Source organism: Brasilonema sennae CENA114 (assembly GCF_006968745.1).
Lineage (GTDB): Bacteria > Cyanobacteriota > Cyanobacteriia > Cyanobacteriales > Nostocaceae > Brasilonema > Brasilonema sennae.
The window spans coordinates 84,954-191,721 of the sequence record NZ_CP030120.1 but is presented as its reverse complement, the minus strand read 5'-3'; the positions used below and the strand labels follow the sequence as shown (position 1 = coordinate 191,721).

Annotated in this window: 80 protein-coding genes and 9 pseudogenes; 45 read left to right on the top strand and 44 right to left on the bottom strand. The window is 41.4% G+C overall.

Going from position 1 to position 106,768, the window contains the following annotated elements; genetic code table 11:
* Nucleotides 1-83: 83 nt before the first annotated feature.
* Nucleotides 84-1,739 carry a group II intron reverse transcriptase/maturase gene (gene ltrA / locus DP114_RS34240; protein ID WP_169264597.1) on the bottom strand — a complete coding sequence of 552 codons (1,656 nt, stop codon included), beginning with the start codon at nt 1,737-1,739 and terminating at the stop codon, nt 84-86.
* Nucleotides 1,740-2,406: 667 nt separating this feature from the next.
* The gene (locus tag DP114_RS34235) at nt 2,407-3,978 is read right to left on the bottom strand and encodes a group II intron reverse transcriptase/maturase (protein WP_169268591.1); all 1,572 of its coding nucleotides are present in this window, start codon (nt 3,976-3,978) and stop codon (nt 2,407-2,409) included.
* Nucleotides 3,979-5,015: 1,037 nt separating this feature from the next.
* Here DP114_RS34235 and DP114_RS34230 point away from each other — a divergent pair.
* The gene (locus tag DP114_RS34230) at nt 5,016-6,779 is read left to right on the top strand and encodes a type IV secretory system conjugative DNA transfer family protein (RefSeq protein ID WP_169268483.1); all 1,764 of its coding nucleotides are present in this window, start codon (nt 5,016-5,018) and stop codon (nt 6,777-6,779) included.
* 65 nt (nt 6,780-6,844) lie between these two features.
* Here DP114_RS34230 and DP114_RS36615 read toward each other — a convergent pair.
* Nucleotides 6,845-7,358, bottom strand: a pseudogene (locus DP114_RS36615) (four helix bundle protein).
* A 150-nt stretch (nt 7,359-7,508) separates the two neighbouring features.
* On the opposite strand from DP114_RS36615, the gene DP114_RS34220 reads away from it, so the two are divergent.
* Nucleotides 7,509-9,734: a hypothetical protein gene (locus tag DP114_RS34220; protein ID WP_169268481.1), complete on the top strand. Its 2,226-nt coding sequence runs from the start codon at nt 7,509-7,511 to the stop codon at nt 9,732-9,734.
* Between the two features lie 394 nt (nt 9,735-10,128).
* Here the strand turns inward: DP114_RS34220 and DP114_RS34215 are convergent, their stop codons facing one another.
* The 3 genes from DP114_RS34215 to DP114_RS34205 all read right to left on the bottom strand — a co-directional run bounded on the left by DP114_RS34215 (nt 10,129) and on the right by DP114_RS34205 (nt 11,833).
* Entirely contained in the window at nt 10,129-11,022 is an 894-nt protein-coding gene (locus DP114_RS34215; protein ID WP_169268480.1) for a hypothetical protein, read from the bottom strand.
* 83 nt (nt 11,023-11,105) lie between these two features.
* Nucleotides 11,106-11,486, bottom strand: a complete 381-nt coding sequence (locus DP114_RS34210) for a hypothetical protein (RefSeq protein ID WP_169268479.1) — start codon at nt 11,484-11,486, stop codon at nt 11,106-11,108.
* Nucleotides 11,487-11,554: 68 nt separating this feature from the next.
* The gene (locus DP114_RS34205; RefSeq protein WP_169268478.1) at nt 11,555-11,833 is read right to left on the bottom strand and encodes a hypothetical protein; all 279 of its coding nucleotides are present in this window, start codon (nt 11,831-11,833) and stop codon (nt 11,555-11,557) included.
* 186 nt (nt 11,834-12,019) lie between these two features.
* On the opposite strand from DP114_RS34205, the gene DP114_RS34200 reads away from it, so the two are divergent.
* From DP114_RS34200 to DP114_RS34190, 3 genes are all read left to right on the top strand, one after another.
* A complete protein-coding gene (locus DP114_RS34200) occupies nt 12,020-12,253 on the top strand; it encodes a helix-turn-helix domain-containing protein (RefSeq protein ID WP_169268484.1) in 234 nt (77 codons plus the stop codon).
* A gap of 321 nt (nt 12,254-12,574) precedes the next feature.
* Nucleotides 12,575-14,074 carry a hypothetical protein gene (locus tag DP114_RS34195; protein ID WP_169268477.1) on the top strand — a complete coding sequence of 500 codons (1,500 nt, stop codon included), beginning with the start codon at nt 12,575-12,577 and terminating at the stop codon, nt 14,072-14,074.
* Nucleotides 14,075-14,599: 525 nt separating this feature from the next.
* Entirely contained in the window at nt 14,600-15,451 is an 852-nt protein-coding gene (locus DP114_RS34190; protein ID WP_169268476.1) for a hypothetical protein, read from the top strand.
* A 395-nt stretch (nt 15,452-15,846) separates the two neighbouring features.
* Here DP114_RS34190 and DP114_RS34185 read toward each other — a convergent pair whose 3' ends face one another.
* The 4 genes from DP114_RS34185 to DP114_RS34170 all read right to left on the bottom strand — a co-directional run bounded on the left by DP114_RS34185 (nt 15,847) and on the right by DP114_RS34170 (nt 18,319).
* A complete protein-coding gene (locus DP114_RS34185; RefSeq protein WP_169263471.1) occupies nt 15,847-16,452 on the bottom strand; it encodes a transposase in 606 nt (201 codons plus the stop codon).
* Nucleotides 16,453-16,552: 100 nt separating this feature from the next.
* The gene (locus DP114_RS34180) at nt 16,553-17,050 is read right to left on the bottom strand and encodes a helix-turn-helix domain-containing protein (RefSeq protein ID WP_169263472.1); all 498 of its coding nucleotides are present in this window, start codon (nt 17,048-17,050) and stop codon (nt 16,553-16,555) included.
* Between the two features lie 71 nt (nt 17,051-17,121).
* Nucleotides 17,122-17,757, bottom strand: a complete 636-nt coding sequence (locus tag DP114_RS34175) for an NYN domain-containing protein (protein WP_211178418.1) — start codon at nt 17,755-17,757, stop codon at nt 17,122-17,124.
* Between the two features lie 148 nt (nt 17,758-17,905).
* Nucleotides 17,906-18,319, bottom strand: a complete 414-nt coding sequence (locus tag DP114_RS34170; protein ID WP_171978420.1) for a hypothetical protein — start codon at nt 18,317-18,319, stop codon at nt 17,906-17,908.
* 563 nt (nt 18,320-18,882) lie between these two features.
* Here DP114_RS34170 and DP114_RS34165 point away from each other — a divergent pair.
* The 4 genes from DP114_RS34165 to DP114_RS34150 all read left to right on the top strand — a co-directional run bounded on the left by DP114_RS34165 (nt 18,883) and on the right by DP114_RS34150 (nt 20,346).
* A complete protein-coding gene (locus DP114_RS34165; RefSeq protein WP_169264877.1) occupies nt 18,883-19,134 on the top strand; it encodes a hypothetical protein in 252 nt (83 codons plus the stop codon).
* A 118-nt stretch (nt 19,135-19,252) separates the two neighbouring features.
* Nucleotides 19,253-19,615, top strand: a complete 363-nt coding sequence (locus DP114_RS34160) for a DUF6876 family protein (protein ID WP_169264876.1) — start codon at nt 19,253-19,255, stop codon at nt 19,613-19,615.
* A gap of 34 nt (nt 19,616-19,649) precedes the next feature.
* A complete protein-coding gene (locus tag DP114_RS34155) occupies nt 19,650-19,895 on the top strand; it encodes a Pb-reticulocyte-binding protein (RefSeq protein ID WP_169264875.1) in 246 nt (81 codons plus the stop codon).
* A gap of 79 nt (nt 19,896-19,974) precedes the next feature.
* The gene (locus tag DP114_RS34150) at nt 19,975-20,346 is read left to right on the top strand and encodes a hypothetical protein (RefSeq protein WP_169264874.1); all 372 of its coding nucleotides are present in this window, start codon (nt 19,975-19,977) and stop codon (nt 20,344-20,346) included.
* Between the two features lie 74 nt (nt 20,347-20,420).
* On the opposite strand, the gene DP114_RS34145 is transcribed toward DP114_RS34150, so the two are convergent.
* Both DP114_RS34145 and DP114_RS34140 read right to left on the bottom strand, forming a co-directional pair.
* Nucleotides 20,421-20,903: a transposase gene (locus DP114_RS34145; RefSeq protein WP_171978419.1), complete on the bottom strand. Its 483-nt coding sequence runs from the start codon at nt 20,901-20,903 to the stop codon at nt 20,421-20,423.
* Nucleotides 20,904-21,067: 164 nt separating this feature from the next.
* Complete coding sequence (locus DP114_RS34140; protein ID WP_171978418.1) at nt 21,068-21,442, bottom strand: helix-turn-helix domain-containing protein; 375 nt, start codon at nt 21,440-21,442, stop codon at nt 21,068-21,070.
* A gap of 299 nt (nt 21,443-21,741) precedes the next feature.
* Between DP114_RS34140 and DP114_RS34135 the strand changes: the two genes are divergently transcribed.
* From DP114_RS34135 to DP114_RS34120, 4 genes and pseudogenes are all read left to right on the top strand, one after another.
* Nucleotides 21,742-22,491 (top strand): hypothetical protein, encoded by a 750-nt coding sequence (locus tag DP114_RS34135; RefSeq protein WP_169264870.1) that lies wholly within the window; start codon nt 21,742-21,744, stop codon nt 22,489-22,491.
* Between the two features lie 93 nt (nt 22,492-22,584).
* On the top strand, nt 22,585-22,794 hold the full coding sequence (locus DP114_RS34130; protein ID WP_048870748.1) for a hypothetical protein: 210 nt from the start codon (nt 22,585-22,587) through the stop codon (nt 22,792-22,794).
* Nucleotides 22,795-23,098: 304 nt separating this feature from the next.
* On the top strand, nt 23,099-24,097 hold the full coding sequence (locus DP114_RS34125) for a bifunctional DNA primase/polymerase (RefSeq protein ID WP_169264868.1): 999 nt from the start codon (nt 23,099-23,101) through the stop codon (nt 24,095-24,097).
* A 361-nt stretch (nt 24,098-24,458) separates the two neighbouring features.
* Nucleotides 24,459-24,630, top strand: a pseudogene (locus tag DP114_RS34120) (IS701 family transposase); the annotation flags it as partial.
* 19 nt (nt 24,631-24,649) lie between these two features.
* Here DP114_RS34120 and DP114_RS34115 read toward each other — a convergent pair.
* On the bottom strand, nt 24,650-25,843 hold the full coding sequence (locus tag DP114_RS34115) for a hypothetical protein (protein WP_169264867.1): 1,194 nt from the start codon (nt 25,841-25,843) through the stop codon (nt 24,650-24,652).
* A gap of 242 nt (nt 25,844-26,085) precedes the next feature.
* Between DP114_RS34115 and ssb the strand changes: the two genes are divergently transcribed.
* From ssb to DP114_RS34095, 4 genes are all read left to right on the top strand, one after another.
* The gene (ssb, locus tag DP114_RS34110; protein WP_169264866.1) at nt 26,086-26,490 is read left to right on the top strand and encodes a single-stranded DNA-binding protein; all 405 of its coding nucleotides are present in this window, start codon (nt 26,086-26,088) and stop codon (nt 26,488-26,490) included.
* A gap of 74 nt (nt 26,491-26,564) precedes the next feature.
* Nucleotides 26,565-26,972: a hypothetical protein gene (locus tag DP114_RS34105; RefSeq protein ID WP_169264865.1), complete on the top strand. Its 408-nt coding sequence runs from the start codon at nt 26,565-26,567 to the stop codon at nt 26,970-26,972.
* A 726-nt stretch (nt 26,973-27,698) separates the two neighbouring features.
* Entirely contained in the window at nt 27,699-28,505 is an 807-nt protein-coding gene (locus tag DP114_RS34100) for a ParA family protein (RefSeq protein WP_169264864.1), read from the top strand.
* Complete coding sequence (locus DP114_RS34095; protein WP_169264863.1) at nt 28,506-29,669, top strand: ParB/RepB/Spo0J family partition protein; 1,164 nt, start codon at nt 28,506-28,508, stop codon at nt 29,667-29,669.
* Between the two features lie 87 nt (nt 29,670-29,756).
* On the opposite strand, the gene DP114_RS34090 is transcribed toward DP114_RS34095, so the two are convergent.
* Nucleotides 29,757-31,007: a ParM/StbA family protein gene (locus tag DP114_RS34090; protein WP_169264862.1), complete on the bottom strand. Its 1,251-nt coding sequence runs from the start codon at nt 31,005-31,007 to the stop codon at nt 29,757-29,759.
* Between the two features lie 473 nt (nt 31,008-31,480).
* On the opposite strand from DP114_RS34090, the gene DP114_RS34085 reads away from it, so the two are divergent.
* The gene (locus tag DP114_RS34085) at nt 31,481-32,452 is read left to right on the top strand and encodes a ParM/StbA family protein (protein WP_169264860.1); all 972 of its coding nucleotides are present in this window, start codon (nt 31,481-31,483) and stop codon (nt 32,450-32,452) included.
* Between the two features lie 289 nt (nt 32,453-32,741).
* Nucleotides 32,742-33,044: a hypothetical protein gene (locus DP114_RS34080; RefSeq protein ID WP_169264859.1), complete on the top strand. Its 303-nt coding sequence runs from the start codon at nt 32,742-32,744 to the stop codon at nt 33,042-33,044.
* Between the two features lie 156 nt (nt 33,045-33,200).
* On the opposite strand, the gene DP114_RS34075 is transcribed toward DP114_RS34080, so the two are convergent.
* Complete coding sequence (locus DP114_RS34075) at nt 33,201-33,740, bottom strand: hypothetical protein (protein ID WP_169264858.1); 540 nt, start codon at nt 33,738-33,740, stop codon at nt 33,201-33,203.
* A 776-nt stretch (nt 33,741-34,516) separates the two neighbouring features.
* Between DP114_RS34075 and DP114_RS34070 the strand changes: the two genes are divergently transcribed.
* From DP114_RS34070 to DP114_RS34045, 6 genes are all read left to right on the top strand, one after another.
* Nucleotides 34,517-34,843, top strand: a complete 327-nt coding sequence (locus DP114_RS34070; RefSeq protein ID WP_169264857.1) for a plasmid mobilization protein — start codon at nt 34,517-34,519, stop codon at nt 34,841-34,843.
* A 330-nt stretch (nt 34,844-35,173) separates the two neighbouring features.
* The gene (locus DP114_RS34065; RefSeq protein ID WP_169264856.1) at nt 35,174-35,731 is read left to right on the top strand and encodes a hypothetical protein; all 558 of its coding nucleotides are present in this window, start codon (nt 35,174-35,176) and stop codon (nt 35,729-35,731) included.
* Entirely contained in the window at nt 35,728-36,030 is a 303-nt protein-coding gene (locus tag DP114_RS34060) for an RNA polymerase sigma factor (RefSeq protein WP_169264855.1), read from the top strand. Before DP114_RS34065 ends, DP114_RS34060 begins: the two co-directional genes overlap by 4 nt.
* 103 nt (nt 36,031-36,133) lie before the next feature.
* Nucleotides 36,134-36,334: a hypothetical protein gene (locus tag DP114_RS34055; RefSeq protein ID WP_169264854.1), complete on the top strand. Its 201-nt coding sequence runs from the start codon at nt 36,134-36,136 to the stop codon at nt 36,332-36,334.
* A 394-nt stretch (nt 36,335-36,728) separates the two neighbouring features.
* Nucleotides 36,729-37,088, top strand: coding sequence for a hypothetical protein (locus DP114_RS34050; RefSeq protein ID WP_169264853.1), 360 nt, complete (start codon nt 36,729-36,731; stop codon nt 37,086-37,088).
* Nucleotides 37,089-37,128: 40 nt separating this feature from the next.
* Nucleotides 37,129-37,269, top strand: coding sequence for a hypothetical protein (locus DP114_RS34045; protein ID WP_169264852.1), 141 nt, complete (start codon nt 37,129-37,131; stop codon nt 37,267-37,269).
* A 369-nt stretch (nt 37,270-37,638) separates the two neighbouring features.
* Here DP114_RS34045 and DP114_RS34040 read toward each other — a convergent pair whose 3' ends face one another.
* On the bottom strand, nt 37,639-37,908 hold the full coding sequence (locus DP114_RS34040) for a hypothetical protein (RefSeq protein ID WP_169264851.1): 270 nt from the start codon (nt 37,906-37,908) through the stop codon (nt 37,639-37,641).
* A gap of 287 nt (nt 37,909-38,195) precedes the next feature.
* Here DP114_RS34040 and DP114_RS34035 point away from each other — a divergent pair, with 287 nt between their 5' ends.
* The 3 genes from DP114_RS34035 (at nt 38,196) to DP114_RS34025 (ending at nt 51,125) form a co-directional block, all read left to right on the top strand.
* On the top strand, nt 38,196-45,401 hold the full coding sequence (locus DP114_RS34035; protein WP_246163645.1) for a sigma-70 family RNA polymerase sigma factor: 7,206 nt from the start codon (nt 38,196-38,198) through the stop codon (nt 45,399-45,401).
* 108 nt (nt 45,402-45,509) lie between these two features.
* Entirely contained in the window at nt 45,510-48,791 is a 3,282-nt protein-coding gene (locus DP114_RS34030) for a helicase-related protein (RefSeq protein WP_171978417.1), read from the top strand.
* A 450-nt stretch (nt 48,792-49,241) separates the two neighbouring features.
* Nucleotides 49,242-51,125, top strand: a complete 1,884-nt coding sequence (locus DP114_RS34025; protein WP_169264850.1) for a relaxase/mobilization nuclease domain-containing protein — start codon at nt 49,242-49,244, stop codon at nt 51,123-51,125.
* A gap of 5 nt (nt 51,126-51,130) precedes the next feature.
* On the opposite strand, the gene DP114_RS34020 is transcribed toward DP114_RS34025, so the two are convergent.
* Complete coding sequence (locus DP114_RS34020; protein WP_169264849.1) at nt 51,131-51,463, bottom strand: XisI protein; 333 nt, start codon at nt 51,461-51,463, stop codon at nt 51,131-51,133.
* A gap of 77 nt (nt 51,464-51,540) precedes the next feature.
* Between DP114_RS34020 and DP114_RS34015 the strand changes: the two genes are divergently transcribed.
* The 4 genes from DP114_RS34015 (at nt 51,541) to DP114_RS33990 (ending at nt 59,603) form a co-directional block, all read left to right on the top strand.
* Entirely contained in the window at nt 51,541-51,774 is a 234-nt protein-coding gene (locus DP114_RS34015; protein WP_169264848.1) for a DUF433 domain-containing protein, read from the top strand.
* Nucleotides 51,771-52,112, top strand: a complete 342-nt coding sequence (locus tag DP114_RS34010) for a DUF5615 family PIN-like protein (protein WP_169264847.1) — start codon at nt 51,771-51,773, stop codon at nt 52,110-52,112. The genes DP114_RS34015 and DP114_RS34010 overlap by 4 nt, the downstream gene beginning before the upstream one ends.
* 262 nt (nt 52,113-52,374) lie before the next feature.
* Nucleotides 52,375-58,824 (top strand): hypothetical protein, encoded by a 6,450-nt coding sequence (locus tag DP114_RS34005; RefSeq protein WP_246163644.1) that lies wholly within the window; start codon nt 52,375-52,377, stop codon nt 58,822-58,824.
* Between the two features lie 11 nt (nt 58,825-58,835).
* Nucleotides 58,836-59,603: a hypothetical protein gene (locus DP114_RS33990; protein ID WP_169264846.1), complete on the top strand. Its 768-nt coding sequence runs from the start codon at nt 58,836-58,838 to the stop codon at nt 59,601-59,603.
* Here the strand turns inward: DP114_RS33990 and DP114_RS33985 are convergent, their stop codons facing one another.
* Nucleotides 59,604-59,849: a hypothetical protein gene (locus tag DP114_RS33985; protein ID WP_169264845.1), complete on the bottom strand. Its 246-nt coding sequence runs from the start codon at nt 59,847-59,849 to the stop codon at nt 59,604-59,606. It lies immediately after the preceding gene.
* Between the two features lie 774 nt (nt 59,850-60,623).
* Between DP114_RS33985 and DP114_RS33980 the strand changes: the two genes are divergently transcribed.
* Together DP114_RS33980 and DP114_RS33975 are read left to right on the top strand one after the other, a co-directional pair.
* Complete coding sequence (locus tag DP114_RS33980; protein WP_169264844.1) at nt 60,624-61,409, top strand: response regulator; 786 nt, start codon at nt 60,624-60,626, stop codon at nt 61,407-61,409.
* A 566-nt stretch (nt 61,410-61,975) separates the two neighbouring features.
* On the top strand, nt 61,976-63,529 hold the full coding sequence (locus DP114_RS33975) for an AAA-like domain-containing protein (protein ID WP_169264843.1): 1,554 nt from the start codon (nt 61,976-61,978) through the stop codon (nt 63,527-63,529).
* A gap of 311 nt (nt 63,530-63,840) precedes the next feature.
* Here the strand turns inward: DP114_RS33975 and DP114_RS33970 are convergent, their stop codons facing one another.
* The 4 genes from DP114_RS33970 to DP114_RS33955 form a co-directional block, all read right to left on the bottom strand.
* On the bottom strand, nt 63,841-64,473 hold the full coding sequence (locus tag DP114_RS33970) for a DUF6753 family protein (RefSeq protein ID WP_169264842.1): 633 nt from the start codon (nt 64,471-64,473) through the stop codon (nt 63,841-63,843).
* A gap of 36 nt (nt 64,474-64,509) precedes the next feature.
* Nucleotides 64,510-65,316, bottom strand: a complete 807-nt coding sequence (locus DP114_RS33965; RefSeq protein WP_169264841.1) for a hypothetical protein — start codon at nt 65,314-65,316, stop codon at nt 64,510-64,512.
* Between the two features lie 385 nt (nt 65,317-65,701).
* Complete coding sequence (locus tag DP114_RS33960) at nt 65,702-66,601, bottom strand: P-loop NTPase family protein (RefSeq protein WP_169264840.1); 900 nt, start codon at nt 66,599-66,601, stop codon at nt 65,702-65,704.
* 301 nt (nt 66,602-66,902) lie between these two features.
* Nucleotides 66,903-67,763, bottom strand: coding sequence for a hypothetical protein (locus DP114_RS33955; protein WP_169264839.1), 861 nt, complete (start codon nt 67,761-67,763; stop codon nt 66,903-66,905).
* A gap of 195 nt (nt 67,764-67,958) precedes the next feature.
* Here DP114_RS33955 and DP114_RS33950 point away from each other — a divergent pair, with 195 nt between their 5' ends.
* On the top strand, nt 67,959-68,378 hold the full coding sequence (locus tag DP114_RS33950; RefSeq protein ID WP_169264838.1) for a helix-turn-helix domain-containing protein: 420 nt from the start codon (nt 67,959-67,961) through the stop codon (nt 68,376-68,378).
* Between the two features lie 440 nt (nt 68,379-68,818).
* Here the strand turns inward: DP114_RS33950 and DP114_RS33945 are convergent, their stop codons facing one another.
* Nucleotides 68,819-69,193: a transcriptional regulator gene (locus tag DP114_RS33945; RefSeq protein ID WP_048870729.1), complete on the bottom strand. Its 375-nt coding sequence runs from the start codon at nt 69,191-69,193 to the stop codon at nt 68,819-68,821.
* Nucleotides 69,194-69,529: 336 nt separating this feature from the next.
* Between DP114_RS33945 and DP114_RS34585 the strand changes: the two genes are divergently transcribed.
* From DP114_RS34585 to DP114_RS35620, 4 genes are read left to right on the top strand one after another with little or no spacing between them, the layout of a single operon-like run.
* A complete protein-coding gene (locus DP114_RS34585) occupies nt 69,530-70,312 on the top strand; it encodes a hypothetical protein (protein ID WP_211178416.1) in 783 nt (260 codons plus the stop codon).
* A complete protein-coding gene (locus DP114_RS33935; RefSeq protein WP_169264837.1) occupies nt 70,309-71,091 on the top strand; it encodes a hypothetical protein in 783 nt (260 codons plus the stop codon). The genes DP114_RS34585 and DP114_RS33935 overlap by 4 nt, the downstream gene beginning before the upstream one ends.
* Nucleotides 71,092-71,094: 3 nt before the next feature.
* The gene (gene dnaB, locus DP114_RS33930; RefSeq protein ID WP_169264836.1) at nt 71,095-72,438 is read left to right on the top strand and encodes a replicative DNA helicase; all 1,344 of its coding nucleotides are present in this window, start codon (nt 71,095-71,097) and stop codon (nt 72,436-72,438) included.
* Nucleotides 72,435-73,661 carry a hypothetical protein gene (locus tag DP114_RS35620; RefSeq protein ID WP_246163643.1) on the top strand — a complete coding sequence of 409 codons (1,227 nt, stop codon included), beginning with the start codon at nt 72,435-72,437 and terminating at the stop codon, nt 73,659-73,661. The genes dnaB and DP114_RS35620 overlap by 4 nt, the downstream gene beginning before the upstream one ends.
* Nucleotides 73,662-73,721: 60 nt before the next feature.
* Here DP114_RS35620 and DP114_RS35615 read toward each other — a convergent pair.
* From DP114_RS35615 to DP114_RS35610, 4 pseudogenes are all read right to left on the bottom strand, one after another.
* Nucleotides 73,722-73,904, bottom strand: a pseudogene (locus tag DP114_RS35615) (ISAzo13 family transposase); the annotation flags it as partial.
* 113 nt (nt 73,905-74,017) lie between these two features.
* Nucleotides 74,018-75,057 (bottom strand): annotated as a pseudogene (locus DP114_RS33920) (ISAzo13 family transposase); the annotation flags it as partial.
* An 827-nt stretch (nt 75,058-75,884) separates the two neighbouring features.
* Nucleotides 75,885-76,100, bottom strand: a pseudogene (locus DP114_RS33915) (hypothetical protein); the annotation flags it as partial.
* Between the two features lie 159 nt (nt 76,101-76,259).
* Nucleotides 76,260-76,423 (bottom strand): annotated as a pseudogene (locus DP114_RS35610) (transposase); the annotation flags it as partial.
* 376 nt (nt 76,424-76,799) lie between these two features.
* On the opposite strand from DP114_RS35610, the gene DP114_RS33910 reads away from it, so the two are divergent.
* Nucleotides 76,800-79,760, top strand: a complete 2,961-nt coding sequence (locus DP114_RS33910) for a CHAT domain-containing protein (RefSeq protein WP_169267078.1) — start codon at nt 76,800-76,802, stop codon at nt 79,758-79,760.
* 61 nt (nt 79,761-79,821) lie between these two features.
* On the opposite strand, the gene DP114_RS33905 is transcribed toward DP114_RS33910, so the two are convergent.
* From DP114_RS33905 to DP114_RS33895, 3 genes are all read right to left on the bottom strand, one after another.
* The gene (locus DP114_RS33905; protein ID WP_246163642.1) at nt 79,822-83,652 is read right to left on the bottom strand and encodes a two-partner secretion domain-containing protein; all 3,831 of its coding nucleotides are present in this window, start codon (nt 83,650-83,652) and stop codon (nt 79,822-79,824) included.
* A gap of 15 nt (nt 83,653-83,667) precedes the next feature.
* Nucleotides 83,668-83,970, bottom strand: coding sequence for a DUF928 domain-containing protein (locus DP114_RS33900; protein WP_169267079.1), 303 nt, complete (start codon nt 83,968-83,970; stop codon nt 83,668-83,670).
* A gap of 129 nt (nt 83,971-84,099) precedes the next feature.
* Nucleotides 84,100-85,923, bottom strand: a complete 1,824-nt coding sequence (locus tag DP114_RS33895; RefSeq protein WP_169267080.1) for an autotransporter outer membrane beta-barrel domain-containing protein — start codon at nt 85,921-85,923, stop codon at nt 84,100-84,102.
* 164 nt (nt 85,924-86,087) lie between these two features.
* Between DP114_RS33895 and DP114_RS33890 the strand changes: the two genes are divergently transcribed.
* Nucleotides 86,088-87,205, top strand: a protein-coding gene (locus DP114_RS33890; protein ID WP_171978416.1) for an IS630 family transposase whose coding sequence is annotated in 2 segments (ribosomal slippage) — nt 86,088-86,606 and nt 86,609-87,205 — 1,116 coding nt in all. Because the reading frame shifts where the segments join, the coding sequence is not laid out codon by codon here.
* 245 nt (nt 87,206-87,450) lie between these two features.
* Here DP114_RS33890 and DP114_RS33885 read toward each other — a convergent pair.
* The 7 genes and pseudogenes from DP114_RS33885 to DP114_RS33855 form a co-directional block, all read right to left on the bottom strand.
* Entirely contained in the window at nt 87,451-89,667 is a 2,217-nt protein-coding gene (locus DP114_RS33885) for a two-partner secretion domain-containing protein (protein WP_169267082.1), read from the bottom strand.
* A 56-nt stretch (nt 89,668-89,723) separates the two neighbouring features.
* On the bottom strand, nt 89,724-90,542 hold the full coding sequence (locus DP114_RS33880; protein ID WP_169267083.1) for a DUF928 domain-containing protein: 819 nt from the start codon (nt 90,540-90,542) through the stop codon (nt 89,724-89,726).
* Nucleotides 90,543-90,577: 35 nt separating this feature from the next.
* Nucleotides 90,578-92,905 (bottom strand): CHASE2 domain-containing protein, encoded by a 2,328-nt coding sequence (locus DP114_RS33875; protein WP_169267084.1) that lies wholly within the window; start codon nt 92,903-92,905, stop codon nt 90,578-90,580.
* Nucleotides 92,906-93,132: 227 nt separating this feature from the next.
* Nucleotides 93,133-94,416: a DUF1822 family protein gene (locus DP114_RS33870; protein ID WP_169267085.1), complete on the bottom strand. Its 1,284-nt coding sequence runs from the start codon at nt 94,414-94,416 to the stop codon at nt 93,133-93,135.
* A gap of 31 nt (nt 94,417-94,447) precedes the next feature.
* Nucleotides 94,448-96,094 (bottom strand): sigma-70 family RNA polymerase sigma factor, encoded by a 1,647-nt coding sequence (locus tag DP114_RS33865; protein ID WP_169267086.1) that lies wholly within the window; start codon nt 96,092-96,094, stop codon nt 94,448-94,450.
* A gap of 507 nt (nt 96,095-96,601) precedes the next feature.
* A pseudogene (locus tag DP114_RS33860) lies at nt 96,602-96,820 on the bottom strand (IS701 family transposase); the annotation flags it as partial.
* Between the two features lie 232 nt (nt 96,821-97,052).
* Complete coding sequence (locus DP114_RS33855) at nt 97,053-97,946, bottom strand: tyrosine-type recombinase/integrase (RefSeq protein WP_169267087.1); 894 nt, start codon at nt 97,944-97,946, stop codon at nt 97,053-97,055.
* An 87-nt stretch (nt 97,947-98,033) separates the two neighbouring features.
* On the opposite strand from DP114_RS33855, the gene DP114_RS33850 reads away from it, so the two are divergent.
* The 4 genes and pseudogenes from DP114_RS33850 to DP114_RS36165 all read left to right on the top strand — a co-directional run bounded on the left by DP114_RS33850 (nt 98,034) and on the right by DP114_RS36165 (nt 99,937).
* Complete coding sequence (locus DP114_RS33850) at nt 98,034-98,501, top strand: double zinc ribbon domain-containing protein (RefSeq protein WP_169267088.1); 468 nt, start codon at nt 98,034-98,036, stop codon at nt 98,499-98,501.
* 23 nt (nt 98,502-98,524) lie between these two features.
* Nucleotides 98,525-98,995, top strand: a pseudogene (locus tag DP114_RS33845) (DUF4158 domain-containing protein); the annotation flags it as partial.
* 39 nt (nt 98,996-99,034) lie between these two features.
* A complete protein-coding gene (locus tag DP114_RS36170; RefSeq protein ID WP_318284575.1) occupies nt 99,035-99,310 on the top strand; it encodes a helix-turn-helix domain-containing protein in 276 nt (91 codons plus the stop codon).
* A gap of 104 nt (nt 99,311-99,414) precedes the next feature.
* Nucleotides 99,415-99,937: pseudogene (locus DP114_RS36165) on the top strand (HARBI1 family protein).
* Nucleotides 99,938-100,318: 381 nt separating this feature from the next.
* Here DP114_RS36165 and DP114_RS33830 read toward each other — a convergent pair.
* The 7 genes from DP114_RS33830 to DP114_RS33805 all read right to left on the bottom strand — a co-directional run bounded on the left by DP114_RS33830 (nt 100,319) and on the right by DP114_RS33805 (nt 106,135).
* Nucleotides 100,319-101,638, bottom strand: coding sequence for an NF041680 family putative transposase (locus DP114_RS33830; protein WP_169267089.1), 1,320 nt, complete (start codon nt 101,636-101,638; stop codon nt 100,319-100,321).
* Nucleotides 101,639-102,164: 526 nt separating this feature from the next.
* The gene (locus DP114_RS33825; RefSeq protein ID WP_172195422.1) at nt 102,165-104,258 is read right to left on the bottom strand and encodes an FHA domain-containing protein; all 2,094 of its coding nucleotides are present in this window, start codon (nt 104,256-104,258) and stop codon (nt 102,165-102,167) included.
* On the bottom strand, nt 104,255-104,404 hold the full coding sequence (locus DP114_RS36160) for a DUF6760 family protein (RefSeq protein ID WP_318284576.1): 150 nt from the start codon (nt 104,402-104,404) through the stop codon (nt 104,255-104,257). The genes DP114_RS33825 and DP114_RS36160 overlap by 4 nt, the downstream gene beginning before the upstream one ends.
* The gene (locus DP114_RS33820) at nt 104,401-104,781 is read right to left on the bottom strand and encodes a phage tail assembly protein (protein WP_169267091.1); all 381 of its coding nucleotides are present in this window, start codon (nt 104,779-104,781) and stop codon (nt 104,401-104,403) included. Before DP114_RS33820 ends, DP114_RS36160 begins: the two co-directional genes overlap by 4 nt.
* A 29-nt stretch (nt 104,782-104,810) precedes the next feature.
* Complete coding sequence (locus DP114_RS33815) at nt 104,811-105,158, bottom strand: hypothetical protein (RefSeq protein WP_169267092.1); 348 nt, start codon at nt 105,156-105,158, stop codon at nt 104,811-104,813.
* A gap of 12 nt (nt 105,159-105,170) precedes the next feature.
* On the bottom strand, nt 105,171-105,653 hold the full coding sequence (locus DP114_RS33810; RefSeq protein WP_169267093.1) for a phage tail protein: 483 nt from the start codon (nt 105,651-105,653) through the stop codon (nt 105,171-105,173).
* Between the two features lie 17 nt (nt 105,654-105,670).
* Nucleotides 105,671-106,135, bottom strand: coding sequence for a phage tail protein (locus tag DP114_RS33805; protein ID WP_169267094.1), 465 nt, complete (start codon nt 106,133-106,135; stop codon nt 105,671-105,673).
* Between the last annotated feature and the right edge of the window lie 633 nt (nt 106,136-106,768).

The following is a 106,768-nucleotide window of genomic DNA, read 5'->3' as shown; positions in this document are numbered from 1 at the left end:
TAGTCGGGTAAGGTTCGAGCGTCACCGCTCTCCCCTCCCCTAAGAACGCAGCATGAGACTTTCGCACTCACTGCGCTCAAGCCTTACTTCAAGCGAGTTGACTTGGATTTTGTGTGTACCTGCTTATGACACGCTTTGTGTAGATGCTGAAGGTTTTTTACGTCATCAAGTCCACCTTGAGCAACAGGTACGATGTGATGGGTTTCTATTTCCTCTCCATTGAATAATGGTTCACCACAGGTACATTTCCAGTCTTGGTTTTGAGCGATTTTATAATTCCGAGAGTTTTTCTCCCAGTAGCTCTTACCATATTTTTGGTGGCGTTTTTCCCAATATTCTTTGAGTGAGGGGTCATCCGGTGATGCTTCCCCCTTGACCTTTACATGGCGTTCGATGGGCGTGTACGCTATCGGGTATAGGATTAAATCCTTTTGTTTGCCTCGGCGGTCGCTAGTAGATGTAGCGAACGTCCATTTCTTGCGATTTCTGGTCTGAAAGTAACGTTTCCGTACCCATTTTGTGTTCTTGTTGGGATGGCGACGTTTAGCCCAACGCCAGAGGTATTGCCATATTCTACTTTTGACATATTCAAAGGTTTCTTTACTAACCACACCTCTGTAATAATTAGCAAAACCTCGGAGAATTGGGTTCAGTCTTTTGATGACTACCTCTTGTTCACATCCGTTCATTGCTTTTATTTCTTGACCGATTCGTTTACAAAAGTCTAAGACTTTCTTTTTCGAGGGTTTGATAAGCAGTTTGCCATTATAATGGCGGTGATTGAAGCCGAGGAAGTCAAAACCATCTGCCATTGACGTTATGAACGTTTTCTCCGTACTGAGATTCAAACCTCTTTCTGACAGCCATTGCTGAATCTGGATTTGGGCATTTTCGAGGCTTCCTTTGTCTCTAGCTGTGACTATAAAATCATCAGCGTACCTAACCACTCCAAGTTTTGGATTGGTGGATTTTATAAAGGTTTCTAATCCATGCAATCCGATATTGGCTAGGAGCGGGGAGCAAACCCCTCCTTGTGGTGTACCCGTTTCTGTCGGGCTGTATATCCCTTCAAAGATAAATCCAGCTTTTAACCATCCTTTGATTAGGTTTTTGTTTGGGAAATTACCTAGTTGTCTAAGGATAGATTCATGGGCAATATTGTCGAAGAATCCTTGAATATCAGCTTCTAAAACCCAGTTATTTCTAGCATTTGGACTTGCATTTAATCTTATCCAATTTTGTGCTATGGCATCATGACAGCTTCTACCGCACCTGAATCCATAGGAGTTTGGTTCAAATACGGCTTCCCATTCGGGTTCTAGTGAATTGACTATTATTGCCTGTTCGATTCTGTCGCGCACGGTTGGGATTCCGAGCGGTCGTTTCTTACCGTTGGCTTTGGGGATCATTACCCGTTTTGTAGGATCTTGATTTCCTCCACTCCAGTTGTTTACCAGCTTCACTCGCTGCTTTGGGGTATTGATTATTTCTTTGTCAATTCCTGCCGTTGCTTTACCCTTATTGGTCTGAGTGATTTTCCGAACAGAGAGTAATAGGTTGGCGTAGCTTCTTTGCATTAACTTTTGGAGGTTTCTCAACTTCCGCCAGTTACCAAGTTTTCTCGCGAGAAAGATTCTTTGACGCAGATTCCTAACCGCTTTGTTGATTTTTCGCCAGTTGATTTGGCTCCAATCTTCTAGTGGTTTTCTTAGTCCGTTTGTTGTACCGAGGTACGACATCTAACTTGTCCTTGAATTAAGTTTCTTTGTGAGTTTCTCTTTCTCATAAGACCCAGAGTAAGTCTGCTATTCCTTTCGGTCAGGGGCAAAGTTTGAACCCCTATCTCGTTCATTACAAACGGGCTTTTGCTTTTTACTCCATCCTTTACCCTCCAGAGGATTCTGCTTTCCTTGCGGTTAGCTTACTATTGGTATCGACATCCTATAGACTCTATGGGGTTTACCTTGTTGTTTCGCTTAGTGTATATTCTCCTTTAGATGTTGACTTTCCTGCGGTGGGAGTTATATTCACACGATTTATAGAGCATAAAACCATAAATCTACCCACTTACCTTTTGGTTGGAACCTGTCAGCCTGATTTGGCTCCCTGTGCGATGACGCAGTTTAAACATCAATTTACTTTTGTTCATCTTGGGAGAACTCCCTCTTGCTCCTTACCACTTTGGGCTAGTAGTTAAGGTTACGTTTGTGGTCTGCATTCCGCCTGTTTCGTTACCTACTTGGGCGTGACCGGACTCCGGAAAGTCTTTTACATTAGGGTAGAGAGTGTGAATTCTCTAGGAGAGTCGGCTCTCCGTTCTAAACGACCTTTCAAGTCGCGCTTATGCTCCGTCCCTCTCAGTTAGATCCGGACGTGCCCGTTTCCGTGCATCCGGCTCCCGATGTTCTAAGGTTTCCCCTTGCTCATGTGGATGTAGTTGTGACAACTTTGATGTATGGCTAGAAGATTGTTTGCTTTCCAGTTCTGGTGGTTACCATCTACATGATGTAGGTGGATTGTTTCACCTGGTAGCATCTTCATGCCGCAGTGACCACATGCATGGTTTTGCCGTTTTAAGGCTTTAGAGGTTTCGCCATCGTAGAGCTTGCTGTTACGCTCGCTCCAGTACTGGATGTCTCCGTCGTACGGTGATTTGTTACCTTTGACCATGACATATTTTCTTTCGGAGCAAGAAACTGCTGGGAATGCTTTGTTAGTCAGCGTTGCGCATGACCATCTGTCATTCTTTGTTTCTTTGTTGAATACCTTGAATGCTTTGCGTCTGGTGAACCATAGTGAGAACCGTGCTCCATCCATTTTGCAGAAGCGGTGGTAATTCCTCCATCCTCTAACCAAGGGGGCTAATTTCTCAGCTTTTACCTCGGAACCATAATTAGAGCAGTTGACGATAGTTTTTACTTTTTGACGGAATTTCTTGAAGTTCTCCAGCGAGGGAGTGCTTCTTACTTTCCCGTTGTTCTGTACCTTGAAGTGCCAGCCTAAAAAGTCGAAACCATCTGTCGATGCGGTTATCTTGGTTTTCTTCTCACTGATTTTCATTCCTCTTTCTGCTAGGAATTGGCTTATCTTTTCAAGTATTTCTTTTGCATTATCTTTGGGTTTAAGAAAAATTACCATGTCGTCAGCGTAGCGGACGGTTGGTTCTATTATCTTGTTAGGAGATGTCCTATCGGTTATCTTTGACCCTTGGTTGTGATACCTGTGGACACTTTCTATTCCATTGAGTGCAATATTAGCTAGTAGGGGACTTACCACACCACCTTGGGGGGTTCCTTGTTCTGGAAAGTTGGGATGTATTCCGGCTTTTAGGCATCGAAAGATACCAATTTTCATCCCTTTTGGTGCTATCAAGTTATCCATGATAGTTGTGTGGCTTATCCGGTCGAAGCATTTTTCGATATCGAGTTCTATTACTCGCTTTTCTATTCCATTTGCGTAGGAGTTTAGGCTGTTGAGGACTTGTCTCTGTGCATCATGTGCTGAGCGTCCTGTTCTGAATCCATAGCTCCGTGCATGGAATGTTGCTTCATGTGCTGGTTCTAGAGCAAACTTTGCAAGGCATTGCCATGCTCTGTCTGTGATAGTGGGGACTTTTAAAGTCCGGAATGTTCCGTCCTTTTTAGGTATCGGGATTTCCCGTAATCTGTTATGATGCCAATTAGAGTAATTGAGCTTGAGGTGTTCCTCAAGTGCAAGGCGTTCTTCAAAGTTGAGGGACGCTTTGCCATCAATACCCGCAGTCCTCTTACCAGCATTAAGCTGAGTTACTTGACGTATAGCCAATAGCCGTGCAGCTTTGGATTTCAGAATCAGTTTCTGAAGTGACCGCGCTTTCCGCATGTCTCCTGCTTTAACTGCTTTGAACACTCTAACTTGTAGGCGGAATAAATTGCGCCGGAATTTCTTCCAGGGTAATTTGCTCCAAGATTCACTAGTATTGCTACTGTGTCTAATCATGCTCTGACTCCTAAGAATGTTTTCTGAACACCTTACAGCAATTACGCCGTATCCTACCCGTGTTAGGAGGTTTACACCTCTCGTCTGGTTTACCTGAGTTTTCGACCTTTCTCAAGACTCCTAACCCGTTTTTCTTCGTTCCCTAGATTAGATTGTTTTGTGTATTTTAGGTGTAACCACTTCAACCGTTAGAACCCCTTGTTCTTGTCGCTTGCTGGACTAACATCGACGGGGTTTTGTCTCTAACGAAGTCAGGGGTTTTTATGTTATGCCCTGCTTTACTTTGGGTTGCTTTTTTAGGTTCTGTCTCACCTTGTACACTCCCTGTTAGCGCCAGTGTCAGCCCATAACTGCCGTCTGATTGCGCCCTGCTTCCAGCTTCACTCTGCAAAATTCCGAGTTTGCTCGGTGTGGACAGGTAAGGAGTCACTCCTGAACTTGGAGGATAGGGCTTTCACCTACATCTTTTGTCTAGAGTTCAGTCAAAAATGATTGACTGGATATCTTATTTTGCGGATTTTAACCGTGATTCAGATATCAACGAATCGCACCGTCCAGAAATATGTAAGTAAGAATGTGAGAAAAATTACCATATTGGCGCAAAAATTGAGTTTAAGCGATAAGCCGGAGGCTTGACGCTCCGCGTATCGCATTCATCAATTTTGCACCCATAATTTTCATCTCCTAAACACTTGACAATGTAAGCCTTTCAGGGAATGAAACAGCCCTGCTATGAAGAAGGGAGAGGGTTTCCCCCCTTGATGAAACCTGGACAAAATTGCCCAACCTTTGCGGCGGGCACGGGTTAATCAGATTGGCAAGAGATAGTTATTGTATAAAATACCGCGCCCGCCGCAACCCTAATTGAGGGTTTTCTCTAGGGTACTTTGTCTAAGGTTGGGCAATTTTGTCTAAGATTAACCCAACCCCTGCACCCCGCCCCTTTGCCCCTAATCCCCACTCCGTGGGGGCCGGTGAGTTCCCCAAAGGGAACCCCACCTTCCCCTCTACCTCTTCCTTGACTCGTGACTCCTTTTATGAAAAATTTATACTTTGCTACAGCGAAAACGGTCCCAGTCAAAACTAACCAAGAAGCAAAACCATCTTCATACGACTTTAGCAAGTACACAGATAGGTTGTTTTCTCCTCAAGGATTAGCCTTGGCTGGAGGTATTCTAGCTCTCGTCATTCTGCAAATGTTTAGTGGCGGTAAAAAAGGTAAACTTGCAACTAGCTACTGGGGTGGGAGAAAGGAATCTGTTCGCGCTAAGAAAAAAGCCGTCAAACAGATATCTTTCCCTAAGTGCGATAGCGCTAGTTTGTATATTGGAGTACATAAAGACAAGAATCAAAAACTGCCCAAGGGAAGTGGAGGAGTCCCGCTTTATGTACCTGATGTCCAACGCGGAACGGCTGTCATTGGGGCACCTGGTAGCGGTAAGTCATTCTCTGCTATCAACCCAATGATTTACTCAGCTATTGACCAGGGCTTTGGTATAGTTCTATACGATTTTAAGTACCCCAGTCAAGCCAAAATCGCCAGTTACGCCAAATCAAAAGGGTATGACGTACACGTATTTGCACCAGGATTCCCCGAATCAGAGGTATGTAACCCAATTGATTTTTTACGCGATAGTAGCGATGCTGAAACTGCACGGCAATTAGCTACAGTGATTAACAAAAACTTCCGGTTGCTTGGAAATGCGTCTGAAGATGCATTCTTTGGTCCTGCAGGTGACCAACTAACGCAAGCAATCCTCATGCTCACCAAGGAGTTCGGCGAACATGCTGATATTATGACTGCTGCTGCAATTGTGTCAAGTGAAAAAATGGTAGCACGCTTGATGGCAGCAGAACTAAACCCTTGGATTAAAATAGCTTTTGGTCAATTATTTAGCTCAGCAGGTTCCGAGAAAACTGTTGCGGGCATTGCTGGTGGCGCTTCATTGATGTTCACTCGGTTTATGGCAAGGGGTACGTTGGGCTGCTTTGTCGGTAAAACTACACTTCCCCTGGAGGTAAAACGCAAGCAGATGATTATCTTCGGGTTAGATCGAGAACGCCGCGATGCTGTCAGCCCTCTCATGACTAGTATCCTTCACATGGTAGTCTCCCGCAGTATTGCCAAAAAGCGTAAAGAGCATGGCCCTCTAATAGTATGCCTTGACGAGTTACCATCAATCTTCCTTCCAGACTTATTTAAATGGCTTAACGAATCTCGTTCCGAAGGATTTTGTGGCATTCTAGGTTGGCAAAATATGGGTCAGCTTGAAAAGATTTACGGTAAAGAAATATCTCGTGCAATTCTTGGTGCGTGCGGTACAAAGTTTGTTTTCAATCCTGGTGAAGAAGAATCAGCACGATTATTTTCTGCATATTTAGGCGAACAAGAAATTAAATATAAACAAAAATCTCGGTCAACAGGAGGTGGTAAAGCTAGTACATCTATCAGTGACCAAGAACGGACTCGCAAGCTATTTGAACCAGCCGAGTTTCTCAAATTACCACCTGGAAAATGTTTGTTTATCAACCCTGGTTATAGTAACCAAAATGAGGGTTCAGTCCCACTATTAAAAAATATTAAGATAGCGAAATCTATCATTGCACTCGAACAAGAAAACGATACAAAGTGGGATACAATTATCAAGCAACTTGCTCGAAAAAGTACCCAGAGAAAGCCAACACAAGAAGATTTAGATATGCGAGTGTCGTCCGTCAACAAGCGCTTTCCAATTCCGCAAGCACCTGTACAAGCAGGTAGTGCACCTTTACCAGTTGATGCATACAAGAGCTTTTTCTAAATATGAAATGCAAGGCAAGCAGAGGGAGCAGGGGAGGCAGGGGAGGCAGGGGAGGCAGGGGGAGATTAATGATTCATCAACCAAGGTAATGGATTATTAATCATATTTACTAGACCCGATAAAACTTGATTGTAATTGCTGTAAAGTTCTCGTCCCGCCTCCACATTCATGTAGTTGCATTTGACAGCAAATTCAATCCATGTTTGGGTTTCAGATGCTTCAGCTATTCCCTATGCGCAGAGCGCACGCCAAGGGCGAACGGGAACGCTACGCTAACACAATCATTCAATTTAGCTACGAATGCTGCCTCATAACGACGTTTGCGCGCCCGCTTCTGCCATGTTGGCACATACAGAACGTGATGAACGCCGAATTTGGTGAAGCAGCGCGGTCTTGGGGGTTTCCCCCATGTTAGCGGAGCGAGCCGTAGGCTGCGACTGCTGAACCCGGAGGGTCAGTTAATGAATATCTTTCCTCCAGAGGAAACTTCTTCGATAGCTCAAAAATTCTCATTGCTGCTTCAAAGGCAATTTTGTAAATTCCCAAATCTTTATGGTCTTTAATTGCTTCTTTAGGCATTTTCTTCCCTCCTCTACTTTCCCCACTCTCTTCACCATGATTCCATTTTTTCATGTTCTTCCCCCCCCCTGCCTCCCCTGCTCCCCCTGCTCAAGAACTGCTTACCTTAACAGATAACCGAACCGTATTGAAATTCTTCCCTCTTCACATATGTTCGACCCCAAACAAACTCAAATTAATGAATCGTATTTAAATACAGCCAATACTGTAATTAAAACAAGTCGAGAATTAAGCAAAATCCTCATCAATGCACTTACCGAGATAACTAAAGTCATTCTCGAAAAACTTAAAGAAGCTCGAGAAGCAAGTAAAATAGCAGTTGAGATTGGCAAAGACATCTATAATCTTGTACCCGACGAATCCACCCCTGGTGCATATAAATGGGAGAAAGTTGATTTAACTAACCCAAGTACAAAAAACAATCAGGAAACTAATATTGTATTAATGCCCGACTTATTCAGAGAGGGTCAATACACAGTAGAAACTGAGCCAAATACACAAACTGAGCCTTTTACTAATTATCAAGCACAAATAATCGTCACCAGGTTAGTAGAAGATGTACCTGATTTAGGTAGTGATTATCAACAAACTAGTGAAAGTGCTCTCAAAATCACAGCTTATTTAGAGTCTGATGGTTCGGATAAACAAATCGTTATCTACGAACAAGATAGTAAAGGTAAGTGTACAACTAATCTCGTTACCGAAATACTGAGTCAGGATGAAATCATAGATGTAGCTAGCGTTCCACTCGTTAAGCTATTACCTCCATCTTCTGAAGTCATCAAAAATCACTCCGAGACAAAACAGTTATTATCTGATAGTGAGAATTTCGCTGCAACAGAAGAAAATTCACTGAGAACTGAGTCACCTGAAAGCACCTCATCTCCTGAAGAGAATCTCGAATCAAGTCATAGTTTTGAAGATGATGTAGTCAATTATTCTCAAGAAGAAATAGCACAAACTGAACCAAACTCTCAAGCCCAAGAGACAGTTACTAGTAACAAAAAATCGGAAAATAAAACTGAAAACGAGGTCAATGAAAATTCAAACCGCAATCAATTTTTTGCACAAGAACCAGAAGAGTTGGAAACCAAGAATCGAAGGAGATATGCACCTGAATTTACCTATCAAGAGGTGCGACTATCCCAAGGGGTGGAACCAGCAGCACAGCAATGGGCGCGTCAGGTTGAAGTACCTATTTACCAGATTAAGCACAAGCAAGCACTCTTGGAACGCTACAACGGTGAAAATAAGGACATTGCTGAAACTGCAACGGCAATGTTAAAAAAATACAGCACTCTTGAGCAAGATGGATCGCGTATTTACCGCAGCGATGCGTTTGTGATTCGCGCCTGTGGAGATACCATCAGCATCCACCGCCGCAGTGATGAACTATCTGGATGGGAAAACTCTTTGATGGAGTTCAAACTCAATAAAAAGAAAGAACTCAAAATAACGAAAAAGCCCATTGAGATGTTACCAGTGGAACGTCAGGAGTTTCTCATGGTGGCAGAACACCTAAATGATAATGGCAAACTGCCCAACCTTAGCAATGCCGATATCCGCGATGTCGCAAATTCACTTGGGAGTTTAGCACCTGCTGGGACAATTAAAACCCTGGAAGTATTTAAACAAAACGAGATGTTGCTCACCCTTAACAACGTCCTCCTCCAAGCAGATAAAGAAGAACTTACGGTAGGTGAGTTTACCATTAGGCGATCGCGTGACAGAGAAAACAATCGAGCAAGCCTGCAATTGTTTAAAACCACTGAGGAGAAGGGAACCCAGGAACAAGTCCGGTTTGACCTAACCAAAACCGAAGCTGGTATCACCAAAGAAGTCAGTAAGATGAATATTTCTGACTACGATATCAACCGGGTGAAGTTTATTGCCCAGAATGCCCAAAAACTTAACTTGGAACAAATCTTCGGTAATGAACAACCTACAGCTGCAGCCGCACCTCCCAAGGAACAACCAATACAAACGGCTGGTGATATCCCCGTTAAGGTTCACCCATATATCGCCGAGGAATGGGCAAACATGGTCAAGTATGGTGGTCCTGACTGGGGAGGGGCGATGAACCAGGGTAATGAAGAAATTCTTCAGCGGATAAAGGACAACGACGGCAAGTTACCAATTGCTGACCAGCGGGAGATGTACTTTAAGATTTTAAACTATAAGACAAATGAAGCCCAAAAGAAAGGAGAAACAGTCGTCGATTTTGTTGGGCTTAAAAATATTATGAACGACTTACGAGCATGGCGCACTCAAGAAATCAAAATACAGTACACTCCTACAGAACACATCCCCTCTCCCCAACGCCAAACTGTCACCGCAACTGCACCTCAAGCTAAGTCGGGAGGAGTTGAACTATGAAATTCAAAAGGGAACAGGGAACGGGCAACAGGCAACAGGAAAATCCCCGCAGTTAAGTTAGGGGATTTGGACAAGGACACCTTGTTTCAAAGCCCTGCGGGCACGCGCAAGGGACGCACTACGTGTCTCGAAACAATTTTTTTCTTCTTTTCATACCATAAGGAGCGGGGCTTGGGACCCAATGTTCGGGCAGGTTTTTTTCTTACTGTTGCCTGTTCCCTCTTCCCTGTTCCCTGCCCGAAGGGCTTGGTGATATTTCGGAAATTGCGATTCAATCTATCATCCAGAGCGGTTCATTCTGATAAAAATTCTCAATTAAAGGTGCGATGCTCCGGTAGGGAGCCGAAGCATTGCTGATCGCTTTCATTAACTGATCACTCAAACAAAAATCTTATCAACTCCCTCCTCTTGCAAACCTTTCTAATAATCCCTCACGGGATAAATTAGGCAATTGCAGTAGTACTCTAGCAAACTCCTCTGGTGGTAACTGTAGCAAAACATCAATGACTCTCGACAGTTCGTCATCCAGAGAACCAAACTTGACTTTGAGCAAGTTTTCTACAACTGAACGCTGTCCTTCTTGTACAGCCGCCGCTCTGGCTTCCCGATAAGCTTCTGATAAATTCACAATCAACTCCTGCTCTTCTTCAGTTAAATTTTCCTGAACCTCTACGCTCACACGCCAATTAAAAATCAGTTCTAGGACGTTGCGACGTAAAGGGTTTAGGCGTGGAAGTGCAATCAGTTCTCTAACCGCTTGCTGTTGAACTGTTCCCCGTCCTAAAAGCCGGAACCAGAGTGTTTCGTTTGTAACTGGTAACTGGTTGATTGCCACTATCCCCGTCCTAAAAGACTTAGGTAGAAAGTAAATACCTGACGACCAGTTTTCTAACTCTAGTCTAGCGCCAAAGCTATCCAGCAAAGCCGCTGAAGCAGAAGGTGCCAAAATCCAGAGACGAGGTAAATTATCTTCTGGCAAAGATGTACTTTCTCGTTTTGCTTTGCGCTGAAACTCTCCGTACACGGAAAATAGCTTCAGGATACAATTTCTCACTTCTGTTTTGCTTGGTGGATTGCGAAAGGGTTCTAACAACGAGGCACTCGCTGCAATACTACCAAGCAATCCTAAAGACTGCGGGTCAGCGTCAGGTGATGCTGTGGGGGAAAATAGAATGTCTACTTGTCGGACTTCATCAGTCACTTCACGACTGACTTCTACCTTTCCAAAAGGCGAGAGTAACTCTTCCAAATACTGCTTTGCGAACTGGTCATGAGGCTGTCGAGTCATTTATTTTCAGGTGCGGTAATCTCAATTTACGTTGCGCTAACAATAAGCGCATTGGTGTGCCAGTTGGCGTGTGAAGGTCGTCACTAGAAACTCAGCAGAGATATCGCTTTGTCGAGATTCACTTTGGCTTCATACAATGCCAATAACTTGTGCTGTTCCAATTTATATGGCATTGGCATTGTCCGCCCTTGCGAGGAAGCTTTAATTAAGGCTGCTTGCTCGCGAGTGGGCAACCCAAGAGCGTTATAGGCAACTATTAAAGACTCGATGCCATCGCGTCCAAGGTACTTAAGTCCCACCTCACGCTGCATTTGTGAAATAGCGATGTGGGGAAAGGACAGCAAAACAGTAGACCAAGAAGCCCTGAGTAATGGGTCATCGTGTGCCTTTAATCCGTATTGATTACACAAGGCTGTCAATTCTAGAAGGCTTTTGGTTTCAAGTTCAATTCGTGTAAAAATCACTGGTCTGGCTCCATACAGCAAGAATAGCCAGTTGCTCAAAGAACAACTGACTGATGACTTCTTTATTTCTATGCGTTGACTATGGCTGCGACTGCTTCATCGCTGGTGCGCCATTGTTGACGCTCGTCTATGCAGCAAGGTTGCGATACCCAAAAACCGTCGAGGTTTTGATAGAACGTACCGAAACAGTTGATTCCTAGTTGACCACCCCATACGCGGTAGAGTTTGCCGAATATGTCATCAGTAGAATCAATTTCGTAGTGTGCAGTATCGGACGATTGCTGTGCAAGGTATGTGGATAGTTCAAGTTGAGCTAGAGCTTGATTGTCGAGCGTTAAGTGAGACATAATGAATCAAACCTTTAATTAAGGGTTATTGAGAGAGGCGGTGCTCTGTGGAAAGTGAACCGCCTTTCTAGTACTTCTCATTGTAAGTTGTTAGCTAACAACTTACAAGTGTTAGCTAACAACTTACAGTAAAGTGGTAGCTAATAGTTTACAAGTGGAGTGTTAAAGCTTGTGATTGCAACTCAAATGAAAGTAAGGCGAACAGTGGACAAGGAAGTTCCCGGACTAGGGCAGCGAATAAAAGAGGCAAGAGAAGCTGATGAGCGCTCTTTAGAGGTTATTTGCGCCGAAATTGGTATATCGCGTGTCTACTGGTATGACATTGAAGCAGAAAGAGTCAGGAATGCTTTACCTGAAGAAACTCTTCGTAAAATCGAAAAGGTGCTTGGAGTTAACCTAGGAGTAAATTTCGATAATTGACCCATCAACTATCGACCCTCTTGTCCTTCCTTGCGATACGCGCTCGTCCCAAGGGGACACGAAGAATGCAACGCGTCAAGCCCGGCTTATCGCCCACACCAAGCTGCGCTCCAGATGGGCTTCTAATACGTAGCGATCGCTCTGTTATTCAAGTCAAAATCGCAAGATAGATGAGATACATCTCTTCCGAAATGCCCATATAATTGAATGTATCCTATATCATATACAACGATATGCGGGTACTCATTTTAGTAAGGCTGCCGACCTTCGGTCCGCTTCGCTAACATTTTCTTACGTGTTAGACCCAGCGAGGTGAAATAAATGGCAACTCTCACGTATATTAAAGGATTACCGACACCAGCAGAAGAATTAAATAGTTTAGGAATCACAGAGTTTGAGATGTTCTTGACTGCTTACAGTCTGGTATTCCATAAAGCAGCGTGTGAGACAGTCAGCTTCATTCTTTCTGGTCAAAAGTTCAACAAATCAAGTTGGAACACGCATTTACAAACGACTTATGGTATTTCAAAGCGTCATGCCAATGGTGTAATTAGTCATGCTCAAGGTGCTGTTGAGGCATCGAAAGAGCATAGAAAACAGCATATTAAAACGTTAGAAGGTAAGCTTAAGTCTATCAATTCTTGGATTACTAAGTCTGAGAAAAAGTTAGCAGATTCATTAAAGTTTTACGACAATAAGAATTGGCAGAATAGCAAAGCAGGATGCAGATTTTCATTGTCCTGCTCCATTCAATTTCGTGATACGAATTGGCAGAACCTACGTTTCCAAATTCACAACAAGAAGCGCCGTGCCTACCAACTAAGTCAACAGATTGAGCATTTAAAGACAGCGCCAATTCAAACAGTTATTCCTAGAAACCAAGTGTTTGTAGTTGGCTCTAAAGATGAATCGTTTGGAAATCAGGTTTGTCAATGGGACGGTGAATACCTCAAGTTTCGTGTGCCTGCTTGCCTAGAATCAAAGTTTGAAAAATATGTTCAAACCAGATTAGGTAGCTTTGACCGTAACATTAACAGATTGCCTAAAGATGGTTCTAAGACATGGCATTTCTACCGCAAGAACGGCAAGTGGAATGCAGCAGTACAGTTCACTCCAGCGCCAGTAAAACGTGTCTCCAGGCATTCTGCTTATGGATGCATTGGAATTGACATGAATCCTGGCTCAATCGGTTGGGCATACGTTGACCGCGATGGCAACCTGAAAGTTCATGGACAAATTCCGCTACAAATGGGGCTGCCATCAGGCAAACAGGACGCTCAGATTGTTGATGCTTGCTTGCAATTAGCAACATTAGCGGACACATTTGCCTGTCCTGTTGTCTGTGAAGAATTAGACTTTTCTACCAAGAAAGAGCAACTTAGAGAACGTGGTAGAAAATATGCTCGGATGCTTTCCGGTTGGGCATATAGCCGATTTTATGAACTACTCGAAAGCGTTTTGAGTAATCGTGGTATTTACTTGATGAAAGTAAATCCTGCCTACACCAGCGTTATTGGCTTGGTGAAGTATGCACGTCAGTATGGTTTAGCCAGTGATGAAGCTGCTGCTATGGCTATTGCACGACGTGCTATGCGACTAACTGAAAATATTCCAGGCTCCATAACCGCCTATCTATCTGTGAAGGATGGAAAGCACGTATGGAGCCTGTGGAATCAACTGAATAATCTGATAAAGAAATCTAGCATTAAGCGTCACAACTTTTATGCTATCTCTAACTGGGAGTCTTTGGTCAAGCGATGGACGGAGCAATCTGTCCAGAGCAAGCTATGTCCTTCGGACACGCTACGCGAATGGTGCTAAAGATGATTTCTTGGAAGATAAACCGCTAACTTCCCTCTACATAGATTTGAGCATTATTGCACAGATTTGCGTAGATTTTTAGAAGCGGCGTACCCTTAGACACGTTGATTAGAGCTGCCAAAGCGGTAGGACTGGATCTAACAGAGTGCTTAGGTGATTGGATTAAGCATATTCCTGGGGTCATTTTGACATAAAATTTCAACAATGATTAATCTTCGGACTATTGACCCGTTTATATGAAAAGTGATCACACTTGTGTTGATAACATTAAACATCCTAATAGCAATTAAACAGTTAATTTTTAACGTAAACTGCGAAAGTTCTGCTTTAGAAAACTTGTATATGTAAAGAAATGGTGGTAGTTATTTAATTATTCCGTTAAAACACTACCATCTTTCTTACAGCAGTAATATAATTACAAAAAAAATAATTTTTTCTGAGAGACTATACGTAAAATTTAAGTAAATTAATTAAGAATTTTCATTACTTTTTTTAAGAAAGATAATAGAAAAACTATAATTAGTTATGGAGACAAACAAAACAATCATTGATATAAGTGAAAAATTTGGTAGCTGGACTGTATTAGGCAAGCAAGGAAAGCAAGTATTATGTCAATGTGATTGCGGAACCCAAAAACTTGTCTACAGTCATACCCTCACCAATGGTCGGTCAACCAACTGCGGTTGTAACAAAAGAAAAGAATCCATCCCACCTGGAGCAACTTTCGGAAGACTAACAGTTATATCCGATGTAGAAGCTAAAGGGAAAAGGGGTGAACTACTACTCCTTACCCAATGCAGTTGCGGTACTCAAAAGTATATTAGCAAAAATAGCCTAAAAAGAGGGCTGACACAAAGTTGTGGTTGCTTGCGACGGGAAAACATTAAGACTATCAAAACTGTTCACAGTCGCTGCAAAAGCCACGAGTATAACTCCTGGTTACATATCAAGCGCATCTGCTACAACAAAAACCACCATCAGTATAAGTATCATGGTGGGTGTGGAATTGAAGTTGATGCATCCTGGCGCAACAACTTTACCCAGTTTCTAAAAGATATGGGACTCGCACCCAATGGTACAGTCATATCGCGTATCTCGCCAGAAGGAGACTTTGCTCCAGGTAATTGTCAGTGGATATCCAAAAACGAACGCTATCATCAGATACATTTACTAAGAAAAAAAGAAATTTTCATTGATCAAACTTTTCCCGAACCAGTTGTTAAAACTCGTGAAATTAATATTCCACAAAACATTATTCAGGCAATTATCAAAGCCCATGCTGCTGGTGAAGCTAATATCAATAAGCTTGCAGCACAGTATAAAATTAGTACTCAAGATACAATGAATATTATCCTCAGCTACATAGAAACAATATAACCGTTAGTAATAAGTAATAGTAACGCCAGTTGGATGATGGGTAATGGGTACAGTTTACAGTCAATCCTTCAATTTATGAGATGGCAGTAGCATTTAGAGCGATGGCGATCGCTTCCCCGATAGGCGCAGCCGTGACGTAGGCATAGGGAGCGCTTTGCGTTTTAGCGCCCTGTTGCCCAAAGTGGAGCTTTGGAGGAGCCTGTTCTTCCAGAACACGGCAGCGCAGAACGGGCGATCGCTCATTACCCGATTAGTTGTTTCAACAGCACTCACGCCTTTTAAACAAGAGTAACCTTAAAAACCTTATTAACTTTTTGTAGTTTCAAAAGTTTAGAATTACTGACAAACTTTTTGAGGTCACCACCTAGTACAGCACGGCGTAAATAAACCAAGTATTAGACAGCTAACACTTTACCCTTATATGTCCACTGAAAAGGTTTAGCCATTGTTTTATTAAAGTAGTCGATAAATTCAAGAATTCGGGTTTTTAGGTCATCCTGACTCTTGAAGCTAGCACGCTGAAGTAACTTACGAACCAAAATACTGAACCAAATTTCAATCTGGTTGAGCCAAGAAGAGTGTTTAGGGGTGTAATGGAAAACAATTCGATGTGTTTTGTCACTTAAAAAAGCAGCACGGGATTTCATGGATTTGAGTATTCCCCTTTTTCCTTTAATACCCAGATCGATATTCAAACCTTCTTTTTCTGCAACCAAACGAACCAGCGATTCAGACTGATGCGTATTCAGACAATCCATGATTAGATGCCATTTTTTAGCATTGGGTTCACTTTCAATGATTCGACGAATATTGAGAACAAAATCAACTTCTGTTCGAGAATCTCCACAAGTAGGCTCGATAATCTTACCAGTAGCGACATCAAAATTAGCAATTAAACTCTGTGTACCGTGACGAATATACTCAAACTCCCTTCTTTCAACTTTACCAGGTCGCATCGGTAAATCTTTTTCTAGACGCTCTGTAGCTTGAATACCCGTCATTTCATCAATTGATATTGTACGCTCTGCGTTTTGATAACGTTCAATCGCACTTATGTATAAACCAGTAATATCTTCAACTTTTACGTCAAATTCTTCGTCCTTAGGGGGGGGTTAACCAGTAACTACTCTGGTGGGGTTTAAGTTCTGCCTCTTCTAGTAATCTTCCAACATGGCGGACAGATATGCTTTCAATAATCCCTTGCTTTATAATTTCGTCTGCTAGTTCTCTTGGTGTCCAATGACTTATTGGTCGTCCGTAGTCTTCGGGTTTTGAACATGCAAGGGCAAACAGTTTGATTACTTGCTCCATACTAAATTTTACTGGTGCCCCAATACGCTCCGAATCTCGTAGTCTCTCAAAAGTAGGCAACTTTTTATCGCTAGTTTTAAACCATCGGTTTCGCCATAAACGAGCCATATCCAGACTTATATTTAATGTTCGAGCAATTTCGCCATTATTTTTCCCCTCTGACGCTAGAAGAATTATTTTTGCACGTAGTACTATTTGTTGCCCTGTATTGTGTCGGTTTACCAACTCTTGCAGTTCTGAGCGATCGCCATCGCTTAAGTTTAATTGTTTTGGAGCTAATCCTGCCACATCCTAATTCTCCGCTTCTCAGCAAAAACTACTTTTAATCTAATTACTCATTCTCCCACAGTAATACCTGGTTAACTTACGCCGTGCTGTACTAGTTTCAAGCGAGTCAACGCTTTGGTAATTGCCTCACCGTTACGCTTCAAGTATTCTTGACCCAAATCCGATAAGGCAATGGATTTTTTGTCAGCACCAACATCCTGAATAATATCTACTAACTGCCGTTCAATTACCGCTCGGTTGGGGTCATCAGTTTGAGTAGTAACTAGTACGGTTGCAGTTGGTTGACCAAAAACCGCTACCCCATTTTCTGGGTATTTCGACACTTTAACCTGGTTATCATGCCTCACCACCCGATAGACTTCTAATCCTTGTTGCAGCAAGCAATTGCATAGACTTAGCATTACAGCATCTGATGAACAAACAAATACCGCTTTGGCTTTACGATAAAATTCGCGCAACTGACACCCAAAAGCAATCATTTTCCCATCTGCTGCGTCCTTTGCACCTGGCACTTGGATGAGGTCATATCCTCGTTCATGCAATAATTGGTCTGTATTCCCCAGCACCCGCCAATTAGCAAACGCTATTTTACAAGTGATTTGGTAAGAGCATCGCGACTGCAAAAACGCTTCCATATCTGCCGTCAATTGAAGATTTTCAGCATCCAGTAATAAAACTGCAATATCTTTGTCACGAGAGGTTGGCATTAATTCCCAAAAATCCTCTTGTTTTCTCCATAAGAACCATATCCTAAATCATGCACCTCCACTCAATGCTCCATAAGTATTTTATAACTCAAGATAGTTGACAAGGTAACAAACTAATGCAGTTGGGAGCAACCACATTGGGTTATACTTACAACTCCACATCACTATTCTGAGTTGGAAAAAACTGCTGATATTGCCTGTGCCCCGCAACTGCTATTTCAGAAGGAGTGTCAAATTCAGTAGCCTTTGTCCCAAGCTGCAATTCTTGGTACAAAGGTACACCATCTCCGTCATTATCGCTATTGAGAAGCTTCGTCATGACATAAGCAGGAGCGACTTGCGTCAAACGATTTATTACATTAATAACAAATTCATTAGATGCTTCGCAAGCATGAAGATATCTAATTAGGGTGTCAACATCTGTCTCATTCATCTCGGCTGGGTTTTTCACCCCAGCTTCGACAATGAAATCATCATAAACAACTTTCTCGTTATCGGTAAAATTTTCCTTGAGAGCTTGCTGGATAATTAATTCAGCCTGCTGCTTTTGTATTGGTTCCATAATGCAAATTTTTTAGACATAACTATTAACAGTATCTACCGCAATAACAAAAACCACCACTTTGACTAACGCCAGCCTGCTAAGTAATAGCAAGCAGGTAATTTTGTCTGACGACGCATCCTGAATGGTTACAACCAAACACACAAGTTTATTCCAAAGAACACGGTGTCATCCACATCGCAGCCATCATTGATAAAAACCTCTACTTTAAAAAGGGAAATGTAAATCAAATCATCTTCGACTGGGAACAAGAGGTAAATAATGGCAACCTATTACCTATTCACAAAGCACCATCTGGGAAAAGTGTCCAAAACCTACGAGATAACCGCTATTCTTGATGGCGCAGGAAAACTAAAGAGTTGTCAATGACTTCTAGTTGTGCGCAAACCATGCCTACAAGGATACTGCTGGCGAATCAGGGGTAAAACCCTCTAATTCGCATCAAAGAAAATAAAAAATAGTAGAACAGGTTAACATTCTTAAACATAAGATTCAAGCGGCTTACGCCGGAAGGTGAGCGATGAATCTTATCTTTTGACGTCCAAGGTTGCGTTAAATAAACCATGAACACCATAACAATCACCTTCACTCACAATCAAGCGCTCTCACCTAAATATACTTTTGAACAGCGCGTTGCAATCAAAAGCAATTGTAATCCCCAAGAATGGGCGACAGGCAAAGTTACAGGACTGCGAATCGATGATTATTCAGGAAGTACCTGGAATTACACAGTCGTTCTAGATTCTCCACGAGGATACTGCGAAGAATTGGTTGAAGAAGATTTGGTAGCAGTTCAAGAAATTTTCACGCGATAAATATCCTATTTGCAATCAATAAGAACCACTTAGTTTTGGTGATACTTCCTTCACCAAAATTTATTTGCTCATGGCTAACGCCTAAGAAACAAATGAAAGGAATTAGGAGCAAAACATTATGAAAAAGCCGGATGAAATAACTGCTGATCTCAAGCAATTTATTGGTTCGGATATTATTTACAAACATTGGCTAGGCATCGGGTTTACAGAAGGAGTTAAATACCTCGCTGATACTGCCGAAGCCTATTGGCTAATAGATGCAATTGCCTCGCATCAAACTCAGACTTTTTTGTCTAATACCAAGCTGCAATATTTTCAGATTTGGCATTTGTTAGTCAAGGGAAAATCAGGCACTTTGATTTGTGAATGGGATACAGATAAGGAGATTCTACGACAAGAACTTGAGTACACGGACTTCTCACTATCTAGCATCAAACTTTACCTGGTTCAGAGAGTTTTGATGTTACCAAATGAGTACTAATGTCAACCATCCAATTTTGACTGGAATAAAAATAATGATTGAAGCGATAGATTTTGAACAGACATTTGTTACTAATCTTGAAATGTTCATAGGCAAAGCTGACAAATTTATCAAGATTTACTATTCAGGTGTAAGTAAAGAAAAGCATTTAAAAGAAATAATGCTGGAAGTACAAAAACTAGCAATGGATGCAGACTTGCAACAACTGGAGATTGATTACCAGCAACACTGCGAGAACAAAGACTTAATGGCTGACTGCGATGATTCAGCTTGGTGGTGAATTTATCTTTACATACGTAAATAGCAGCCAATCTGTAGGCTAACGCCCTGTTGTTCATGAAGTTTTTGGAGTATTTTGTATGGCATCACGTAAATCTTCTACTCTTGCTTTTCAACCAATTGATGATTCAATCTTAGGTGAGTATGCCGTTAACAACTACTCTGAACGTGTATATTCAAAAGTTTACTATTCTATTCGCTCTCTTTGTGGCCTTGTCGCTAAGCGATCGCTCAAAGAAACTTTCAATTGGAATGATTTTAAAGAACGCTTTGCAAGTGATTTTGGCAAACTTGAAGAAAAGCGATACTCCCTAGAACAATTGCTTGAATACGCTAACCGTAAGTTTGGTAAAAGCCTTGAAGACTTGATAGTGCAAGATCGAATGTCTTGGCAACGTAGACAAGAATATGCTGAACGTATAAGTGCTAATCTTCTAAGTAGGTCAACCTAATTAAACATAAAACGTTCAACTTGAAACTGACCTTGCACGGCTCTATTTTCTATACCCTCAATAATGGCGATTGCCTACGGCAGAGCTTCGCTTAACGCTAGTTCATATTCATCCTCAAAAACTCGAGCTGCAAGCTCGTCACGTTTGAGATGCAACCATTCATCTTCAATACGATTCATTTGAGGGCTGTAAGGCGGCAGAAAAAAGATGTACAAACCCTGCTGTTGCCATCGTTGATGGTGCTGACGTGCAAGATGGCTTTTATGAACAGACGCATTATCGTGAATGATCACGGTGATTTGTCCTGTTTTATGCAAGCGATGTTTAGCAATTGCTGCCTGCCAGTCCATTAGTTGCACATAGGTTGGTGTCTTGAGTGTCCCAACCATTAAGGCATAATCAAAACGAACCTTCGGTTCCCAAACACCGAAGATGTTGATACGCCTACCCCGTCGGCGTGGTTGCCGGATACATTTTTGTTCTCCCCTTCGTCCGTAGCTGTAACTTGTGGGACTAGTACAATAGCAACCAGATTCATCCAGGTACTTCAAGTACACAACGCCTAATTGTGCCCAAAGCTTGAGTAATTCCCACTTTCAAGCTTGGCTTGGAGATATTCTGGGTTTCGGGTTACAGGCGGACTGTAACGCAGCCGTTTCCAGTACCACCCTTTTTTTTTAATACCCGTCTGACTTGTTCGGCTCCCAGTTCCACTCGTCTTTCACTCGCTAGTTTCTGGCTCAACTGCCGTGCACTGTATCGCCGTGGTTCTGCAAGCCACTGCAAAGAGTGCCTGCCAATCGGCCTGGTTCCAACGTCGTGTTCTTCCACGTCCGGGCGCTTCCCACAGTCCTCCCAAACCATGTTTGTGCCAGCGACTGATCGTTTGCCGCACTGTTTGCTCTGCCCAATCTAAGTACTGCGCAATCTTTGGAACATTCCAACCGTAAGCGTTTAGTCTTAAAGCGTTAAGCGAAGCTCTGCCGTAGGCAATCGCTCTTTGCTTAGTTCTTGAAGGCACTCGTTGCGCACAACTGAGTTCTTTGAGTGTACGGTCTTCTTCAGAGGTCAGCGTTATTCTTAGCGGCGCAGGCATCGGTTATCACTTTATTGCTGTCTTCTCCCTATCTTACGTTTTTTTAGGTTGACCTACTTATCTCAAAAAAGTGGAGAGAGTGAATGTTAATGAAGTCAATAAAATGTGAGTTGTCTGGCGCGAAGCTTCAATTCTGATTAATTAAACTCTTTCACCACCTAATGACAAGTTGAAGAATAAAGTCAAAACAAGGGGAGAAAATATTGTTTCTCCCCTTTTTAGTGTCACAAGTTTGGTTAACTCTTCATTAATTCAAAAAAAATCAATTCACAAAAATTCAATCAGATTCTGTCATCACTATGTTACAAAATAGCTACATTGTTTGGGAAGGAGCATCTTTGATTAACGGTTCACCAATAGTTCTGATTTTGACAGGATTTGTTTTCCATACATCCAATCGTAAAACTGGACGATTAATTCAGTCTTGGATTTTGCAACAAGAATTTGTCCCCACAGATGCTGCCAAAAATGGTTTAGACATAGGCATTTGCGGTAACTGCCCTTTAAAGTTGAGTCATTCGGGTAGCTGCTACGTAAACTTGTTACCCACCAATAATATTTACCGCAAGTATGCAACTGGGACTTATCCAAAATTTAGCACTCACGAGATAGAAGTTTTGAAACGATATCGCTATCCCATTAGAATAGGCTCTTATGGAGACCCGACAGCAATACCAATTGAAGTGTGGGAGCCGATTATTTTTGCATCTCAAAAATACACTGGATATACCCATCAATGGAGATATTGCGATACTCGTTGGCAACAATATTTAATGGCTTCGGTAGAAAGCGAAGCTGAAGCGAAAGAAGCTCAAATCAGGGGTTGGAGAACTTTTAGAATTACTGCTCCTAATGCTCCTTTGATGTCTAATGAAATTCTTTGTCGTAATACTGAAGACGACAGAATTCAGTGTGAAAACTGTCTGTTGTGCGATGGAGTATCATCTAAACCAAATATAGGCGATCGCGTTCATGGATTAAACTGGAAAGTTTCAAATTTTGAGAAATATATCAACTCAACAGCAGTTTCTGCAGGTAATGGTAGATAAAGCACATAGCGCGTAAATAAATCGACGTAGAGTATGCCCTCAATCAAAGGTTAGCGTAGAACCAACAATCATAAACCGAAATATCAATCAACTATGGACAACCAAAAAATCAATTATTTACTAGAAGGAATTTGCACTTTTCATTGGAACGCAGACTTTAAGAAATTCTGCGAAGTTTGTAACTTTGATCCGAACCACGCCTACTCACATGAAAAATGGCAACACTGGCAACAGTTGGTATCAAGTATCAAAGCGTTTGATCAAAATATTCTTGCCAAGCTAATTGAAGCTGGTCATCGGTAAGTGCTGTAGACGTTGAGCCGAGGGCGATGTGAAAAAGGCGTTGAAAATGCTTGATTTTTCGTTATCCACAACGGCTTTGCATATAAGGAAGTAGCAAATTATCAAACCCTTTGCAGGTTAATTGTTTTCAGCCTTAATTTCCGAATATGCGCCCGTCTCAGCTCAACGTCAAATTGAGTTTGAATTCGATCAGTTCACAAATAAACATCGTATAACTGACGAAGAATCACCTACAAAAATCAAATCACTACAAGCACTAACGCTCATGCTGCATGAGTCATGTGATAAGAATTTTTATGATCTCATGCACGCTCAAATCCGTCAGATTATCTCCTCTTTAGATGAGTTACCTGAAGAATGGCAAGTTGTCCCCACGTTCGGTAAACGCCCTTTGGGAAAAGAATGGCAGAAAAACACTCACTCTCCCAAAGAGCTACAAGCCGAACTTATCCGTCACCACTTCAAAGTCTGGACAAATGACAGATACATCGTCCCCACTGGCATCGCCTTGGTATGCGGACCCAATCATCCTCAAGGATATCTGGTAGCAATTGACTGCGACGGGGAAACCTCCTGGCGACAAATCATTCAGATTAACGAACATCAAAAACCAGAAGAACTTGACCAGCTAACACCTAACACTGCCCACGATACTTCTGTGGAGTCGCTGCACGAACGTGCACTCCAATATCTTCCTCCTACGGTTGCATTTACCTCTGGAAGAAATTACCGAAGCCAACATTTATACCTCATCCCAGGTTCAGAAGCTCAGAAAGTAAAATCTTGCAGAATCAAAACTGGGAAAGACGAACACCTAGAGTTCCGAGGCAAAAACCTAGCCTCAATCCTTCCCCCTTCCTACCATCCAGACGGCAGAAAATACAAGTGGCTTCCTGGCTGTAGTCCATCTGAGATAGAAGTACATCAATCTCCTAACTGGCTAATTGCTCAAATGCTCGTCAAACAGGAGAAAACAAGAAAATTTAACCTACCTCAAGAAAAATATAACTGTAGATATGGAACAGACAGATATGCTCACTTAATACCCTCAATCGAAAACAATATCCAAACCGCACTTGTACTACTCGAAGTCATCCACCCGCAATTTGCAGATGATTACCACTCGTGGATTCAAGTTGGAATGGCACTCCATAGTGTTAGTCCTATCCTTTTTGAAGCATGGGACACCTGGAGCCAGCTATCACCTAAATACAAACCAGGCGAATGCGCCTATAAATGGAAGTCGTTCCGCAAAACTGGCATCACTATCCGTACTTTGTTTAGATTCGCCAATCTTTCTTAATCATGAACAGTCAAATACAGCCCAACGAAAATGAACCAACCCAGAAGTTAGCTACATGGTTCAAAAGCATTTTTAGCTAAAAATTGAGTGATGGAGTGTTCGCGCAGCGGCTCCGCAGGAGCTTCGCCTTATTACTTAGTTTTTACTGTTCTAAAGCGCGATCGCCTTTGGCGGGGCTTCGCCCATCGCGTACAAATAAACCACAATAACCAGGTTGCTTGTTGTACTTAAATTTTGTGGTTTTTGAACTCGATTTATAGCTTTGAAGTATATGTTGTCCTATCGGGACTTAAACAAAACCGAGAAAGAAAAAAGGTTATAATGCTTTTCCAGCATAGCTTTCACGTCAAATTAACTCTCGATGAAACAGACAACTCCCGTAGCCATGCCTCCTTGCTTTGAAAAATGGTGTCAACGGTTTGATGATGTGTTTACTCATAAAGCGCAAAAAAGAGAGTTTAGACATCCTCCACGGGGGGTTATTGGGAGAAAGCGAGAGAAAAAACCTATTTCAGATAGCTTCAAATACCGTGGTTTCTTCCGTTGTAGCGACTACTGTCCGACACCAACATTTTTTCCTTCCAACCGACCACATTGATAAAAGCTACGCAGATTAGGGAAAGCTTTATCTAAAAGCCAGCTTCGACCGACTTCTGATTCAGGAATACCACGGGCAGCCATATAATAACCACTCCTATAAGCAGCTACACCCAAACAAGCTTGCAGATTTGATATTCTTCGCTCAGAAGTTGGAATAGTCATCAAATTTTCTAGATGACTGGGATGATAATTTTCTGCTACTAGCAAAAAATAAACCAAGGTATGTACCAATCGGGATAAGACAACTGTTCGGTCTTGCCAGCGTTCTAAATCGGACTTGATACAAAAGTAGTCAGGTAAATCACTTTCTTCAGATTCACCGTTAACAAATAAATCACTCCGGCTTTCTAGAAAACTGGAGTCTAGACCGATAAAGTGTTTGAGAAAAACAAGGGTATAACCCCAACGTTCATGATCCTTGGTTTGAATCGAATATGCAGCTTGAGAGTACTCTGGTCCGTACTTCTGTTGCAGTTGTGCAACTGCTTCTTGGTCAATATCACCCCGCCAGTCAGAATTAGCAAAAAAATCTTTGAAAACCTCTTTCAAATAGATGGGTGAAAACTGGTTAATATCTGGTGCATCATCTTCAAAATCGTGTTCATAAGTGTCAATAAGAAACTTTTCTAGCTCGATTTCTAACTCTTGTCTTCTATCAACTGGTAGTAGAGATTTCGCTTCTTCCAATGATAAAGGAAAGTCTAAATAAGGATGACCTTTCGCTAAGTAAGAATCACCCAATTGCACTAAGCAATCAAGCGCAATAGTTCGTGCAAAATACTCATCTTGTGGATGTACATATACTCCATTTAATTCTTTATCCACCAGCATCATATTAATTGCCAATAAAGCAAACCATGACGCATCGTGCAAACTCTTAGGTAAATCAGCAATTAAGTCTACTAACTTCAGTTCTAGAATTTCTCCCCACACACCTATTCTCACGGTGTTGGAAACATCACAAAAATGCTCAACATCCTCTTTTACATAAGTTTCCCCTAACCAAGTCAGATTCTCTACTTGCAAAGGGGATGAGTAATCAGGAGTAAGTGATAGCTGGCTGTCTTCATCAGATTGTATCCACATCAAAGCCAAAAGAATCAACTTACAAATATTAATTCGCTTTAGAAGAAGATACTCAGACATGAATACTTAATTAGATTTGTCAGATAAATAGCACTTCTAGCCATACCAACATAACACAGGCAACCTTTTCGTCCCTTAGTAAAAACTACGATTTTAAGGAAAACAAACATAAAGAGAAATCATCTATACGTTTGGAACAACAAAAGTGTGGTTGAAAGAAAAACAACTCGTCAAAATCATAAACCTGCTCAGGAACAATTGCTAACGCAAAAAACCAAAGAAGTATATAAATCTTCACGATTATGAACTATATCAATAAAGTCATCCTGGTTGGCAGATGCGGACAAGAGCCAGAGCTAAAGTATTTCGAGTCAGGTGCTGTTAAAGCCAGTATCAGCATCGCTGTCAGACCTCCCTATAGAAGCGAACAAGCCCTTTGGTTTGACCTTGTAGCATGGGGAAAGCAAGCAGAAGTTATTGGTAATTACGTTCGTAAAGGAACCCAGATTGCGATAACTGGCGAGTTTGGATTTGACCGTTGGGCAGATAAGAATTCAAACGTCATGCGACAAAAACCTGTAATTACCATTAACACTATCGAGTTATTAGGTTCACCCCGTAAGGAAGAATCTACATCTATTACATCAAACGACATGGCGATCGCCCAAGGGGCAGTGGCAAAGCCAATCGCTAACGCCAATTTCTAAAAAAAGTACTTTTCGTCTACGCAGTATTCGTTGTAGGCGAAAAACTATCTACTAAATTTACAAACCACACGAACATGATTAATGCTACTAGCACTGTACGAATTAAGTCTGTCAATCAAACCCACAATCAGGAAGGTTCCTTAATTGCGTTCGGTATTGCCGAATTCTACTACCGTTCCCGAGAAGGAGTAGTCGCTGATGAAGTACCATACCGTTCTTTGGGTGTACCTGCTGTCGTTATCAACGAGCAAGGGTCAGGTATACACGGGACAGCAGAAGGGTATCTTGATTTACAAGTTGATAATCGGGGTGAATACAAAGAAAAGATTACCACATTCGTCATTAAAAACTTTGTCACAGCACAACCAATCAACGAACTAACCCAAACTAGTAGTAATTCTCCCAAACCTGAAACACCTGAATTTGCAAAGGAACTGGTCGAAGAAAACATCACTTCCACGAATGAAGACGTACCTTTTTAATGAGTTCTAGAATTTCACCGATAGTGTTAGTACAGACAGGTTGGCTTGTTTGTACTAGCATTATTTTTTTTACAGAAATCCAGGAGAAAAAACCACTATTTGATAGAATTGCTGACAATATGACCAATGGCAACGGAAGTCTCCGACTCCGCGCCATTTCAATAGGTGCTTTGGATTCATGAATGAGGTTTAAGAGGAAACAGGGAATGGGGAACAGCTCATCTGGGAAATCCCCACAGATAAATCAAGGGGATTTAGACAAGGACGCCTCATGCCTCGTGCCTTACATCTAGGCATGAATCCTTTTTTGTTATTCATAAATAAATAATGGTGCAAGTACCCAATATTGGGTCGCGGTTCTTTCACTGTTCCCTGTTCTCTGTTAAGTTCTCCCACCCCGTCCTTCGGAGCGTGGCGGAGCGCCATAGGGGCTGGTCAGTGACCTCAAGTATTTGGTTTGGCACAGATACTACTTTGAGCAAACAACCACAAGTTTTTGCAACACAACAAGTGAAAACTGATATAACATTATCTCAAAATTACCAAAACAAAACTGATATAACGTTATCTCAGGATTGAAAATGTCACGGGGTCTTACACGTAAAAAAATTGGACAAGCTTCTGTTTGTTGGTCTGTGTTGTCTCCTCGCGTATTCGGAGTAATAAGCCTGCCCCGATTTTGGGGGACAATGCGTGAAATGTCGTTAGTCAACAAAGAAAAACACCATGTCAGTCAATTTAATTCTTTCAATTGAGACAAATGCTGGGGGGGTAGCTAAAAGTACTGTTTCGTACAATCTTGCCTATGAATTAAGTGTTCGCGGCTATTCAGTTGCGTTATTAGACATCGACCCAAACGAATCACTGACTTTGTTTTGTGGATTAAGAGAAGTGGAAGCACCAGGAACAATGGCTGACGTGTATGAGCCAGAGTTCAAAGGGAATTGGCCTCTAGTTACAGCTTGGCAGGGAAAAACTGACAAAATTCAGGTTTGTAAGGGCGGAAAAGAATTGCACGAGACAATACGTCTGATATCAAAGGATCTGCGCGGAGCTTATATCCTTGCAGATCGGCTGAGTGATTACCCCTTACCTCAAGATTTTGTGATTATCGACTGTCCTGCAACCTTGGAGCCTTTACCATTAACCGCTCTTGCAGCTTCTACTCATGTATTAATTCCGATTCAACCTGAATACAAAGCTTCCCAGAGCGCTGCTGCAATGATTGAATGGTACTATGACAACTGCAAGCGCCTGAGATTGAAACCAACTCCAAAAATCATAGGAATAGTTCCCACTCGTTGGAAAAGTGACTGGGGAGCACATAGAAGTATTGTTGAGGAACTTCCAGTAGTCTGTCAAAATCTAGGAATTCAATACTTTAGTCCAATTCGCGAGTCAGCGGACATTCTGAATGCTTCTGGTAGGGGCTTACCTTTAGGAATTTACAGACCAGGCAGAGAAGCAAGAGCAGACTTTCTACCTATCGTTGATGCACTAATTCAAGAACTTAAGGTAATGAGAGGTCAATAGATGTCAAAGTCAAACAAACCGAGTGTGCTGGGAATGTTTGCTTCTGCAGCCGGTTCGCAACAGGTATTTGAGCTTGAAGAACGGATAGAAGAGTTGCAAGCAGAAATTACTCGGTTGAAAGATGAACAGGTAAATGGAAAGCTTGCCGAACAAGAACGGACTCGTCTCAATCAAACTATTGAAGAACTACGAGAACAGCTCAAAGCATCTGGTGTTTTTCAAATCCACTATAGTCAAGTTAGACCTAATCCCAAGCAGGCAAGGCAAACATTCACACCGGATAGCATTCACAGCATAGCTGTTTCAATTAAAGAAGAGGGGCAACAAGAGCCGATCATCTTGCTACCAGGAAATCTCATCTTCGATGGAGAACGGAGATGGAGAGCAGTTGCAGAGTATTTGCAGCCAGAAATTGAAACGCTGGATGCAGTTATGCTGCCGAAGGAACTCTCAGAGTCGGAATTACACGCACTGACACTATTAACTAGTCTTCATCGAGAAGGTTTGAATGAACTAGATTTAGCTGAGGGTTTAATCCAACAAGCTAAATTAGCTTTTGAAATTGAACAGGAAGAGGTTGTCAAGGCAGTTAGGAGAGTGATTGCCAGATTAAATGTAAAAAAACTCTTGCCGAAATTAACTGAACTAGTCAGTGTAACAAGAGTTGAGCAGTTAAAGGGCATCAAAGAATTTGAGTTAGACGAGACTGAGCGTAATGTTTTTCTACTATTGCTACGTTTTCAACAAAATCCAGCGTCTGTAGATGCAAACGTCTTCCCCTGCTTGCGACTGACGCAAGATTTAAAGACTGCGATTCGAGAATCAGGACTTGGTGCTAACCATGCTCGCTCGCTTCAACAACTCAATTCCAAAAATTTAGGAATCGAGGATACTCAGGCTGAGAAAATCCGACAAGATGCGACATTGCAAGTTTTGCAATCAAGGCTAACTGTGGCTCAAACTCGTTCTCTAGTTACCAAAATTATTGCTGAACGTACTCCAGGAAAAAAAATTAAGCCAAATCGCCAAATCAATTCTCTGATTCGATCTGTCTGTACAACTAAGGTTGATGATGTCCCCCCGTCGCAACTGAAAGACTTACTTGCTGCATTAGAAGCTAAGGCTAAAGAAATTCAGGAAAAGCTGGAAGATACGACTAATTGAACAGCTAGTTTCAAATGACAAAATAATACAAAAAACCAAACCAGCACCAAGTCCTAATGCTGGTTGTTTTTCTCGAATAAAAATTAACTAAACATTCTCATTTACAGTGATAAAAGTCTTAGGACGAGGAACAGGCGTAAAATCAAATTTGGCAAAAGGGTCGTCTGTACTTGTGCTCTTAGTTGAGGTGAGAACAGCAGATTTAGTTAGCGGCACAACTTCAGAACGTGCATAACCAGTCAGCTGATCAAACTGAATAATCATATGCTGGTGCAGCGCATAAACATCCGCCATCCGATTACCCATACCAGAAGATATCTCATCTGGAATGAAAATATCCCCGTGCCAAGATACCTTACTGCCCTCTTTTTGGAAGTAAGCCTCTATCTCTGGACGAATGTAGTCCGCAGTCCCACCGCAGAATACTACCTCCTCGATATCTTCATCCATCTTTGAGCGCAGCCATCTGACAAGCGCGCGCCAATACTCATCTCTAGCAAGCAATAAAGCTTTGGACATCAACTCACCATCGACTTGAGTCTCCTCGCGTTTACGCTTACGCGAAAGTTTTTGAAGCACCAGGGAATCACAACTAACCCCAGCTTCCACCAATATCTCGACAATATTGAGATTGTCAGGACTAAGCCCTGATGCCTTAGAAATGAAATTATCTACCAGCCAAGACATCCCAAAATTATTAGTTATTCCCGCACTCGGCACACCACCTCGAACAATGAAAATACTCGCGTTGCGGTAACCAAGCATCACGTACATCTGGGCTGGCATATTCTCGCCAAGCACCCTCCTATGGTGGAAAAATACTCCACTACCCTCAGAAGCTACACCACAACGAAGCATTTTCACTCGCATCTTACCTGCTGGTGTATCAAACCCCCGAAATGCATCCTTCAAGCTGGTTTGTAGTTGTTCGGAGTCTTGCACCTCTCCCGGCGGCAGCAGGATACTCAAGTAAACTGCAACATCGTTATTAAGGTTCAACTTCTCCAATGCTAGCCAGATCGTACCGCATATCTTGGGAACCGCTAGCGAGTATTTAAGTTCTCTTAGTTGCGATATACCCCCAAACCGACGTCGGGCAAGTTCTCCTAAAGCGTAATACTCACCGCCTATTCCTACCCAAGCACGAGAATCGGGGTTACCTTGTGCTTCAACACTTTCAATCGAAGCCTTAGCGACATCCGCTACTTCTGAGTCTAAAAGTAAGACTACAGGATTCCCTTCAGGATACTCCTGCACGATAGCCTTGGTTTTACTTCCACCCATGTCTATCGTGATGACTATCTTTTTTAAATCTGGTTTCCCCTTAGTCTTGGACATACATGAAGGTTTAAATTAATTTATACTATTGCTTACAATTTAACCGTTGCCAGTATTATGTTGGTAGAGGCAAAAGCCTTCTTTACACCAACATTACGCTGTTTTAGAAAAAATTTTACAATCGCAAATCATGATATTCTTTAACAGCACCAACGATAGTTGAATTGGTTATGGGGCAATACGCTTGGGTTAGGAAAGTTATCTGTTGAGGCAAGCTGTTCTTGAGCAAGGGGAGAAGAGGGGCAGGGGGAGAAGAGTTAATGGACATTAATTCTTTTTCCTCCCCTGCAACCCAAGCGCCTCCTCTACTTACCTTCACTCGTCAACTTCTTATCTGAACCGTATTGGGGTACAAGTGGGGGCTATGCGTAGCCTACGACTTTTTATAAAAAATTAACTCCTACACAGGGTATACATAGGTGCTTCTTAGGGTATATTATAGTCTTTGAGACTTTGTGCCCCATTTGACCCCTATGACAGAGAAAAACATTCACGCGAATCAAAAGATTTTTTGTGCAGGTTTTGATAATGGCTATGGTAGCGTAAAACTGTTAGTCGATGGTTTTGATGTGATTAGAATTCCAAGTTACATCTCAAGAGAAGACATGGAAGATGTACCTGGGAGGGTGGTTTTTAACGGTAATGCCTATACTGTTGGTGAGTCGGCTTTCCGCACTGGGTATTACTTTGAACGGAATACAGATAGCAATATTAACAAAGTTAACAACGCCCTCATCACTTTATTAGGTGCATTAGCTCATTTGCCACATCGTAAAGTTTGGCACTTAAAGCTAGTTGTCAGTTTGCATGATGTGGCTTTAACTGATGACTTGCTAAGAGTGCTCAATGGTGAATATCAACCAATACTCGCTGGTAAACTCTCTGATGTCAGGGTAGAGGTTCTCAAAGTTGTACCTGAAGGTATGGGTGCTCTGTTCAGTCGAAAGCTCCCCAAAAAGTTAACTGTCGTAGATTTTGGGAATGGTACAACACTTTATTCTCGTTACAACCAAGGTAAAAGAGAAGTCCATACTCCATACGCTGCTGGTGTGGAAGTTCTTATAGCTGAGATTGCTAAGAAGATGAAATATCTCAATGGTGGAAAGCTTGGGGACTTATCGAAAATTCGCTTTTGTCTAGAAATGGGACATACCAAGTACAGCCGTGATATTGATATTAAAGATGTTTACACCACTTGTCTTAAAGAGTGGTATGAAAGCTATTTGAAAAAACCAGTCAATCTCGCCCTTGACGCCAAACACCAAGGGGATGAAATTTGGGCTATTGGTGGCGGTTGCTTGCTTCCTGGTTTTAAAAAACTGCTCGTGCAGAACGGGTTTGAAATTCTAGATAACCCGGTGGAGGCTAATTCTTGTGGGCTTTTACAAATGGCTAAAACCATTGTCAGCTCTTCCTCTAGTAGCGGAGCGAATGTTGGTGTGTAACCCAGATTTCTCGCAAAGATTTCAACAACAAGTCCAAAATGCTTATGCCATTTAGACTTGAGATAAAATACCTGATTAACATACTGTCATGATTCGCACTTATTATAAAACACTCAAAATCGCTCGCTGGATAAAGGTTTTGGTAATAGCGTTCACGCAGTAACTCCAGGGGGAGTATCGCAACGAAGCGTAAGAAATGCGAGGTAAGTAGTTGATGGAAATAACACCAATGACTAATGAGTTTTGACAGTCCGAACTAGTTAACTTTATTTGTACCGACCGACTTAAAATGGTTTCTCAGCAAGACAAAACCCCAGAAAAAGTCCGAATCAAAGACAGCTACCGCGAGCGGATCTTTGCAGAATCGCAACGATTAGGTAAAAGTTACCTTGAGACGCTTTACTTTATTGTTGATTGCTACTTTGCGTTTAAGCAGGGTGTGTTACCAGTACAGTCTGCTGTAGTTAACCCCCAAACAACCCCCATTAAACAAAACCAACCTACTGTGGATGAGTTAATTCATACCCCAGATGACCCCCAAGTTGAATCAGAAGATGGTGAGGAAACTTTTACGCTGGATTGGGAATTGTGAATGACTATAGGTCACCAAACTATTTCGGGATGAAGCTTTAAATACTAATGTTACAGCAATAGGGAAGATTTAGACGAAGTTTTTTCATTAGACCTCTTGGGAAATTAAATATTAACCCAGACAGCATAGGAGTTTGAGGTTAGTTTTCACCAGATGCTATTCTAAACGAAACCCCGCATCAACTTCTATCTCTGCCTTGGCAATTGGGTCATCCTCGTCATCATCAAAAAAACCGTCATCATCGTCTGAATCTTCCCCTTCCTCCAGTTCTGCTGACACTGACACATCATTTGCTACTGGTGATTCAACAGAATCTGGTTCACTTGAACCAAAAAAAGATGCTTTTGGAGGAACCAAGTTAGCAGGAGAGATCGCTGCACTCATTGAAGGAACTCCATTATAAGGCTGAACTAGCACAACAGTCGCAAGTCCCTCCATTCCAAATGCCCGTTTTAGCTTAACTATCTGGGCTTCTAAATCCGCGATCGCATCCAATACGCAGGAATGTAATTCCTCCCCCCGCACACCCTGCGAGTAGAGCATATAGGGCAAATAGCGAGGAATTATTGCCTCCATCACCATCTCCCCCCCTCCCTTCTTACTCGCCTTGAGGTATTGCAACAATCTCGCGTCAATCGAACCCTTCTTTCTTGCCACTGACAACTCCACATAATCTGATTGCACCTTACTCGGCATAATTCCCCCTCACAATCACTTCAATCAACACCAACATTTGAGTTAAGTAATAAAAACTTCCCCCATCATCCATTTAACAACCCCATATCGTAAATCCCTTCAATCTCAACCTTTAATCTAATTAATTCAAATTACAATTAGTCTCTCTTTATACTACATAATGTCTTTTCTAGTAACATCAAGCCCACTTACTGGACAGACTTAGTAAAGATTATTAGTAAAGTAATGTACAAAAATTACTATATCTGTACGCCCCTGGTTACTCCCTCAGTACTCTCCCGCAACTTACCGAGTACTCACCAATTAAGTAGGGAAAAATCTCTATTTGTTAGTTAAATTATTAATTAGATACTATCTTTCAATTCAAATCATACCTGCATCACACACCCGCACCTCCCGCCGTACTCACCGCGTACTTTCCCCCTACTCCCCCCGTACTCACCGCACACTCCCCTACGACCTACCCTTGCGTTTAGTGCAGTCATACTAGTAAACAAGGTATGGCAAACAGGCCTACTTTAACCTTAATTTTTCTCAATAATCACAATTAATTGACGATAATGTATCGACTCCGACTTGCTTGTATTAGCTATATTGCAGCAGTTGCAGTACTCTCACTGTTTGCATACAGCTATAGTGTTGGTTATACCAAGGATAACGGCAATATTATCAGCTAGGCAGGAGCGCGAGTCAAGTCGGATTTCTCATTGTCCCGCAAGTTCCCCTGACGCAGTACAGAAAAGCGTCTCTTTCTCAGTCCTATCATTGAACAAGGTATGGTAAGTACGCCTACTAAACGAACCAAATTAATCAAGGTGTATGTCTTTGATGACGAGAAAACTGTCATCAAGGAGAAAGCTGACGCTACAGGAGTAACTGCATCTGAATACTTACGTTCATGTGGGTTGAGACGGGTACTAGCAGCCAAACCACCCGCAGATATCATAACCATACGCGCTACAGCAGGAACCCTCAAAAGCGAACTAATGATGTTATCTCACCTTGCTCTTGAGACAAACAACCAGCAAATTATCAACCAAGTTGAAATTGCGATCGCACTTCTTGATAAGACTATCGCAGCTGCATTTAACCTGACGCCATAATTCCCCATCTGTCAATGAGCGTGGGGATGTAAGGCAAGCGACGACGATTGCATCTTTAATATTCCAGACAAATCGCCCAATAGCCTAGTACACCAACACGCTTATTGTTCACGTGTAGGTACCCGAAAGGCTTAGGTTGGGTATTTTTTTTATTAACAAAATTACCATAACCTTAACCTCTTACAATTGACCTTTGGCATAAAAGACTTGTTAATTTGCAGAAGTTGTCAAATTTGACAAACTCTGTAGGACTCTCTGTACATCCAGCGCACAACTTTCTCAGGGCTGACGCACTGGCTTTTGGTTCCTATATCACAGGAGACATTTTCCATGTTAAAGCCTGTTGGCTACAAAACAGATGAACATAGAGCTTATCAACAAGCTTTAGATGACTTCGGCATTACAGAATTACTGGCAAAGCTCAACACCTACTCTGATGCTGACTTTGATAGCGCTTGGATACAACCCCAGCAGCAAGAACTAGAAACTCTCGCTGCAATTCTAATTTCTCAGTTAACTCACAGCATTAATGGTAAGTTGATTGCCAATTATCTCAATCTCATCCGGCATAGTCACCAAGATATAGCCCCAGGTTTGATTAACCTGAAATACCCAGACGCATCTGTATCGCTTCCAGTCAACTTTCCCGACATAGCGAAAACACCCAGATTTTTATATGGCGATCGCTTGCGTTGGCTCTCTACTGAAAGCGATACTGATTGGGGTATTGTCATTGGTCGATTCTATAGTTATGCTCCTCATCATTGCTGCTGGGCGTGGTGCTACCTGATTTGGTTGAGTCAAGACAGCCCCAGCACCGCTTGGACATCTACCGATATTGCTTGGGAAGAGGATTTAGAACCAACCAGCGAGGAAACAAACTTATGAATCCTCATCAACTCAAGCAGCGAGAGCAAGATTTGATTCAACTCTACAGTTACTGTCAATTGGGAATGACACCCAAGCAGTTTTACTCCAAGTGGCAGGTGAACTACGAAGAAATTGCTCAGATTTGCTCTCGTTCCCTTTCCACCGTTCGGCGCTGGTTTGCTAGAGGCAAGAACTACCGCCGCCCAATGCCTACCGATTTACGCCACCTTGCCCTGATGAACTTTTTACTCGAACACTTTGAGGATATCCCCGAAGAACTGTTGCACAAGCTTTGCTTTCCAGACAAAAGTGAGTAGAAATTGAACCAAATTTCAATATCATTTTGATATTTTTTGCCAGCCACCATCACAGTAGGCTGGCTTTTGTCTTAGAAATTACAGATATTACCAGGAGAATTTTATGACCTACTCCGAAAAGCTCAGTCCTTGGTGTGTAATGCGGCTTCTACCTAATATGCAGAACCAGATTGTAGCTCGATTTCGTCGTCGCAGTGATGCAGAAGCTCATCTACAAGTTTTACGCCGACTCATCCCCAGCGTGAGTTTTACAATAATTTTCAATGTCGCATTAGAGCAACAAGACCTGACTGCTTTAAAGTAACATCAGATATAAAACACTTACTGCAAATTCCTTCCATTAAGTTTGTCAAGATGAGGAAGGATTTTGCAGATTAATAGGCTTTTGGATCGCGGCAGTTCACGCAGAAGCATGGAAGCCCCGTCAATTCGACAGCGGGGATGAAATACGACTCGGCAGTTTTAACTGCCGTAGTGCAGAATTTTAAAGGCTTTGAGAATCGTGGTGAGAAATCCGGGTGTCGAGCTTTAGTAATTGCCGTATTTGAAAGTGTCAAACTATAGCGCTTCTCGGTTGCGTACAATACACAACTGTAGAGACGTTACATGTAACGTCTCTACATTATTCGTAGTGGTGTATGTGATTCAAATGAGAACCGCTATAGTAAATAGGAAGTTGTAAAATGAGGTCGAGCGTCATGTCCCTGTTTCTGGTGACTTCATTGATTGATGAAGGGATGTACGAGAACGATTTTCGGGTTGTGGAAGCCAAATCAAAGTTAGAAATCGCCCAACATATGCTTGACCACCCGCATCAATGGGAAAACTACCTCCGCATTGCCTATCCAAGAAATTGGCGGGATCAGACTTTTAATGTGGGTACTTTATGGGATTGCGCTCAAAACCCACAGATGAGTGCCGAAAGTTTTTTGGAACTTATCGACATGACAAGCGTTGATGGGGATAGTGAATCGCAGTTACGTATTTTTGAAGTTGAGGTGCAGCAGTTACGGGAAGTTAATACCGATCCATTCAAGCGCAGAACGATTTCCCAGTAATTGTAGCAAAAACCTTAATGGTTGTTAGCAGTGTGTTAGCTTGTATGCAACCATAGGCTGTATAGTATTCACCGGTCTTGAACTATGGCTGAAGGCTAAATCGGGCGATGATAGATTTGGTGGCGGTGGCAGAGTGATTAGAGGAGTAGTTACGGGGGGCGATCGCATCCTTGAGACATAATTTTATTCAGCATGACGAAATATTATCCTGAACTTCTGCAACGTTCATGTCCTTGCAAAAATTTTTACTAAAACTACTGAGCAATTTGCTGGTCAATCATAATTACTAAATCAGTGTTCTAGCTTTTGTCAAAGTAGCTGAGCATAAAAAGCTTTACTGAATTTAAATAAAAAATTAGTAACAAATAGAATTTCGGATTCTTTATCTAAATAGAATGAAGGTGTCAGTCGCCAGGAGCGGAGCAAGGAAAGCTCCGCCTCTGGTCAGAATGAAGACAATCGTGCGACTGGTAAATGAATAAGTGGGTTTAAGACCCCCGCTAAATTGAAAATTTAGCGGTCTACAATTAGTGGCGGATCCTACCGTCAACTAATTGATTCTGATTCCTGTTAGCGGAGCGGGACGCAGTCCATTCTGACTTCTGGACTCTTCTTCAATTTTTCTAAGTAATATTACTCTTGGCAAATCCCGTATAAATATAATAATATGTATAAAATGACTTAAAATACTTTCAGCCATCTCACGTATTTTAGGGTTCAAAAGGCTGATGGCAATTAAAAACCCTTCTTTTAGTAATGAAGTAGCTAGAGGTAGATTAGCCTTATACGCCAACTCTTGTTTTTGATTAGATTTATACAAAAACAGTTTCCTACTAAATAAACATCACTTGTCTTTTGGATAACCATCGGATAACTGACGCACTTAGTCCTTGCTTTAGCTAATGAAGTTGATTTCGGCGGTGCTAGGGAAACTTGCAAAGCATGGGCAAGGAGATATTAAGCATTTTTCGGCGTTGCATAAATGCGGGATGAATTGGCGGTTGAAACCCTTGAAAATTCGTTCCAAATTGGGCGAGATCATCCCATGATTCAGCAACGCCCATTTTTCTTTTGACAACTAACTGAAATTATTTCTTCTATGATGAGATGCCTCAACGGTTACTGCACTTAGATGATGTACGAAACGCTAATAGTCCAAAACAAGTCGCAACATTATTTCAAAAGCTTGGTTATAACACCACTTGCCAGCTTTTGGACGTTAGCATCTTGGAACTTCCAGAGCGAAGCGCTCAAGCAGTTAACCAGGTTTACTTAATTGCAAACCAGGGGGATGCAGAATTACAGGTTTTGCTATTTCAACTGAAACCTAATGAATGGTCTTCGCTTGGTGCTGTTACTTATCGAATGCAGGCGATCGCTAACAGTCTCTGTCAGCGCTCTTCTAATTTTTTCTTGTTAAGTACAAAGGACTACAGGCAGCTAATGCTTATCAGTCCTCACCAAAGCTTTGACGCTCAGATGAATTTAACATTCAGCATTCACAAGTGTTTGATTAACACTGCTGACCCTAGTTATCATGACCTGAATCGATTAGAAAAAATCGCTGCTTTGAAGCTTAACCCCCAAACACTTCACCGTATCCAGCACGAAGCACTTAGGTTTAAACAACTCCAGCAACGGTACGAATTCCCAGATTCAGTTCGCTTGTATTTGCAAGAAATTGGGCGAATTAAACTATTAAAAGCATCAGAAGAGATTGTTCTTGCTCGTCAAGTAGCACAGTCAGAAGAGTTAGAAAAAATTAGAAAACGCTTACAAAAGCAACTTCAACGAAATCCTCAAAATGAAGAGCTAGCGTCAGCAGTTGGTATATCTTCATTAGCACTGCGTGAACAAATAGCTAATGGTCGATCTGCTAAAAACAAGCTGATAGAAGCAAACCTGCGGTTAGTCGTTTCAATTGCTAAGAGATATACCAATCTAGGCGTTGATTTTTTAGATTTAATTCAAGAAGGAAATTTAGGATTAATCAGAGCGGTTAAAAAATTTGATTATACAAAAGGTAATAGGTTTTCCACTTACGCAACTTGGTGGATTAGGCAGGGGATAAAACGAGGGCTTGATGACCAATCCCGTACAATTCGCCTACCCGTTCACCTTTGGGAAAAAATCTATCAGGTTAAGAAAATAACCAAGCTGCTTTCTCAAGAAATGGGTCGTATTCCCAAGCAAGAAGAAATCGCCACTAGCTTGGAAATGACAACTGAAAAGCTGCGTTCTATAGTTAAATTGGCTCTTCCCTTAATTTCCTTAGATACTCGGATTGGCGAGGAAGAAGACACTACATTAGGAGACTGGATTGAATTTGATGGCGATACACCGGAAGAACAGCTACATAAAACTCTGTTGCACGAAGAAATAGAAAATCTCTTGAATATCCTCGACGCTCGCACCCGAGATATTTTAAAAATGAGATATGGCTTTGACAATCAAAGCGGGAAATCTTTACAAAAAATTGGTGATTGCTATAATTTAACACGCGAGCGAATTCGTCAAATTGAGGAGAAAGGATTAAATAAATTACGTTTATGGAAGCCTCAAATAATTAAACATCAGCAATATATTCTTCCAAGGGTTACTCATTTTTCTAAAGAAGAGACCTTTATCTCCCCCAAAGCTTCAACTAATAAAGTCAATTTAGAAGAAAACAATAATAATTATACTTCTGGTCAAGAAACTCTTCACAGCGTCACCAATATGAAAGGAATTCATTTGAGTCGAACGATGAAAATCATGGAAGACAATTCAGCAAATCTACTAGCACAACTTACTTCTCTACAAAATAGATTTTCTAAACTTGGTGATCTATTAATAAAGGCGACTAGAGAGTTACAAGACCCTGGTATACCTCTAGGCGAAGAGTTAATTTTAGAGATAGAGGAATGCCGAAAAAATTTTGCCGAGTTGTGTAACATCGTGCTGGAATTAGCTTCCTCCTCTGAAGTATCGCCCATTCCTAAGCTTGATGAAATTGTTTCCTGCCGTGACCTTGAATGTTTGTTGCAATCTGTTGTAGAGGTGGAGAAGAAAAAAGCAAAAGGCGAAGAAGTACGTATTTCTGCTTTGACAGTTTTACAGCGTATTTTGGCTATAGCCCATCGAGTAGAAAGCGATTTTCAACCTTTACAGGAATGTCAGATAAAAGCCCGTGAACTCTACCAAGCCCTTTTAGAATCACAGGGGTCTGAACATCCTGATACTCAAAGCTTAGCTGATAGCAATCATGTATTCTCGAAATTGTTGGCACTGATATCAGTTCGCGAGTCTGCTGACTACCAACATTTAGCAGAATTACAGACAGCTGTTACCCAATCGTTGGGTATGCCTTTAGCTTTAGCAGCGTTGACAGGAGGACTTATAGTTCGAGAAGAACTCATACAAGATTTACCCTCAGCTTCAAGTATTACTTCAAGTATTAAAGAAGATGAGGCAATCTCCAATTTTGAGCCTCCTAAACTAAAAATAGTGGCTCCACCAAAGCAACAAACTACAAGAAAATCAAATGCAGCACAGCTAGAGTCAGGTATTACACTAGCTAGCAATGAACTTATAGTAGATCCTCAACCAGCTACAACATTAACCACACCTTCTCAAACAACAGCTAACAAAGAAATTGTAACTCCGCCCTTGCCCAAACTCGAAGTTTCTCAGAATGCTTTTGAGGAGGAATTAAGGGAGGAAGAGGTACAGCTTCAATACGAGTTAACGGCAGAGGATACAATACAAAAAAATACTATCCCCATCAGCGATAATATTAATGAACAAGATCCGTTAGCCCTTCGTAACCAAATTTGGCAACTGCTTGGAGAAAAGAAACTTAGTCTTGCATATCATTTAGCATGTTGCTTGATAGAGTTATACCCTGATTTCCAATCACATTTACCGGCAGAAATAATTCGGGGAGTCATTTTAGGTTGCCATGTGCGCTATGACGTAGGATTAGGAGAGATTGCAACCATTCTTAGGAGTGATTTTATTAATATAAGCAATAACTGTTTTGTTGATGGAGACAGTGAGTGGAACCAAGCAATTAGTTTACTTCTAGCCACAGCCGCACTGCGTCCAGCATTGCTAGCACCAAATACTCAAGCTTCAGCAATTCTCCTCTTACTGCGGTTAGGAGAAGGTCTTAACCAACTATATAAATATTGCCAAACCATAGCTAAGTATGAAAACCAAGGTTTAGCTTTGGATACCGCAGCCATTAAGACAGTCAGGAATCAAACGGTGCGGGAAGCCGAGATAGCTGCTTTGCGTTCCTCAGTTGAGGCTTGGTGGACTCAAGCTCCGCGTTTAAATATGATTTATGGACCAGCCAAGGCAGTGTGGAACGAGTGGATTAAGCCCAATCAACCTATTTATTCACTGCTATTACCTATCATGCAAAATAATTTGAGACAGCTAGATGTTGTCAAAAATTATGTGCAGCGATTGTCTTCTGAAGCCCAGATTAACGAAGAAGTCAAACGTATGCAACGCGAGCTAGGTCTGATTCGTAGTAGCGGTGAAACCATCACTGGTATTGCTCTCAATCAGATTCGTCAGCACATTCGGGAAGCCGTTAACTTTGCACGTCAATGGATTTTACTGCAAGAATCTCGCATGGGCAATAACAACAATTATGCTCACACTCAAGCTCAACAATTGCAACAAGACCTTGCAAATCTTCACAAAATCGTTTTACAAGAACTAGATAATTTCGATACGAGAAATTCTTCTGTATTGATTAAGGCGGGAATTTCTTGTTGTAGAAAAGCAGTAGAAGACATTCGCAATCTTTTTGAACCCAACGGGACTTTACCAAAGATCGAGCCGGAGTTAAAATATCTCCTTCATGCTGAATTGCTCAAAATCCCTTCACTGCCAATGGACTCTGATTGGCAACCTCAAGTCAAAAGCCCAGACTTGCTTGTGAAGGAAATTCTTAATCTAGTTGAACTAAATCATCGTAATTGGGTAACAGCTTTTCAGCTGCAAAGCGATAGTAAAGACCACGAGGCTACTGAGCGAATTATAGAGTATCTTCGAGCTTATCCAGAGATGTCAATTGATATTGCTCAACTAGAACAGCACAGAAAGCGTGATATTCATAATTGTCGAGAAGAATTAGAGAAAGCTGTAAAGGAAACCAGAAAAAAACTAGAAGAGAATGTTGGTTTGGGTTTGTTGAGAGAAACTGAGCGTTTAGATTATGCAGCACAGATTGAAAGCATAGAAAATGCTAGAAAAACAACTCTACGTTTTTCCGAAAAATTTTTAGCTCTGCAAGCTATACGTGAAGCAATTAACACCAAACGACAAGAAAAAATCGATGAGACTAGAAAAAAACTCATTCAGGAAATTGGGGAAGACAAACCCGCTTATGCACGAATTAACAGTGTATTAGATAAAGGTGATGTCCTGACTGCCAATGAATATATAGATATGGTGCAGCAGGCACGACAAATACCCGAATCAGAAAATAGGAGAGATGCTTTTGTAGACTTCTTTAGGGATAACTATTCTTCAATAGAAGAACTACTTGAGCCTGCTGACCGGAATCCAAACAGACGACGCGAGTTAATTAACAAAATTCATGCAGGTAGTAGCAGTATTGAGCCACTCCAGATGCGGCAAGTACCGGGCGCTCAGGCAAAACAAGCAGCTCAAATGCTTGATACTTGGTTTGCAGTCAAGGGAAGAAAGCAAGCAATCACTGATAAAGATGTTAGTCAAATTCTTAGCGGTCTGGGTTTTAATACTGCAAATATTATTATCAAAAAAGTTGGTAATTCTATCTGGGTTGAGGTTACCACTGAAGCAATTCAAGACAAAAAGCGTTGTCCCGTTCCAGCCTATGGTTCAGAAGCTAAAGGCTGCTACCGCATATTGTGTGTATGGGATAGACCACCTGAGGAAGATATTCTCAATGCGGTAGGGAATACATCTGTTGGCTCTAAAGTACTTGTGTTCCATTTTGGACGAATGACGGAAAAAAGACGCCGAGACCTCGCCCGTTTATGTCAGGAACGCCGCCGCACCTTCATACTTATCGACGATGCTGTCATGTTTTATCTGTGCGGAGAAAGGGGCGCACGTTTACCTATATTGTTTGAGTGTACCTTGCCCTTCACTTTCCTAGAACCGTATACAACGACTTCAGGATTTGTTCCCCCAGAAATGTTTTATGGGCGGCAACGAGAGCGAGACTCAATTATTACTCCTACAGGTTCTTGCTTTATTTATGGCGGACGACAGTTAGGTAAAACAGTCTTGCTGCGCTTCGTCGAGCGTACTTTTCACTCACCAAGGCAAGGAAAAATCGCAATTTGGCTCGACCTCAAAGCCGAAGCAATTGGTTATGACAGAGACATTGATGAAATTTGGAATATACTGGCAGCTGAGTTGAAACGTTTGGGCGTCATTCCTGATACAACGTCTAGCCGTGTAAAGCCTGATGAACTGTTCAAGCAAATCCAACTTTGGCTTGAGCAAGACGAAAATCGCCAAATTTTGTTGTTACTAGATGAAGCCGATAAGTTTCTGGAAGCTGATAGCAAAAAATCCACAGCAGACAAGGAAAAGGGAGACTTTATCCGCTCAGCTCGTTTGAAAGGATTAATGGACAGAACAAATCGCCGCTTCAAGGTAGTATTTGCTGGTTTACATAACGTACAGCGTACTACCAAACTTGAGAACCATCCTTTGGCTCATTTAGGAGAACCGATTTGCATTGGTCCGCTGCTAAATAATGGTGAAATGCGGGAAGCGAGAGCCTTAATTGAACGTCCATTTGCTAGCATTGGCTATCGCTTTGAATCTCCTGATTTGGTAACACGTATTCTTTCACAGACTAATTATTATCCCAGTCTAATACAACTTTATTGTCAACAATTGCTCAGGCACGTTACTAACCCTGATATCGCTAATTTTGATGCCAAAGACAGTCCTCCTTATATAATCACTTCGCAGCAAGTTGATGACGCTTACAATAACCAAGACTTACGTAAAGCTATCCGCGATCGCTTTATGTGGACGCTGCAATTAGATCGACGCTACGAAGTGATTGCCTACACAATTGCCAATGGCTCCATAGAAAGTGAAAATGGCATGGTGGATGGCTTTGGTGTGTCTTGGATTCGCAATGAAGTGCTAACATGGTGGTATGAAGGTTTCCAAGGTTTATCATCAGATGAAATTCAGGTTCTGCTAGAAGAAATGGTCGGATTAGGGGTTTTACGTGTGACCAGTAAGGGTCGCTTCACCTTAAGAAGTCCCAACGTACTACTACTAATGGGAACTCCTGAAGAAATTGAAGCAGCACTTTTAGAACCCCGCGAAGTTCCCCTAGAATATGAACCTGCAACTTTTCGTTGCATCATCGGTACTAAGGATAACTCCAAGCGCAGCCCCTTAACAGCTCAGCAGGAATCAAAAATTCTGCTTCCTGAAAATGGAGTCTCCATGATATTTGGTACTCTAGCAGCAGGACTTGATAACTTGAAGCTTTATCTGGAATCAGTTCTAGGTAAGAAAAAGGAATTTTTCTACTATTATTGGGAGGACATCTTATCAAAAGATGATTTTTTCCAACGCTTAAAAGAGCGACTTCGCAATCGCCAAAAAGATGGTATAACAATCATTTTTGTGTCTGCTTCTTGTCCTTGGAATCAGCACTGGATTAATGAGGCGATAGAACCTGTTGGAAGATTGAGGGCAAAAAATTCCTTTGTACGGGTGGTATTTATTGCTGATCCTCAAAAAGCGTGGCAGTTAATTAGCAAAAATAATACAGAATTTCATTCAATGAATGGACTGACCACTTTGAGTTTAAAACCTTGGCATGATACAGCCTTACGGCAATGGTTACAAGATTGTAATTTTCCCAGTGATAAAGACAATCGAGAAAAAATTACCGCAGTTACAGGGAATTGGTCAACACTACTAAACCGTTTCTACCAAAACTCCAAGTCTGCCATACATCACTGGGAACTTCACTTAGAAGAACTCAAGGATTCATTTAATAACTCTCAAGAAGCACTTGACTTCATCACAGTACAGTTAGGTATTGAGTGTTATGAGCAACATAAAGTACTACGAGATTTAGCTGATTGGTGTCAAAGTTCTGAAGATAGCATTTCTACTGAAGAATTAGTAGCTTTAATAGATGATATCCAACCAGATGTTGTAAAAAAAGTTTTGAAATGGGCAGATCTACTAAGTTTTGTCTATCCTGTCGGTAAAAAAGAGGGTAAGGACTATTGGTGTGTTCAACCAACTATTGGTCATATTCTGAAAGCTACTAGAGATTAAGACCGCATCCCTTTCTTGGTAAGGAAGGGTAAAACTTATCCTGGTGGGCAATACTCACCTAACAAAATATTTGTGAATCATATTTTCCTGGTAAAAGGTGTGTCAATTATGGCTCTCCCAGATTATGTAGACAATAATCAACATAAATTAGAAGATGTTTTGCGCTCGCTGGTTCTGGATGAGAGGCAAACAAACTTAGACATAGCGACTGGGTTTTTCCGGATTGAGGCATGGATACGGCTAGAGCAAGCTTTCAACACTTTAACTCACCTACGCCTGCTAATTGGTCGTGATCCCACGATTCGACCAGCAGAAGGCGATCGCATCGACCTAACCCACTACTTCCGTTATGATATTCAAAAGCAACTAGAAACAGAGAAATTCAAGTTGCAATACAAACAGCAAATTGACCGTTTAATTGCATATCTACAACAACACCATATCCATGTCAGACTTTATGGTGCTATAACTGAAAATGTGCAATTTCTCCACGCCAAAGCTTACATTTTTGACAACTACAGTATCATTGGTTCTAGTAACTTCACTCCTGCTGGATTGAGTGGTAATACAGAATTAAATGTTTTGAATAAAACATCAGTAATTGCTCAAGACCTTCGCCAAAATTGGTTTGAGAAATTCTGGAATGACAAAAGTGTTGATAAAGAGTACAAAGCCAAACTAATTGATGCTCTGAATGCCTCTAAATTTGGCAGTAAAGCTTATACACCCTATCAGGTCTTTTTAAAAGCACTTTACGAACTTTTTAAAGAAGACACTTTGGCACAAGGGAGCGTTCGCACAAGCTTAGAACTCGCTAGTTTTCAACAAGAAGGGTTTGAGCGTGCTGTAAGGTTGCTGGAGCGTCACCGGGGTTGTATGGTGGCAGATGCTGTAGGTTTGGGTAAAACTTATATCGGCTTGCGAGTGATTGACCACTACCTTATCAAAGACAGACGTCCTAGTTATGTACCTCGTGCGCTGGTGATATGTCCAGCCCAATTGCGGGATTTGGTGTGGCTCAAAAAGCTGGATGAGTACGGAGTTAAAGCAGATGTAGTTTCCCAGGAGGAAATTAGCCTTAAAACCTTCGATAACCGCCGCTACAACAAATATGACATCATCGTCGTCGATGAATCGCATAACTTTCGTAATAGTGCAACCAATCGATACCGAAATTTACAAAAGCTTATTGGCAGTGGTAAGCGAAACAAGCAGGTATTACTATTAACTGCAACGCCAATAAATACTAGCATTTATGACCTTTACCATCAAATTTTATTACTAACACGTAATACTGAAACATACTACCGAGAGTGGGACATTCCCAATCTAAAAACTTACTTTAAAGCTTTGAGCAAGGGTGATGTAGAGATTACTGAACTGCTTTTCCAATCAATGGTAAGGCGCTCTCGCCAGGATGTTATCAAGCGGCAGCTTGCTGGAGAAGAAATTTATATCGCTGGTCAAAAGATTCGCTTTCCCAAACGGGAATTAAAACAGTTTACCTATAATTTTGAAGCTAGTTTTCAGGGACTTTACGCTGGGATAGCAAATAAAATTGATGAATTGCATCTCGCTCCTTATAACATCAAAGCGTTTAAGAAGCGAAAAACTAATCAAGAAGAAGATGATATCAAGCGCAAAGACGCTCTTGTTAGCCTAATAAAGTCGCTGTATCTGAAGCGGCTAGAAAGTTCCCTGATTGCTTTTGAAAGTAGTATCTGCAATCAGAGGGATTTTCAATCAAGATTTTTTACATTTTTACAACAAGGTAAGCTGCTAGATAGTAAAAATTTTCGCAAGATTCTAGCAGCACAGACAGATGAAGAGGAAAATATTTCCGTCGAAGAACTTATCAACTCTTTAGATGAGATTGACCCCAATGATTACCAAATTGAGGAATTAAGTTCGCAAATTAAATCAGACATCAATATTCTCAACAGTATTATCAACACACTTCAGAAAATTGAAAAAGATGTAGAACTAGGACGTGATTTCGACTGCAAGCTAGCAGCATTCAAACATTTGTTAGCTTACGATCTGAAGGGGCAGAAAGTCTTGGTTTTCAGCTATTTCAAAGACACTGCTGATTATTTGTACAATCAGTTACTGTCAGATGAAGACTGGTTAAAGACACTAGCAATAGATGAAGACTTACCTATAATTGACAAAATCACTGGTGAAACTCCTAGCAAGCAAAGAGAGGAAAAAGTTACATGCTTTGCGCCTAAAGCTAACAGCCAAAGCCAGGAAGAACAGCAAAAGATTCAAGGTCAGGAAATTAATATTCTGATTTGCACTGACGTTTTATCTGAAGGACAAAATTTACAAGATGCTGGTGTTTTAGTTAACTATGACCTACATTGGAACCCGGTACGAATGATTCAGCGTGCTGGTCGAATTGACCGTTTAGGTACTAGCTACGAAAAATTATTTATTTATAACTGCTTTCCAGAAGAAGGTTTGGAGGCATTGCTCGGATTGGTACGACGATTACAAGCCCGACTTGCCGTGATTGATAAAGAAGTAGGATTAGACGCTAGCGTTTTAGGAGAAATCATTTCAGAGAAATCATTAGAAGAATTATACCGACTTAAGAAAGCAGTGACCGATGCAGATAAAGAAGCAATTTTAGAGGAACTTGAGCAAGCGGCTGATTTAGCGTCTCTTGATGAAATGCGTTTGCCCCTATTGGAATTTTTTAAACAAGAAGGAGAGGAAGCAGCTGAAGAAATTCCACTGGGGATTCACAGTACCCGCCATTTCTATATTCCTGAAGCTAGAGATGGAGGCATATTTATGGCATTTCGTGCTAAAGATAAGCACTTTTGGCAATTTTACCCTCGTATTAATGGTGTGATTTCGCTTAACCCAAATCAGTTAGTTACGGATAAGCGTAAAATTTTTAACTGGATCAAGTGTAAAGCTGAGGATTTTCCTCCTCCAAACAAACTGCTTCCGGTTAAGTTTGATAACTCTATCTTTGATATTTTAGAAGGGGCTTTAAGTAACTTGATGACAAACTTTAAAAAGCAGGAAACTAGCAGTCAAGTCAAACCTAAGCTAAGCAAGATTTTACAGAAAATTTATCAAGTTTTGACTCAATTTAGTCCAACACATGAAGATGCAGCATACCAGGAAGTTAAGCGACGGGTATCAAAGGTTATTACTACAGTTAACCTGAGTATCTACGAACGTGATATGAAAGTCATTTGGGAAAAATATGTTAAACATAAAGATTTAAATGCTTTGGTTTCTGAACTAGACGAGGTGTTTGTTGATCAAGACCATTATTACCAAATTGAAGAAGAGAAAGAATTAAACTCGTCGAAAATTATTCATTCAGAAGATATTCAGTTTGTTTGTTACCAGTGGTTTCAACCAAGATAGTGCTTGGATTTTCTTCTAACTTCCCCAAATTGTAGCAAGAGGACTATACAACTGGAGGCAACGCAGGTAATTCCAGTGACGGCTATTGCATCACCTTGGGCGTAATACGGTTCGCTTATTTAATGGCGGGTTTGCTGCTCTAACCTTCATGCCGAAAAAACCTTCTCTTGACATTTACCCAAAAGCCCTGCCTGCTCTGCCTCCTGCTGTTTTTTAGTTCGTCGAACTCACGTTTCGCTTAAGTTCTAAAGACAATGAAGCAGCGATACGCGAGCGCAGCCTCTGCTTTCCCTTGCAATCGCATCCTTTTGTTACTCAAACTGCCACTAATTCGGTGACAAGGTGCTTCAGCATAGCAAGCCCCTAATTTCTCTGAATCTTTAAAGCCAGCTTATTTCAGCTTCTAAGTATAATTGCTAAGTTAGAGAAATCACATTATACTTTTTTCTCTTGATTCCAGTCATATACAAAAAACCAAACTTTCTCGATACGCTCAAGTATGTCTTGGAGAAGGATGATGCTGCGATTGTCGATACCAATATGATGGGAACAAGCCCACATCAATTCAACGAACAGTTCCTTAGTACCAAATACACGAACAAGGCGGTCAAACGTCAGTGCGCCCATCTCATTATTGCGATCGCACACCGTCGGGACTACCACGAACATTTATCGGATAGTCAGTATAGCTATGTAGCAAGGGAGTATCTCAAAGACATGGGATATTTGCCTGCATATGAATCACCCCACGCCACGAGTCAGTTCGTTGCAGTCAGACATCATGACCGCGACCACGAACATTTGCATATAATTGCCTCTCGTATTCGGTTAGACGGTAGCCTGGTTAATGACTCCTACGACTATTTCAACTCCCAGGTTTCAACTAGACGAATCGCAGCTCAATTAGGATTGGAAGTAACACCAACGACAAATGAAGCCGTCGCTTCTAGGTTAGAACAAGAGTACGGGATAACTGCACTTACAAGTCGCAACCGCTCGAAAAGTATTAGAGCAGTCAACAGTAAGCACAAAACCCCAACCAGTAAGGAAATTATCCGTTCAGCAATAGGGGAGGCTATAATTGATAGTCCCACCATCTCTACGTTTATCCAACGCCTAGAGGAAAACAACATTGGAGTATTACCCAAGATGCGGGGGGATGAATTACTCGGCTTTACCTATATCCACAATGATGTCAAAATAGCTGGTTATCAGGTATACAAACCCTATAGTTGGAACAAACTTCAGTCTGAATACGGATTGACATTTGACCAACAAAGGGATGTAAGCAAACTCCAACAAGCCAAAACAAATGCAATTAGCCGCATCAACAATAATATTTTCAGTAAAATAGAATACAATACTATTGACAAACCTACTAGTGATAGCACAGGGGACAGCGGTGGCGCTACTGATGATAGCTCCAATTTTGGGATTAGTACAAATATACGGAAAAACAGTTATACAGATGAGAGGCTAACAATAACACCAATTTTAGAAAGTAAGTTGGCTCCAGTTTCTGCCGCAGCAAAGAAGAAAGTACAGAACCCACCGCAACCAGAACAATCCCAAGAACAGCCACTTCCCTCAAAAGAAAAACAGCCCTCTATCGAACTACCGCTACCATTGAATCAAAATACTTCTTCATCAGTTGAAACTGAAGTAGAAAAACAACTACCGCTACAGCAGGAGGAATTGGTACAGCCAACTCCAGAAAGAAAACTTCTTGGGATTGAACTACAAAAAGAAGAAGAACAATCTCGCGCAAAGGAAAAAAATACAGCAGCACTAGCTTGCAACGACACTGGTGTACCTTCCTCCACAGAGGAAGATCTACCGTCTGTTAGTTTAGATAAAACAAAAACATATCCGCTTCAACAAAGCCACCATGCGATTACAGACTCAGTGAAAGAGAATTATTCCACCGCACGACTTCCCGAAGAGGAAGCACTAGGAAGCACCCCAGAAGAAACTTTACAACACCAGTCAGAAGTCAGCACACCGGCTCAAGCCGATGGCTTCCTTACACCCAATACCCTGCCTCTTACTCTTGAACATCTACCTTCAGTCATCACTAACTACATGCTTGTTACCAACAGTCCTCGCATCAAAGGACGGGAGTTGAGTGCAAGCCTACATGAAAACATCCTGACTGTTTACCGTCACCAAGATGATACCCCTGTAATGCAAACCCGCTACGTGGAAGGAAATTGGTATGAAGAAAAACCCACCCGACTCAACGAAAATGAAATCGAACAAATCGAAAGCTTGCGGACTTTTACTCAACAAGCGCTAATCAACAAATCACAATCCAAAGGGGGAATTGAGCAGTAAAATGCTCAGCTGGTGGCAAACTCCGTAAATTGGCGCATATAAGGAGAGTGAAACGCCAAAACGATATCTTCTTTTGGTACACCCAATTCTAGCAGTTGTGTAGCAATTCCTACTTCTGTCCCATCATGCTGAATCCAGATTTTGCCGTCTTTGATATCGAGATGTAGACTGCATCCATGTGTCCGACGATTACCACGCCAGCCTGTATGTAGCAAAAGGTAATGGTCGCGCTCAGTATCCAGAATCGCTTGTATCTCGATTTCTTCTAAAGGCGATCGCCTCTGTGCCCGTTCTAAAATTAACTGTTGGATGATTTGACGATATCTCTCTACAGCCATCGGATAATAACCTCTAGTAACACCTCCTGTTTCTCATCATAAAATGGAGATAAACAAAGCAACTTGCAGACATTCTCATGAATTCAACGACGGGCTTGCTAACTCGCATAACCCAAACCCCTGGTCAGTGTGGTGGTCGTCCCTGCATTCGAGGGATGCGAATTCGAGTTACCGATATTTTAGAAATGTTGGCTGAAAACGTTAGTGTTACTGAAATTTTAGAAGATTTCCCCGATTTGGAACTGGCAGATATTCAAGCTTGCCTGCTCTTCGCCGCAAAACGCACTGATTTTCCCAGACTGACAGCATGAAGATTTGGATTGATGCTCAACTGCCTCCAACACTGGCAAACTGGCTGACAATCACCTTTAGCTTAGAAGCTGCTGCCCTGCGAGATTTGTCACTTCGGGACGCGAAGGATATCGAAATTTTTGAACAGGCACGATCCCAAAACGCTGTGATTATGACAAAAGACAGCGACTTCATCGACTTGGTATGTCGCTTGGGAACACCTCCTCAGATTTTGTGGCTGACCTGTGGCAATGTCACGAATCCTAACCTGCAACAATTGCTCAGTGCTACTTTGCCTGATGCATTAGAACAACTGCGGCAAGGAGAAATGATTGTGGAAATTAGCAACACTCCTTAAATCATCTTCTGTCGATTGATTTTAAGTCAACCCAGATAGCAAACATTACGAAAATTACTACTGATTTAGTGTCCTGTGTAGAATAGCCGTATTTCCCGTGACATTGCTTCATACATAGTGATTGCAAATATGTAGATTTTGCTCTGAAAAATCAGAAAATTGTTGAATAGATTACCGAGATAGAGGAAGTAAAATCAAACTCTAGGGTATTTTATTGCCAAAAATTAAAATTTTTATTAAGTTTAGAAGTTTAATTGTTTCTATGACAATTCAAGCTAAACATTTTGATACTAGATTAAATCAATGGATTCATACCGATGGAAATATTAATAATTTCGATTCACTTCTGCAAGAAGAACTTAACAACACTTTACTAGAATATTTCTTGACAAGAAAAAACTTTTCGTTTGGGCATATAGACGAAAAGTCTACTGCTGAACAACTAAAAAACCATCCGTCAGGATACAAATTATTATTATCGTCAAAAACCCGATTATTGTATGGGCCAGAAGAATATCTAGACACAATTAGACAGTTATGTCCAGACAATAAAGATAGAGGCGCGTATGGTTCCATCTTCCTTGGTGCGTGCAAAAATGCCATAAATAAAGAGTTAAACATCTTAATTGTTGATGATAGTAATGGTGAAAATGGTAGCATCATTAACAATGACCAGGCATATCGACTAACAGGCGACTGTTATGGACAAATCTCAAAAGACTTATATCACGAACTTACCAATTATAAAGAAGGTGATTCCTACCGCGTCATTCAGCACCGCTTCGGTTGGACTGACCAAGATGGAGATGATACCAAATACCGCTTTGGTAAAGGTACACTACGCCCAGCCAATCTTGACAATATTCTTAACTATCAAGACGCCAATAACCAAACTAAAATTGACCTAATTCTTCCCTTGTCTGCATTTAAGGGAACTGATAAAGACAACCCCAATGGTCCGACCAAACCCCAAATTCAACCTGGACTGTACAGGCAAAATATCTGGTTGGGAGAAAAATCACAGTCTGAACTTGGTAAGACAGCTATCTCACAGTTACTTGCTTCATTCCCCAATGGAGTGAAAGACTTTACCGAACAACTAGAACTGGAAGCTAAGAAGCTGAATCTTGCACAGGACGATCCCCGACAACTAGCCCAACTTTATTGTGAAAAGTACTCCAAACGCAAAGCCTTTCTGGAAGAACAAGCAGCCTCACTTGAAGAAGAAGCAACAGAAGACCCAGCAGTAACAGAAGAATTAGAAACGCTGCGTGAACGCATTGCTACTGACTCGTTGATTTACAAACTCATCAAAGCTGACTTACAAGGACAAGGACAAGGACAACTTCTCGAAACCGAGAAGGTACAGCGAGAACTCGCTCGATTTGTCCAAAACGAGTGGAAGGAAATCGCCATTGGTAAAACACTCACGTTTGAGCGTGCAATGGTCATTCCCTCCAAAGACCTGCAAAATGGTGAAATCTGCATTCCTCATTACCAAGACAAAGAAGAAGTCCTCAACTTCCGCTCACCTTTCCTCAACTCGAACGGTCTGTGCATCTCTACAAACAAAATAGTAGAAGATATACTTGGACCAGATGGCAAACCCCTCGCAGGTGTTATCGCTGTCTCGGACGAAACAAGCGATCGCATTTACAACCGCCTAAACGAACAAATTTTATCTATCCTTCCCGAAGCTCAAGGGAAAAATATCCAGTTACAAGGTATTGAGAATTACTTAAACAAAAATATAGGTAAACTCGAAACAAAGGACAAAATCGAGTTTACCAACAAATTTAATGAGTATATTCAAGAACTTCAATCGGCTGGATACAACTTAGAAATTCTTCCCCAAGAGTCCGAACAGGAACGTCAAGCACGCGACTACGACGGTGACTGTATCGGATTTGACCGAGCAAGCAAGTATCCCAACCTCACAGCAGAAGCTTCTGAGCGTAACTTGCCTTCTAACGCTTACGAGCCAACTGTTAAACTCAACAAACAGTCTTTTTACCGAGAAGACGGTAGCCAGCCAGAATTTGAAGAAATCGCCATCCACATGAGCGATAGCATTAGTGTTGGTGTTATTAACAACCACCTGACATCGATTGAGGCGCTAGAGTCAGAAATTACCATCCTGAAAAACTTTGGCAGTGAGAAAGACCAAATCGAGTATGTACAAGAGGTAACCGAACACTACGAAGATTTGTTCAAGACAGAAGCCTGGGCAAAATCTAAGGGTATAGAAGGTAAAGAAGTTCCCGACAAGTATCGCGGCTATATGGAAGCGTTTATCCAAACAGCACGACAGGAACCTCTTAACCAGGAAACCGCTTTCAAAGCAATGAGCGTCAACACGAAGATGTACCGCGAAATGATTGCCCAAGCAGCATTTCAAAACCAAATTGCGGTTGACTTGTTCAAAAGTGCTAAAAAACCTGAAATGGAGATTATCCGCAACAACAGTCGGATTCTTCACCGGGAAGTTAACTATATTCGAGATAAGAAAAAAGATGTTTATTTAAATAGCACCATCCAGCCTACAGGATACTCACCAGTTGAATTACTAATTGCTCAAACCAACCAATATTTTGAGAAAGCCCGTCTCGAATCACGTGAAATCGTACAGTTTCAAGATTTCTTTCAAGGTGTTAAATTCTCTAATCAGCAACGCTTACAAGCAAGCCTCGCTAAAAAAGAATTTGATAAATCATTTAACAGAGCTCATCAGCTATCTAAACAGAAAGAAACCGAAAAAGGACCATCCGCAAATATTACGCTTGTTAATGGCAATCAAGTCAGTGTCACTAACCTTCTACAATATGACAACGAATTTATTTGGAAAGCGAAAAAAATTACGATCAAAATATCAGAAATACCAGAAGAAAAGCGTAATCATAGCCGTCCCCATCAATATATAGTCTATGCCCAAATCAACAATGAGACTGAAAACGGTCAACCTAAATTTAGGACGTTAGGAACGCTTGCTAAGGAGCAGGAAAACAAGCTACAAGAGATAGAAATTATCCCTGGACAGGAAGTAACATCCAATAAAATATCCTTCCAACCTGAACTAAGTGAAGGTCAAATAAAACTTCTTTACCAAAAAGCTTACCAAGTAGCAGAAGAGTTTTATAATTCTATTCCATCAGACCATAAACTAGCAATGGCATCTGCTACCTGGGCTATATCAACGACTCGTGAAAGTAGTCATGAGAAAGGTAATGAGAACCAAAAGAAAATTTCAAACTTTGCATTTGCTGCCTTTCCCCAAGAAATTATCAATCGGCTAGACACACTTCAGTTTAGGGAATTTAGTATCACTGGATTCGACCGTAACAGTGAAGTCTTTCATGAAAATCAACTCCAAAATATTCGGTTTAATATAAGCGAAAATGGAAAGAGCGTTATTGAAATACAGAATCAAGAGGGGAATTATGAAACATTTGGAAACATCGAACAGAATAATGCTCGACTACCAATTGATACTACCGCAACTGCAGAGATAGCCAAAGGTGAGATATATACTGCCTCTGTCACAACCAAAGTACCCGGACTACCAGAACTCACTTTTAAAGTAGGTGAAGTTAACAAGTTTGGACTTCATTCCCAAAGGTTCAACAATCAACCTATCATGCTAACAATTGAGAAGGTTGATTTGATTAGAGAAGACTATAGTATTTATATCCAAAATGATAACAAACCGGAAAAGTTAGGTAACCTCGATAAGGAATCAGTCAAAGAAGGTATTGCTCAAGGTTTGTTAGCAGAAAAGCCCAGAAACGGACAACAGTTACAACTCAAAATTCAAACCATCACGACTGGTCAAAATGCCTATGCTGTAGCAGAAACATCGTCAAAAAATTTCTTAAGAATTAATATTACTAATCAAAAGTATAAACGACAGGAAATTCAAGACCGAGATTTTAGAAAAACTTCAGTCAAAGCATTTGATAAAAAGTACGTTTATATAGCTAAAATTGGTGACCAATCACTTGGTATTATTGGTCAGCACACCGAACGCCTTGAAGCTGAATTAAACAAAGGTTATACACAAAGACAGTGGCGAAAAAAAGAGAGTAGTACTATACAAAAACTAATTGACACAGACATTATCCGCCTCAATCAACAACGAACCACTATTCCTGTACAGATTACCAGTAATGAAAGTACCTGTCAGATAACTATTAATCCAGAAACCGTACAGTATCCCAACCAGTGGATTAAGCGCAGTCAACTTGTAAGTAACGAACAGCCTGTTAAAAACGAACCGCAAGAAAAAAGTAATCAGTTACTTGCTAAAATTAACGCTCGTCCTACAGTAATGTTCCAAAATCAAGAACAAAAATTAGTAGGATTAATCGGGTTAGCAGTTGATGAAAAAATAGCCGAAAGAACAAAAAAGTATTTAGAAAAAGTAGAAGTATCATATGAACAACTGACTGCGTCACAAGCTCGGTTAGAAGCCAAAAAGGGTATGACTGTATTCATGCTCGATGAAAGTACTATCAGTGAAAAGCTGAAACAAACGTTTATTGACCGTGCTGGTGGTCATATCAGAAGTGCAGATACTCCTTCACAAGTCGCCCCAATTATTCCCGAACAAACTATATATTTCTATAACCCAAACCAACAGTATAGTTCCGCAGATGGGTCACAAGTAAAGACGAAAGAAGCTATCGTATTAGTCGTACCAGCACAAGATGCGATCGCTGTCACTAATTGGTTAGAGTCAAAAAGTGTAAATCTTAATTCCTTTATTGAAAACAATATAGCTACATTTATTATTACTAAAACTGAAATTAGTGAAGAACTAAGCAAAAAATTAAATGCTTTATTTGAGTCAGCTATTAATATTGGTGAAATTGATGGCTTTGACAGTTACGAACAACTAAGTGCAGAACTCAATCAAAAACTTGAAACTCAAGACAGTCTCCTTCCATCAAACCAAACTTTACCAGATAGCGAATACAAACAAGCGCTCTTAGCACTACCAAATCGTCCAAAAGAACTCAGTCAGGAAGAAACACCAGTACCAATTGTTCCTGCAAAACCAATTGAAATCGAACAAGCACCCACGCAGCTAGAGACAGTAGTTGCAAAAACTCCCAGCACTGATGTAAAAATAAATTCACAAAATAAGCCTCAACAATGGGAGTGGGGAAGATACGCGCCCCAAGGTAAAGCTAACTACGAAGTATCAAGCGCAGGCGATGGAAGATTTAGTGCTCTCAATGCCAAACTCTCCGATGGCAGAACTATTGAGTCAGCCTACCAACTTGATGTGAAAGGATACCGTACCTCACCCGACGACAAGGATTGGAAAAAGGGTAAAGGCAAACCACCCCGCACTCCAATGTCCGAAGGACAGCTTTACCAAGAATATAAAAAACTCTGGCAACAGTGGGCGCAGGAAAACCCCAGTCTAATTAACGAACTCGCTCTTAAATCGCAAGGCTTGGTTCTCACCGACAAGTTTGCTAGCACAAACATCTCGCAAGCACGGGCACTTGCGGAAATTCTCACGGAATGCATAGCTCTTAAAGCACAGCAACCCCAAAACCCCACGGTTCAAACCAACGGCAAGATTATCTCGTACACACGCCAGTGCATTGCGGTTCCCTCTCCTGTCGGAGACGCTACGCGAACGTTGAGTGCAACTAGTGCACCCGTACAACAGCAAATTGCTGCGTCTGTCCATATCAGCCCCGACTCCAAAGACGGGCTAGGAGCTGCACTCGCCAATGCCACTGCACTTGCCAAAGAACAAGGCAAGCTACAAAACAATTATCAAGTTTCAATCAATAACAACCCAGAAGCCGCAGCCGGACGGTATGGAGTAGAAACCCACTTGCAGAAGCCTAAAGGTGTAGCATATGCATCTGCCGAACATGCGTTCCATCACCAGAAGCAGCTTCATCCCTTGGCTGATGAGTACGAACTGATGGTAGAGGTACTCCAGGCTAAACTTGAACAGCACCCCCGGCTCATTGATGCGATCGCCAAGCGTGGCGGAACTGAATGGTTGGAAAACTGTACCACTATCACCAGTACCCAGGATAAACAGTGGGAAGGTAAAGGTAAGGAATCAGCATTCATCCGAGCGATCGCCCAAGCATATACTAATGTAGTCGAAAAATCACAACAAACAACCATTTCAGTTACACCAACCAATATTGAACAAGCACTCGCATCGCCTTCTCAACCCAGAACACAGCTCTTTGGGGCGATGGATGACATTACCCTGCGGATGAGGGCAAATACAGTTCAAAGTCTTCAAGATTGGTATGTAGCCGCTCAAAAGCTCGGTAAATCAGAAAAGTATTTATCACGAATTCAGGAGGTAACTGATTTATACGTCAAAGAAAATATTAGTCTTGGAAATGCTTTTAAAGCAATGGATAAAGATATTAAAGAGCTTGAAAAAATCAAAGTAATGACAAGTCTAGCTCAATGTGTAGTTAAAAAAATTGGGCAAGAAGATATCAATGGCATTATGTCAGTACAAACTGAAAAGTACAAAATCGCCACTCAAGTCCAAAATCAAACTTACTTAGTTAAGGACAAAGATGATAATGTACTGTTCTATGTCAAATCAGGAAGTATCAAAATAAATAATATTAATGATGAAACATTACAAGATTTTCGATACATGAACTCCCGGATTGCAAATACACTGAAAGATGTCAAATCAGATTTTGTTGAAAGGTAGGTAATTTTGATATGAAAGAACTAGTTGAAATTCCAGCAGAACAGACTACCGCAATGAAGGCTAGTACCCTCAGAGAACTCATGAAGCAGCTTAACATCAGTAATGAGAAATTTGAAGAGATAGCACTCAATCCTCCAACTGCTGAAGAACAAAAAGAGGCTGCACTAAACCTTAGCTTAGAAATGAACAAAATTAACGAAGTAGCGCAAGAGGAAGCAAAGGTAAACTCAGCAGATATTGAACCTGTCACTTTTGTTCATCAACTCAGTCATGAATTCTCTTCACAAGTAACAAATAACCAGACTCAAGTCAGAACAATTGAACCAGAGGTGATAACAAACTTTACTAAAAAAACAGACGACAGTAATAGCAAGCCAGTAGAAGAAAGTCAAGAAAATAGAAAACAACTTATTGCCACTACAATTCAAATTCAACAGTTTGTTATTCCTGTTATTGTAGACCGGATCAATACATATGGAAAAGCAGATAAAGACACGCGAAGTATTTTTTATAAAGGTGAGGAATATACTGCAATTCTAAAATTAGAAAAAGATTCACAAATTCTAAGCCTTGATAGAAATTATCCTGAGTTGGAAGAAAGCAAAGAAACACTCTTGGCTTCTTGTGACAATAACTCAGAAGAATACTCTATCATCATCAATAACCTCACGAAGGAAGAATTTGAGCGCTTTCAGGTTTTATTCCAGGAGCAGCAAGTACTCCGTAGACAAAACCAGCAGCAAATTCAAAGTAAGGAATCTGGTAACGAATTGAGCTAGCTAAATTAAACCGACCCAAACTCCATAGAAAAAGGCAATAAATCCAAAAACTAGTCTTTTATTAAAACTAAGAGGAGTCTTGGGGCAAACAACAACTGCCGCTAAGAGATAATACAACGACGCAGCAAAGTCAAAAAAGCTTGTCGGGTTAACAGGTAAACTACCTAACCCGACAAAACATAACATACCGATCAAAAACCAAACAACAATCTTTTCTATCCATGACAAAAGTTTATCTAGTTTCATACAAAATTATCCATTGCTCCTTGAAGAAAGGCAGAGGGCAGGAGGCAGCTATGCTGAAGGAGCAATCGGATCGGTGCAGCACCTAACCGATTGATAGCTTGCGTGGCGTTCGCGCAGCGTGTCCGGAGGACTCAGCCATAGACAACGCCAGAACAAGCGTGAGGGAAACCCTTCTACAGTACTGGTTCCGTGTAGATGGTGGAGTTTTATACCCAGTTGGCGACCGCCAGAAGGCTTCACAAAAGACAGAGTTTAACCTTCTGTCTTCCGCCGAAGGCGGATAAAATCACTTAGAACTATTAAAACAAAATTTCTCTCGGAAAGCATTAAGTAAATATATGGTTCATGACAAATACAAAAAGTAGTTATTCTCTCATATTTATTTTTATCTAAAAAAATGATTACTGAAAACCATAATTAATATATATTTTCAGCAAATAAGATCAATATTCAAAAAGGTAAATGCTATAAATGTGATTAAGTAGATGAGCGTTAGTAAACAGAACTATAAGACTCCTATTTGATTTTGGCGAAGCTAGGTACACCTTTTTATTTCTTAAGAGTTCCGTTCGGCTGAGATCACGGCCGAAGCCCTGTTTCCTGTTCCCACGAGTGATTCACCGAATCAAATCGGATTCCTATATATTGCAATGAGTTCTGGCGTTGGGTAAAAGAGAAAAATATTTGCTCTTGACCATTACAAAACGTTACATACTTTAGTTGAATTGTGCCAAGTTACTTAACAGATGCACGACTAAGAAAAAAATCTAAAATATGAAACTAGCTAATGTTGTCATCATTGAGAATGAAAATATGTCCAGGATTGGCGCAGCAGCAATACTATCTGAAACCGGAAAAATTCAGGTATGCGGTGTTGCCAAATACGGGACAGAAGGCATAGAAATTATCGACAAACAAAACCCAGATATCGTAGTCATAAATACTGATTTACCCGACATCAGTGGAAACGAGTTAATAAATATAATTAAATCCAAGTATGAATCTATAAAAATTGTGGTTATGACTGCAAATAGCAGTCGAGATGCTATCAGCGCAGCAATTAGTAATGGCGCAGACTGCTACTACTGTAAAAATAGCGCCAGAGAAGAAGTAGGAGAAAGATTCGTTGAAGCAGTACTGGCTGCGTACAATAACGAATCATGGATTGACCCGACTATCAATCGTATCTTGATTGAAAATTTCCGGTCAAAAGACGCGCCGCAGAAAGATTCACTTGATTTATTAAGTGAATTCTCCATTAAAGAAATAACAGTTCTAAAACTGACCGCTTCAGGCATGAGAAATGACGAAATTGCAAACAAGATGTATATATCCGAAGGTACGGTAAGGTCGTATATGCATAGTTTGTTTATTAAGCTTGGAGTCAAGGATAGATTCAATGCTGTCCGTGAAGGAATTCGTATCGGAATCTTAACCTTCGCAGACATGAAAATTGAACAAGAAACGACTCAAGAAACTTATAAAAAGCTCAAAACCAATCAAACAAGTAAAGGAGATAAAAAAAGAACAAACAACGAACGGGAAGGTTGGGCTGCTTGACCCACGATGCTCACTCGGGGAGCCGCCCCTTGGGCGCTCACTCAAACATTCGCTCATTCGCTCATTCAAAGTATGCCCTGCGGGCACGCTGCGCTATCAAAAAAAAGAAAAAGGATACAAGCCCCCAACTTATGGTATGGAGAATGTAAAAAATGTTTTCACGCCTACGCGCAGCGCGAGGAAAACGATGTCCTTGTTTCAAGCCTCCAAATCGATGGGGATTCTTAATTTTGCGAAAAGTTTGCGCGTCCGGTGAGACAGCGCTGCAGGAGGGTATCCCTCCGTAGGCGACTGCGTTAGCGCAGCTGAACCGGAGGTTCTCCCCGATAGCCGTAAGGCGTGGCGTCAGCCATAGGGGTTTCCCGGCGCAAAACTTTTCAAGACGAATTTTGAATTTTGATAGCGCAGCGTGCCGCAGGCATACTTTGAATTCCCCGGAGGGGTTGACCAAGCCTAAGCGCCCTTTGCGGTCTGGTGCGCCAACGGGGCGGGAACTCTTAAGAGGGAATCCAGCCAGAAGCCTTGAGCTACAATAAGAGCAAAAAGCAAGTGGAATCCAAATTCCCATGTCTCGTTGGTTTAATACCGCAGGTCCTTGTCAAGCAGACATTCATTATATGCTGTCGCCAACGAGTCGATTGCCAGACTTGGAGCGGCTGATTTCACAACGTAGCTACTTTGTGATTCATGCGCCTCGCCAAACAGGTAAAACTACTGCAATGCTAGCGCTTGCAGAACAACTAACGAGTAGTGGACGCTACACAGCACTCGTGGTATCTGCGGAAGTGGGAACCCCTTTTCGTCACGACCCAGGTGCTGCTGAACTATCTATTCTGGATGCTTGGTGGGCGAGTGCCCAGTTCGATTTACCCTCTGATTTACACCCAAGCGCATTTTGGGATGAAGCGCAGCCAGGACGAAGAATTCAAGCTGCTTTGCAGGCTTGGGCACGATCTTCGCCACGACCATTGGTGTTATTTATTGATGAAATTGACTCTTTACAGGATGAAGCCCTAATATCTGTTTTGCGGCAGTTAGGCGATGGCTATCGCACCCGCCCCAAAAACTTTCCGTTGTCCGTAGGGTTGATTGGCTTACGGGATGTGCGGGATTATAAAGTGGCTTCCGGAGGTAGCGATCGCCTGAATACGTCAAGTCCTTTTAATATTAAAGTGCGCTCCCTAACGTTAAGAAATTTTAATGCAACGGAGGTGGCACAATTATACCAACAACATACTGAAGATACAGGACAAGTATTCACAAACGAGGCTATCCAAACCGCGTTTGATTTGACTCAGGGACAACCTTGGTTGGTAAATGCCTTAGCCAAAGAAGTTGTAGAAGAGATGGTGACGGATATAAATGTCGCAATTACACCAGAACATATTTTTAAAGCCAAGGAAACACTCATTGCACGTCAAGATACCCATCTCGATTCTCTTGCTGAAAAACTCCGAGAACCAAGGGTAAAGGCAATTATTGAACCAATGTTAGCAGGAGGAGCGTTGGGGGATACTCCATCGGATGACCGACAATATTTGATTGATTTGGGGTTGTTACGGCGTGACCCAGAAGGGGGACTCGTGATTGCCAATCCCATTTATCGTGAAGTTATTCCCCGTGTTTTGGTGCAGGGTACTCAGGATAGTTTACCCCATATTAGTCCCAGTTGGTTAACCAAAAGTGGTGAGTTAAATATAGATGCTTTGTTGCACGCGTTTTTGGCATTCTGGCGTCAGCATGGAGAACCGTTGCTTGGGAGTGCAGTTTACCATGAGATTGCACCTCATTTAGTGCTCATGGCATTTTTACATCGCGTAGTTAATGGTGGTGGAACTCTCGAACGTGAATATGCAATTGGGCGCGATCGCATGGATTTGTGTCTGAGATATAGAAAAATCACATTAGGAATTGAGTTAAAAGTTTGGCGTGATAAAAAAAAAGACCCATTAGAAGCGGGTTTAGAACAGTTAGATGCCTATTTGGCGCGGTTGGGAGAAGATTTTGGTTGGTTAGTTATTTTTGACCGACGCAGTAATGCACTACCTCTAGAGTCACGCTTGGCGACTCAAATTACAACTACGAAAAATGGACGTTCTGTCACCGTTGTACGTGCATAGGTGCTCAAGCATAAAGGTCCTGTGGGAATGGTACGCTTCTTACAGCAGTTTGGGGTAGTGTGACTGTTGCTGCAACAGGTGGGCAAAGTAATCTATGATTGGCGCTATGCAAGCGTTTGGTGATTTTATATTGGTTGAATATAGTGATCGCTCTTTATAGCAGGAGAAGTTCCTGTTTAAATTGGAGTCGGAACTTTGAGACAAAATAGATGTACCACTTGGTACTTTTTAGGCATCAATTTGTCATTTGTGGAGGATAGATGTCAAGAACAAAGTAAATGAATTCAAGGCTATAGATTCAGTGAAGTTTTCTAATACTCAACCGAAATTATGCAAGCACCTGAATATTTCTTCTGCTGGCGGCAAGTCTTAATAATGGCGGCATTTTTGACATAAATGTTGCGTGCTACCTTACCTTCATTTGATTTCAGCCAATCTAGAAGTTTTTTATCTTCAGGTTGTAAAGCAGCAGAAGAAGCTACAGGCACAGAAGTGACACTTCCAGCAACGGTCTTATACGTAAAAACACCAATAACAGTTCCCAAAGCCAGTACGAAACCTAATACACTTGCCACTTGCGCCAACCGCCAATTACTTACACCCAATTGCGCTAGTTGTGGCAAACCCTCGCTGGCATCCTGCTTGGTAGTTTTAACCAATTCCAAAGTTGCTTGTGCGATCGCATTCTTTTGTTGCTGTATAGCCACCTTGGAAGCAGTGTTGAGCTTGTCGTCTACTATATCAGTCCAACCGACCACAAGCGAGTCAAGCCTGCCTGGTAGTTGCTGCAACGCAAACTGAGTTGTACCCAATTCTGCGTAAAGGTTAAACAAAGGGTCATCAGGTCGAATGCCCAACTTAAGTATCCAATCAATGACCTCTGCCTTTTTCTCCTCAGTATAAGTCGCAACAACTTTTTCAACAACTTTTGCAATATCAGTCATAAGTCAATTAAAAATTCAACCTAGTCAAACAAATACTTACCATTCCTCTGATTCAGTCTGCTCAATTAAATCAAGATTGGAAAGAGTATGTGCATTTGCACCCGCAGTAACCAATTCTGCACGATTCGTCATCAATCCTAAATAATTAGAAGCAATGCCGTTAGAGACAATAGAATTGTGAAAATTCTCAATCCAATTAAATATTATGGAACGCTGAAGTGTATTCAGTGGTGAGTCAGTTTTAACTGCTTGAGCATAGGGTAAACCCGTATCCTCAAGCAACTGGTAAAAGTCATTATGCAACTTATCTAAAACTAACTCCAAACCGTTTAGTTTTTTGAGAGCAGCTTGGAATTGATTACCATCATAGTAGCAAAATTGCTCGCCAAAGTAATAATTTTTGATAATCACATAATCAACCTGGTTACCAAAGTATTGGTATAAATCCTGAAGATATTCCTCAACACAATCTTTACGGTGAGATATCGGGTGCAAGAAGGTGATGCGATATCCCAGGCAATTGAGATTTTCTACCAGTGAAACGTCTTGATCAAAAAACTTGAATTCTGGTAAGTTTTGACCTGGCATATCTGTCAAAACCACTTCAATCTTCGGAAACATCTCTAGATCGAGTAACAACCTATCAGAATCACCCCTCGAAAAACCCAACTGGTTGATATCAAAGCATGACGTTTGATACATTGATAACTTGTTACGATGTCCGTGATAGAAAACACGCACATTGAGTTGATTCTTCAAGTACAACTCTAGTAAAAGTCTTGATATTGTAGACTTACCAACACGGGCATCTCCAACCGTAATCACAAAACGCTTTATAAGCATAATTAATTTAATCGTCGCTCCGCTTCCATTGGGTGTGGGGTGTAGTGTTTGGATGTCTCTTGAACTGTGGATATTATTGGCGAATTCCTGAAATTTATATTTTTGCGTTGAGGATAGTAACGACTCAAAAGCGCTCTCCAACTATTCCAAGCACTTCACCAACAGTATCCTAAACGTGCCGTCCCCACACCCCACTCGCTGCGCTCAAATTCAAAATTCAAAATGGACTGCGTCCCACTACGCTAACAAAAGTCAAAAGTAAAGAATTAATTTTGACTTCTTACCTTATGATTTTGACTTGTTTTGCCCCACACTCTACCTACCATACGCAATCACTGTTAAGAGTTCCCTGTTAAGAGTTCCCTGTTCCCTTTTACTAGAGAAATTAAGCGCTATTTTGTAAAGGCTCTGGAGTTTGAGTTGGCTGGCTTTTAGACTGCTTTTTTTCTTTATTTTTAGCTTTCTTGGTCTCTTCAGCCATCTTGTCATAGTAACCGGAAAGTGACTCTTTATCAAAACCTAATAAGTGAAAAGCTGATTTAGTTTTTTCTTCAAAATCAGCAAGCCAATACTTAACCCTTGCTTTAATAACAAGATTTGTTTTTTCATGAGTCAAAGCGTCATTAAAAGTTAAAGCATAATAGTCAAGAAAATCGTAGGGGAGATAAAATAATTCTGGCATCATTATTTCTACTAATCCTTTGGATGACATATCCTTACGAATTTTGGAATCGTTATAACGCTCAAATTTATCGGATTCACCATGAAATAAATTCTTGACGACAACGTAATCTACTTGGTCTTTACAAAGTTCGTGCAATTTTTCTAAGACGTTAACCGAGTCCTGCACCCTACTGATAACCGAAACCATCGTCACTTGACAATTAACATCCTTTAGCATTTCAAAAAAGGTCAACTCTTTAACATAGTTTTCAAAAAAACCTCCTGACTGAGCAGGTAAATCTAACAAAAATAGAGAAAATTGTTTTTCTTTCTCTATGTCAATTAACAACTTATCAGCTTCACCCTTACGAAAAATGTCAATATAACGTATTAAAGGTCTATACTTGTCTACATAATGCCTCTCTAATTGAGGATTGCGTTGGTCTGCTTCATATGCAAGACACACCAAATCTTTATTAATATAAAGCTGTAATAACCCTCGCGCAAAAGTACTCTTCCCAACACCCCCTTTATCACCTGTAACAATAACCAATCGTCGCTGAGGTTCATTATTAGTAAATCCTGGAGGGTTATTATTAGTGTTAGCATTCTTGTCAGACATTTTCTTTTCTCTCTTCTTCCTATTTAGAAACATTACAATCCTTGACAAAGTGAGTACACTTTGCTAACACACTCAAATTATTGTCAACTCTAAGTAAAAGAAATCATTTGTTCTAAAAGAGTTGACAACCAGTTAAGATAAGCAACCCTCAAGGAGAAAATTAGTTGCTTATTCTGGCTTGCAGTTAAACCAAATAGCTCAAGTGCTTGTAGAAAGACACCTCCCTCCAAAATTCGCAAAATTGGAAAAGATAAGTGTTTTTGAAAATAGAAAAATATTAAAGCTATATCAAGTTCTTGTGCTAAAAAAAAATTTCGGCATCATTAACAAAAGTCAAGTACAAATCTGAATAAGATATATTTTCGTTTTCTAATATCAACCGACAACAATCCAGATACCGCTTACGTAACAGTTTGTTTGATAAGTCAGTATCAGAATCCAGTAAAGGAATATCAACTTGCTTGTACAAGAAACTCAAATAAATAGCTTCTAATACCGCAATATCTAGATTCTCATTCTGTAAAGAGTATTCGTGAATGGCAGGTACAAGTGTTAGAGGCGAACCAACCAAGGAAAAACGCGAATTCAGATACATATCTGAAAGCGACATTAGCTGGCAGTTGGTGATGATATTGAACCAATGCAATGAATTTAGCTTAGTTACAATCAGTTCTGAAGCAGGCAAACGCGCGGCAATACTAGTATTATGAATTGGTAGAAGTTCAGTCCGCCTAGAGCGAAGTGACTGTACTGCAACAATCTGACGACTAGTATTAAATATTCGCTTGTCAGGATTATTAACCCTTACAGGTAAGGGGCTTAAACTCAAACTTGCACTACTAATAGGCGCAACATCTTTACGCAACCAGCGCACAAACTCACGATGTTTTTCATAACCAAATAAATTAAAAATGTATTTTAGTGCTAACCAACATAAAGTATCAACCTCTTGTAATTCATGATTCACAGTAAAAACTTGACGTTTGCGTCTCAATTTTAATGGTAGTACTTCGAGAAATGATTGTATCTCTTTATCAACATTTCTAGGACAAACAAGCATGAGTATATCTTTTGCAAAAAACTCAATGCCTGTATCAATATCTAGAAGTCTGATAGAGCTGCCCTGGAAATTAGCTATCCGAGTCAGCCAATAAATATTCATTATTTCGTCAAACCTAACTATTCTGTTTTATGTAGATTTCACTTCTAGTGTCTAACTTCTAGTAAATAAAAACAATCAACAAAAGTCCAATTTTTGAGCAACAATAGTTGATGCTGTAAATCAGTCATTAATTTCATAAGTAGCTCAACCTAAAAAAACGTAAAATCAAGAAGGTGTATCATTTAAATAATTACAATGCCCGCTCCACTTAGAATCCAACTCACACCGAAAGAAGACAATACCCTTTTTGAACTGAGTTACGCTTCAACAATACCGAAGCGAACAAAACAGAGGGTAATGGCATTGAGATTAAACGCACAGGGTTTTAGTGTACGAGATATTGCGGAGTATTTAGATTGGGCAGAGCAAACTGTAAGACAAACAATACAACGGTGGAAAGAGGGTGGATTAATTGGACTTTGGGAAGCGCCAGGACGAGGTAAAAAAGCCTGCTGGAGTTCGGAAGATTGGCAAGCTGTAGAGCAATGGTTGTTGGAAGAACGTCGGTATAGGCAAGGGCAGATAAGTCAAAAACTGGCATCTGAAAGAAATATTGTTTTGGGACAAGAACAGGTGCGTCGAGTTGTTCACAGCACCTCACCCAGTTATAGCTAAGTATTTTTACAAGTTAGTATATAGAAATTTTATAATTATAACAGTAAAAACCCAGAGGATTGCTCTTTGTGGAGTGGGGTAGATTTAGGATATAGGAGGCTTGCCTGAAGCTAGGCATTACCCAAACCGTACTTTCAACTAGGCACCTCTAAAATTTTTCAAAAGTTATCAGGTATACAGCAATTACCAAACTCGCTCAAGTCAATAGTGTTGATTATTTGATAATGAATTTCCACCTTGAAGGACTTAACCATTGCCGCACAAAATCCCTACGATGCAAGTATTTTAGGTTGACAAACACCGAAATTATCCGACCGTGTCACTAATGGGGTGGATCTGGGCTACAGCTTTGACTCCTCCCAGTCGTAGATGTGGGCAGGTAACACGTCCACATCCACTAACATCCCTTATGTTCACTCATAAAGTGGGATTGCTCACTATCATACTGCTTGTGACATCAATTCACTTGACTCAGTAGTTTTACCGTCTTCTAAAAAAGAATGGCCAATTAAGTTAAGGATTTCGACTCTTTCTACAGGAGAAGCAGCAGATATAAGCACTCGTAGGCTCACCCCAGGCTTCGCCCCTAGCAACTGAGATAAATACCACTCCCGCGCTTCCATAGGAACAGCCCCTAGCAATGCTAGAAACTTTCCAGTTCCCAAATCAGCCTTTCCCTTACGAAATCTGGAAATTAGCACCTCTGAAACTCCAGCTTGCTTGGCTACAACTTTTGCCGAAAGGTTAAACCTATCGAACATTTCGTCAAATAGTTGCTGGTAAAGAGGAGTTTCCTCTGTTACAAAATTTTGCATTGCCAAGCCAATTATAGGATTAGTTAGTTGTTATAGTATGCGATATTTAAAGAGAACTTTGTTAGGATTTTTAAAGACATGGATAACTCAATGGTAGCAAAGGATTTCCCCTCGCTAAACTGAGCCAACGACTTGCTTTTACTGAAAGATATAACATCATCTTCAAGGAATTAGGGCAGAACTTTAGCTGCTACTAGCTTACATGGCGATACCTTTGAGGTGCAAATTAAGCAATTTTCGGAAAGCCAAGAGGAATAGCTGAAAGCCAATAGGTTTGAGAATTAGCCCCAGCCAGTCAGGGGGCAGGGGCTGGAAATTATCATTACTAAGAAAATTATGACGCAGAACAATTCCAGAATTCAAGGGAAGTTTTACCCACTTCAGCATGAAGAATGGTTAAGAGCCAACTGGGAATTAAAACCAGCAGAAGTAGATGTCCTTTACTATCTCAAAACAGTCAACCGAATCGGTGAAAGGATAAGTATCCCATGTAGCGTCATTGCATCTGATTTGAAGAGGGTTGAAGAAAGGCAGAGGGCAGGAGGCAGAAGGCAGAAGGAGCAATCGGATGGGGATTCAAACCCCAACCGATTGAAGACAACGCCAGACGCCTCAAGTCGGGAAACCCGCCTACGGCGCTGGCTCCCCTGTAGACGCTGGGGTTTTATACCCAGTTGGCTCCAGCCAGAAAGCTTGCTCAAAGACATAATTTATACCTTCTGGCACGCCAGATGCTTTATGCCGGGGAACCCTTTCAGCAGTCGCCTGCGGAGGGTTTCCCTCCCGCAGCGCTGCTTCACCCCCGCACTGGCTCCTCTGCTCTCTGCCTTCTGCCTTCCGCCGAAGGCGGATAAAAGCACTGTCAGTCGAGCAATACTGGCTTTAAAAGAGAAAAATTGGCTACCTGAATGGTTTGAGGTTCAATTTAGAGAGCAAGATAAGGATATTAGTGATTGGAAAGAAGCACTGGACAAAATCCTTGCTTACTCTGCCTTTTTCCCAGAACACAGCAAGCGTATTCACCTTTTTGGTCGTACTGATTTAGCGAAACTGGCACTAGCCTCCGCTACCTGCGAAGAATTCAACGTTGTTGTGACCTTTGAGGAGGTGAAGCCATGATACCCAAACCACAGAGAGATAAACAGGGTAGGGTACAGGGCGAATTTTACCCCCTTCAAAAAGCCGAACTTATTGCCCTGCGCAAAACCAAACTAATCAACAATGCTGCCTTTGTTCATTTAGCGCTTAGGTACGAAAACCCTTTCTGCGATCGCCCGATTACAGTTATTCCCAAAGAGTTTGCACTACGATGGCTTCTTCCAGAAAGCAGTGTCTATGAAGCGATCGCCAAACTCAAAGAAAACCACGCCATCAACATCAAGTCAGGCAAAGTCACCATAGAATGGGTAAATTCTCAACAAGAGTCTGATTCTGAGAATCCAGAAAATTTCTGGGAATCCAGAAATAATTCTGAGAATCCAGAAATAATTCCAGAAACCCAGAAAAAATTCCGAAAATCCAGAAATAATTCTGAGAGTTCAGAAAAACGTAGCCCAAAACCCTTACAATGTAAGGTTTATAAAGAGTCTCAGATATATTCAGATTATTCAGAATTTATTCAGACTCTCTCAGAAACCGAGCGAGCGAATTTTTTGAATTTCTGTGAGGAACTTACAAAAAATCTCAGCCAACCCGTCAACGACATAGAGGCTTGGTTAGCTTACAAAAACAAAGCCGGAAAAAACCGTTGGGAGGTTTATTACCAAAAATTCTTGGCGAAGCAAAAAACACAAATCAACAAATCTAAAAACAACCAAAGCCGCAGAAATATTGCAAAAAAGTTTCAACAAGAAATTGAGGAACAGCGTCAGCAAGCCATGCTTGCTTTGCAGGAGTGAAGTATGACTGATCGATTGCCACCCCAAAACATTGAGGCGGAAGAGGCGATTTTGGGCGGGATAATGCTAGATCCAGAAGCGGTTACCAGGGTGAGCGATCACCTGGTTCCAGAAGCTTTTTACATTACTGCTCACAAAGATATCTATCAAGCAGCACTGCGCCTTCACCGACTCGGCAAACCTACAGACTTACTGTCGGTCATAAATTGGCTTGCAGACCATGACTTACTCGCTCGCATTGGCGGTAGAAATAAACTAGTCTCCCTCGTAGACCGTACAGTCAGTGCTGTCAACATCGACGCCCTAGCCCCATTGGTAATGGAGAAATATCTACGGCGACAGTTAATTAAAGCCGGTAATGAAATTGTCCATTTGGGTTACGAGACAGAAACTGAGTTACCAATTGTCCTCGATCAATCAGAGCAGAAAGTTTTCCAAGTTTCTCACCAAAAATTTTGTTCAAACACCGAACATAACAGCACGATTAATATTGCTGCTTACGAGCAATTAGAATCATCTAGCCCCATTTACCCTACAGGGCTTTATGAACTCGATAACTTGATGGTGGGATTTGAAGGTGGCACGCTCACTATAGTTGCCGGGAGACCGTCAATGGGAAAATCGTTCATCGCGTCATTCTTGGCTCTCCAAATGATACTGCTCCACAAGCTACCTGTCATTATCTTCTCACTGGAAATGACAAAGAAGCAGCTGGAGTACAGACTGTGGAGTTTAATTAGCGTCGTAGGTGCCTACAAGCATTTAGGTTTGTTACCCCTCAGATGCGATCGCATCCGCAGACACCGGGCAGGATTTGAACCTTTAGAGGAATGGGAATTTAGCAGCATTGCCAAAATCGTTGGTATCGCAAGAGAACTGCCGCTGTACATAAATGACTCAAGAGGTATTACCGTTTCTGAAATTGCTTCCGAATGCCGTCAGGTGAAGGCAAAAGAAGGCAAGCTGGGGTTGGTTGTAGTTGATTACCTGCAAATGATGGCAGAGGACTCTCTTGGCAACCGGAGTTACGAACTAGGAGATGTGGCGAGGGGACTTTACAAAATGGCAGGTGATTTGGATGTTCCTGTGTTGGCGCTGTCTCAAATCTCTAGAGCTGTTGAGGGAAGGCAAAACAAGCGCCCAATGATGAGCGATCTCAGCCAGTCAGGAATCTTAGAGATGGTAGCAGACAATATAATACTCGCTTACCGGGACGAGTACTACAACCCGAACACAGAAGACCAAGGAATCCTAGAACTAATCATGGCTAAGGCACGGCATGGCGACACTGGCACGGCAACGGTGTTCTTCGACAAATCCTATGGAATTATCAGGAATTTGGAATGATGAAAGAGCCGATTCCTCAAACTACCGTCGGAACCTTTCGCCCTAATGGCTGGATACTGGGTTTTGACAGCGAGAGCAGCAACCTACAGTTCGGACTGCTGCTCTTGTGCAGTTCGGTGCTTGCGACTCAGCTCGTCTACTTCTGTTCGGGCAAAATCAAGTTTTTGGATACCAACTACAAGCCAAAGTTACCAGCACGACAATCTCACTGCTTAATTTACTGGGGTGATAATGTGCAGCTGTTTAGGGAGGTCTTTGAGTTGTATGTTGTCATTTACCTACCAACTCAACTTCTATATAAAGAAGAAGTCCAACAAAGAACAGATGATAAGTGGAGGGTCTCTGAATTTTTACTGGGGGATATTGAAAATAGCCCTAGTAAAGACTCCGAACAGATAGAGATACCCTCCGGTAAAGACAGCCCTAGTACAAACTCCTCTAATTTCCATATATCCCCCAGTAATAGCAGCCCTAGTAAAAAGCGCAGAAATTGGGGTGAGGGTAACGGCACTATTCATTGGCGCACCGTTACCAAGAATGGAAAGGAATACCCCCAGGCTTATTATCACTGGAAGGAAAACGGTCTGAAGAGAACCAAGTACATTCCTAAGCAATTACTAGGGGTTATTCAAGAAGCAGAGGAACAGAAACGACCAGTGATAGAGATTTTGGGATTACTGGGTGTTGTGCCAAGCCCTAGTAAAAACATATTACTGGGGGATATTAGAAACAGCCCTAGTAATAATGAAATAACCACCAGTAAAAAAAGCCCTAGTACTGAGGAAGAGCCTTCATGTGTGTCCCTTAAAGATAGCCCTAGTAACGATGGGGGACAGGTGGAAGCAACCACCAGTAAAGACAGCCCTAGTAAAACAAGACGAGATAAGGGGTTAGGCAGTGGCTCAATTCAGTGGAAAACCATTACCCTTCATGGCAAAGATTATCCTCAAACTTGGTATCACTACGAGTTTTGGAAAGATGGCGATCGCCTGGTGAAATCCTCAAAATACATCCCCAAAGGGTTATTAAGTCAAGTTCAGCAGCTAGAAACAGAGAAAGCGCCAGTTAGAGAGATTTTGAAGGTACTAAGGGACTTCCAGAAAATAAAATATACATTTTATAAGAATGATAATCATTTCAAGGGGGGGGGAGAAAGCGGTTGCCAACGGCAACCGCTTTCTCCCCCTCAACTATCAATAAAAAATTTTTGCACTCAAAAGTAACTTGGGAGTGCAATGTTCATAATTACTACCAATTATGTTACAAACTTCAACTTTGAGAAATTACGTAGTTCTATAACAGATATCAATAAACCATTTACCTAAAGAAGGTAAATTATCTTTAGATAAGTTAGTTAAGCGTGAGATTTGATTTTCAATTTCTAACATAGCTTTTTTAGTGAGACGTACCCCAGTTGAGTAAGTTTGAGTGACTAACTTAACAACTGGATGTTTACCATTCCAAGTCCGGGGGTCTTACACGTAAAAAAATCGGGCAGCCTTTTTTGTGTTGATCTGTCGTCGTAGTCGGGTACTCGTTGTTATAAGGCTGCCCGATTTTTTAGGGGACAATGCGTCGTCATAGTTTGAGCAAAATGTAATGCCGTCTCTACTTCATCTAAAATGCTGCCATTCCAATGATTTTCTAATACTGCCCAAGTTCTTTCTATCGGATTATATTTACTATGGTACGGAGGATAGTAAGCTAAACGTATGTTCAGTTGAAATTTGTGAGCAAACTCTACTATGCGTTTCATGAACTGAGTGCGTCGAGAATTATTCTCTGCTCCATTATCTTGATTAATAAGTAGAGTTTTGATTTGTGGAAATCGCCAGCTTTCTGAGTTCCAAAAATCTGCTAAAACATCAACGATAAAGTCGCTCGTAACTTTAGATTCTGTAAAATACAAAAATAGCTCGTCAAGCGCTGGAAGAAAGATGCCATAAGGAGTCACGGTGGTTTTTGGGTGGAAGTCGTGGTCATCAGTTATAGTTGGAACTCGATTTTTACCACCACGGTCAAATGAGCCGATATTGACACGAGCTTTCGCATCTAAACTTAAGCGTAGAATACTTGGCTCATCTGAAGCTTCTTGATGAACTATAGCTAATTGCTCAAAGATTGCGTCAGTTTCGGGAATTTTTTTTGAGGTTGAATTTTAGCAACCCGTTTGAGGGAATACCCTAAATTGTTTAATTTAACGCGAATTGTTTCTGAAGTTGGTAATTCTTGCTCGCTATAACCAAATTTCTCAATTAATTGATGTCTAACTTCAGCAGCAGAGAGTCGTGTGTACAGTCTTTGACTTTTAAAGCTTGGGTCTATTTGACTTTGCTCATCCACCAATTGTTTGATATCTGCTAACAGATTCGGCAGGTGTGATTCTGCTTTTTTCCTTCCTCTACCCCGATAATTATCCACACAAGTGATACCACTATTTAATTCTTTAATTCCTTTACCAATAGTCACACGATTCCATCCCAACTCTCGCTCTGCAAGTGACTGTCCTCCTTTTCCTAATGACACAACTGTTTTTGCTATGAATTGACGTTTGGCTGTGCCTTTTAATTCTTGTGCGGTTTCCTTCAACAAGTTTGAGAGTGAATTTGTTAACTGTATTGACACCTCTGTAACCCAAAAATCGAATCATCATCAAATTTACTACAAAAACGGGGAAGGGAGAGGCTGCCGCAGGCAGCCTCTCCCTTCCCCTGGAATGATTATCATTATGACAAGCTGTATATTTTATTTTCTGTAAGTCCCTAAGGGTCACTGAAATTGAATAGCGTTTGCTCCAATTCAAAGTAAGCTGCTGCAGCAACAAACTGTAGAGTCATTTATTACACTTTGATGTCTTACTAGAGTTTAGACTAAATGGTTGAACTCAAAGGAAAAAAAGGGAGTCTGATTTAATACAGGTCTCCAATTGGCAGAAGCTAACAGAAGAATCACCAACTCTTACCTGCCAAATTGACCATTGGTATCGCTTTCTAAAGCAACGCTTACATCTGGAGTTCAGACTAAGCAGCAAGAAATAGCTCAGCAGCGCTAAGTTCAGAATAGACTTACTTCAAAGATGAAAATATTTGAGATTAAGCAGATTTTGGTTGTTCTTATCGGTTTTTTTTGCAGTATTTTTAACAATTGTATAAATAATTATACGGATAATGACTTTACCTGGTGTCCACCCAAGGGAAATTCCTTTGAGGTTTAGGTGGAGAGATAGGAGTACCAATCGCCCTTCGGGTTCGCAGTCGCTACAACGGGGGGAACCCCAACGCCCTTCGGGTATCTCCTGCGGAGACGCTACGCGTTCGCCCTCTGGGCGTGCGCTTCCGCTTACGCTAGTCGCCTCTGTCGGGAAACCCTCCAAAGAGCGCTGGTCTCACCAGATACCTCTGTCGGGAAACCCTCATCAAGTACTGGCTCCGCAACGCGCTGCTCACCGCTAAAACTCCACCCATAGCTTGAGCCACTCGTCCAGGGGTCAATTTATCCATAGACTTCTGCCAGGGGAGCTGATTATCAGCAACGATATCACGAGCTAACCATAACTCCCAAGTCATTAACGGCATTAAATCACTCCAGTGTATGCCCTTCGGGCACGCTACGCTAACGCATTGCTCTGGAGTACTGAATTTTGGTACTGTCCAATGTAACTGGACAGGACTTACGCAACTGGCACAAGCGACAGCGCGGCGTTGCGGCAGATCGCGCCAAACAACTAGACGATAAACATAGGGCTAGTAGTGCATAGTAATGATTTAACGCAGTGGGCGCGAAATTTCCGCAACCACTGGGGTGGGGTGCATCACGCCAGGTCAAGCAAGGGGGTTCGACGCCCCCTTGCTTGACAACCTCCCGCCAGATTGTTCTTGAATATATCGTTTTACGATTTTCAAAGGTGCTCTCCACAAGAAACAATGCACTTTGAGTCGTGCCACAGTTTTGCTTTACCCCAGTAAAATTTATCTATTTCAGACTTAGTAAAATTTATCTATTTCAGACTTATATCTCTCTCTAAGAATTCGACTATTTTTGCTTCTTCTCAACTCAGCTTCCCTGAGTCATTTTGTGCTTTTTAGTCTAAAGTCCAGTTATTTACTATCGGGACTTAGACAAAAAACACCCATAAAAAAGGCTAAAATCTTTATACGGAAAGACTTTGACATCGTTTTGCCTGGTTTGTTGATATATTTGGGTTTGCGCCATTTTTGAGCATTTGGTGTATTTCCCTTACCCTGCATGGGTTTGAGGCTTATTTTTCACTCAAAAATGTTTAAGTCCCGCTATTTACTATCGCTTCTTTGCTTTTTCTTAGATAATTTATTCTTTAGAAGTCCCTAAGGAGCAAGTTTGAGATGGCGAAACCTAGTTTTTGGAACATAGGTAGAAAAAAGCCTGTATTTCTCAGGTTGCGAATGATCCTGTTAGTTGTGCTAGGGCTGATTTTCAGTAGTAGTGTTTCTCTATTACCATCTAATTCCAGACTTCTTGCCCAGAAACCCTCCCCCCCTGTAGGGGGGTTATTTTATGCTTCTGCTTCAGTATCTTCTACTAGTGAACAAGTCAAAGCGCCCTCAAACACAGAACAACTGATGCAACAAGGAAAGACTTTATACCAAGCAGGACAATTTGCTGAGGCGGCGCAAAGTTTCCAGCAGTCTGCACGGGTTTATGAGTTCCAAAAAGATGCCTTCAATCAAGCTTTGGCGTTAAATTATCTTTCTTTGACTGAGCAAAAATTGGGACGGTGGAACCAAGCAAATGTTGCTATAACAACCAGCCTCAATTTATTAAACCAATTAAAATTGAATACAAGTGACATGAAACACATTCTCGCCCTAGTTCTTAACACTCAAGGCAGTTTGCAATTAGCGTTGGGGCAAGCTGAAAATGCATTGGAATCATGGCAAAAGGCTGCTAATATTTATGCCGAAATTGGTGATACTGCGGGGAAGACTGGTACTTTAATTAACCAAGCTACAGCCTTCCAATCCTTGGGGCTTTACCGGCGGACGATGAGAATATTCGAGCAGGTAAAAAAAAATCTGGATTCTACACCAAACTCCCTCCTGAAAATTTCTGGATTGCGAAGTTACGGCAATGTACTGCTAGCAAGTGGGAATATAGATGAGTCTCAGAAGGTGTTGGAGCAAAGTTTGGCATTGGCGCAACAGTTGCCAGCATCACAAGAAGAAAGTTCTATTTTACTTAGTTTAGGCAATGCCGCCTTTGCCTTGGGCAACAGAAATCTACTCAAAGATACTATCAACTCTGAGGATAACTTTCTACCGTCGCACTGCGCACAAGGTACAATGCAAGAGAGCGATCGCCCAAGGGACAGATCCCAGAAGGAGCATCGCTTTGCAATAAGCCAGAGGCTTGACGCGAAGCGTATCGCGCAAACAAATAATGCTGAGTCTTACTACAGAAAAGCTACTGAATTATACCATAAAAGTGCGAATAAGTCAACTTTAACACTGACTGCCGTACAAGCACAACTCAATCGCTTGAAGGTATTACAGTATCTTCAAAAGCAACCAACGGATGAAGATTTGCGAGCAATCCAATCTTCGCTCTTAAATTTAACTCCCAGTCGAGGCGCAGTCTATGCCAAGGTGAACTTTGCCCAGAGTTTAGTTTGTCTGACACAAGGAGGGGGAGAGTGGGGGGAGGACAAGAGGACAACAAGAGAAATTTCCAATTCCCCAATTCAAAATCGCGCAACTAAGATCCAAAATTCCCAAGAAATTATCCATTTATTAAACACGGCTGTGCAACAAGCTAAAGACCTAAAAGATACACGTGCTGAGTCTTATAGTTTAGGTTATCTGGGTCAATTTTACGAGATGGAAAAACAATGGTCGCAAGCACAGCGATATACTGAATCAGCCTTAAACCTTGCTCAAATAATTAATGCTCCTGATATTGCCTATCAGTGGGAATGGCAACTGGGACGCTTACTGTTGGTTCAGGGAGATAGAAAAGCTGCAACTGTAGCTTACACCACAGCAGTAGAAACTCTGAAATCTATACGTAGTGACTTGGTAGCTCTCAATCCCGACGTTCAATTTGACTTTCGGGATGAAGTAGAACCTGTTTATCGCCAGCTAGTTGCATTACTTTTACAACCTTCACAAATCTCCTCCGAGAAAGCAGGAATCAAAGGAGAAGTCAGCCAGAAAAACTTAAAACAAGCTCGTGATGCGATTGAAACTTTACAATTGGCGGAATTAGACAACTTTTTTCGAGATGCTTGTATTACCGTCAAACCAAAGCAGATTGACGAGGTAGTGGATAATGCTAATCCTGCTACAGCAGTTTTTTACTCGATTATTTTAACAGACAGTATCGAAACAATTGTCAAATTACCCCAGAGAAAAGAACTTCGGCACTACACAACTGACAAACCCAAAGCCGAAGTAGAAAGCACCTTAGAAGCACTGCGACAAAAACTAGAACAACGCTATACATTTCGCGATCGCGAAGAGCTATCCAAAGAAGTGTATAAATGGATTATCAAACCTGCGATTGCAGATTTGGAGCAAAGCAACGTCAAAAATCTCGTCTTTGTGTTGGATGGTTCGTTGCGAAATATTCCAATGGCTGCACTTTATGATGGCAACCAGTATCTTATAGAAAAGTACAGCATTGTCTTATCACCTGGTTTGCAACTGCTAGCAGACAAATCAAAACGGGAACGATTTGAGGCTTTAACAGCTGGACTGACAGAATCTCGCCTCAATTTGAGTCCTTTACCCAACGTCGCCACTGAATTGAAGCAAATTGCAGCAGTTATTCCCTCGAAACAACTTCTCAACGAAGATTTTACTCAGAAAAGTGTTGAAAAGCAAGTTGATTCTGCTTCTTACAGAATCGTTCACCTCGCAACCCACGGCAAATTCAGTTCCCAGCAGGAAGAGACATTTATTCTAGCTTGGGATGGCAAGATTAAGATTAAGGAATTGGGTGAGGTACTGCAAACAAGAGAACAAGTGGTAGGGCGTTCATCTCGCGTACCTCCTCCTATCGAATTACTTGTCCTCAGTGCTTGTGAGACAGCTACTGGAGATAAGCGAGCTGCTTTAGGACTCGCTGGATTTGCTGTGCGTTCCGGCGCACGTAGTACCCTGGCTTCGTTGTGGCAAGTAGATGATAATTCTACCTCTATTCTCATGAGTAAATTCTACCGACAGTTAACGCGAGATCCGAAGATAACTAAAGCAGAAGCTTTACGTCGCGCCCAAGTGTTCGTTTTGCAGGATAAAGGACATCCATTTTATTGGGCACCTTATGTTTTAGTGGGGAATTGGCTTTAGCTCAACCGTGAGAGGTTTGTTCCCAACTGGGCAATCACGATTGCCTTATGTCCCGTGCCTATCACTTGGCAATTGGCGGCTGACATCCCAATGATGGACTCCCTACTTTGTGAGGCGTTACCGCAGGCACATCAGCGACAAGTATGACATCCCCATTCGCATTCACTACCCAGCCTTGAGCTTCGACAATTTCACCCGTAGGTGTATTGACCAAATTAGGATTTTGTAATTTTTCTCCCTCTCTCCCTCTCTCCCTCTCTCCCTCTTGCCCCCTTATCCCCAGAGGGGACCCCGAGTTCCCCCTTGGTACAGCAGTGAGTCGCCAATCTTCCCATACTGCATCGCTGTTGAGTGTGTTGTTAGGAGAAGGAGGTAAACCACCACGTCCGGTATAAGTGAAGCTACTTTTAGCAGTTCTCGCGCAGACATTTTCGTCTACTAAACGGGCAACATCTACCACATCTACTGTTAAGGGAACTAATCCTTTAGTGGGGTCTATATCCGGGGTGTTGATTTGCACCGTACCACTAATTCCAAGTTCAGAACTGGCTGTAATGTCGTTTTGCGGTGTCAACTGGGAGCGAGGCTGAATTCCGAAGATACTTTGAGCATTAATTTGAACTTGACCACCTCTGCCTGTAAAGGCATTCGCAGTAATGTCGCTGTTTTCTTTGGGAGGAGCAACAATGAAGCCATTCGGGGCATTGATAGTGATGTTACCGCCATCTCCACCATTTTGTTGATTGCCTGCGGTGGTAGAAATTTGAGCGCCACGACGCAGAAGGAGTAAATCGCGCACATTGAGGTTGATATTGCCACCGTTACCCGATGTAGATTCAGCATTAAGTGTGCCACTGTTGTCTAGGGTAACTCTAGGTGAGGTGACGATAATATCTCCAGCAGTACCCGTTGGACTTTGGGAACTAACGAACAAGCCCCTGTTACCGTTTGAACTGTTACTAGAAATGTTGACAAAATCAGTAGCATTAACTTTAATTGTGCCTGCATTCCCTTGTCCGAGAGTTTGAGCTGTCAGTTGAGCGCCATCTCGTAATGAGAAAGAACTAGAATCGATAGTAATATTACCCCCATTGCCTACTGTCCCCGTTTGCACCTGACTGCTAATCACACTAATAAAACCGTTTTTCTCCCCAGCAATATCAACAGCGCCAGTAACTTTCACATTGACATTCCCCGCATCCCCTCGTCCTGCTGGTTGGGTAGCAGATGCTTCACGAGTCAGGGTTTGCAGTTGAGTGCCATCAATGAGTGATAGTGTTGCCGCCTTGATATCGATATTGCCACCCTTACCTACACCTCCTGCTTCCACTGTGCTGAGGATGGAAGTACGAACAAGGGAAACAGCATCGAGTGCACTCACTGTCACATTTCCCGCATCCCCTTGTCCACTGGTTGAAGTAGAAAGTTGAGCGCCATCTCGTAACGAGAAGGAACCAGAATTGATAGTAATATTACCCCCATTGCCTATTGTCCCGGTTTCCACCCCACTTACAATACCACTAAAATAATCGTTTTTTCTCCCGGCAATATCAACAGCGCCAGTAACTTTTACATTGACATTCCCCGCATTTCCCCGTCCTGCTGGCTGGGTATTAGATGCACTATCAGTAAGGGTTTGCAGTTGAGCGCCATCAGTCAGTGATAGTGTTGCAGCATTGATGTTGATATTGCCACCCTTACCTACACCTCCTGCGCCCACCGTACTGAAAATGGTAGTAAAACCAGCAAGGGAAACAGCATCTTTTGCATTCACTGTCACATTCCCCGCATTCCCTTGTCCAGAAGTTGAGGTCAAAAGAAAAGCTCCTTCTCGTAATGAGAACGAACCAGAGTCAATAGTAATATTACCCGCATTGCCTTTTGTCCCCGTTCCCACCGTGCTGACAATGACACTAAAATAACCGTTTTTCTCCCTAGCAATATCAACAGCGCCAGTAACTTTCACATTAATATTACCCGCATCCCCCTGTCCTGCTGGCTGGGTATTAGATGCAGGACGAGTCAGGGTTTGCAGTTGAGCGCCATCAGTCAGTGATAGTGTTGCCGCATTGATGTTGATATCGCCTCCCTTACCTACACCCCCAGATCCCACCCTGCTAAAGATATAAGCATCTGTAAGGGAAATAGCATCGAGTGCATTTACTGTCACATTTCCTGCATTGCCTTGTCCAAATGTTGAGGCTTCAAGTATAGCGCCATTTTGTAACGAGAAGGAACCAGAATCGATAGTAATATTACCCGCATTGCCAATTGCCCCCGTTTGCACACTGCTGCCAATCCCACTGGCAAAACCGTTTTTCTCCCCAGCAATATTAACAGCGCCAGTCACTTTCACATTGACATTACCCGCATCCCCCCTTCCTGCTGGCTGGGTATTAGATGCTTCACGAGTAGCGGTTGCCAGTTGAGCGCCATCAGTCAGTGATAGTGTTGCAGCATTGATGTTGATATTGCCACCTTTACCTACACCTCCTGCTGCCACCGTGCTGAGGATGGTAGCATTACCAGCAAGAGAAACAGTATCAAATGCCCGCACTGTCACATTCCCCGCATTGCCTTGTCCATACGTTGAGGCATTAAGTTGAGCGCGATCTTGTAACGAGAATGAACCAGAATCGATAGCAATGTTACCCCCATTGCCTTTTGACCCCAAACGCACTTGATTGCTAACTATGCTCCCAGTGCCAGCAACTTTGATTTCTCCAGTAGCATTCAGCGTAATATCTCCTGCAACAGTTTCCGGTGTCCCCAAACCTTGCCCAATACCAGCACTTAGGACACTTCCTCCCAATATCTCTAAATTCCTGGCATTGACTGCAATATTACCGCCACCAGCCCCTTCTACATATATACCTGCTTGATTGGTAAGGGATACATCTGCTCGTGCAACATTCTCAGGAAATCTCAAGCTAAGATTATCGCCATTTACACCTAGCGCTACAGTACCAGCTTCCGCCAATCCTCCTAACTCAACTCGTCCACCATTAGCATTTAATTGTCCCCCATCCATGCTGACATTACCACCCACCAGCAATAAGCTCTTACCATCTGGTACTCGTAAACCACTAGCGTTTAAGCCTGCTGGATCTGTTTGGGTGGGTGCAATTGAGTTATTTTGAATTGGTGCTGCAGCAATTTGATTAAAGAAAAAAGCTGAAGGATTAACCGTCAACAGTGGAGGAGTATTCGGATTCGTTGCGCTGAAAAAACCTTGATTACCAAACTCTATTGCATTAGCTGTCGTCCCAACAAACGAACCCCTAACATCCAAACTGGCATTTTTCCCAAAAATAATCCCATTCGGATTAATCAAAAACAGATTTGCATTACCCAAAACACCAAGTTTCCCAAAAATCCTAGATGCCTCACTCCCCGTCACCCGACTCAGAATATTCTCAATTCCACTTGGGTTAGCAAAATACGCTTCTCGTCCTTCACCGATATTAAATTGTGAAAAACTGTGAAACAGGTTAGCGCCGCGAATTGCTCCACCATCAATTCTGTCAGCTTGTGGGCTTGTTGGTGTAACTACAGAACTTTCTGCTCCTAGAGTCCTATCAGCTACGGGTTTAAGTTCTTGAGCAATAGTAGAATCTGCAGAGAATACGAGTGGGAGCAACACGGCTACGCTAAGCGCACACCAAGGAGCAATTCCTAACCTTAAGAAGAACTTGCACACAAGAGCATTTATCCTTAACAAGCGACACCCCCCAGGAATGTTTTGCAATTGCACTCTTTTTTGATTCAACCACATTTTCTGGGGTGTGGTCATAAGTGGTTGGTTGAGACTGACGCGGTGACGCGGAGAATGGGAGACGCGGTGAAGTTGACCTATGTCCACCAACTGTTTTTGACCACACCCGATGTCCAATGCCGTATGCTCATCTTAAAGAGTACAACAAGAGGCGATCGCTTCGGTAGCAATATCTTCTAATCCCACAGACTCCAACAAGTTTTTCCAATCAGCTGCCAACGTTGTATCTCGGAGTTTAGCACGCCTAAGTTCTCCTAAAGTTGTTACAGCATCTTGCCATATGCCTGCTTGAGCATAAAGGGCGACTCGTTGGCGCAGTGTTGCTGTTTGTAAGCGGCGTGTTAAGTCATTTTTCAGGGCGATACGTTGCACTAACCCCTCAACTGCGATTGCCTTATGCCCCGTGCCTATCACTTGGCAATTGGCGGCTGACATCCCAATGATGAACTCCCTACTTTGTGAGGTGTTACCGCAGGCACATGAGCGACAAGTATGATATCCCCATTGGCATCCACTACCCAGCCTTGAGCTTCGACAATTTCACCTGCAGATGTATTGACAAAATTAGGATTTTGTAATTTTTCTCCCTCTCTCCCTCTCTCCCTCTCTCCCCCTTGGTACAGCAGTGAGTCGCCAATCTTCCCACACGGCATCGCTGTTGAGTGTGTTGTTGGGAGAAGGAGGTAAACCACCACGTCCGGTATAAGTGAAGCTACTTTTAGCAGTTCTCGCGCAGACATTTTCGTCTACTAAACGGGCGACATCCACCACATCTACTTTTAAAGGAACTAATCCCTTACTGGGATCAACATCAGGTGTGTTGATTTGCAGTGTGCCACTTAAGTCAGGAGTTGCCCCTTTGGCAGTAATATCACTTTGTGGGGAAGGTTCTTTCCTGGGCTGGATACCAAAGATACCAGCAGTATTTTTTATGGTGACATTCCCGCCACGGAAGTTAGCGGAATCAGCACGAATATCGCTATTTTCTTTGGGAACAGCGATGATGAAACCATTTTTAGCATCGATAGTTATGTTACCGCCAGAGATATTGCTTCCACTGGCGTTGGTGGTGATACTACTGCCACGACGTAGTAATAACAAAGGTGAATTGAGAAAGATATTTCCCCCACCTCCAGTAGTATCGGCGTTGATTTTAGCGCGGTTGTCCAACAAGATAGAGTTAGCATCTACAGTCAAGTTGCCAGCTTTCCCGGAATTTGCGCTGCTGACTGTAACTTGTGCCCCATCCCGTGCTACTAACTTTCCTGTACTCAAAGTTAAGTCTCCGCCATTGCCAGCGCCTGTAGTTTCAGCGGATATAATTGAGCCATCGCCAGTGAGGGTAATAGATTTAGGAGCAGTTATTCTTAAGGTTCCACCTTTACCGCTACTACTTGTGGATGCGGATATTTGCGCTTGTTTTTGGAAATTCACCGTTAAAGTTTGCCCATCACCAAGAGGTTGAAAAGTTAAACTCCCAGCGTTTCCAGCGCCAGAGGTGGAGGTAAGAATCTTCCCATCTTCAACACTCAAAGTATTAGCGCTGACTGTGATATCGCCTCCTGTTGAGTTAGTTACAGTTGTGGCGTCTAAAACAGCTCCATCAGTTACCCGTAGGTTGTTAGCTGTAACGCTGATATTACCACCCCGTCCAATTTGACTACTACTGGATGTTCCTGGTAATAGTTCATTACTACCACCACTAGCAGAGCGTAAAGCGCTTCCCTGATTAGAAATGCTGACTGTATCAGCATTCACCTTAATCTCTCCTGCAAATCCATCTCCTAAAGTCTGGGTTTGTACAATTCCAGATTTGGTTATGGAAACTCTAGGGGTGCTCAGTTCAACTCTACCACTGTTACCAATTGCTCCTGGAGCCACCCCGCTTAATATTGAGCCATTGTTAATTGTTATCGAGTCACTAGCTTTGATTGAAATATCACCTGCTTTACTATTTTGTCCAAAGGTAGTTGTGGCGACCGCTGCGCCATTATTAATCATCAGCCTTCCGGTTTCTATTTTCAAGTTACCTGCGCTGCCAGTAGAACCAACGGTTGTTTGGGAAAACACACCTGAAGGAAATACAGTTCCAGAGGGAGGTTTGTCAGTAGTTCCATTTGGAATATAACCGCCAAAGTATGTACCTAGTGGAAGTCCAATAATGTTACCAAAATTTTGTGGAACAATAAATTGAATAGGATTAATACCTTGAGGTATGGTGGTTGTTCCACCACTCAGTTCTACTGTATCAGAAGCCATTAAAGTGATGTTTCCGCCTGCTCCTGTGCTGTGAGCGGAAGCGGATAGTTGTGCACCGTTAGTGAGGGAAATTAAAGGAGCGCTGATTTGAATATCTCCCGCTTTGCCAGAACCAAATGTATCGCTCAATATTGCACCATTATTGAAAACAAAAGGAGCATTGCTCTTGATAGTGATGTTTCCTGAACCTTTTCCTCCAGAAGAGTTAATTGATGTTAGATTACTCCCTTCCCGCTAGAAGATTATCTAGAATGTAGTATAAGGTCAGACATGGCGGTGACAGGGAGAGAAAAGTGGAGAAATTAAGGAGAAGGCGAAAGTTTGAGCTATGCGATCGCCAACTGGACTGGGATTTGTGGCAAAAACTGTACTACAAACACCAACAAGAATATCTGCGTCAAAGATTAGTGGCAATAAAATATTTGTATGAGGGAAAAACGAGAAAGGAGGTGTCAAAATTACTTGGATGTACTTATAAAACCCTAACAACTTGGATAGATAAGTTTCTGATAGGTGGGCTGGTGGAATTGACACAAACAATTAGACACTCTGTACCATGTAGACTAAATTATGACCAACAGCAAGAGTTAAAGAAAATGCTTCTAGAACAAAAACCTATAGATTATGGCGTAGATAGAAATATATGGACGGGAAAAATTATTTGTCATGTGATTAAACAAAGATGGGGAGTTGAACTAAAGGATAGCCGTATCTATGAAATTTTAGATGAATTACATATGTCACATCAAAAAGCGCATAGAGACTATGCTAATGCCGATCCAGACAAACAAGCTGGATTTGTGTCCACTCTAAAAAAAAATTAATAAATCGGGAAAAGACGGAGAAAGTTGTATTTTTTGACGAATTTGCAGTTTACGCTCGTCCCAGTATATTTTACGCTTGGGCAGAGAAGAACACTCGTCCTCAAGTACCTAGTAATGAACGTAGCCAGCGTCAAAAACTGAATGGAATGATTTGTATAGATGCTGTTACAGGAGAAGAATATTTAAGATTAAAAGAACACTCCAAAACAGAAGATGTATCTGGTTACTTCGCCGAATTCTGCTTAGATGGCGTGAAACAGGGGGTGACAAAGTTAACTGTTATTTTAGATAATAATTCAACTCACAAACAAAAAATGCGTTCTCAGTTAAAAGTGCATTTATCAGAACTTTTGATTCAAGATAAGATTGAAGTTGAGTTCATTGATACTCCACCTTACTCGCCGAATTTCAATCTCGCTGAATACATTATTCATCTTTTAAGATTGATGGTATTACATCACCAACCTTTAGATATCACTTTACAGAAAGTCCGAGAAAAACTAGAAAATTTATTATTACTTAACCATGTGCAAACTCCTGAACAAATCCAAAACACTCTAGAACACATTTACAGCTTAGTTAGGTAATCTTCTGACTGTCTAAATGTAATTGTTAAAATTTTGACGTGTATATTCTGTTAAGATTTGTAGTATAGTGCTTCACCGCCAATCTCAATTCAGTTGGCGCTCGCCCCCAGGAAGACTGCAAACGGAGTTTGCATTGCTCTAACCCAAGCGCTCCTTAGGGCGATCGCATAGCTCAAATTTTCCTCTTCTCCTTAATTTCTCCACTCTTGTCTCCCAGTATACATTCTGTATGACTTTATCCTACATTATAGGTAATCTTCTAGCGGGAAGGGAGTAATGGTATCTGTGGCGCTCAATGTTATCGTTCCCCCAGTACTTCCTGTTGAAAGGGAGTAGGAGTACAGATGTTGTGTATTAATATTACCACCTGCTTTGAGTGTTATCGCTCCCCCTATACCTGAGGAGGCGTTGGAGTTGGAGTACAGATCTCCTGTATTAATATAACCACCTGCACTGAGTGTTATCGCTCCCCCTGTACCTTCTTTGTCTCTGCCGTTGGAGGAGGAGTCCAGATTTTGTGTATTAATATAACCACCCGCACTCAGTGTTATCGCTCCCCCTGTTTTAGTTGAAACAGTAAAGTTGGAGTTGGAGGAGGAGTCCAGATTTTGTGTAATAATATAACCACCCGCACTCAGTGCGATCGCTCCCCCTGTACCCGCTATACCTGACTGACCAGCACTAGAAGAGGAGTTCAAGTTTACTGTATTAATATTACCACCTGCACTGAGTGTTATCGCTCCCCCTGGATGATCTGCCATACCTGAGCGGCGGAAGGAGTAGGAGTTCAGGTCTTGTCTTGCATCAATATTACCACCAGCTACCAGTGTTATCGCTCCCCCTCTACTTATAGAACCTAAGTCTGAGTAGGATGAGGAGTAGGATTCTAATTTTTGTGTATCAATATTACCACCAGCCAATAGTGTTATCGCTCCCCCTGTGCCCGCAGAACTTGAGTTGGCGTTGTTCTTGGAGTAAGAGAGCAAATCGCCAGTAGTGGCAATGTTGCCACGAACGGCATTTATGGTAATGTCCCCACCATTACCACCTGTACCTACGTCGTTAGAGCTTGAGTTAGATGCCAAAGAGCCAGTTGTAATGTCTCCCAAGCCAGCAGTTAGCTGAATCTTACCCCCATTTTTGGCGATACCTTGTTCAGAGTACGAAGAAGAGTTCAAATTTCCTGTAGTTACGCTACCATTAGCTTCTAAGCGAATCGCGCCTCCAGAACCTGCTGTGTTATTACCACGCGAGAAAGAGTACAAATTTTGGATGTCAATATTGCCGTTAATAGCTTTCAAGTCAATAGTACCTCCATCGGATTCGGTTATAGCATCATTGTTTTGTGTTCCATTGATGCTGATAAGTTGAGTTTTGATATTCCCCGACTCGGCTTGAGAGCTAACTATCCCCCCGATCCCGTTAAACGGTTGTAGGACAACATTTTTCAGCGTAATTCCCTGTGGCACATTTGAGTTACCAGAGGCTAGTGCATTTTCAGAATTGACACCGACTTGAGCCAAAGTACTTTGTCCGGAACGCAAAATTAGCGCTGAAGTTTTGCTTAAAGTCTCAGTATCTGTTTTGGGAAGCAACTCAGTTGTACCCGGTTTAATGATATTGATATCGCCGCCAAAGCGAATATTCCCTTGAGATTCAACGTAAAGCGATGCGCCTGTATAATTTGCTGCAATATCTACATCACCTACTGCGCTGATAACAGGAGTGTTCTGAGAGCTAATATTTGCTAAACCAGATACACTACCAATACTGAGATTTCTTCCGGAAAATAGCTGACCTGACAACTCAAGTTTATCAGCCACGAGAGTCAGGTCTTGCTTTGATGCTAAATTTCCAGTACTTGTAATAGTTGCTTGTGGTTTGGATGGTCCATACTGCAACCCTGGTGTAATATTTACCGTCAGCAATGGCGGTGCGTCTGGATTGGTGGCGCTGAAAGTGCTGTTATCAGGAAATTTCAAACTACTTGCAGTCGTCGCCAGAAATGAGCCGCCAATATCTAACCGGGCATTGGGACCAAATACAATTCCATTGGGATTGAGTAGAAACAGGTTTGCTGAACCATTAGCACGAATTAAACCATCAATATTAGAAATCGCTCCACCCGTAACTCGCGTTAAAATATTCTGAATATTTTGAGAATTGTTAAAAAAAGCTGTAAAGCCAGTGGGTACAGAGAACTCTTGGAAAGAGTGGAACAGATTAGCGCCTCTTGTGGTTCCACCCTCGATAATTCTAGTATTGCCCTCTAATTTCACATTAGAATTATTCGGGAGAGTGCTATCCGGCGTGATTTGGGCAATAGCGCAATTAGCACAGAGTATTATTGCACCAACGAACTGACTTGTTAGGACAAGCGCGAGCAACGAAGCGCAACGCGGGTAAGCGAGCGCAATTCCTAGCCCTTTGAAACACCCCAAACGTACATTTTTGCCCAACATTACATCCCTCTAAATAAGTAGAAAAAGTTTTCGCAGTCCAATGCCGTATGCCCATGTTAAGGAGTACAACAAGGTGCGATCGCCTCCGTAGCTATATCTTCTAATCCCACAGACTCCAACAAATCTTTCCAATCAGCCTTCAACGTTGCATCTTGGGGTTTAGCACGCCTAAGTTCTCCTAAAGTCGTTACAGCATCTTGCCATATCCCTGCTTGAGCATAAAGGGCAACTTGTTGACGTGGTGTTGCTGTCTTTTGGCGACGTATTAACTCATCTTTCGGGGCGATGCGTTGCACTAATCCCTCAACTGCGATGTCATCTGACCGACTTTGAGGGTTACAATCAATCAAAAAGTACCAGTGATAATATTGTCCAATTTTGAGCGGTATCTCTGTTGTGGGAAGGTTAACGCTAATGACTCCGGGCGTGTTGGATAGAGTAATCGGAATTGGTTGTTTGGTGACAGAGTTATTTTTTTCATCCAGCAAGACAAATTTTACTGAGTTTATATTCTTGGGTACATAGGGAACGTAAAACCAAAAAGTTGGATGTTCAGATGTAGTTAAGCTTAAAACATATTGTGTGTTGGCTGTGCCTGTTGTGACTTGCTTCTGATTTGCGGTTTTTGACATCAAAGGAACCAAGGCTGTGAGAGGTTTGTTCGCAACTGGACAATCACCGCGAGTTCCTGCACCTTTTCTGTCTCTCGGTGCACCCCGATTTTCTGGTTGCTTTTCTAAGGTTGGCTGAACAAAACGTATTCTTGGGGTATTTAATTGCTGAGATTGTGCTGCTAATTGCGTGAAACTAACTAGTAGAAAGGTGGTACTCAACAATAATGCAGTTTGTGGTGAAAGAAAGCTACTTGTAGTCATAATTCAATTCTCAATCGTTTACAGTTATTTTTTTGTTAATTGTTTTTTGTGAATAAACTTTCGTATTTTTTTACACCTATTCCAGTGATTACTAATCCCAGTGCAGAGGGAAGGAAGGGTATCCAACCCCCGTACAGCAAGAGGAGAAAACACCAACCGTAGAGAGTGAGTAATTCTGCACTGATGAAAATTGCAAGTTTTAATTGTGACCGACTGTATACAGCGACTATTCCTGTTAATAAACACCAGCCGCCAATCCACAGAAATTCACCCCATGCAGGCAAAACCCATAGTAGCGGTCCGTGGTCTAAAACAGCACTCAGAATTTGACTAACCATATGTGCGTGCAGCAGTACTCCTGGAATTTCCTGGTATGGGGTAGTCGCCGCACTATAGGGTGTGAAAAAATAATCTTTAGCGCTTTGTGAGTCAACGCCAATCAGGACAATCTTATCTTTAACCAAGTTGGGGTTTAATTCACCATTCAGGACTTGTGCGACACTGACTTGTTTAGCAATCTGTTGTGAGGAGCGATAATTGAGCAGTATTTGGTGTCCCTTTGCATCGAATTGTTGATAAGCACCCGTGGGGACATCTATCGGTTTAAAAACGACTTTGCCAAGTTGCAAGTAGCCTTCGTTAGTAATATGAAATTGGATGCGACGTTTATCTAGATATAGATATTGTCGTGCTAGTTGAAAGCTAAAGGAGTAGCCAGACTTGCAAGGTGATTCCAGGTCTGGTGTCATAGATAGTAGATGGCGACGGATAACTAAATCGCTATCAAACACAACATCACTAAAACCTATGCGGTTCGTTGGAATTTCCGGTGGTGGTGAAATCCCAACTTCTTGTTGTTTACTACCGCTGACTTGACAGATACCAATAAAGCTATTGTTTGTTCGCAAACGAGTTGCTAAATCTGGATATTGAGAATCTACCGGAAAATCTCGATAGATATCCAAACCAATAACTCTTGGTTTGTATGGTTCCAATTTCTGCAATAGTTCTTGTAGTGTAATATCTGATAGTGATGATTTTTGTCTTTGTTTTTGAGCCTGAATATCTGCTTCTGTGACAGTAATCACCAAAAGACGTTCATCCGCACCTTCGTCAGGTCGCATCCGCATCATTGAGTCGAAAGCTGATAGTTCCCATTGTTGCATAAAGCCGAGTGATCGCACTCCCACAATGAAGCCAGTTATGATGACACTCACTATCAATGCGGTTTGTAGATTCCGCACTGTCAATTTAGGGGGAGGAGTTGTGTTAGTTTGACCACATAATTCTTGCCAAGTGAGAGTCTCTTCCGCTGGATTTTGACAAATCACAGGTAACCAAGAAGCACCAGGAAAATCATCTTCCAAACCCTGCAATCTTGAGCGTGCGTAACGCACCGCTAAATAAAAAGATTGACCACCAGAAAAAGCTCCCAAAAAATGTTTGACAAATTCTTGTGCAACTAAATCTGGTATATCCTCCCGCATAACAATAATTTGGGAGATGTGCAAATCAGTTAACTTTTTTGCTAATTCTAACCCATTACATGAATTGAAAATAGCAATTTTTAAACCGCGTGCAATTGCATATTTTAACGCATATTTGAACTCGCTTATTGTTAAACTGCTGGTTGAATTTATATGTATCTTACCTTTATCACCTTGGCTATAACTGTGTCCTGCAAAAAATAAAATATCCCATCCTTGTTCGTTCCAAAGCCATCTATCCAACTCCTGACGTGAAGGCTCTACTAAAAACACCGTTGATGCATGGGGCAATTGTTCGAGAATTTTTCTATCTTCTTGGACATCAATTCCTTCACTATTACCCAAAACTGCCAAAATTCTCACTTGATTTATTTTCAGTTTGGGTAATGATTTCACGCGCTCATATTTTGGAGTACTTATGGCTACTTCACATAATTGATAACGTTCAATAAAATTCCACAAATGCCAAGGTAGCCGTCGTAGGAGACTATCACTTGCTTCAATAATGACCTGAAATTCTTCGTCTAAAGCCAATCGCCCTCGTAATTCTTGGTCGATTGGGCGAAATAAATCAGAATTGAACCAAGAATTGATTGCTTCATATAACTGTTCTTGAACTTCGCTAAAATCGACTTCACTAACGTTATTTAAACCAGTCAATTCTATTTCAAGTCCAGAACGCAGTAATCGTTGATGAAGTGCCTGATATATTAATTGAAAGCGTTTATAGAGTTCAGTAATTTCTGGTGCAGGAGGTAAACTACCTGTAAATTTTATTGGGCGAGAGTTATTAGTTTCCCACAATTGTGTAGTCACAGGAGAAAAGCCATCGTTTAAGTTACCTTTTTCTAAGTTGATAACAATTAACTTACTCATATTTAATTATAAGTCAGCTATGAGTCTGGACAGAATACAGACCATTTTAATATATATTAAAAGTGTTTATTTGTTAATATCTCATGACTTTAAAATACCAATTAGCTAATATCAGATTCGCTTAAACACTTATAATATCTGTAGGTTGGAAAGCTGTCATTTGCGCTGCCTCTCCAACCTACATTAAGAAATTTTCTTACAAGTAATCACCCGAAATTGACATAATTTCAAATAGAGAAATTTTCGATCATGCTGGAATCATTAAGAATCAGCTTGATAGAAAAGCTGGTTCCAGTTAAACCTTTAAAACGATTAAGTTGAATGTAGCTATCTCGACTTCTCGATTGAATTTGTTGTAAAATGTTATTTGATTCTAAAAGCAGAAGTTTGAGATTTTGCGGTAGATATTTCTCATTACCAGTCGGATGAACTTGTACAAGAATACCAATTTTTTGATCTGCTTCCTGAGAAAGAGCAAGCATTAGTGCTAGAGATTGCCCTCCCAATTGCATCCCTAAATCAATAAGTTTAACTCCATTGACACCTGTTTTCTTAGCTGTGGAAGAACTTCTGAACTCAAATGCTAAATTTCCTAGCTGTGAATTTAAAACTTCATCAATAGATTGCCAACCTGCTGCAAATATCTGTTGGAACCATTGACTGAGGTTCACATTTTTAAGTGGAGAGTCTACAGGAATGGAATTTACTGCTTCTGTATTTAGTGGTGAGGATGTCTCTGCTGTAGATACGGTATTTTTCTCTTCACCTAAACGTTGATTATATAGTTGTTGTCGCCATTGTTCGTTGGAAATGAGTGCCGCCCACTGAGCAAATGGTACATCAAAACGCAATCTGGGAGAATAAACAGATGTATCGCTCAATGTCTGTAATAAGTTTTGGGCTTCTACTGCTGACAAAGTAACTGTAGGTGGAAGTTGTTCTTGCCAATGCAGTCCCAGTGTAGCAAACAGCAAGGTGAAGTTTTCAGTTAACTGTTCTATGGGTAAAGAATAAGTGCGATCGCTCTCGTTATATCTGCCTTGGTTCTTCAATTGACGATGAGTGGTAAACCCACATAACCGCATACTCGAATCATCATCATCTTCATCTAAATTTACCTGCACCGAGATGTAATAGTCAGCCGCCCAACTGTTAATATCTATCCATTCCTGCGGTACACGCAATTCTTCTATATCTAGAATTTCAGTTGGTACTAACACTATCCGGATTTCACCCACCTTAATTGCTGTGCCATTGACTATTTCTAAAAGACTAGGTAAGCTTTCCTCACAAGGAAATACCTCTGCGTGTAACGTAGATTCTTCTGTCAGCCGTTCTTGAAACCAATTCAGTAAGTGACTCAAGCAGACGCGATTGAGATAAGCATTGTAACAAGCAATTGGATTCGAGTGACACTGAGAAAACTGCCATGCTTCTTCTTGTGTGTCTCTTTCTAACTGCAACCAAATATGCTCAGTGTCAATATTTACGAAATCTGATAAAGTTAACATTTTTTCCTCTCTCTTAATCAATCTTAGCTAGCTAGTATTTATTCTGAATGTATATCTCAAGCAAGGAAATCTTCTCTTCTAGCTCTATTTCTTTCTTCCCAGATTTCGATACAGTTTTTAAAACTGATTGAACTAGAGATTTATAGTAGTTGCTTAACCATTTTTCTAAATACTCTTTGATCAAAATATTTATCTCATGCATCAACTTATATTGCAATTGATTTCTTGCCTTGGTAAGTCTTCTAGTTATTTCATCAAGATGAATACCTAAATGAGAAGCAACTTTGTCCTCATCCATTCGCTGTCCGTAATAAAGTTGTAAAATCTCGCGCTCTTCGCTTGTTAACTTCTTGATACCTGACACCAAAGCTGCTTGAATCAAGTCTGAATGTACAGGTGCGTGGTACTCTCTTTCTAACCATTTTTCTACATACTGTTGAACCCATTGTTGAGGTTGAGAAATTCTTGCTAAGGTTTCCAGTAATTGGATTGTGGATTTCGCAAGATAACGAGAAATTGTACTTTGATTAATTCCCAGTCTATTCGCTAGCTGTTTTTGATTGAGTCCGAAACCATAATAGAGAAGTAAAATTTTCTGATAATCTGGTTTCATCGCTTGCAGTTGCTCAGATAAAACCGAGTTAGCTTTCTTTATGAGATATTCTTGATTTTCACTTGTCTCTTCAATGGCTGATATGCTTTGCCATTCAACTTTCACAACATCAGCCTGTGATTCTGATTTAGCTATCATACTATCAGACTGCAAAGCATCAAGTGAAAACTTCGGTAAAATTGACTTCGGATAATTTTCTAAGGCTCTAATGCAAATCTCCATCCAATATTGAATTTGTTTTGCGGTCACTTTAGTAGGGTTAGCAGATACCTCATGAGGTGCGGTTGGTAATACTTTTTCTGCGTTATAACATTGAGCAGATTGTTCAAAATATTCTTGGTCTGGATCTATCCATTTTTTACCTGTACTTCTCGCCGAATTTTTAATTTTGTTAACTAAATAAACTTGTTTAAAATATTTTCTAGCAAAAATAAATTGCGAAATTTTTGGTTCTCCAATCCCTAATACTTCTAGTGCTTCTTTTAGTTCTTTATCACTTTTCTTATATAGCAATCGCCAGCGCGAAAATTGACTTACCTTTGCTGAGGATTTAATATGATTTGTCAAGGCGTGACCTATATATGTATCTAAATTCGCATTCTGGGAATTATATTTAACTAAAATATCCCTTAATTTCAGCGGATTGTAAACTAGCAATCTAGCAAGATACAAATATTCTTCCCAAGAATTGGCGTTACAGTTTTTAGATAAATCTTTAGCAGTCCAATAGCATCTTTCCTCAAAGTAACTTGCTAAATGTTCATAGGCAAGTTGTGTTTTATTCTCTGGCTCCCAGTCTGCTATTAATTGTGATTCGTTAAGTGCTATCTGACGCCAAAAATGTGCTACATCTATCCCTTTATCCTGCTGGCAGAATAAATTATAAAACTCTTCATGTTTTGCTTCATATAACTTCAAATTACGTTGCAGAGAAGGTTGATGTTTCCATTGCAAGGTTAATCGATTATTTTGGTTGTATATCACAATACAGGTAGAAAATTTATTAAAATTATTATCCCGCTTTGGTAGTACAGGGATACTGTCCAATTTGGTAAAATTAAGCATCTTGGTTTTTTTCTCCCTAGTGGTAAACAACAAACTGAATGTACACAATATGTAAGTATTAACTACATTGCCTTGGTTTGTGTGATTTTAGCTTTACTAAACTTATAGAGAGCAAAGCAAAGTAATTATGCAGTTTGTAGCCATTATAAAAACTTGAGAGTAGAAATCGGTCAGGATGCTTATAATTTTACAAAACCCCTAGCCCTTGCAGGGCGGCTGCGCCAACGGGGTAGGGAACAGCTCATGTGGGAACGCTTAACAGTGATAAAAAATGCGCGTTGTGGGTTTAAAGCTGCACTTAAAAAAAGAATGTTTTTGCAGCTATATAAGGATCTAGAAGGAAAGCTTCTAAGCTTAACTTCCATAGCACCAATCGAAGAAACTTAGCTTTCAAACACGTCAGACTCTTTGTCACGCTGTCAGCCTAAGGGGTAAAAATTTGGCAGAGTGGGCAACAGTTTTGCTGAGTTTTGACTCCAAATACACCTATTGGGACTTAAACAAAAATCAAGCCCAAATATAGCCCAAACTGGCTTTATAAGAAGCGAACAGGTCACGATTTAGGGTCAGCCAATCGAAAAATCGATAAGACATGGCTGTTCTGAAAGCCTCTAAAGCTTCAGTAAAAGTGTTCAAAGGTTTGTTTGCCCACCTGCGCCTTAAGCCGCCTGTCATCTGATGCCAAAGAATAAAAGTATAGGCACAGAATACCAAAATAAAGTGTCTGGCATCACCGTGCCAAAACGGGAAAATTGTACGCTAAGGCTGAAACCGTTGTCCTACAATTGTTTCAGACCTGGAAACAAGTGAGTTAACTAATACTTGTATAATAAGCTACTGGTTGAAAACTGTTTACCCTCAGTTTGTTGGTGCAGAGTAGTATGTATTCTCTGCACCTTGAATTTAAGTTTTTATAAAAAGTATTAGTTATTGTATAAAAGAAAGTTACATACCGAAATTATTCGGAAAAATTAGGCAGACTCTTAAACGCTAATTGTGCTACTTCTTCAGCACGTTGTGACGTTACTTCTTGATACCGTAATGTTGTCTGAATGCTTTCATGTCCCATAAGCGCCCTAAGTTCTTCAATCCCCATTAATCCCACTCGCTCTGTAGCAAAAGTGTGCCGTAGGTCGTGAATACGAATTTCTTGGAGTTCTGGAGTTTTCCCAATTAGATTTGTCCAGGACTTATGCATCATACGGTATGAAAGGCGGGAGACTTCTAAAGTCTTTGGCTGTTGAGCAGTAAACAGCGCTGGATGATTGGGGTGCCGATAATATTTGATGTAGTGATTTAGACTCTGATTCGCTACTTCACTGTAAAAACACCACCGTTGCTTGTTGCCTTTCCCAATAACCTGAAATTTCCGGGTGTTGAAGTCTATGTCATCTAAATTTAGAGCCAATACCTCAGTAATCCTAGCGCCACTGGTATGCAACAAACGCACCAGTGCAAACATCCGCGCATCTTTTTTGATAATGCGATACAGGATACTTAATTGGTTAGGAGTAAGATAACGCACTAGTTCATCCGTAGCATATTCTCCTTTGTTTTGACTGGGTTTGCGTCTTGTGAGTCCTGCAACCGGATTGGATTTGAGATATCCCATATCAACAGCAAAATTGAACAAAGCCGTGATGACAGCTTGATGACGGTGGTGGGTAGTATAGGAAACATCAGTTAGATGATTGAGATATTCTACTAAAATTTGTCGGTCGATGATTTCTATTGACCATCGACCATACTGCTTGAGTAAGGGGATAATCGTAGACTCATAGGAACGTAGAGTACTTTTGGCTAGTCCCGGACGTTCTAAAAACTCGGTGGCTAAAGCTGCTAAAGTTATCATTACTTTAGAGGGGCTTTTTGCAATTTATTTGAATAAAAGTATATTTATTAAATTATCATTAACAAATATATTTTTAGATATATTTTGATGGTTGTAACAAAACATTCGACGCTTCCAAAGGGGGAAGAAGGGCTTGCTAATTACGTCCAGAGATTGCGGGGTCAGCTTTCCTTAACCCAAAAAGAGTTGAGTTTCAAAGCTGGAATACATATCCAGACAATCCGCAAAATTGAGGGTGGACAAACGAATAGGCTCAATCAAAAGGCTAAAAGTGGTCTGGCTTCTGCGTTGGGAATACCACCGGAGTACCTGGATGCAGCGGCGAAGAAAGTCTCTCCAGAAACAATAGCTACGTTAAAATTTTGTCCGAAATGTTGGACTCCAGGAACCACCCCTGACCAAATGTGGACTGACTTACGGTCGAAGTATTGCTTTGCTTGTGCTACAGCCTTACGGAATCGTTGTGTTAGTTGCAATGAACCTATTATGTCGCTGAAATTTAAATTTTGCCCTTACTGTGGCACTTCTTACAAACAAAATCAAACCATTTCTTAAAACCGAATATATAGGTAATCTAATTGGCAACTCGCGAACTTTTATCTCCGGCACAGCGGCTGCAATTTACTGAAATTTTTAATTCTATAACTACAAGAGATATAGCTCGCTACTATACTTTTAGTAATGACGAACTCAAAATTATAAAAGAGCGTCGTAGACCACACAATCGTCTTGGTTTCGCCGTGCAGTTGTGTTACCTACGCTTCCCCGGTCGTGTTTGGAGTTTAGGAGAAATAGTACCAGAATCTGTACTGTTTTATATTGCATCTCAATTAAAACTTGACCCGGCAATAATAACAGAGTACTCCCAAAGGGATACAACTCGACGCGAACATTTAGCAGAAATTCAAAAGAATTTTGGATTTCGTTCTTTTGGTACATCTACATATAAGCAACTCTCAAAATGGTTATTACCATTTGCTATATCCTCAGATAAAGGAATGGCGCTTGTGGGAGCATTAATTAAACATCTCCAAAATAGAAGTATTTTGTGGTAAAAGAGTATAAAATTAGCTTTATTACCACAAAAAATGAGCGATATATTAGGTTATATTAAAAAAAATCATCAGGAAACGCAGCGGTTAGTTGGTCTCAAGTATGAGCAACTAGAACAACTAATAAAACAGGCGATCGCCTTACATACCCAAAAGCAAGAAGAAGTCGAAGCACAGAAAGTTAGAATCATAAATAAAGGAGGAGGTCGTAAAGTAAAGTTATCGACGGAGGAGCAAATTCTGTTAACATTGGTATATTTGAGACATTTGACAACATTTCAGTTGCTAGGTATCCAGTTTTGCATGATGTGAATCAACCGCGAACGATACATTTAACTACTGGTTGCCACTTCTAGAAGAACTTTTGCCATCTAGTTTACGCCGAACTTGTAAAAAAAAACGCTTCGGACTATGAAATTGTTCAAGAAGTTTTAACCGACTATGAACTAATAGTAGATAGCGCAGAACAAGCTAGAGAGAGACCTGGAGAGTATAAAGAACAGAAAAAGTATTACTCTGGGAAAAAGAAAAACCATACATTTAAAAATCAAATTACTGTTTTACCAGATGGCAAAGATATTGTTGATGTTATCGCGGGAGAACCAGGACCAAAAAGTGACATAACTTTATTTCGCCAAGGACAGAAAGATTTTGACGTCCATCAAAAATTTCAAGGGGATAAAGGTTATATTGGAGAGCCATCAATTAAGACTCCCATGAAAAAACCGAAGCATAGGAGAACTAAGCGAATCCCAAAAAAAGAAAAATAAAGAAATGGCTTCCGACCGAATATTTGTAGAACATTTAATTCGTATATTGAAAATTTTCAGAGTTGCTTCTGAAAGATTTCGATTAAACCCAAGTAAATATGAACAAATAATCATGACGATATGTGGACTTGTAAGATTCCGAATAGGAGCATTAGTTATGGCACTATAAAACAGTGCGAAATTCCTAGGAAAAATTGATATCCTAACTTGTGATTTTTTCCTGGTTATCAATCAGTAACTATCTTAAACCCTTATTTTTACGTTGAAACTGGCTGATATTTGAAGTTGGCCTTCTGTGACTCAAGTCCAGTATTAGAGTGGTATTGGCATTTTTCGGAGATGTCTATTGATGAGATGCGTTTGTGCCAGATTGTTATTCCAGCTATTTCTACTGTAGAGCGTTTGGCGTGGGAAGTTCGGCATCGCGCTCAAAAATTAGTGTGTATTGAATTAACAAATAATTTACTGGAGTTTAGACTAAGACATGAAAAACGACCCAGTACCAGTGGGTTAATAAGGTTTTAATTGAAAGGTGAGAGAAACTAAAGATTTAAGCGGACTCTGGAGTGGGTTTGCGTGACTTAGAAGTCCTTTTTTTGACTGAAGGGTAAGGAATTCTACGTTTACGTTCTTTCCCAGGTTTCCAACCAGAGGACTTTCCGCGAGGTTTGGGAGAACGGGTAGGAGTACCAATCCCCGCTAAAATACTCCCCATCGCCTGGGCAACCCTTCCAGGGGTCAAATTGTCTAATGACTTTTGCCAAGGCAAAGGATTGTCTGCAACGATATCACGAGCTAGCCACAACTCCCAAGTGATCATGGGCATGAGTTCGCTCCATCTCTCACACTGTTTTGGTGTACTGAGCTTGGGTAAAGTCCAATGGAGACGCTGTTTAATAAATCGATACCAATGGTCAACCGCAAAACGTCGTAGGTAAAGCCGGCAAATTTCTGACAGAGGAAGCATTTCTTCCCCAACCCAAGCTAGCCATAATGGTTTTGTTACTCGTAACGAACCATCTTCTTTAAGTCGTTCAACTTGTATTAACGACATCGGATGTTTTGCTGCGGCTCTAAAGTGTAGATTGTGCCAAACACGAATTCGTATCCGACCAAGTTTCGCATCGTTTTGTTCTAAAATTTGAGCGGGTGTTGTCCAAGTATTCGTATCCAAGAGCTTGAACTTACTACCATGAATGCGAGGTCTACCCCTACCAGAGTAAGCGGGTGGAGAACTCCACAAACATAGGTTAGAGCGCAATCGCATCAATTTATCTGCTTTAATACTAGCAGTTTTTAAGACAAAAGGCGCACATCCATACTCGCTGTCCCACAGACTGATTGGGCGTGAGGGCAAATACTTACATACCTGTTTGAGTTGCCACACTGCCTTCGATATTGGACTTTCCCAACTGGTTATTCTTTCATGCCGTAATGGTATTGCCCAACTCCCCGAATCTTCTGGCACCCAAACAATTGTACTATAGCCTTCACCTGGCGCAACTGGTTTATTGTTTATGATTCCAGTACAATAATGTTCACTTGTACGGTCTTGTAACGTTACTGCATGAGGTCTTGCCCAAGCTGTATGGTCTCCTGCTAGTATAATTCGTGATTTTTCTGGCACTGCTGGTATTTGTTCAATGTATAGTCGCATCAACTTGTTGCGTTGTGGTCTTGCATCTTGTACTGCTTCATAAACACTCGACCACTTGCGTCGAAATACAGGTGATAACGATAGCTCTGCAATACTATATACTTTACGCGTCAGCATGATCGCGTCTTTTAGTTCAAACATTGCATCATGCGCTCGACACAAATTGTTATATGCAGCTTGACGAAATGCTTTTAATCTGGCAAAAGAATCCATAACGGTTATTGAGAGTTGGTTGTGCTTCTCTCATCTTCCGTTGAAGGGAGTTTGCTTTAACCGCAGACTCCTTCTTAAAAGTTTTAGTAACAATTTACACGCATTTGTTGAGCGCAATTGCAAGGGAGTGCAGACGCAATCATGCACATCGTCTGCTTTAAGTCTCAAATTCAATAATAATGATAATCAAATAGTGGAGGGCGGGAGAGAAGCGAGCAATGCTCGCTTCTCTCCCCTCTTGTACAATTATTATTATTGTATTTGAAACGTCACTAACGTACTACATCGTTTGAAAGAATTACGAATCAGTTGAGACTGACTCGTTCGTATTTTTAACGCGTAATTTTCAGTTGACTTACATTCCTTTATATCGCTTTTAGTCTAAACTCCAGTAAGGAAGCAATCTCACAGTCTTGTTCTTTTGTAACTCGTGCGTAAGTCCTAACAAAATTATTCATATCTGAACGGTCGAAATTACTTTTAAGATTGCGTACGTTTTGCCACACCTCAATCGGCTTCTTCATAATCATTTACAAACAACCTCTAAGTAATGCACGATCGCTTCTGCAGTTGAGGAATTAGTTGCAACGAGAAGATTGTTGATATTGCACAATCTTAACAAAGCTTCCTCATTTGCCTGACCGGGTTGAGGCATCAACAAGTCTCTCAAGAAGATAACTGCTAGTAGATCTCCTGAAGAAACCATTGAAGCGATTGTTTGATATCCTCCAGATGTGGCTGCAGGAAGTTGTTGCGAGATCGTTATGCCACTTTGTTGAGCTACCAAATCGCTTATTGAAGATGATGCTAGGGTAAGGCACTTTGAGAAAAACTTTTGATGCTGAGCAACAATCTCTGCCAATTCCGATTTCTTACTGTCGTGAGCAATGAGCACTACGTATTTATCAATAAATTCAGGCGTTTCGCTCTCGATAACATCTTCAGCAACATCTGGAGATTTAACAACAACTTCGGGAGATTCTTCGATAGCAGGTTGTTCGATTTGTTGGGATTGTGGAGTGGTTTGCTCTGTGACATCATCAGTCACTGCCACAACTTCTTGCTCTAACTCTTGTGTTGCGATCGCGTTTTGTGAAACTTGGTTGTCTTGTTCTGGTGGCACAAGGGATATAAGTTCATTCGTTTGAGCATCAATCGGTTCTTCAGTGGCTGGTTGTGCTTGTCGAACGACGACTTCGACAGCTAGTTCTTCAGTAGCAGGTTGAATAGATTGTTGGGAATTTGGTGTAATTTGCTCTGTGACATCATCAGTCACTGCCACAACTTCTTGCTCTGGTTGTTGTGTTGCGATCGCGTTTTGTGAAACTTGGTTGTCTTGTTCTGGTGGCACAAGGGATATAAGTTCATTCGTTTGAGCATCAATCGGTTCTTCAGTGGCTGGTTGTGCTTGTCGAACGACGACTTCGACAGCTAGTTCTTCAGTAGCAGGTTGAATAGATTGTTGGGAATTTGGTGTAATTTGCTCTGTGACATCATCAGTCACTGCCACAACTTCTTGCTCTGGTTGTTGTGTTGCGATCGCGTTTTGTGAAACTTGGTTGTCTTGTTCTGGTGGCACAAGGGATATAAGTTCATTCGTTTGAGCATCAATCGGTTCTTCAGTGGCTGGTTGTGCTTGTCGAACGACGACTTCGACAGCTAGTTCTTCAGTAGCAGGTTGAATAGATTGTTGGGAATTTGGTGTAATTTGCTCTGTGACATCATCAGTCACTGCCACAACTTCTTGCTCTGGTTGTTGTGTTGCGATCGCGTTTTGTGAAACTTGGTTGTCTTGTTCTGGTGGCACAAGGGATGTAAGTTTATCAGTTTGAGCATCAATCGGTTCTTCAGTGGCTGGTTGTGCTTGTCGAACGACGACTTCGACAGATGGTTCTTCAGCGGTGGGTTGGATGTGTTGCTGCAATTGTGGAGTGATTTGCTCCGAGACATCATCAGCCACTACTGGAACTTGTTGCTCTAACTGAGGTGTTGCCAGCGTGCTTTCAGAAATTTCGTTAGCTACCTGCGCTGACTGAATGAATGTATATTCATTAATCTGAGTATAAGTTACTTCTTCGCTGACTGGTGCAACTTGCGGATTGACTACTTCGGAGGCTTGTTCTTCAGTGGTAAACTGACCGATATGTTGAGGATCTGGAGTTCTTAAGTTGGGCACTTCCTGAGCAGCTACTTCCGGAACTTTCTCCTCTTGTTTTGGTAGAGGAGGAATTTGCTGGTTTTGCAAACTATTTGAAACTACTGGGGCATCTATGACTCGAACAACTGTTTCCGGTAAGTCAGGAGAACTCATTTCTTCTAACATGAGAACGAACTCTCCGAGGCGGATAACGTCTCCAGGTTTCAGAACATATTTTTGGTTTGTCTCAGCTATCTTCCCGTTAACAAGAGAGCCGTTTCTACTGCCAAGATCGCAGTAGTAGTAATCTCCATTTTGAAGAAAGAACTTGCCATGCAGTCTACTGACATCGGGACTGTCCAGAACTAACCCAGAATTAGGTGAGCGACCAATTAAGCACTCTCCTTCCATTCTGATTGTTAGGAAAAGGTCAAGTTCCTGGAATTCACTTAGTGTCTGTGAATTAAGAACTTTTAATTTCATAGTATTCTTTGATTAATTTTATTAATTTCTGCTACCCAACTCTGACGAGTGTTGTGTTCTAAACTCAAAATATCATCTTGCGACCAATGAAAATGGTAAGCAACGAAAGCTACCTCCTCATATAATTTATCAGAGGGGTAGCTTATGACTCCCCCGATAGCTCTAGTTTCACAGAAAAATCAGCGTTGCAATGAGGACATTGGGTAGGGATGTGTGCATTCCCTTGCTGGTTGACTCGATTGTAAAATTCTCTAAGATAAGCAATATCACGTAGAATCAGGCGTTCTAATAATTCAGGAGCTACTGAAGTTAGACTTCCCAATCGAGTAATCACTCGTGAAAGCATGATTAATGGACTGTAGGCTGGATTCTCTTGAACTTTTGGATCTTTATGCACCAAAATTTCATCTTTTGCAGTAGCCAAACGCATCACTCCCTGACGATGCACTCTGTTTTGGTCATCAATTAGACCTTGGGGTAAGGTAAAGGTAAATTCAGTGTAAAGAGTATCTTTCCGGCGCATAAGTCAAGGCAAATTAGAGAATACTTTGTTCAATGATGAGTCAGTTGAACAGAAGAGTTGGCAGTTTCTTCTGATACAATAAGTTCGCCCTCCAAACCATTAATTTTACGATAAAAATTCTGGAGGTAATTCACATCTTGAGCAAAAAAGTTTTCCACTATCATAGGAGACACTTCAGATAATGCTCCTAGGCAAGTAATGACTCGCGACAGGATAATGATAGTAGCATAGGCTGGGTTAGATGCAACACGGGGATCGCGCAAGGGAATAATTTCATCCATAGCTGTTGCTAGTCGCATGACCCCTTTGCGGTGGACGTTGTTGTCAGTATCTAAATAGCCCTTCGGCAATGTAAATTCAAACTCTGTTTGAAACATATGGCTTCCTTACTACATTGTGCGCTTAAAGCCCTCAAAAGCAATTTCTAGTTCTTCCAACGCCAACTCATTACTGCGAGCATTGACATCAGAAATTTTATAATTGGTTGGCCAAGCCCCACTTAACTCATATCTTGCTTTTCTTTGTGTTGCTTTATTAAGAATATTCAAAGCAAGATCTTGACGTTGGTTAGCCCAGTTACCCTCTTGAACAGCTTTAAACCAGTTCCAAAATGTTAGCGAGTTACTTGCACCTCTACGCAAAGTCAAATTGCCAATTTTGACATTGCCAGGAACTTTAGTTCTAACTGGAAGACCTTTCTGTGCTTGACCCCACTTGTTAGAAGTGACTTCACAAACTTCAATGACATCCTGCGTGCATTGAAATCCCTGGCACTCAAGAAAGACAGCATCAGCCTGCCCGGAACCATCTAATATGAGTTCTAGGTAGAAATTATGGGCAGTGAGAAATTCAATATTTGATAGTGTAGCCATTGTTTACCACTCACTTTTTACTGCTTGCGTTGTGTACCTCCCCAGTAAGTTAGTTCTATCTGTTGAGTCATAAATCCAGTTCCAGAAGCGTCAAAGCCTGTAAACGTTTGGCTAGTAGGGTAGCACTGTTTTAATTCCCATTTTGCTCCTATACTAGTGTCTGATATATAAGACACTAACGAACCACTTTTTATATTGCTCATGACCTTATTAGCTCCTGCATTTGAACTGCATTTTTGGAGCCATTCATCAAACTTTTTATTCTTATCCTCTACATAGATAGTGATGCTTAGAGTACCCTTCTCTGGAACACTAGGGATGGATTGATCTACTCTCTTACCAGGACCCATGTTGCCTATAATCGTATTATCAGTCGTTTGTGTTACACTTTTTACACCATCGACTGATTTGATAGTAACTTGCATACCATCTATTTCGAGAACAAATCTATTAGCCGTTAAATATTCTGTGTTAGAGGGCATATCTAGACTCCTTACAACTCATTAGGACTGACGCGGTAACATGGAAATGCAAAGACGAGGAGATTGTAGAATGATAAGTGATTATCCGAATCCCCAAGCCTATGCAAAAAACACAAACGCAGTAGATTGCCTGGTGACAAACTATAACTTCAGTTGAGGGTAGTTTGGTGGCTTACCAAGCTACCCTAAGTAGACCTCAACGTAAAAGGGGTTCGGAAATATCTCGGCTTGATGTTGGGTTTCACTTCGTTCTACCCAACCTACGAATGATAAAATTCAATACCCTTTTTGTGGTGGGCTGTACTAAGTCAATTAATGAACTTTCCAGGCAAAGTTTAATCTATAATTTGGTCTGCAATACTAGTAGTCCACCACAGCAACTTTGACGGGTTGATGAGGTGAAAAAATTCTTACTCTCCCCCAGCTTCCCCTACTTCCCCTACTCCCCCTGCTTGCCTTAACCCGGCAATTTTGGGTTGGTCGAGCACTAGTACAGCACGGCGTAAATAAACCAAGTATTAGACAGCTAACACTTTACCCTTATATGTCCACTGAAAAGGTTTAGCCATTGTTTTATTAAAGTAGTCGATAAATTCAAGAATTCGGGTTTTTAGGTCATCCTGACTCTTGAAG

Coding starts and splice junctions, on each gene's coding strand:
- ltrA (WP_169264597.1), bottom strand. CDS start 1,739: ATGTCGTACCTCGGTACAACAAACGGACTAAGAAAACCACTAGAAGAT.
- DP114_RS34235 (WP_169268591.1), bottom strand. CDS start 3,978: ATGATTAGACACAGTAGCAATACTAGTGAATCTTGGAGCAAATTACCC.
- DP114_RS34230 (WP_169268483.1), top strand. CDS start 5,016: ATGAAAAATTTATACTTTGCTACAGCGAAAACGGTCCCAGTCAAAACT.
- DP114_RS34220 (WP_169268481.1), top strand. CDS start 7,509: ATGTTCGACCCCAAACAAACTCAAATTAATGAATCGTATTTAAATACA.
- DP114_RS34215 (WP_169268480.1), bottom strand. CDS start 11,022: ATGACTCGACAGCCTCATGACCAGTTCGCAAAGCAGTATTTGGAAGAG.
- DP114_RS34205 (WP_169268478.1), bottom strand. CDS start 11,833: ATGTCTCACTTAACGCTCGACAATCAAGCTCTAGCTCAACTTGAACTA.
- DP114_RS34200 (WP_169268484.1), top strand. CDS start 12,020: ATGAAAGTAAGGCGAACAGTGGACAAGGAAGTTCCCGGACTAGGGCAG.
- DP114_RS34195 (WP_169268477.1), top strand. CDS start 12,575: ATGGCAACTCTCACGTATATTAAAGGATTACCGACACCAGCAGAAGAA.
- DP114_RS34190 (WP_169268476.1), top strand. CDS start 14,600: ATGGAGACAAACAAAACAATCATTGATATAAGTGAAAAATTTGGTAGC.
- DP114_RS34185 (WP_169263471.1), bottom strand. CDS start 16,452: ATGACGGGTATTCAAGCTACAGAGCGTCTAGAAAAAGATTTACCGATG.
- DP114_RS34175 (WP_211178418.1), bottom strand. CDS start 17,757: ATGCCAACCTCTCGTGACAAAGATATTGCAGTTTTATTACTGGATGCT.
- DP114_RS34170 (WP_171978420.1), bottom strand. CDS start 18,319: ATGGAACCAATACAAAAGCAGCAGGCTGAATTAATTATCCAGCAAGCT.
- DP114_RS34165 (WP_169264877.1), top strand. CDS start 18,883: ATGAACACCATAACAATCACCTTCACTCACAATCAAGCGCTCTCACCT.
- DP114_RS34160 (WP_169264876.1), top strand. CDS start 19,253: ATGAAAAAGCCGGATGAAATAACTGCTGATCTCAAGCAATTTATTGGT.
- DP114_RS34155 (WP_169264875.1), top strand. CDS start 19,650: ATGATTGAAGCGATAGATTTTGAACAGACATTTGTTACTAATCTTGAA.
- DP114_RS34150 (WP_169264874.1), top strand. CDS start 19,975: ATGGCATCACGTAAATCTTCTACTCTTGCTTTTCAACCAATTGATGAT.
- DP114_RS34140 (WP_171978418.1), bottom strand. CDS start 21,442: ATGCCTGCGCCGCTAAGAATAACGCTGACCTCTGAAGAAGACCGTACA.
- DP114_RS34135 (WP_169264870.1), top strand. CDS start 21,742: ATGTTACAAAATAGCTACATTGTTTGGGAAGGAGCATCTTTGATTAAC.
- DP114_RS34130 (WP_048870748.1), top strand. CDS start 22,585: ATGGACAACCAAAAAATCAATTATTTACTAGAAGGAATTTGCACTTTT.
- DP114_RS34125 (WP_169264868.1), top strand. CDS start 23,099: ATGCACGCTCAAATCCGTCAGATTATCTCCTCTTTAGATGAGTTACCT.
- DP114_RS34115 (WP_169264867.1), bottom strand. CDS start 25,843: ATGTCTGAGTATCTTCTTCTAAAGCGAATTAATATTTGTAAGTTGATT.
- ssb (WP_169264866.1), top strand. CDS start 26,086: ATGAACTATATCAATAAAGTCATCCTGGTTGGCAGATGCGGACAAGAG.
- DP114_RS34105 (WP_169264865.1), top strand. CDS start 26,565: ATGATTAATGCTACTAGCACTGTACGAATTAAGTCTGTCAATCAAACC.
- DP114_RS34100 (WP_169264864.1), top strand. CDS start 27,699: ATGTCAGTCAATTTAATTCTTTCAATTGAGACAAATGCTGGGGGGGTA.
- DP114_RS34095 (WP_169264863.1), top strand. CDS start 28,506: ATGTCAAAGTCAAACAAACCGAGTGTGCTGGGAATGTTTGCTTCTGCA.
- DP114_RS34090 (WP_169264862.1), bottom strand. CDS start 31,007: ATGTCCAAGACTAAGGGGAAACCAGATTTAAAAAAGATAGTCATCACG.
- DP114_RS34085 (WP_169264860.1), top strand. CDS start 31,481: ATGACAGAGAAAAACATTCACGCGAATCAAAAGATTTTTTGTGCAGGT.
- DP114_RS34080 (WP_169264859.1), top strand. CDS start 32,742: ATGGTTTCTCAGCAAGACAAAACCCCAGAAAAAGTCCGAATCAAAGAC.
- DP114_RS34075 (WP_169264858.1), bottom strand. CDS start 33,740: ATGCCGAGTAAGGTGCAATCAGATTATGTGGAGTTGTCAGTGGCAAGA.
- DP114_RS34070 (WP_169264857.1), top strand. CDS start 34,517: ATGGTAAGTACGCCTACTAAACGAACCAAATTAATCAAGGTGTATGTC.
- DP114_RS34065 (WP_169264856.1), top strand. CDS start 35,174: ATGTTAAAGCCTGTTGGCTACAAAACAGATGAACATAGAGCTTATCAA.
- DP114_RS34060 (WP_169264855.1), top strand. CDS start 35,728: ATGAATCCTCATCAACTCAAGCAGCGAGAGCAAGATTTGATTCAACTC.
- DP114_RS34055 (WP_169264854.1), top strand. CDS start 36,134: ATGACCTACTCCGAAAAGCTCAGTCCTTGGTGTGTAATGCGGCTTCTA.
- DP114_RS34050 (WP_169264853.1), top strand. CDS start 36,729: ATGTCCCTGTTTCTGGTGACTTCATTGATTGATGAAGGGATGTACGAG.
- DP114_RS34035 (WP_246163645.1), top strand. CDS start 38,196: ATGCCTCAACGGTTACTGCACTTAGATGATGTACGAAACGCTAATAGT.
- DP114_RS34030 (WP_171978417.1), top strand. CDS start 45,510: ATGGCTCTCCCAGATTATGTAGACAATAATCAACATAAATTAGAAGAT.
- DP114_RS34020 (WP_169264849.1), bottom strand. CDS start 51,463: ATGGCTGTAGAGAGATATCGTCAAATCATCCAACAGTTAATTTTAGAA.
- DP114_RS34015 (WP_169264848.1), top strand. CDS start 51,541: ATGAATTCAACGACGGGCTTGCTAACTCGCATAACCCAAACCCCTGGT.
- DP114_RS34010 (WP_169264847.1), top strand. CDS start 51,771: ATGAAGATTTGGATTGATGCTCAACTGCCTCCAACACTGGCAAACTGG.
- DP114_RS34005 (WP_246163644.1), top strand. CDS start 52,375: ATGACAATTCAAGCTAAACATTTTGATACTAGATTAAATCAATGGATT.
- DP114_RS33990 (WP_169264846.1), top strand. CDS start 58,836: ATGAAAGAACTAGTTGAAATTCCAGCAGAACAGACTACCGCAATGAAG.
- DP114_RS33985 (WP_169264845.1), bottom strand. CDS start 59,849: ATGAAACTAGATAAACTTTTGTCATGGATAGAAAAGATTGTTGTTTGG.
- DP114_RS33980 (WP_169264844.1), top strand. CDS start 60,624: ATGAAACTAGCTAATGTTGTCATCATTGAGAATGAAAATATGTCCAGG.
- DP114_RS33975 (WP_169264843.1), top strand. CDS start 61,976: ATGTCTCGTTGGTTTAATACCGCAGGTCCTTGTCAAGCAGACATTCAT.
- DP114_RS33970 (WP_169264842.1), bottom strand. CDS start 64,473: ATGACTGATATTGCAAAAGTTGTTGAAAAAGTTGTTGCGACTTATACT.
- DP114_RS33965 (WP_169264841.1), bottom strand. CDS start 65,316: ATGCTTATAAAGCGTTTTGTGATTACGGTTGGAGATGCCCGTGTTGGT.
- DP114_RS33960 (WP_169264840.1), bottom strand. CDS start 66,601: ATGTCTGACAAGAATGCTAACACTAATAATAACCCTCCAGGATTTACT.
- DP114_RS33955 (WP_169264839.1), bottom strand. CDS start 67,763: ATGAATATTTATTGGCTGACTCGGATAGCTAATTTCCAGGGCAGCTCT.
- DP114_RS33950 (WP_169264838.1), top strand. CDS start 67,959: ATGCCCGCTCCACTTAGAATCCAACTCACACCGAAAGAAGACAATACC.
- DP114_RS33945 (WP_048870729.1), bottom strand. CDS start 69,193: ATGCAAAATTTTGTAACAGAGGAAACTCCTCTTTACCAGCAACTATTT.
- DP114_RS34585 (WP_211178416.1), top strand. CDS start 69,530: ATGACGCAGAACAATTCCAGAATTCAAGGGAAGTTTTACCCACTTCAG.
- DP114_RS33935 (WP_169264837.1), top strand. CDS start 70,309: ATGATACCCAAACCACAGAGAGATAAACAGGGTAGGGTACAGGGCGAA.
- dnaB (WP_169264836.1), top strand. CDS start 71,095: ATGACTGATCGATTGCCACCCCAAAACATTGAGGCGGAAGAGGCGATT.
- DP114_RS35620 (WP_246163643.1), top strand. CDS start 72,435: ATGATGAAAGAGCCGATTCCTCAAACTACCGTCGGAACCTTTCGCCCT.
- DP114_RS33910 (WP_169267078.1), top strand. CDS start 76,800: ATGGCGAAACCTAGTTTTTGGAACATAGGTAGAAAAAAGCCTGTATTT.
- DP114_RS33900 (WP_169267079.1), bottom strand. CDS start 83,970: ATGTCAGCCGCCAATTGCCAAGTGATAGGCACGGGGCATAAGGCAATC.
- DP114_RS33885 (WP_169267082.1), bottom strand. CDS start 89,667: ATGTTGGGCAAAAATGTACGTTTGGGGTGTTTCAAAGGGCTAGGAATT.
- DP114_RS33880 (WP_169267083.1), bottom strand. CDS start 90,542: ATGACTACAAGTAGCTTTCTTTCACCACAAACTGCATTATTGTTGAGT.
- DP114_RS33875 (WP_169267084.1), bottom strand. CDS start 92,905: ATGAGTAAGTTAATTGTTATCAACTTAGAAAAAGGTAACTTAAACGAT.
- DP114_RS33870 (WP_169267085.1), bottom strand. CDS start 94,416: ATGTTAACTTTATCAGATTTCGTAAATATTGACACTGAGCATATTTGG.
- DP114_RS33865 (WP_169267086.1), bottom strand. CDS start 96,094: ATGCTTAATTTTACCAAATTGGACAGTATCCCTGTACTACCAAAGCGG.
- DP114_RS33855 (WP_169267087.1), bottom strand. CDS start 97,946: ATGATAACTTTAGCAGCTTTAGCCACCGAGTTTTTAGAACGTCCGGGA.
- DP114_RS33850 (WP_169267088.1), top strand. CDS start 98,034: ATGGTTGTAACAAAACATTCGACGCTTCCAAAGGGGGAAGAAGGGCTT.
- DP114_RS36170 (WP_318284575.1), top strand. CDS start 99,035: ATGAGCGATATATTAGGTTATATTAAAAAAAATCATCAGGAAACGCAG.
- DP114_RS33830 (WP_169267089.1), bottom strand. CDS start 101,638: ATGGATTCTTTTGCCAGATTAAAAGCATTTCGTCAAGCTGCATATAAC.
- DP114_RS33825 (WP_172195422.1), bottom strand. CDS start 104,258: ATGAAATTAAAAGTTCTTAATTCACAGACACTAAGTGAATTCCAGGAA.
- DP114_RS33820 (WP_169267091.1), bottom strand. CDS start 104,781: ATGCGCCGGAAAGATACTCTTTACACTGAATTTACCTTTACCTTACCC.
- DP114_RS33815 (WP_169267092.1), bottom strand. CDS start 105,158: ATGTTTCAAACAGAGTTTGAATTTACATTGCCGAAGGGCTATTTAGAT.
- DP114_RS33810 (WP_169267093.1), bottom strand. CDS start 105,653: ATGGCTACACTATCAAATATTGAATTTCTCACTGCCCATAATTTCTAC.
- DP114_RS33805 (WP_169267094.1), bottom strand. CDS start 106,135: ATGCCCTCTAACACAGAATATTTAACGGCTAATAGATTTGTTCTCGAA.